Annotated in this window: 62 protein-coding genes, 37 pseudogenes and 1 riboswitch (1 of these 100 running past the window's edge); of the genes and pseudogenes, 10 read left to right on the top strand and 89 right to left on the bottom strand. The window is 33.4% G+C overall.

Features of this window, described 5'->3' with window-relative positions:
• Nucleotides 1-199: 199 nt before the first annotated feature.
• The 5 genes and pseudogenes from ABLV95_RS04395 to hflX form a co-directional block, all read right to left on the bottom strand.
• A complete protein-coding gene (locus ABLV95_RS04395) occupies nt 200-397 on the bottom strand; it encodes a hypothetical protein (protein ID WP_069815928.1) in 198 nt (65 codons plus the stop codon).
• A 703-nt stretch (nt 398-1,100) separates the two neighbouring features.
• Nucleotides 1,101-2,442: pseudogene (gene glnA, locus ABLV95_RS04390) on the bottom strand (type I glutamate--ammonia ligase).
• Nucleotides 2,443-2,463: 21 nt separating this feature from the next.
• On the bottom strand, nt 2,464-2,832 hold the full coding sequence (locus ABLV95_RS04385) for a MerR family transcriptional regulator (RefSeq protein ID WP_002507792.1): 369 nt from the start codon (nt 2,830-2,832) through the stop codon (nt 2,464-2,466).
• A 265-nt stretch (nt 2,833-3,097) separates the two neighbouring features.
• A pseudogene (locus tag ABLV95_RS04380) lies at nt 3,098-4,337 on the bottom strand (aminotransferase class I/II-fold pyridoxal phosphate-dependent enzyme).
• A gap of 16 nt (nt 4,338-4,353) precedes the next feature.
• Nucleotides 4,354-5,589: a GTPase HflX gene (gene hflX, locus ABLV95_RS04375; protein WP_427704681.1), complete on the bottom strand. Its 1,236-nt coding sequence runs from the start codon at nt 5,587-5,589 to the stop codon at nt 4,354-4,356.
• A gap of 95 nt (nt 5,590-5,684) precedes the next feature.
• Between hflX and ABLV95_RS04370 the strand changes: the two genes are divergently transcribed.
• On the top strand, nt 5,685-6,158 hold the full coding sequence (locus ABLV95_RS04370; RefSeq protein ID WP_065337888.1) for a glutathione peroxidase: 474 nt from the start codon (nt 5,685-5,687) through the stop codon (nt 6,156-6,158).
• Between the two features lie 132 nt (nt 6,159-6,290).
• Here the strand turns inward: ABLV95_RS04370 and hfq are convergent, their stop codons facing one another.
• The 3 genes and pseudogenes from hfq to ABLV95_RS04355 form a co-directional block, all read right to left on the bottom strand.
• Nucleotides 6,291-6,509 carry an RNA chaperone Hfq gene (hfq, locus tag ABLV95_RS04365; RefSeq protein ID WP_285323125.1) on the bottom strand — a complete coding sequence of 73 codons (219 nt, stop codon included), beginning with the start codon at nt 6,507-6,509 and terminating at the stop codon, nt 6,291-6,293.
• Nucleotides 6,481-7,460 (bottom strand): annotated as a pseudogene (gene miaA / locus ABLV95_RS04360) (tRNA (adenosine(37)-N6)-dimethylallyltransferase MiaA). The gene hfq and the pseudogene miaA overlap by 29 nt, the downstream one beginning before the upstream one ends.
• A 21-nt stretch (nt 7,461-7,481) precedes the next feature.
• Nucleotides 7,482-8,421 (bottom strand): annotated as a pseudogene (locus ABLV95_RS04355) (lysophospholipase).
• A gap of 311 nt (nt 8,422-8,732) precedes the next feature.
• Between ABLV95_RS04355 and ABLV95_RS04350 the strand changes: the two are divergent.
• Nucleotides 8,733-9,479, top strand: a complete 747-nt coding sequence (locus tag ABLV95_RS04350) for a sulfite exporter TauE/SafE family protein (RefSeq protein ID WP_427704687.1) — start codon at nt 8,733-8,735, stop codon at nt 9,477-9,479.
• A 67-nt stretch (nt 9,480-9,546) separates the two neighbouring features.
• Nucleotides 9,547-10,050: a MepB family protein gene (locus ABLV95_RS04345; RefSeq protein WP_069832840.1), complete on the top strand. Its 504-nt coding sequence runs from the start codon at nt 9,547-9,549 to the stop codon at nt 10,048-10,050.
• A gap of 90 nt (nt 10,051-10,140) precedes the next feature.
• Here ABLV95_RS04345 and ABLV95_RS04340 read toward each other — a convergent pair whose 3' ends face one another.
• The 17 genes and pseudogenes from ABLV95_RS04340 to ABLV95_RS04260 all read right to left on the bottom strand — a co-directional run bounded on the left by ABLV95_RS04340 (nt 10,141) and on the right by ABLV95_RS04260 (nt 30,374).
• The gene (locus ABLV95_RS04340; protein ID WP_460876484.1) at nt 10,141-11,808 is read right to left on the bottom strand and encodes a glycerol-3-phosphate dehydrogenase/oxidase; all 1,668 of its coding nucleotides are present in this window, start codon (nt 11,806-11,808) and stop codon (nt 10,141-10,143) included.
• A 146-nt stretch (nt 11,809-11,954) separates the two neighbouring features.
• Nucleotides 11,955-13,458: pseudogene (gene glpK, locus ABLV95_RS04335) on the bottom strand (glycerol kinase GlpK).
• A 183-nt stretch (nt 13,459-13,641) separates the two neighbouring features.
• A pseudogene (locus tag ABLV95_RS04330) lies at nt 13,642-14,461 on the bottom strand (MIP/aquaporin family protein).
• 171 nt (nt 14,462-14,632) lie between these two features.
• Complete coding sequence (locus ABLV95_RS04325) at nt 14,633-15,667, bottom strand: S66 family peptidase (RefSeq protein ID WP_427704692.1); 1,035 nt, start codon at nt 15,665-15,667, stop codon at nt 14,633-14,635.
• Between the two features lie 225 nt (nt 15,668-15,892).
• Nucleotides 15,893-16,426 carry a glycerol-3-phosphate responsive antiterminator gene (locus ABLV95_RS04320; RefSeq protein WP_069815953.1) on the bottom strand — a complete coding sequence of 178 codons (534 nt, stop codon included), beginning with the start codon at nt 16,424-16,426 and terminating at the stop codon, nt 15,893-15,895.
• 11 nt (nt 16,427-16,437) lie between these two features.
• Nucleotides 16,438-18,389, bottom strand: a pseudogene (gene mutL / locus ABLV95_RS04315) (DNA mismatch repair endonuclease MutL).
• 12 nt (nt 18,390-18,401) lie between these two features.
• Nucleotides 18,402-21,029 (bottom strand): DNA mismatch repair protein MutS, encoded by a 2,628-nt coding sequence (gene mutS, locus ABLV95_RS04310; RefSeq protein ID WP_460876734.1) that lies wholly within the window; start codon nt 21,027-21,029, stop codon nt 18,402-18,404.
• 467 nt (nt 21,030-21,496) lie between these two features.
• Nucleotides 21,497-21,996 (bottom strand): annotated as a pseudogene (gene thiW / locus ABLV95_RS04305) (energy coupling factor transporter S component ThiW).
• A gap of 34 nt (nt 21,997-22,030) precedes the next feature.
• The gene (locus ABLV95_RS04300) at nt 22,031-22,390 is read right to left on the bottom strand and encodes a YlbF/YmcA family competence regulator (RefSeq protein ID WP_427704700.1); all 360 of its coding nucleotides are present in this window, start codon (nt 22,388-22,390) and stop codon (nt 22,031-22,033) included.
• Nucleotides 22,390-23,931, bottom strand: a complete 1,542-nt coding sequence (gene miaB, locus ABLV95_RS04295) for a tRNA (N6-isopentenyl adenosine(37)-C2)-methylthiotransferase MiaB (protein WP_069815963.1) — start codon at nt 23,929-23,931, stop codon at nt 22,390-22,392. Before miaB ends, ABLV95_RS04300 begins: the two co-directional genes overlap by 1 nt.
• Nucleotides 23,932-24,153: 222 nt before the next feature.
• Nucleotides 24,154-24,450 carry a thiamine-binding protein gene (locus tag ABLV95_RS04290; protein WP_069815965.1) on the bottom strand — a complete coding sequence of 99 codons (297 nt, stop codon included), beginning with the start codon at nt 24,448-24,450 and terminating at the stop codon, nt 24,154-24,156.
• Nucleotides 24,451-24,608: 158 nt separating this feature from the next.
• Nucleotides 24,609-25,376, bottom strand: coding sequence for an NAD(P)/FAD-dependent oxidoreductase (locus ABLV95_RS04285; RefSeq protein WP_460876481.1), 768 nt, complete (start codon nt 25,374-25,376; stop codon nt 24,609-24,611).
• A gap of 159 nt (nt 25,377-25,535) precedes the next feature.
• The gene (locus tag ABLV95_RS04280; RefSeq protein ID WP_460876479.1) at nt 25,536-25,904 is read right to left on the bottom strand and encodes an RrF2 family transcriptional regulator; all 369 of its coding nucleotides are present in this window, start codon (nt 25,902-25,904) and stop codon (nt 25,536-25,538) included.
• Nucleotides 25,905-26,125: 221 nt separating this feature from the next.
• Nucleotides 26,126-26,647: a poly-gamma-glutamate hydrolase family protein gene (locus ABLV95_RS04275; RefSeq protein WP_460876477.1), complete on the bottom strand. Its 522-nt coding sequence runs from the start codon at nt 26,645-26,647 to the stop codon at nt 26,126-26,128.
• Between the two features lie 195 nt (nt 26,648-26,842).
• Nucleotides 26,843-27,709 (bottom strand): 2-oxoacid:ferredoxin oxidoreductase subunit beta, encoded by an 867-nt coding sequence (locus ABLV95_RS04270; RefSeq protein WP_069815973.1) that lies wholly within the window; start codon nt 27,707-27,709, stop codon nt 26,843-26,845.
• Nucleotides 27,710-29,472 (bottom strand): annotated as a pseudogene (locus ABLV95_RS04265) (2-oxoacid:acceptor oxidoreductase subunit alpha). It abuts the gene before it with no gap.
• Nucleotides 29,473-29,585: 113 nt separating this feature from the next.
• Nucleotides 29,586-30,374 (bottom strand): TIGR00282 family metallophosphoesterase, encoded by a 789-nt coding sequence (locus ABLV95_RS04260; protein WP_002507824.1) that lies wholly within the window; start codon nt 30,372-30,374, stop codon nt 29,586-29,588.
• Between the two features lie 164 nt (nt 30,375-30,538).
• Here ABLV95_RS04260 and ABLV95_RS04255 point away from each other — a divergent pair, with 164 nt between their 5' ends.
• Nucleotides 30,539-30,754, top strand: coding sequence for a hypothetical protein (locus tag ABLV95_RS04255; RefSeq protein ID WP_069815977.1), 216 nt, complete (start codon nt 30,539-30,541; stop codon nt 30,752-30,754).
• Between the two features lie 398 nt (nt 30,755-31,152).
• Here ABLV95_RS04255 and rny read toward each other — a convergent pair whose 3' ends face one another.
• From rny to rbfA, 18 genes and pseudogenes are all read right to left on the bottom strand, one after another.
• Nucleotides 31,153-32,712, bottom strand: coding sequence for a ribonuclease Y (rny, locus tag ABLV95_RS04250; protein ID WP_460876474.1), 1,560 nt, complete (start codon nt 32,710-32,712; stop codon nt 31,153-31,155).
• 325 nt (nt 32,713-33,037) lie between these two features.
• The gene (recA, locus tag ABLV95_RS04245; RefSeq protein ID WP_069832855.1) at nt 33,038-34,084 is read right to left on the bottom strand and encodes a recombinase RecA; all 1,047 of its coding nucleotides are present in this window, start codon (nt 34,082-34,084) and stop codon (nt 33,038-33,040) included.
• A gap of 174 nt (nt 34,085-34,258) precedes the next feature.
• Nucleotides 34,259-35,401 carry a CinA family nicotinamide mononucleotide deamidase-related protein gene (locus ABLV95_RS04240; protein ID WP_460876472.1) on the bottom strand — a complete coding sequence of 381 codons (1,143 nt, stop codon included), beginning with the start codon at nt 35,399-35,401 and terminating at the stop codon, nt 34,259-34,261.
• Nucleotides 35,402-35,695: 294 nt separating this feature from the next.
• Nucleotides 35,696-36,275, bottom strand: a pseudogene (gene pgsA / locus ABLV95_RS04235) (CDP-diacylglycerol--glycerol-3-phosphate 3-phosphatidyltransferase).
• Nucleotides 36,276-36,328: 53 nt separating this feature from the next.
• Nucleotides 36,329-36,721 carry a helix-turn-helix domain-containing protein gene (locus tag ABLV95_RS04230; RefSeq protein WP_427704716.1) on the bottom strand — a complete coding sequence of 131 codons (393 nt, stop codon included), beginning with the start codon at nt 36,719-36,721 and terminating at the stop codon, nt 36,329-36,331.
• Between the two features lie 33 nt (nt 36,722-36,754).
• The gene (locus ABLV95_RS04225) at nt 36,755-37,585 is read right to left on the bottom strand and encodes a YmfK family protein (RefSeq protein WP_460876471.1); all 831 of its coding nucleotides are present in this window, start codon (nt 37,583-37,585) and stop codon (nt 36,755-36,757) included.
• Nucleotides 37,586-37,748: 163 nt separating this feature from the next.
• Complete coding sequence (gene ymfI / locus ABLV95_RS04220) at nt 37,749-38,453, bottom strand: elongation factor P 5-aminopentanone reductase (RefSeq protein WP_427704718.1); 705 nt, start codon at nt 38,451-38,453, stop codon at nt 37,749-37,751.
• Between the two features lies 1 nt (nt 38,454).
• Nucleotides 38,455-39,741 (bottom strand): EF-P 5-aminopentanol modification-associated protein YfmH, encoded by a 1,287-nt coding sequence (gene yfmH, locus ABLV95_RS04215; RefSeq protein WP_427704721.1) that lies wholly within the window; start codon nt 39,739-39,741, stop codon nt 38,455-38,457.
• Nucleotides 39,741-41,032, bottom strand: a pseudogene (gene yfmF / locus ABLV95_RS04210) (EF-P 5-aminopentanol modification-associated protein YfmF). The gene yfmH and the pseudogene yfmF overlap by 1 nt, the downstream one beginning before the upstream one ends.
• Before the next feature lie 10 nt (nt 41,033-41,042).
• The gene (locus ABLV95_RS04205) at nt 41,043-41,756 is read right to left on the bottom strand and encodes a GntR family transcriptional regulator (protein ID WP_069832860.1); all 714 of its coding nucleotides are present in this window, start codon (nt 41,754-41,756) and stop codon (nt 41,043-41,045) included.
• 2 nt (nt 41,757-41,758) lie between these two features.
• Nucleotides 41,759-43,225, bottom strand: a pseudogene (locus ABLV95_RS04200) (DNA translocase FtsK); the annotation flags it as partial.
• Nucleotides 43,226-43,383: 158 nt separating this feature from the next.
• A pseudogene (locus ABLV95_RS04195) lies at nt 43,384-44,209 on the bottom strand (cell division protein FtsK); the annotation flags it as partial.
• 307 nt (nt 44,210-44,516) lie between these two features.
• Nucleotides 44,517-46,162: pseudogene (gene rnjB, locus ABLV95_RS04190) on the bottom strand (ribonuclease J2).
• A gap of 442 nt (nt 46,163-46,604) precedes the next feature.
• Nucleotides 46,605-48,705: pseudogene (gene pnp, locus ABLV95_RS04185) on the bottom strand (polyribonucleotide nucleotidyltransferase).
• 154 nt (nt 48,706-48,859) lie between these two features.
• On the bottom strand, nt 48,860-49,129 hold the full coding sequence (rpsO, locus tag ABLV95_RS04180; RefSeq protein WP_427704728.1) for a 30S ribosomal protein S15: 270 nt from the start codon (nt 49,127-49,129) through the stop codon (nt 48,860-48,862).
• A 104-nt stretch (nt 49,130-49,233) separates the two neighbouring features.
• Entirely contained in the window at nt 49,234-50,205 is a 972-nt protein-coding gene (ribF, locus tag ABLV95_RS04175; protein ID WP_427704731.1) for a riboflavin biosynthesis protein RibF, read from the bottom strand.
• A 13-nt stretch (nt 50,206-50,218) separates the two neighbouring features.
• Nucleotides 50,219-51,136 (bottom strand): tRNA pseudouridine(55) synthase TruB, encoded by a 918-nt coding sequence (gene truB / locus ABLV95_RS04170; RefSeq protein ID WP_460876468.1) that lies wholly within the window; start codon nt 51,134-51,136, stop codon nt 50,219-50,221.
• Nucleotides 51,137-51,263: 127 nt separating this feature from the next.
• A complete protein-coding gene (gene rbfA / locus ABLV95_RS04165; protein ID WP_031265894.1) occupies nt 51,264-51,611 on the bottom strand; it encodes a 30S ribosome-binding factor RbfA in 348 nt (115 codons plus the stop codon).
• A 435-nt stretch (nt 51,612-52,046) separates the two neighbouring features.
• On the opposite strand from rbfA, the gene ABLV95_RS04160 reads away from it, so the two are divergent.
• Nucleotides 52,047-52,919 (top strand): hypothetical protein, encoded by an 873-nt coding sequence (locus ABLV95_RS04160; RefSeq protein ID WP_460876466.1) that lies wholly within the window; start codon nt 52,047-52,049, stop codon nt 52,917-52,919.
• A 63-nt stretch (nt 52,920-52,982) separates the two neighbouring features.
• Here ABLV95_RS04160 and ABLV95_RS04155 read toward each other — a convergent pair whose 3' ends face one another.
• The 27 genes and pseudogenes from ABLV95_RS04155 to ylqF all read right to left on the bottom strand — a co-directional run bounded on the left by ABLV95_RS04155 (nt 52,983) and on the right by ylqF (nt 85,383).
• Nucleotides 52,983-53,978 (bottom strand): hypothetical protein, encoded by a 996-nt coding sequence (locus ABLV95_RS04155; protein WP_427704738.1) that lies wholly within the window; start codon nt 53,976-53,978, stop codon nt 52,983-52,985.
• Nucleotides 53,979-54,680: 702 nt separating this feature from the next.
• A pseudogene (gene infB / locus ABLV95_RS04150) lies at nt 54,681-56,804 on the bottom strand (translation initiation factor IF-2).
• A 4-nt stretch (nt 56,805-56,808) separates the two neighbouring features.
• Nucleotides 56,809-57,126 (bottom strand): L7Ae/L30e/S12e/Gadd45 family ribosomal protein, encoded by a 318-nt coding sequence (locus tag ABLV95_RS04145; RefSeq protein WP_002507846.1) that lies wholly within the window; start codon nt 57,124-57,126, stop codon nt 56,809-56,811.
• Nucleotides 57,123-57,407 carry an RNase P modulator RnpM gene (gene rnpM, locus ABLV95_RS04140; protein WP_069816016.1) on the bottom strand — a complete coding sequence of 95 codons (285 nt, stop codon included), beginning with the start codon at nt 57,405-57,407 and terminating at the stop codon, nt 57,123-57,125. The genes ABLV95_RS04145 and rnpM overlap by 4 nt, the downstream gene beginning before the upstream one ends.
• Before the next feature lie 17 nt (nt 57,408-57,424).
• Nucleotides 57,425-58,600 (bottom strand): transcription termination factor NusA, encoded by a 1,176-nt coding sequence (gene nusA / locus ABLV95_RS04135; protein ID WP_069816018.1) that lies wholly within the window; start codon nt 58,598-58,600, stop codon nt 57,425-57,427.
• Nucleotides 58,601-58,623: 23 nt separating this feature from the next.
• Nucleotides 58,624-59,092, bottom strand: a pseudogene (gene rimP / locus ABLV95_RS04130) (ribosome maturation factor RimP).
• A gap of 187 nt (nt 59,093-59,279) precedes the next feature.
• On the bottom strand, nt 59,280-63,596 hold the full coding sequence (locus tag ABLV95_RS04125; protein WP_460876464.1) for a PolC-type DNA polymerase III: 4,317 nt from the start codon (nt 63,594-63,596) through the stop codon (nt 59,280-59,282).
• A gap of 363 nt (nt 63,597-63,959) precedes the next feature.
• Nucleotides 63,960-65,661, bottom strand: a pseudogene (locus ABLV95_RS04120) (proline--tRNA ligase).
• Nucleotides 65,662-65,680: 19 nt separating this feature from the next.
• The gene (rseP, locus tag ABLV95_RS04115) at nt 65,681-66,967 is read right to left on the bottom strand and encodes an RIP metalloprotease RseP (protein ID WP_460876462.1); all 1,287 of its coding nucleotides are present in this window, start codon (nt 66,965-66,967) and stop codon (nt 65,681-65,683) included.
• Between the two features lie 325 nt (nt 66,968-67,292).
• Nucleotides 67,293-68,075, bottom strand: a complete 783-nt coding sequence (locus ABLV95_RS04110) for a phosphatidate cytidylyltransferase (RefSeq protein ID WP_069816029.1) — start codon at nt 68,073-68,075, stop codon at nt 67,293-67,295.
• Between the two features lie 17 nt (nt 68,076-68,092).
• Nucleotides 68,093-68,857 carry an isoprenyl transferase gene (locus ABLV95_RS04105; RefSeq protein WP_460876460.1) on the bottom strand — a complete coding sequence of 255 codons (765 nt, stop codon included), beginning with the start codon at nt 68,855-68,857 and terminating at the stop codon, nt 68,093-68,095.
• A 233-nt stretch (nt 68,858-69,090) separates the two neighbouring features.
• The gene (gene frr / locus ABLV95_RS04100) at nt 69,091-69,645 is read right to left on the bottom strand and encodes a ribosome recycling factor (protein WP_069816033.1); all 555 of its coding nucleotides are present in this window, start codon (nt 69,643-69,645) and stop codon (nt 69,091-69,093) included.
• A 16-nt stretch (nt 69,646-69,661) separates the two neighbouring features.
• Nucleotides 69,662-70,385 (bottom strand): annotated as a pseudogene (pyrH, locus tag ABLV95_RS04095) (UMP kinase).
• 132 nt (nt 70,386-70,517) lie between these two features.
• Nucleotides 70,518-71,397: pseudogene (tsf, locus tag ABLV95_RS04090) on the bottom strand (translation elongation factor Ts).
• 94 nt (nt 71,398-71,491) lie between these two features.
• Nucleotides 71,492-72,281, bottom strand: a pseudogene (gene rpsB / locus ABLV95_RS04085) (30S ribosomal protein S2).
• A 251-nt stretch (nt 72,282-72,532) separates the two neighbouring features.
• Nucleotides 72,533-73,306 (bottom strand): GTP-sensing pleiotropic transcriptional regulator CodY, encoded by a 774-nt coding sequence (gene codY / locus ABLV95_RS04080; RefSeq protein ID WP_460876458.1) that lies wholly within the window; start codon nt 73,304-73,306, stop codon nt 72,533-72,535.
• 23 nt (nt 73,307-73,329) lie between these two features.
• Nucleotides 73,330-74,747: pseudogene (gene hslU / locus ABLV95_RS04075) on the bottom strand (ATP-dependent protease ATPase subunit HslU).
• A 133-nt stretch (nt 74,748-74,880) separates the two neighbouring features.
• Nucleotides 74,881-75,424 (bottom strand): annotated as a pseudogene (gene hslV / locus ABLV95_RS04070) (ATP-dependent protease subunit HslV).
• A gap of 3 nt (nt 75,425-75,427) precedes the next feature.
• Nucleotides 75,428-76,318, bottom strand: a complete 891-nt coding sequence (xerC, locus tag ABLV95_RS04065) for a tyrosine recombinase XerC (RefSeq protein WP_460876456.1) — start codon at nt 76,316-76,318, stop codon at nt 75,428-75,430.
• Between the two features lie 118 nt (nt 76,319-76,436).
• Nucleotides 76,437-77,746, bottom strand: a pseudogene (trmFO, locus tag ABLV95_RS04060) (FADH(2)-oxidizing methylenetetrahydrofolate--tRNA-(uracil(54)-C(5))-methyltransferase TrmFO).
• Nucleotides 77,747-77,911: 165 nt separating this feature from the next.
• A pseudogene (topA, locus tag ABLV95_RS04055) lies at nt 77,912-79,983 on the bottom strand (type I DNA topoisomerase).
• 209 nt (nt 79,984-80,192) lie between these two features.
• On the bottom strand, nt 80,193-81,062 hold the full coding sequence (gene dprA, locus ABLV95_RS04050; RefSeq protein WP_427704757.1) for a DNA-processing protein DprA: 870 nt from the start codon (nt 81,060-81,062) through the stop codon (nt 80,193-80,195).
• Nucleotides 81,063-81,542: 480 nt separating this feature from the next.
• On the bottom strand, nt 81,543-82,451 hold the full coding sequence (gene sucD, locus ABLV95_RS04045; RefSeq protein ID WP_460872601.1) for a succinate--CoA ligase subunit alpha: 909 nt from the start codon (nt 82,449-82,451) through the stop codon (nt 81,543-81,545).
• 20 nt (nt 82,452-82,471) lie between these two features.
• Nucleotides 82,472-82,849 (bottom strand): hypothetical protein, encoded by a 378-nt coding sequence (locus ABLV95_RS04040; RefSeq protein WP_460876454.1) that lies wholly within the window; start codon nt 82,847-82,849, stop codon nt 82,472-82,474.
• Nucleotides 82,809-83,594 (bottom strand): annotated as a pseudogene (locus ABLV95_RS04035) (succinate--CoA ligase subunit beta). Before ABLV95_RS04035 ends, ABLV95_RS04040 begins: the two are co-directional and overlap by 41 nt.
• 149 nt (nt 83,595-83,743) lie before the next feature.
• Nucleotides 83,744-84,513: pseudogene (locus tag ABLV95_RS04030) on the bottom strand (ribonuclease HII).
• Between the two features lie 9 nt (nt 84,514-84,522).
• On the bottom strand, nt 84,523-85,383 hold the full coding sequence (gene ylqF / locus ABLV95_RS04025; RefSeq protein ID WP_002507869.1) for a ribosome biogenesis GTPase YlqF: 861 nt from the start codon (nt 85,381-85,383) through the stop codon (nt 84,523-84,525).
• Nucleotides 85,384-85,765: 382 nt separating this feature from the next.
• Between ylqF and ABLV95_RS04020 the strand changes: the two are divergent.
• Both ABLV95_RS04020 and ABLV95_RS04015 read left to right on the top strand, forming a co-directional pair.
• Nucleotides 85,766-88,364, top strand: a pseudogene (locus ABLV95_RS04020) (YfhO family protein).
• A gap of 36 nt (nt 88,365-88,400) precedes the next feature.
• Nucleotides 88,401-91,017, top strand: a pseudogene (locus ABLV95_RS04015) (YfhO family protein).
• Nucleotides 91,018-91,392: 375 nt separating this feature from the next.
• Here the strand turns inward: ABLV95_RS04015 and rplS are convergent.
• The 4 genes from rplS to rpsP form a co-directional block, all read right to left on the bottom strand.
• On the bottom strand, nt 91,393-91,743 hold the full coding sequence (gene rplS / locus ABLV95_RS04010; RefSeq protein ID WP_002507872.1) for a 50S ribosomal protein L19: 351 nt from the start codon (nt 91,741-91,743) through the stop codon (nt 91,393-91,395).
• A 101-nt stretch (nt 91,744-91,844) separates the two neighbouring features.
• Complete coding sequence (gene trmD, locus ABLV95_RS04005; RefSeq protein WP_460876452.1) at nt 91,845-92,582, bottom strand: tRNA (guanosine(37)-N1)-methyltransferase TrmD; 738 nt, start codon at nt 92,580-92,582, stop codon at nt 91,845-91,847.
• A complete protein-coding gene (gene rimM / locus ABLV95_RS04000; RefSeq protein ID WP_427704766.1) occupies nt 92,582-93,085 on the bottom strand; it encodes a ribosome maturation factor RimM in 504 nt (167 codons plus the stop codon). The genes trmD and rimM overlap by 1 nt, the downstream gene beginning before the upstream one ends.
• 221 nt (nt 93,086-93,306) lie before the next feature.
• On the bottom strand, nt 93,307-93,573 hold the full coding sequence (rpsP, locus tag ABLV95_RS03995; protein WP_069816061.1) for a 30S ribosomal protein S16: 267 nt from the start codon (nt 93,571-93,573) through the stop codon (nt 93,307-93,309).
• A gap of 259 nt (nt 93,574-93,832) precedes the next feature.
• Nucleotides 93,833-93,931: riboswitch (TPP riboswitch) on the top strand.
• A 131-nt stretch (nt 93,932-94,062) separates the two neighbouring features.
• Here rpsP and ABLV95_RS03990 point away from each other — a divergent pair.
• Together ABLV95_RS03990 and ABLV95_RS03985 are read left to right on the top strand one after the other, a co-directional pair.
• A complete protein-coding gene (locus ABLV95_RS03990) occupies nt 94,063-94,815 on the top strand; it encodes a 3-oxoacyl-ACP reductase (protein ID WP_460872598.1) in 753 nt (250 codons plus the stop codon).
• 26 nt (nt 94,816-94,841) lie between these two features.
• Nucleotides 94,842-96,156: pseudogene (locus tag ABLV95_RS03985) on the top strand (LLM class flavin-dependent oxidoreductase).
• Between the two features lie 101 nt (nt 96,157-96,257).
• Here the strand turns inward: ABLV95_RS03985 and ffh are convergent.
• From ffh to fapR, 10 genes and pseudogenes are all read right to left on the bottom strand, one after another.
• A pseudogene (gene ffh / locus ABLV95_RS03980) lies at nt 96,258-97,627 on the bottom strand (signal recognition particle protein).
• A 25-nt stretch (nt 97,628-97,652) separates the two neighbouring features.
• Nucleotides 97,653-97,985 (bottom strand): putative DNA-binding protein, encoded by a 333-nt coding sequence (locus tag ABLV95_RS03975; protein WP_285323055.1) that lies wholly within the window; start codon nt 97,983-97,985, stop codon nt 97,653-97,655.
• Nucleotides 97,972-99,204 (bottom strand): signal recognition particle-docking protein FtsY, encoded by a 1,233-nt coding sequence (gene ftsY / locus ABLV95_RS03970; RefSeq protein WP_460876449.1) that lies wholly within the window; start codon nt 99,202-99,204, stop codon nt 97,972-97,974. The genes ABLV95_RS03975 and ftsY overlap by 14 nt, the downstream gene beginning before the upstream one ends.
• Nucleotides 99,201-102,772 (bottom strand): annotated as a pseudogene (gene smc / locus ABLV95_RS03965) (chromosome segregation protein SMC). Before smc ends, ftsY begins: the two are co-directional and overlap by 4 nt.
• Before the next feature lie 155 nt (nt 102,773-102,927).
• Nucleotides 102,928-103,638 carry a ribonuclease III gene (gene rnc / locus ABLV95_RS03960; RefSeq protein ID WP_370736906.1) on the bottom strand — a complete coding sequence of 237 codons (711 nt, stop codon included), beginning with the start codon at nt 103,636-103,638 and terminating at the stop codon, nt 102,928-102,930.
• A 235-nt stretch (nt 103,639-103,873) separates the two neighbouring features.
• A complete protein-coding gene (locus ABLV95_RS03955) occupies nt 103,874-104,107 on the bottom strand; it encodes an acyl carrier protein (RefSeq protein ID WP_002507883.1) in 234 nt (77 codons plus the stop codon).
• Between the two features lie 248 nt (nt 104,108-104,355).
• Nucleotides 104,356-105,090: a 3-oxoacyl-[acyl-carrier-protein] reductase gene (gene fabG, locus ABLV95_RS03950; protein WP_460876447.1), complete on the bottom strand. Its 735-nt coding sequence runs from the start codon at nt 105,088-105,090 to the stop codon at nt 104,356-104,358.
• A pseudogene (gene fabD, locus ABLV95_RS03945) lies at nt 105,083-106,010 on the bottom strand (ACP S-malonyltransferase). Before fabD ends, fabG begins: the two are co-directional and overlap by 8 nt.
• Nucleotides 106,003-106,990 (bottom strand): annotated as a pseudogene (plsX, locus tag ABLV95_RS03940) (phosphate acyltransferase PlsX). The pseudogenes fabD and plsX overlap by 8 nt, the downstream one beginning before the upstream one ends.
• Complete coding sequence (gene fapR / locus ABLV95_RS03935; protein ID WP_069832882.1) at nt 106,983-107,552, bottom strand: transcription factor FapR; 570 nt, start codon at nt 107,550-107,552, stop codon at nt 106,983-106,985. The pseudogene plsX and the gene fapR overlap by 8 nt, the downstream one beginning before the upstream one ends.
• A gap of 340 nt (nt 107,553-107,892) precedes the next feature.
• On the opposite strand from fapR, the pseudogene ABLV95_RS03930 reads away from it, so the two are divergent.
• A pseudogene (locus tag ABLV95_RS03930) lies at nt 107,893-109,453 on the top strand (M4 family metallopeptidase).
• Between the two features lie 79 nt (nt 109,454-109,532).
• On the opposite strand, the gene recG reads toward ABLV95_RS03930, so the two are convergent.
• The 5 genes and pseudogenes from recG to ABLV95_RS03905 form a co-directional block, all read right to left on the bottom strand.
• A complete protein-coding gene (recG, locus tag ABLV95_RS03925; RefSeq protein ID WP_460872595.1) occupies nt 109,533-111,578 on the bottom strand; it encodes an ATP-dependent DNA helicase RecG in 2,046 nt (681 codons plus the stop codon).
• A gap of 2 nt (nt 111,579-111,580) precedes the next feature.
• Nucleotides 111,581-112,453: pseudogene (sdaAA, locus tag ABLV95_RS03920) on the bottom strand (L-serine ammonia-lyase, iron-sulfur-dependent, subunit alpha).
• A gap of 13 nt (nt 112,454-112,466) precedes the next feature.
• Nucleotides 112,467-113,132: an L-serine ammonia-lyase, iron-sulfur-dependent subunit beta gene (gene sdaAB / locus ABLV95_RS03915; RefSeq protein WP_069816087.1), complete on the bottom strand. Its 666-nt coding sequence runs from the start codon at nt 113,130-113,132 to the stop codon at nt 112,467-112,469.
• Between the two features lie 502 nt (nt 113,133-113,634).
• A pseudogene (gene fakA, locus ABLV95_RS03910) lies at nt 113,635-115,288 on the bottom strand (fatty acid kinase catalytic subunit FakA).
• Between the two features lie 14 nt (nt 115,289-115,302).
• Nucleotides 115,303-115,343: the final stretch of an Asp23/Gls24 family envelope stress response protein gene (locus tag ABLV95_RS03905; RefSeq protein WP_069816091.1), read on the bottom strand. Its footprint extends 331 nt past the window's final position; 41 of the gene's 372 nt are visible here — the last part of the coding sequence; its start codon lies off the right edge, out of view — the gene reads right to left on this strand; it ends in the stop codon at nt 115,303-115,305.

Here is a 115,343-nt window from a genome sequence, read left to right as displayed (position 1 = left end):
CGGGCAGTTTTTTTATGTATCATTTTAATACGTATTAGCAATAGAACGATAAGAAATAAAATTTTTCACTTTAGTTTACATAACTATATTATAGTAGTTTTAACATCTTTCTTAAATTATCGTCGTTACTTTATAGATCCTTTTCACAAAATAAAAAAGTCGAGTAAAAAGTTAAAACTTCATACTCGACTTTTTTATTTTAAGTATTTTTTATGAATGTCAGTATAGCATTAAACTCTTCTTCATTCGATGAGTATGTGCGTTCCTCAACTTCTCGTACTGTAGCATTTAGTAACTGATAACCCGCCACTTCATCATCTTCTAAAAATGCATTAATACTACTCTCTAATTCTTTTAATGATGCCGCTCTCAATGTACTTAGTTTAATCTTGTTCATCTACCCATCCCCTTATCAAGATAAATAATATTTATTAGTTACATATTACTACTTATACATCATACATACAATTAATAATACAATAGCTTCAAATATTAATGTGCATTATAATGCTCTTTGTTGACTCTTATAATCCTTTTATCTTAAAATTAAGTTTCAGTTTATAATGATTGAGGTGATTATTTTCTTCAAATCAAAAGAAGCGCGTGCATTTATTATATACTTTGGAATATGTCTTACTTTATTTACATTATATTTATTACCTTTCGTGCACGCGATATTCGGTTAATATAGGTGTATCACTACAATTATATTATCTCAACAAACAGCCCCAAATAACTCAAATCGAGTTATTTGGGGCTGTTCTTTATTAATAATGTTTTAACGTAAGATGTTATTAAAATAGCTAAGATTTGCATGAGTAATATAATTAATATGTGTCGCTTCTTTAGACAACATATCCTGTGATTTAATTAATTTTTGTATTTGCAAATCATTTTTATGCTTGTTTTTCATCTGACTTTTAGTAATAAAGTGGGCTAAAAATGGTATAACTATAAAAGTGATTATCCAGTTTGGAATTTAAAACCCGCACCAAAAACACTTCCTAACATTAAATCGGTGCAAAAAAACAACCCGAGATCATTCATTCAGAATGACCCGAGTTGTTGATATTACTGATATTATCCCTCTTGTTTAGCACCTAGTATTCTTTAAGGTATTGTTCTCTTTCCCATTCAGAAACTTGTGTTCTATAATAATCCCACTCAATTGATTTAGAGTTAATAAATTGATTATAAATATGATTGCCTAAAGCTTCTTTAATTGGTGCGTTATTTTTCATTGCTTTAACAGCAGTGTATAAAGTTGAAGGTAAATCTTCTATACCAACAGCTTCACGTTCTTCGCGATTCATTTCATAAATGTTTTGGTTAACTGGTTCTGGAACTTCTAGTTTATTTTTAATACCATCTAAACCTGCTTCTAAAAGTGCTTGCTAATGCTAAATATGGATTGGCAGCTGGATCTACTGAACGTACTTCAACACGTGTAGATAATCCACGAGAAGTTGGTACACGGATTAATGGTGAACGGTTTTTACCACTCCAAGCGATATAACATGGTGCTTCGTAACCTGGAACTAAACGTTTGTATGAGTTTACTAAAGGATTACATACAGCTGTGAAACCACGTGCGTTTTTCAAAGTACCTGCTATGAAATGATAAGCATCTTTCGTCATTTGCATATCGCCATCTGGATCATAGAATGCGTTCTCTTTGCCCTTGAATAATGACATGTTAAAGTGCATCCCACTACCATTAACACCGAATAAAGGTTTCGGCATGAATGTCGCATGTAGATTATGTTGACGTGCAATTGTTTTTACAACAAGTTTAAATGTTTGAATGTTATCACAAGCTGTAATTGCATCTGCATATTTAAAGTCTATTTCATGTTGACCTGGTGCGACTTCATGGTGACTCGCTTCAATATCAAAGCCCATGTCTTCAAGTTCTAATACAATATCACGACGACAATTTTCACCTAAATCTGTTGGTGCAAGGTCAAAGTATCCACCATTATCATTTAATTCTAATGTTGGTTCGCCTTTTTCATCTAATTTAAATAAGAAGAATTCTGGCTCAGGCCCCAAATTCAAATCTGAGAATCCTAATTCTCTCATATTTTCTAAGACACGTTTTAAGTTTGAACGTGGATCACCTTCAAATGGTGTATGATCTGTTTTATAAACATCACAGATAAGTCGAGCAACTTTTCCTTGTCCTGCTGTCCATGGGAAGATAACCCATGTATCTAAATCTGGGTATAAATACATATCTGACTCTTCAATTCGAACGAAACCTTCAATTGAAGAACCATCAAACATCATTTCATTATCTAATACTTTTTCTAGTTGGCTAACCGGTACTTCTACGTTTTTAATTACGCCTAGAATATCAGTGAATTGTAAGCGTAAATATCTTACGTTTTCTTCTTTAGCAAACTTATGAATGTCTTCTTTAGTAAATGTACGTTTTGGCATTGTAAATGTCCCCCGTTAATATTATTTGATAAAACGTGATAAGTCACCACGATTTATCGGTATTGCTTCTCGTTGTGGTTTCTGGGTAGCTTCAACTATCATTTGTTTTCTTGTTTCTTGTTCATCATCAGAAAGATGACTTTGCTCTTCATTAAGAATTTGCTTAATACCCTTGATATTAAATCCTTTTTCAATCAGTTTTTTAATTTCTAAAAGTCGTTCCAAATCATTTAATGAAAAGAGCCTCTTATTGCCTTCTGAACGTTGTGGTTTAATCAGTTCATGTGTTTCATAGTAGCGAATTTGCCTTGCGGTTAATTCACTCAATTTAGTTACAACACTGATAGAGAATACAGGCATATTGCGTCTTAATGTATCGTTTGACTTCAATTCCCTCACCTCTATTTTTGAACTTGTTCTAAATTTAGCACAATTTTTCAATAATTTCAAAAATATGTAAGGTTTCCTCACATATCCTTTGAACCCTTGGTATCACTAACGTGCGTCTTATCAACATTTATAAATCATATTAATTTTTAGAAAATTCCTTTAATTTGTTCAAAAAAATCCATATATTTTATCTAAATTCACATCATTAGCAAGTATATTACTTCAAAATGTGTGTTTGATAGAATACATGGATTTTAGCTTCCTTTTATATCAGTTGCTGTGATTTAAGATTTGCTCGCAGCTCTTGTTACTGCCAATTTCACATGCTCGTAAGTTAAGCCACCTTGTACATAGGCTTCATATGGTGGTCGAATTGGACCATCAGCTGATAATTCAATAGACGAACCTTGGATAAACGTACCGACAGCCATAATAACATCGTCTTCATAGCCTGGCATAGAAGCAGGTTCTGGCTTAAAGTGCGCGTTAATCGGTGAAGCTTGTTGAATACTTTGGCAAAATTGAATCATTTGCTCTTTCGTATCAAATTCAACTGTTTGTATAAGATCCGTTCTCGGAACATCATATCTTGGTTTTGTATGCATGTTCATTTTTTCTAATAGTAGACTCGTAAACAATGCGCCTTTTAAACTTTGGCTAACAACATGAGGTGCTAAGAAAAAGCCTTGGTACATTTCTTGTAATGAGTTAAGAGAGGCACCCGCTTCTTTACCTATACCAGGTGCAGTTAAACGGTATCCACATCTAGCAACCAAGGATTCTTTGCCGGCAATATAACCACCAATTTTAGCTAAGCCACCACCTGGATTTTTAATTAATGATCCGGCAATTAAATCTGCACCACATTCTATCGGTTCACGCGTTTCAACGAATTCACCATAACAATTATCTACAAAAATAATCACGTCCGGATACTGTGATTTTATTGTTTGAATTGCGCGCTCAATCACTTCTAAATTAAGAGAAGGTCGTTGATCATATCCTTTAGAACGTTGAATTGCAATAACTTTGGTTTGTGGTTTGATTTGATTCATTACTTCTTCTATATCTATATCATCATCTTTTAAATCAACTTTATTATAACTCACGCCGTATTCTTTCAAACTTTCAATACCATTTCCATTTATGCCAATAACCTCTAATAAAGTATCATAAGGATTTCCTGTTATATATAACAGCTCATCACCATATTTTAATGTGCTTTGTAAAGCAATCGTTATCGCATGGGTACCTGAAATAATTTGCGGTCTGACAATAGCATCTTCTGCTTTAAAAACATGAGCATAAATTTCTTCTAAATGGTCTCTACCAAAATCATCATAGCCATAACCAGTAGTGCCTTGCAAGTCATTTTCAGTTGCTCTAACCGCATGAAATGCATCTAATACTTTTTCCTGATTAACATATGCTGTTGCCTCAATGTTTCTGAAATATGGTGCTAACGTTTCTTCTGTATTAGCAATCAGCTGTTTCATATCTTCCATTAATCATTACTTCCTTCTATTCTTTTTTATATCCTTTAATTTCATATGTCGCATCATCTTCATTAAATATTAATTCTGAGACAAGTGTATGCTGTTTGAGAAAATATAATCTATCCGCATTCGCACTTGGTATGGTTTCTTCATAATATGTGAGTGTTTTTTGCACTTGATCAAATAGCAATTGTTTTACTTTGTCTATATCTGCTTCATCTCGACTAGAAACAAATACCGATGGCTTATTCGTTGTCGGCGTCGCACCTTCATGTAAATCTTTTTTATTAAATATAATCGCTTGCGGAATTTGTGCCATATCTAAATCTGCAATAATTCCATTCACAGTATCATATTGCGCTCTATACTCAGGATGACTACTATCAACGACATGTAATAATAGATCCGCATTTTTTGCTTCTTCAAGCGTTGATTTAAAAGCTGCAATTAATGTCGTTGGCAGCTTTTGAATAAATCCAACTGTATCTGAAATAATTAAGTTAAACCCATCATTTATCTGGATTTGTCGTGTTTTAGGGTCAAGTGTTGCGAATAATAAATTCTTTTCATATGTTGTTTCATTGGCAAGCATGTTAAACCAAGACGATTTACCTGCGTTCGTATAACCTATGAGTGCAACTTGGAAAACATGGTTCTGTTCACGTTTATTACGATAACGTTCACGATGTTCAACCACTGTTTCTAATTGGTGTTTAATTTCATTCATTCTCGTTCTAATATGACGACGGTCCATTTCTAGCTTCGTTTCACCAGGGCCTCTTGTCCCAATACCGCCACCTAAACGTGACAAACTACGTCCATGCCCTTGCAATCTTGGCATTAAATAATCAAGTTGCGCTAATTCAACTTGTAATTTACCATCTTTACTGCTTGCTCTTAATGCAAAAATTTCTAATATTAATTGCGTTCTGTCGATAATTTTCACATTTAAATTTCCATTTAGCGCTTTTGATTGTGCTGTTGTTAATTCATCATTAGCAACAACGACATCGATATCATGATATTCAATATACGCTCGAATATCTTCTAATTTCCCTTTACCAACATAATATTTTCTATCAAAATGCGTTCTGTTTTGAGTAAACTGTTCTTGAACGTTTAGTTGACACGTTTCTGACAATGATGCTAATTCTTCCATTGTCGACTCAAAATCAAATTCATCATCATTTTGAGCATGTACTCCAACTAAAATAGCTGTTTCTAATTCTTTTTTTGTATTATAAGTTTGTTGTTGGGTCATAACATGCACCTCTTTTCTTAGCTATTCTATCATAGTGTATATATAAAGACTACAGCGCCAATTTATGTTAGATTATTTATAAGAGGTGAATTAAAATGACTATATATGACATAGAAGTTCAGAAACCAAATGGAGAATCGTACAAATTAGATACGTACCAAGGACAACCCATGTTAATTGTTAACACGGCTAGTGAATGTGGTTTTACACCACAGTTCGAAGGACTTCAAAGTTTATATGATAAATATAAAGATCAAGATTTTATAGTATTAGGTTTCCCTTGTAATCAATTTGGAGGTCAAGAGCCTGGCACTGGTGAAGAAGCTACACAAAACTGTAAAATTAACTATGGCGTTACTTTCCCAATGCATGAAAAAGTTGATGTCAAAGGTGAAAATCAACACCCACTATTTGAATTTTTAACTAAAGAACAAAATGGTGTCTTCAATGAAAAAATCAAATGGAACTTCACTAAATTCCTAGTAGATAAAGATGGTAAAGTTGTAAAACGCTTTTCTCCACAGAAAAAACCTAATCAAATCGAATCAGAAATTGAAGCATTATTATAATTTGAAGATTTTATGATTTTCTGAAACAATATTAATCATTACAATATCTATAAATAAATATAAGCTACACTAGATGTCAATTAATCTAGTGTAGCTTTTTTAGTTTTTAATTTTTAATTATATATTTTCTGATTATGATGTTTGAGGTACATCATCAATTGTAAAAGTACTGATAGCATGTTTATAAATAAAATGCTGTTTACCTTGAGATAATAAGCATACTACATACTTATCATAATCCTCAATAACACCTTTCATTTGAAAACCATTCATTAAAAACACAATCACTTTTGTTTGATCAGTCTTAAATTGTCCTAGGAATTTATCTTGGATGTTTTCTGTTGTCTTCATGTTCTATACTCCTTTTCTTTATTTGGACTGAAACTTCATCTAACATCGATGAAAGTGACATTTTCTCTTTATCTAACCATACTACGTCTAGCTTATTTTTGAACCAAGTCATCTGTCGCTTTGCATAGTTTCGAGAATGTTGCTTTAATTTATCTATTGCGTCATTTTTATTTGTACCGCACTTCACTACAGGCAACATTTCTTTATAGCCTATAGCTTGCATACTTTGACATGATTCATATCCCGCATCTACGAGTTGTTTCACTTCATCAAGTAAACCACGTTCCAACATTATATCTACGCGTTTATTTATTCTTTGATATAATATGTCACGCGACATTTCTATCCCTAATAATAATGTATCATAATTTTCTGTATATTGTTGAACTTTCTTTCGAGAACTTAAAAGTTTTTTTGTTTTTAAATAATATTGTATTGCCCTGCGCACTCTTTTTCTATTATTAGGATGAATATCTTCTGCTGACTCACTATCAAATGATGATAAATACTGATGTAACGCTTCATTTGATAGCTGATCTAATTCTGCTAATTTTTTATCTACTAATTCACTTTCTTCTTCTGTGATTGTTTCATCTTCAAACGCATAATCGTGAATCAGAGACTGGATATATAAGCCCGTGCCTCCGAGCAATTATAGGCACACATCCTCTATCAGTAATCTCAGTTATTAATTGTCTGGGCTCTATTTTTAAAATCAAATGCAGAAAATGTTTCATCTGGTTCTAATATATCTATCATATGATGTGGCACGCCTGACATTTCATCTGGTGTAATCTTTGCTGTACCTATATCCATATGCTTGTATACTTGCATTGAATCGCCACTGATAATTTCACCATTAAATTTTTTCGCTAATTCAATGCTAAATTCTGTCTTTCCAACAGCAGTCGGTCCTACAAGTACGATTAAAAAAGGTTTATCGTTATGCACGTGTATATCAACTCTCTTTAGTTATTTACTATTATTATTTATCTTTTTTAAAATTTGCTTTTCAATCCATTCATACATGTTATTCCATGTAATATCAGAATCCGTATCGAATAAAACTTCATGGCGTTTATTTTTGTATAAATGGACGGTTACATGTTTCACACCACAGCGTTTATATAATTTCCCTAGTTTTCTAATACCTTTACCTTTGCCACCTAACGGATCGTCTTTACCCGATATGAGTAGTACAGGAAGTTCTGTATTCATTTTTTCAATATTTTTTACACGACTTGTGGCTAATGCGTGTTTTATTATTTGGTATATAAGTTGATTGGAAACTAAAAAACCAGTATTCGGATCTTTTATAAATTTAGCCACTTCTCGAGCATCGCTAGATAACCAATCGCTTGAAGTTTTTTGATTTTTGATATCTTTATTGAATGATTTATACATTAATCGGTTAATCCACTTCAATCGACGTCGTTTCCCTAATATTAAAGTAATGATTTTCATTAATGCGAGCAATGGGTAGACCTAAATACTTTGGATATTGTGCTGTGCCACTAAGAATTAAACCTTGCGTCGCATCAGGATATTTTTGAGCAAATACACGCGCTATAATAGAACCCATAGAATGACCAATCATAATGTATGGGATGTTTGTATAGTGTGTACACATTGTTTGAGCAATTTCATATGTATCATCCGCTACTTGTGATATATCATCTATATGTCCGCGTTCTTTTTCATTTATTTCTTTACCATGACCTCTATGGTTATGGCGTAATACATCATATCCTTGTTGATTAAACGATTCAACAAGTTCATCATATCTTCCCATATGTTCTGCCATACCATGAAGCAAATGTACAACACCAATTGTTTCATGTTTGGCTTTATCTAATTTCACTTCTAACATTGTGCCATCTTCAACAGTAATCTTAAATTCCTTTTGACTCATGTGATAGCCCCCAAATCATGCATCATTTCAATCTTCTTATACTATACAATATACCCTCAAAATTCAATGTTATCAAATAGAATGCAAAACGTTAACCACTAGACAACGATATATTAAAAAACATTGATTTTATAAATACTTAAGAAAATATTCTCACCAATAAAAATGCAATAATCCTTCGAAACCCTAATATGATTCTATATTAAAAATGTTATACTCAATATCAAGTATTGAATCAATAATAGGTATTGAGTTAATCATGCTCATCATAAAATGTAAAACAAACAACAATTCGTCGAGGAGGACATCTAATGGATATAACGATTTTTATTTTTATTTTATTAGCTATATTCTTAGGTGCTTTAGTCCGAACATACTTTGGCTTTGGAGAAGCTTTAATCAGCATGCCTTTATTAGCTTTAATCGGTTTAGATATAAAAACAGCTATATCTTTAGTGGGTATCGCCGGTCTAACTGTGGCTTTATTCAATATTTTTTCTGAAATGAAGCATATTAAATATAAGACTTTGGCAGTCATGATGTCCGGTAGTTTAATCGGCATACCTATAGGCATATGGATACTCCATCATTTTGATACTGAAAAAATACAATTACTGTTAGCTATTTTTCTAATCTTTTATGGTATTTATGCATTTATCAAGACCGTTTTTCTTACCCATCACGCTAAAATTAAACTTAAATCTTCTCTATGGGAAGGTTTGGCAGGACTTGTTTCCGGCATGCTAGGCAGTATTTATAACTCTCATGGTGTACCAATCGTTATTTTCGGAACGCTAAGTCAATGGCATATTAAAGACTTTAAAAGTACAATTCAGGCTCATTTTCTATTAACAGCTATCTTTGTTGTCATAGGTCAATTGTTGGGTGGTATATGGACGAGTCAAACTATTCAATTATTCTTAGCTACTTTACCTGTATTGATTGTTGCAGTTTTATTAGGTAAGTATTTATCGAAAAAGACACACCATAATCATTTTGAAAAATGGATTTATATTTTTATAGTTATCTTAGGTATATTAATGCTTTCAACACAGTAATTAGATTTTATATTACTTGCTTCAGAAAACAAAGACTTAAATATAATTTAGCAAAGGTTGGTTTATTATGTTTGAAAATTATGCTTCTAAAAAGTTAATAAATAAAATGCACGAAATGGTAAATGACTTTTCTCCAATTAATTTTGAAGTTGAAAAATGGAATCATGAATATGAGGCTTTTAATTTTAACTTAGCCCATCATACTTTTAAAAGTCGGTTAGCTAAGAAGACACCTAAAAAAACTGGTTATTTTGTTGCAATGTGGCATAAAAATGAAATAGCTCAAAATACTCCTTTTAATTGCGAGGGTTCTAAAGATTACTTGGTTATTAATATTATTGATGGTGATCGTAAAGGACAATTTATTTTTCCGAAAGATATTTTGTTAGCAAATGGCGTCTTAACTTCAACCCAATACAAAGGCAAAATGGCAATGCGTGTTTATCCCAATTGGGAATCAAATTTAAACAAGACTGCATTAAAAACACAAAAGTGGCAAAGCCCTTACTTTTTAGATTTATCTGTCCCCTTCAACGAAAAAGATATCTATACATATTATGATATAAAGTAACACAAAGATATATTGAGGTAGACAAACAAAAACTGGCGACAAAGTCCTAAGACCTTGTCGCCAGTTTTACTATTTATACATATTTATTCTTTAACTGTCTGGTTGGTTATTACCTGTTTGTGCTTCTTTAATCGCAGTTTCTAATTCTTTTGTATATAATTCTTTTTGAATATTTGTATAGCCTAATAATTCAGCCATTACATCAATTACTTGTTCTTTATAATTTAATACATCATCAATCTTGAAATATAATTTACCTGTACGACGGATAAAGAAATCTGTTGGACGGTGAACCATTTCATTTTGAATTGAATAAATTAATTCTGTGTAGATATCTAACGGTAAACCAGTTTCTTGATATTGCGCAGTTTGTGCAATTTTGAATAACTCTTCAGCGTTTGAACCATATTTAGATACAAAGTGACGTGCAGTCGCTTCGTCTATTTGATAAGCTTTTGCATCTTCAACTTTTTGTTCAATATATTTATCAAAGTTTTTACTGCCGCCTACATCGCCACCAGAGATTGGTAAGTGTTTTGTTGCCGCTTTAGCGAAAGTAAGTTTATATTCTGATTTTAAGCGTTTTGCTAATAAATCAACAATTTCTACTGCCATATGACGGTAACCAGTTAATTTACCACCTGCAATTGTTAATAAACCAGATTTACCTTCCCAAACTTCGTCTTTACGAGAAATTTCTGAAGGATCTTTACCTTCTTCTAAAATAAGTGGTCTCACACCAGCCCATGATGATTCAATATCTTCATCAGATACGTTAACATCAGGGAACATATAGTTAATTGCTTCAATTAAATAATCTCTATCTTCTTGGTTAACTAATGGTGATGTCTTAACATTGTCATAAAAAGTATCTGTAGTACCAACATATGCTTTGCCTTCACGTGGAATAGCAAAAATCATACGGCCATCGTTTTCTGTATCAAAGTATACAGCTTGACCTAGTGGGAATTTAGATTGATCAATTACAACATGAACACCTTTTGTTAAACGTAATTCTTTATTGTTACGTGCATAATCGCCACTACGTACTTCATCTACCCATGGACCACTTGCATTGATAACTTTTTTAGCTTTAATTGGGTAAGTTTCATTGCTAATTTGGTCTTCTACTTGAATACCATTAACTGTTTCATTTGAATCATATGTGAAATGAACAGATTTTGTATGGTTAATGATAGTAGCGCCTTTTTCTTCAGCACGTTTCATTACTTCAATAGTTAATCGTGCGTCATCTGTACGGTATTCAACATAAGAGCCACCGACTTTAAGACCAGCTTTTTTAACAAGTGGTTCTTTTGCAAGTGTTTCTTTTGCATTTAACATTGTTTTACGTTCAGCTTTTTTAACACCTGCTAATCTATCATAAACGCCTAAACCAATCGATGTAGTGAATTTACCCATAGATCCGCCTTTATGCAATGGTAATAACATGCGTTCTGGTGTTGTTACATGTGGACCATTTTCATAAACAATCGCACGTTCGCGACCAGTTTCTGCTACAACGCCTACTTGTAATTGTTTTAAATAACGTAATCCACCATGTACTAATTTAGTAGAACGTGAACTTGTACCTTGTGCAAAGTCTTGCATTTCTACTAAAGCGACTTTCATACCTCTATTACTAGCATCTAAAGCAATCCCAGCTCCGGTAATTCCGCCACCAATAATCACAACGTCATAAGCGTCATTTTTCAATTCTTTCTTAATCTGTTCTCTTTTTAAAGTTGATAAACTCATAAAATCCAGCGCCTCCTAAAGTATTAAAAAAAGAGAGACCCATCCCATACATATATAATTGTACGAATTGAATCTCTCATTTCTCATCTCGATATTATTAACTTACCCGTATTGTAGCACAGATAACACTTTTAAGTCTAATTTTTTTACTCATCATCTAATTTAAAGACTTGAGTAGCTTCTACAGCTTTCTTCCAGCCTTTATAATATTTTTCTCTTTCTTTTTCTACCATGTCTGGATTGAATTGTTTTTCTAATTTCCAACGATTAGCAATTTCATCTTTACTATCCCAGAATCCAACTGCAAGTCCAGCTAAGTATGCTTGCACCTAATGCTGTTGTTTCACTAATTTCTGGACGTTCAACACCAACGTTTAAGATGTCGGATTGGAATTGCATAATGAAATTATTCTTAACTGCGCCGCCATCGACACGTAAATTATTTACTTTAATACCAGAATCTTTTTCCATCGCTTCTAATACGTCACGTGTTTGGTAACATAATGATTCTAAAGTAGCACGAATGAAATGTTCTTTTTCAGTACCACGCGTAAGTCCGAAAATAGCACCACGCGCTTCTGCATCCCAGTATGGTGTGCCAAGACCAACAAATGCTGGTACAACGTATACACCTTCAGTTGATTCGACACGTTCTGCATAATTTTCTGATTGCGGCGCTGAATTAATCATTCTGAGTCCATCTCTTAGCCATTGAATTGCAGAACCTGAAACGAAGATAGAACCTTCAAGTGCATAATTGACTTTACCATCAATACCATACGCGATTGTTGTTAACAAACCACTCTTAGAAGTTACAGCTTCTTCTCCTGTATTCATTAACATGAATCCACCAGTACCATAAGTGTTTTTCGCATCACCACGGTTGAAACATGCTTGGCCGAATAGTGCAGCTTGTTGGTCACCGGCGATACCAGAAATCGGCACTTCTTTACCAAAGAAATGGTAATCAACTGTGTTAGCATAAACTTCACTAGAAGATTTTACTTCAGGAAGCATTGAATTCGGAATTTCTAAAATGTCTAATAATTCTTGATCCCATTCTAGGTCATGAATGTTATAGATTAATGTACGACTTGCGTTTGTATAATCTGTGATATGTGCTTGTCCACCTGATAGTTTCCATACTAGCCATGAATCAATTGTTCCGAATAGTAAGTCACCATTGTCAGCTTTTTCTCTTGTACCTTCAACATTATCAAGTATCCATTTTACTTTTGTACCTGCAAAGTAAGGATCTAATAAAAGGCCTGTTTTTTCACGGAATTTGCTTTCTAAACCTTGGTCTTTTAAGTCTTGACAAATACTTTGTGTTTGACGCGATTGCCATACAATTGCGTGATACACTGGACGTGACGTATGTTTATCCCAAACTACTGCTGTTTCACGTTGATTTGTAATACCGATACTCGCGATTTGATCTGCGCCAACATTTTCTTCATTAAGCACTTCAGCAATAACTGCCAATACAGACGTCCAAATTTCGTTTGCGTCATGTTCTACCCAACCAGATTTAGGAAAATATTGTTTAAATTCACGTTGTGCTACGCCTTGGATTTTCCCATCTTGGTCAAAAAGAATCGCTCTTGAACTTGTTGTACCTTGGTCAATTGACAAAATATATTTTTTCATATTGATAATCTCCCTTTTATTATATTTGTTGAATAAATAATGTATGTGAAATGTATGTTTCCCAACAATCTACCTGTATACATTTCTTTTTAATAATTCAACAAACATATTCATATTATTTATTTTTTTATAATATAAGACCTGTTTATATTTTAACGTATAAACAGGACAGTTAAAACTTATTTAATAAATTGTTTCGATACCTTTTGCACTTTTTGCTTTGTTTAAAGCGATTCCAAGCGCAATTGTTACAATTAATAACACGATTGATACAACAGACATCATATCAAACGCACCTTTATAGAACAATCTATAAATGACCGCACCCATCATACCACCTGTAATAGGTCCTAAAACCGGAACAATTGCATAACTCCAATTTGATTTGCCTTTACCAGCTATTGGTAAAATGGCATGTGCGATACGAGGTCCTAAATCACGAGCAGGATTAATGGCATAACCAGTTGGACCACCTAAACTTAAACCAATCGCAACAATTAAACTACCAACAATTAATGGATTTAAGCCGTCAGCTATTTTATTCATTCCAATGAATAATAAACCCATTGTTAAAGCGACAGTACCAATAATTTCACTTAAAAAGTTGGCAAAGTAATTTTTTATTGCTCGGTGCTGTAGAAAACACAGCTAATTTTGTATCTTTATCTTCAGTTGCTTTCCATTGTGCTAAATACATTAACCAAACTAAAATACCACCGATGATACCACCAAGTATTTGACAAATGATGTATCCAGGAACCATACCCCAGCTTAATGCACCGTCCATTGCGAACGCTAAAGTAACAGCCGGATTTAAATGCGCACCAGATATTTCACCAGTAGCGTAAACGCCCATAGTTACGGCAAGCCCCCAACCTGTAGCAATTACAATCCAATCAGCACCGTTACCATTGCTTCGTTTTAAATTAACGTTGGCAACAACGCCACCCCCAAATAATACTAATATTGCTGTTCCCAATAATTCAGCAAAATATACACTCATAGAGACTCCTCCTAAAAAAGACAAAGAGACTCCTACAATTATGTCCAGTGTTAATCCACTGGTTTAATGACTGTAGAAATCTCCCATCTCTGTTCTAATTATTAACTTGTGTTTATCTTACACCTCTATTGAAAGCGTTGTCAATCTTTTTTGTAAAAAAATTGCCACAATTTAAAAATCAATAACAGCGCTTTCTTTAATTTCGAATTGCTGAGTATGACAATTAATTTTTGCTGATAAGCCATAAGGCATGCTGTGCTTGGGTTCATTGTGTCCAAATGACAAATTATATAAAATTGGAATGCTTGGTTTATTACTTCTTTTAATAATTTTTAATATTTCATTTTTATACGCTTCATAATATATTTGATTAAATGGTTTACCAAAAACAATGCCTTCTACTTTATCTAACACCCCTATTTGTAATAATTGATTAAACATTTTCGAAAATTCTAAAGGAGATGGTGTATCTTCTGAAGTTTCTAAAAAAAGTATCGCATGATTGAAATGCTCTAATTCCGGAAATATGGGAGTATCTATCAAACTCACAAATGTTTCTAAATTACCTCCAATTAAATGGCCACTCACAATACCTGCCCCATTTATAACTTCATAACTTTGGTTGTCTCTTTTAGTCCTAGCAATATTTTTATTTTCTACTTTCCATTCTAATCCTGTTGGTCTTGTATAAGGCGTAGGCAATCGTTCGCCAATTGCTGAACTATTGAACCAACATTTTTCAATATCTTTAATTGTATAGCTATCCATTTCTATATTCTCCGCAAAATCTGTCAATAAGGCTTGTCCATAAAAACTAACGATACCCATTTTATAAAACATCATGTGCACAGTCGTTGAATCGGAATAACCCGAAAAAATCTTGGGGTTATCATAAATTGCTTGAAAATCTACATAGGGTAATATGCTAATGGCATCTTCACCACCAATACAACTTATAATCGCTTTTACATCACTATCTTTTAATGCTTCATTCAAATCTGAAGCACGCAGTTCAGGGTGTTCACGGACATATTTTATACCTTTGAGTGCATTGGGCATAATTTTTACATGCAAACCAAATACGGATTCCAGTCGTTCGATTCCTTGTTTTGTTCGCCATAAAATCGAATCTTCTCCGGCTAAACCAGAAGATAAAGATACAATTGCAACAGTGTCACCTCTTAATAATTTCCTCGGTTTTATCATTAAATGTTCCCCCTAGGTTTTTAATTTACATAAATTGATACTTAATCATTAAAAAATGGTATAAAAAAGAATTAGCTATAAGCTTTAGAAATGATTATACATTAATAAAATGATTTAATCTGTTTCTAAAATAGCTAATTCTATTAAGACAATTACATTATGATCAACATCATTCAATCTTTATGCTTTAATAGAACGATTGTTAATTTAACTGCTTTAGCTTTATTACCATAAATCCCGATCACTTGTAGTGATATATTTCGCACCATTTTTTACCGCAACATCAACTTCCTCAACGTCATTAATCAACCCACCAGCAATCACAGACGTATTCGTCTCTTCATTAATGATTTTTATGGCCTTTGTTGCTATACCTGGCAACACTTCAACAAAGTCAGGCTCAACACGTTTTATAAGCTCAATACTTCTAGTTAGTGCATGACTATCTAGAATAAATACACGGAAAACCGTAGTCGTATTCAACGCTTTGGCTTTGTTTATAACTTTCGTTTTTGTCGATACGATGCCTTTGGGATGATAGTTTTGAATGATAAATTCACAAGCAAATTCATCGTGACTCATACCTCTAATTAAATCAATATGCATATACACTTCTATATTATTCTTCTTCATCAATTCCATAATACTTTTAATATGACCTATATGCGTATCTAATAACACACATTCTTTATAATCTGTCTGTATCAGTTTTTCTAAATCTTTCATTGAGCGAATAGCCGGTAAAATATATGGCTTCATCCACTAACCTCCTATATAATACGCTTAAATAAGCGTTCTAATTCATAATTTGAAAAATTAATGATTATCGGTCTGCCATGTGGACATGTAAATGGATCTTCTGTTTCTCTCAATTGATTCACTAAATCTGCCATTTCATTATTCTTTAAATAGTGATTTGCTTTAATTGATTTCTTACAACTCATCATAATAGCAGCTTCTTCACGTATTTTTTTAACATTCACTTTTTTATGTTCTAAGACATACTCAATCATATCTTTAATAATTTCTTCCGCTTCAGCAGACAGGAAACCACACTGGATAACTATCAACAATATAATCATTACCACCAAACGGTTCTAAATGCACGCCCACTTTATCTAATTCTTCAACGTGTTGATTGATAATCATCAACTCGTCTTTAGAGAAGTGAAAAGTTAAAGGAATTAATAAATTTTGTATTTCATTAGATACATCACCTATTTTTTCTCTAAAATATTCGTATTTAATCCGTTCTTGCGCGAGCATGTTGATCAATCATAAACATACCGTTCTCATTTTGCGCAATAATATATGTGCCATGTACTTGACCTACGACTTCCATATAAGGTATACGCTGTGAAGGATTGCTACTGATACTCCCTTTAATGTCTGGTACTTCAGCTACATCTTCAGAAGGTGCTAATGTATTAGTAATATCTTGTTCTTCCATATCTGTCAAGACATCTCTTTGCGTCTTAGCATAATCATAAGTCGATTCTTGCACTGAATAGGAATCCTCTGAGGAGGTATTCGGACTTGAGAGTGTATGATCTAAGGCTTGATTAGATTGATTTGTTTCATTGGGCTGTTTATCCTCAAGGTCAAAATTCAAATTCGTTGAATGTGTAGCATCTCTTTGCTGTTTACGTTTCTCAAAATCAATTTTCTGTTGTTCAAATTTATCCAGCACTTTATTTTTCTGCGTCAATTTATTCATATCATTTTGTGGTATTAAAATACGATCTTTAAAAGCTTCTCGTATTTTTTCTACAATCAATTCAAACAACTGATCTTCTTTAGATAAACGTACCTCTAATTTAGTTGGGTGCACATTGACATCGACCAGTATCGGATCCATTTCAATATTAATATAACAAATCGGGAATCTGCCAATCATTAGCAGTGTATGATAACCTTCTAAAATTGCTTTGTTTATCAAAAAGTTTTTGATATATCTACCATTAATAAAAATAGATATATAATGTTTATTACTTCGGGAATGTTCTGGTTTAGCAACATATCCCTCTAAGCGATAGTCGCTCGTTTCACCAGAGATATGTACTAAATCTTTAGCCACTTTCATCCCATATATTTCTGCCATTACTTCATTTGTACGTCCTGAACCATTTGTTTTTAAAATCGTTCTGCCATCTGAAATAAGTGAAATACGAATGCCTGGATGACTCATTGCCATTCGATTTACGATATCAGTAATTTTACCTAATTCAGTATATAAACTTTTAATATATTTTAAGCGCGCTGGTGTATTATAAAATAATGATTCAACTAATATATCAGTACCTTGTTTCGCTTTTGCAGGTTTTTGATTAAGAATTTCACCATTTTCCACATAAATCTCTTGGCCTTCTTCATTATCTGTACATGTTTTCAGTGTCACTTTGGAAACAGAAGAGATACTCGCTAATGCTTCTCCACGGAATCCAAGTGTGCGAATATGAAACAAGTCATCATCTGCATCTAATTTACTAGTTGCATGACGATGAAAGACGAGGCCTAAATCTTCTATATGAATACCCGTACCATTGTCAACCACACGAATGGATGCTACGCCAGATTGTTCAACTTCGATATTGATTTCAGTCGCTTGGGCGTCAATGGCATTTTCTAATAACTCTTTGACTACTGAGCCTGGACGTTCAACAACTTCCCCAGCGACAATCTTATTCGCTAATGATGTTTGCAACTCTTTAATTTTACCCATTTGACTTCACCTCTATTTCAATTGTTTTTGTAATTCACTTAATTTAATTAATGCTTCTATCGGCGTCATGTTAGATAAATTCAACGTCTTAATTTCATTTTCTATTTCAGATTGCTCGACCGGCGCATCAAATAGTTCAAATGCTGTTTGTTCAAATTGATTTCTATTATCATCCTGTTTTGCATATTCAGATTGCTCAGGATATGTTGCAGCTGCTTCTTCTACATTTGAGTATTGCGCTTCTTGAATACTTGAGTCTACTTCAAGTTTGTTAACTACGACTTGGTTTTCTTGTTTGTCAGTCTGTTCAAACGCATCTAATATGACTTGCGCCCGTGAAATTACTTCATCAGGTAAATGTGCTAATTTAGCTACTTGAATACCATAACTATCATCTACTGCGCCATCTTTAACCTTATGCAAGAAGATAAGTTCACCTTTATATTCGTTTGCTGCTACATGCACATTTTTCAAACAAGATAAAGATTGATCTAAAGTTGTTAACTCGTGATAATGCGTAGAAAATAGTGTTTTAGCATGAGACGTATTCGCAACGTATTCTATCATCGATTGTGCAAGTGCTAATCCATCATACGTCGATGTACCTCTTCCAATTTCATCAAAAATAATCAAACTATTTTCTGTCGCATGTGCGAGTGCTTTCTGCGCTTCTAACATTTCAACCATAAATGTACTCTTACCTGATACAAGATCATCTGCGGCGCCTATTCTTGTAAATATCTGGTCAAAGACTGGGAGTGTTGCAGATTCACAAGGGACGTATGCTCCCATTTGGGCCATAATACTAATTATGGCTACTTGACGCATATAAGTGGATTTACCCGACATATTAGGTCCAGTTATTAAATAGACAAATGTATCTTGATCTAATTCACAATCATTTGGCACATAATCATTATGGTCCATCACGCGTTCGACAACCGGATGACGCGAATTTGTTAATTGTAGTGTTTTATCTTCACTAAAATTGGGACGTGCATAGTTATATTTTTGCGCAATTTCTGCAAAACTTTGTAAACAATCAAGTTCTGATATAACTTTAGCTTGTTTTTGTAAACGTTCTGTATAGGTTTTAATTTTTTCTCTTAGCTGAACAAACAATTGATATTCTAATTCGATTGCTTTATCTTCAGCGCCAAGAATGATGTCTTCTTTTTCTTTCAATTCATCTGTGATAAAACGTTCTGCGTTAGATAATGTTTGCTTGCGATGATAACCAAATGCTGTGGGATCCAAGTCTTGTAAGTTCGCTCTAGTAATTTCAATAAAGTAACCAAACACTTTATTAAAACTAATCTTTAATGATTTAATGCCAGTACGTTGGCGTTCTTTAGCCTGTAATTCAGCTAGCCATGACTTCCCATTTTTAGATGCCTCTAAATACTCGTCTAACTCACTATTAAAACCAGTTTTAAAAAGGCCACCCTCTTTTACAGAAATTGGTGGTTCTTCTTTTAAACTTTCTTCTAGTAAGCCAAGTAATTCATCTAAGGGCTCTAGCGCTTTAAATTGTGCAGTCATCTGTTCATCAAAATCATTAAGTAGATTTTTAATATTTGGGATTTCTGAAATAGAATGTTTCAACTGAATTAAATCGCGTGCATTGACGTTGCCATAACTTACACGGCCTACTAAGCGTTCAATATCATAAACTTGATTCAAATGATTTCTTAATGTATCTCTTTCGATAAAATGATTAATAAACTGTTCTACTGTATCTAAGCGAGATTCTATATGTGCTTTATGGATAAGTGGTCTATCAATCCACTGTTTTAATCGTCTGGCACCCATTGGTGTCTTAGTCTCATCCATTAACCAGAGCAATGTTCCTTTTTTAGTTTTTAAACGAATACTTTCTGTTAATTCTAAATTTCGTTTAGCGTAAAAATCCATTTTCATAAAGTCTACCGCTTCATATTTAACAACTGCTTCAATATGGGATAAATCTCTTTTTTGTGTGTGATATATATAATCTAACAACAATTGTGTCGCATTAAACAAGTTGTCTTCCGTCATAGTATTCACACTATACTGTGCATCTGAAATTTCCGATAATACCGTTATTGTTTCAGTTGTTAAACTGATTTGTCGTTTTAAATCATCATCAATATTCTCGTTTACGACGATTTCATTAGGATTAATAGTTGTAATTTCATTCATTAGTGTCGCTTCATCTTCGAAATGTGTAACTTTCAATTCTCCAGTTGAAACATCACAATAACTTAATGCGTAAGCGACATTATCTTTCACAAAACTTAATATATAGTTGTTTTGTTTTTCATCAACGCCACCTTTATCCATTACCGTTCCAGGTGTAACGATTCTAACAACTTCACGACGAACCATACCTTTAGTCTGTCTTGGATCTTCCATTTGCTCACATATAGCTACTTTATAACCATTGCTAATCAATGTTTCAATGTAGCCATCTGTCGCATGATAAGGTACACCACACATCGGTATTGGGTTCGTTTTTTTGGCATCCCTTTTCGTCAAAGTGATTTCTAATACTCTTGACGCCTCTTTCGCATCATCGAAAAACATTTCATAAAAATCGCCCAATCTAAAAAATAATAGACAATCTTGATATTGTGATTTTATTTTTAAATACTGTTGCATCATAGGAGTTTGGTTAGTCATTTTGATATTTCACAATCCTTCTATTAGTTTCTTACTTTTCAAAAATTAAATTCAATTATTATTGTATCTTTGAATATGTATGTGTAGTCATGTAGCACACATTTCAAATATGCACTGAGCGTGTTTTCATATTCATTTTTGTACCGAAAGCCTCTTTAATACTATCCATTTTCGTTTAATTTTCTTTAACTTTATTAGTTAATTTAACTCTTAAATTTTAACATAACTTTAGATATTACGCCTATTTATTCAATCGTAGCGTTAAAGCTTAATTATTATCAAAATATTTATCAATAAAGTAACCGTAGATTTAAATTCAAAAAAACGAGACCAAGTCTCTATAAGTAATCAAGAATAATAGCACGACATAACTTGTTTCGTTATCCATCTAAAACTTCCTGATTAGTTATTTGAGTCTTAATCTCGTATCGTAAATCTGACATAGCTTATAAGAAGCGTTTTAATATGCCTTTTCTTTTCAATATCATTAATAATATATAACTGATGATAGCACCAATAATACTAGAAACGATAAATGCTAACATTAATGGTTTAATAGCAAAATCTGAAAAGCCAAGTATCCAAGCTAATGGAATACAAATTATACTACCAATAATACCTGTTCCTATCACTTCACCTACCACTGACCATGAAGATATGCTTACGGTAATGATAAAAACCACTTGCGAGTAGTACACCTACCATACTTCCAGGAAAGGCGAAGAAGCTACCAGTACCAAAAATCATGCGTAATACAGAAGAAATAAATGCTTGAGCTAGTCCAAACCACGGACCAACAAACACAGCACATAGTACATTAATCAAATGTTGAATAGGTGCTTGCTTTAATAGGGCCTAACGGAATGACAATGATACTACTCAACACTACATTAATAGCGATGAATATTGCGGTTAAAGTTAACCTTTTCGTCTTAATTGTCTTCATTCGGTTCATTCCTTTCCTGAAAGTACATTACACGCTAGTCATCATTTTGTTCATGTTGATTTAAACGATTAGACATTGTACTTATCATCATTTGTAATAAATCGTTGGCTTCAGTTTGTGATTCTCTGAACTCTTCCACTATAGGTAATACATTAATATCTTGCTCAATACCTTGTATTTTACCTTCAGATTGTTTTAGCGCTTCTGTTTTACCGTAATTTTGTAAGTTTACGGATTGCTTTTGTGTTTTCTTTAAATCTTTCATGCGTTGTTCAATATTTTTATTGTAATGAATTTGTTGTTCTACAGTGTGATAATCTTTAACTGTATCCAATGATTTGATTCGTTCACTAATGCGATTTGCTTCAGCTAATATGTCATCTTTTTCATACATTATTGAGTCACCACTGCTTTTTCACTCATGCGTAAGAATGTACCATTTAATGAAAATTGTTTCGCTTCATCAACTTGTACATCTACAATTCTACCTATCATTTCTTTAGGTGCTTTGAAGTTAACGAGTTTATTTTTTGAAGTATAGCCTGCTAACACAGTATTATCCTTCTTACTGGCACCTTCACACAATACTTGGATGACTTCGCCTTCATATTGTTTCATAGCTCGTTCTGAATAATAAGCCACTTTTTTATTTAATTGTTGTAATCTATCTTTCTTCACGTCTAAAGGCACATTATCTTTCATCTTCGCTGCTGGTGTACCATCTCTTTGTGAATAAATATAAGTATATGCATGTTCAAATTCAACTTCGTCATACAATGTTAAAGTTTCTTCAAATTGTGCTTCAGTTTCATTTGGATAACCTACGATAATATCCGTAGTCAGTGCAACGTTAGGTATCTTCGTTTTAATTCTATCTACTAAATCTAAATAGCTTTCACGTGTATATTTACGTCCCATAATTTTTAATACTGCGTTGTTACCTGATTGAACTGGTAAATGTACGTGAGGTACAATATTGCCCCCGTTTGCAATAACTTCAATCATACGATCCGTAAAGTCCCAAGGATGGCTTGTAGTAAATCTCACTCTTGGTATATCAATTTGTGTAATATCTTCTAATAAATCACCCAAACCATATTCTAAGCCCTCTATATCTTTACCATAAGCGTTTACGTTTTGACCTAGCAACGTAATTTCTTGATAACCTTGACGCGCTAAATCTCTTACTTCAGCAATGATATCATCTGGACGTCTACTACGTTCTTTACCTCTTGTAAAAGGCACAATGCAATATGTACAGAATTTGTCACAGCCATACATAATATTTACCCAAGCTTTAATATTACCTTTTCTCACTTTAGGAAGGTTTTCAATAACGTCTCCTTCTTTTGACCATACTTCTACGACCATCGCTTTTGATAAATAAGCTTCTTCTAAAATTTCTGGTAAACGATGAATATTATGCGTTCCGAAAATCATATCAACGTTCTGGTACGATTTGAGAATTTTGTTAACAACTGATTCTTCTTGTGACATACAGCCACATACGCCGATAACTGTTTCTGGTTTTTCTCGTTTTAAGTGTTTTAAATTACCAATCTCACTAAACACTTTACTCTCCGCATTTTCACGTATTGCACATGTGTTAATTAAAATCACATCAGCTTGATTGATATCTTCTGTTGCTGAATAACCTAAAGCGCCTAAAATACCAGCCATGACCTCTGTATCATGCGCGTTCATTTGGCAACCATATGTTTTAATTAAAAAGGTCTTCCCTTGACCCATATTACGATATTTTTCATCTATGTGAAAATCACGGTTATAGTTTACTTCTTCTTTACCGCGTTTACGTGCTTCTTTTAAACTTGGTGGTTGATAGACATGCTCAAAATACTTGCTATAATCTTTAGTCTTCTTATCTCGTTCAGCTAAAATATCTATAGAAGTACTTTTTCTTTGCTCTTCATTCACTCTACAAAATCCTTTCTATATCATATAAACTAAGAACAAGTGTTTTTAAATATGTTTTATACTTTGGTATTTCAACCTAGGTGTTCAAAGTTCTATAACTTTATCCATAATCATTACTTCATTATATTAAATTTAGCCCCAAAGTGCAAAAGGTCTTTCCCAATAAACAAAAACGATTCAACATCTTGATATGTTAAATCGTTTTTGTTTATTATCTATTTTTTAAATTTCATCATATTTTCCAGTAAGTGTCTCGATTGTAATACCTTCAGGGACATGATAAAACTTAACCTGACTAATCGTACTCGGTATTTCTAATTCAACCATACGCTCATTTAACTTTTGAATCAAGATCAAACATTCATTCATCTCACCTTGTACTGTTGTTTCTAGTGGTCCAACTCTATAAGTCAAACCAGAATCATCAATTATCTTTATTGCTTCATCAACATAAGGTATAACATCTTCACCATTAGCAGTTTTCGGAATAATTTGGACACTCATTAACGTATCATGCATATTTCTTCAGCCCCTTATATGTTTTACTTATCTTTTAGTTTATCAAATAAGATGTTCAAGGCATAGATATAAAACGTTAATCATTTATATCATAAGATTTATTTTAAAAATCTTCACTAATTTGTGTCATCATTACCATTTTAGCAACCATGCCACCATTAGTCTGCTGCATCTATGATTTGACCCGCGAAATTATCTTTTGTTTCACCTGCAATATAAAAATGCTTAATCGAAGTTTCACCAAAAGCATTGACTTCAAATTTTTCATTTTCATCACGCTCTAAACTCAAATTTTCCAAAAAATCAAAATGAGTATCCCATTGCATTTGGCTAAATGCACCTTCAACTTCAACTTTATCGCCGTTTGCCAATTTAATATGAGTCAATTGATCCTTTTCCCCACTTAAATCAGCAATGGGTTCAGTATATATATCAATATTTTTAGCTTTAAGCCAAGCTTTGTCTTCGGCTGTAACACTTTCCCCATTTGTAAAAACGATAAGTTCTTTTGAAAAGTTGCTTAATAATTTAACCATATGTGTTATCATCTCAACTGAATATATGACAGCCAACCTACGATGACGCATTTCATAGCCATCACACCACGGACAATAAAATATAGATTGTCCATAAAAATCATTGAAACCAGGTATGTCTGGTCCTTGTTCATTTAATCCTGTTGCGAGTAACACTTGTCTGGCTGTAAATGATTGTCCTTGGGTAAAAACTTCAAATCCTTCATCATTTTCTTTAATATCTATAACACGTTCTGCTAAAAATGATACATCTTTGTATTTAGCAATATCTTGTTTTGCTTTTTGTTTGAATTCAGTTGGTGAAATACCATCTTGTGTTAAATAACCATGTGATTCTGATGTCACTCGATTTCGTGGTTTATCCTCATCGATAACTAATGTATGCATCATACCTCTTCCAAAATTCAATGTCTGCGCTTAAACCAGCAGGACCGCCACCAATAACTATGATTTCATAATCCATTTATTCCACTCCTTTACACCTTTTAAAGACTCTTAATATCTATAATTAATTGAAAAATTAAAGAACTTAGCGTTAAGCCAAGTCCTTTAATTTTTTTGTTCTAAATTATTTATTAAACTACGTTCCGCTTCATCCATAATTTGTTTAATAGAACAACCTTCACCATGACTAAAACTATCCTCTAGTAAGCTTTGTTTGCCATCTATAGTTACGATAATTTCATAAATTGAAATATCTTGCCATCCATTTTTTAATTGATAGCCGCCTTTTGCACCACTATTTGCTGAAATTATCCCAGCTTTTACAAGTCGTGTTAAAATTTTAGATAAATAAGTCGTAGAAACTTTCAATACGGCTGCTAAGTCTTGTACTGGTATTCTTTTTGAATCGCCGTCACTTTTTATCATAAATAATAAAGCGTGTAATGCATAATCTGTTGCCTTAGAACATTTCATCTGTTTATCAACTTCCTATTATAGATATAATATATCTATAATATCTTATTATGTTTTGTTTTGCAAATATTATTTCTAATGTTAGTTAAAATGACATCATAAATGGTTAATTGCGCTCTTTTTGATAATGGCTTACAGCATCAATGATTGCTTGCGTAAAATCAGCCATTAATGAAGACCAATTATCTCGATTTTCCCTATCATAAAGATTATATTTTTTGTTAATAAAGAAATTTTTTCTTAGACACGCAGTTAATTCTAGCTGAACGCCTGACTTTGTGTTGGCAACAATTAACAAAATTATCATCGTGAAGTCCAGAAATATGGGATGGTGCATCTTTAACAATGATATTAATTTCAGATAAATAGTGTTTAATATATTTTCTTAGTGCTTGATCTTTTCCTCCAATATACACTTCTGGTTTATCACCCATGCAACCATGAACAGAAATCGCATGCCGATTATCATCGATCATTTGTAACAGTTTTGGCTCATCAAAATGTCTTGATGTCACATGTAGTTCGTGATTTTTATTATGACGTACACCTTTAAAAGTATAAAAATCATAGTTACCACGCTCACTTATCGATTGAGCAAGTTCAGTTGTGCCACGTTCAATCGCCCCACCATGGACTGCCGTAATAATCATTGGCTGACTTGCTCGCCGCGTATGAATTTCCCAATCTTTACCTTCACTTGTCTGTAACAAAAGTTCAGTCATTGAATTAAATTGGTCTACCATCGTATTCCCTCCAAAGTATAAAGCACTGTTTAGCTTCTATAATACTATAAACCAGAGTAAAATATTCCTACATTTACTAAAAAAAGCTGATACTATACGATATTGAATTTGTCTTAATTCAAGCCCCGTATGTAATCAGCTTATATGCTATCATTTAATTATTTTTACTATATAAATATTATCTATACTTCGAATTTAAACAAATTGCTTTGTTAATTCATTGAACTGCGTTTCATCAATATGGATATCTCTTTTAGCTAATGGCGTATCTTCCATCTCTTCAATTTGAGATTCATATGAAGGTGTTTCCGTATCTTGATAAACAATTCCTTTAATTAGAGAATCATACTCTAACACTTTTTGTGTTGCATTACTTTTATCTGTAACATCAAAACCTTCTATATCATCAATACTTGTAAGGTTTTCTTTAAACCAATCATAAGTATTCACTTTATTATATGTTACACATGGTGAAAAGACGTTCACAAATGAAAAACCGTCATGGTTAATAGCATCTTCAAGCATTTTTGTAAGTCCTTTTATATCACTTGAGAAGCCTTGTGCTACAAATGTTGCTCCAGAAGATAATGCGAGCTCTAATGGTTTAACATTTTGCTCGATATTTCCTTTTGGTGTTGATTTTGTAACAAAACCTGGCGCTGATGAAGGTGATGTTTGACCTTTAGTCAGTCCATAAATTTGGTTATCCATTACAATATATGTCATGTTCATATTTCTACGCAATGCATGAACAGTATGGCCCATACCTATTGCATAACCGTCACCGTCTCCTCCGGAAGCAATAACAGTCAAGTCTTTGTTCGCCATTTTCACGCCTTGTGCTAATGGTAATGAACGACCATGTATACCATGTACACCATAAGAATTTACATATCCAGATAAACGACCAGAACAGCCGATACCAGTAATGATTGCTACTTCCTCAGGTTCTAAGCCAATATTGGCTGCTGCTTTTTGAATCGCTGCTTGGACTGAAAAATCTCCACAGCCCGGGCACCAATTGGGCTTAACATTATTTCTAAAATCTTTAAACGTTGCCATTTATACCAGCTCCTTTAAATCTTTGGCAATCTCAAGTCCTTTTGTTTCAATTTCATGTGGCAAGAATGGCGTCCCATCGTATTTTGTTTGGTTCACTAATTTATCACTCAATGTAACATTCATCTTCAAGATACTTGCAAGTTGTCCTTGATAATTGTGTTCTACTACGACAACTTTCGATGCTTTATCAATAGATTTTTGAAGTGTTTCTTTAGGGAAAGGATGCAATTGTCTAATTTGTATATGATTTACTTTTAAGCCTTGTGCTTCTAATCTATCTTTACCTTCTTGAATTGCGCCTTTAGTCGAAATGAAACCTAAATATAAAATATCTGCTTCATCATGTTGTTCATCTGCTTCTACTGGCTCATTAATTAGTAAATGCTCAGTTTTACGCATACGTTTATCCATTTGTTGTTGTCTGTTATCAGCTGCTTCACTCGTCTTACCTTCTTCGTTATGCTCGACACCTGTTACATGGTGTATACCACCTTTAACACCTGGAATAGGTCTAGGTGATACGCCACTCTCAGTCAATGCATAACGTTTGAAATAAGCTTTGTCGTCTTCTTCTCGCTCTATGTCAGATTGAATTGTTTCGCCACGGTTAATTTCGATTTTGTTATAATCTAATTTTTCTACAGTTTGTTTGCCTAATGACAATTGTAAATCACTTAAAATAATCACTGGACATTGATACATTTCTGCTAAATTAAATGCTTCAATCGTAAGATAAAATGCATCTGTTGCATCAGTAGGTGCAACTACGATTTTAGGGATATCTCCATGTGTACCGTATATCATCTGCATTAAATCAGATTGTTCTTGTTTAGTAGGCAATCCTGTAGAAGGCCCACCACGTTGGGTATTAATCACTACAAATGGTGTTTCTGTCATACCAGATAAACCAATCGCTTCCATCATTAATGAAAGTCCAGGTCCAGCACTGGCAGTAAAAGCACGTACACCAGCATAGTTTGATCCAATAGCCATGTTTGCAGCAGCAATTTCATCTTCAGTTTGTACAACTGTGCCGCCTACTTTTGGTAGATTATCAATCATGTACTCCATAATTTCTGAAGCGAGGCGTAATAGGATATGCCGCCATAAATCTTGATCCAGCTGATAAAGCACCTAAACCAATTGCATCATTACCAATCATATATAGATGTGGTGTTCCATTTGTTTCTTCTAAAACAAAGTCACCTTCAACAGTATTAAGTTGCTCCATCATTAAACGATAACCTTCATTTAATGCTTCTATATTCATTTCGACAACTTTTGCGCCTTTTCTAGTAAACATATTAGTAATAAGCGTTTCAAAAGCTGAAATATCTAATTTCATCACTGCACATGTCGCACCAATAGCAACCATGTTTTTCATTAAGGCAGTGCCTAATTCTTTAGCTGTTGCCGTAAACGGTAAATCTATGAGTTGCGCACGACAGCCTTCAGGTTTTTCTGGTTTTGCCTTGCTGTCTGCAATGATAATACTGTCTGTTCTCATTTCATGATGGTTAACTTCTATTGTTTCTTGATCAAAAGCGATTAATATATCTAAATCATCACTTATCGCGTGTACAGGTGATGTTGATACTCTTATTTTATTATTCGTATGTCCGCCCATTATTCTACTTGAAAAATGACGATATCCATATAAATAGTATCCTTTACGGTTCATCGCAGTAGCAAAGATTTCCCCCGTTGATTCAATACCTTCTCCTTGCTTGGCCGCCAACTTTCCATGATACTTGTGATTTCATACCATCTTGCCTCCTAATGGTTATAATAATTCATAATCAATCATATCAAAATAAACCACCCTATTACTATGTAAAGAGTGGTTTATTTTAAAATTCATACTAACGGACGATAATTAAAATGGATGATCATCGTTAATGAGCACGCGTTCAATATGCGTTGCTTTACCATCTTTATTAATATCTATAATAACACCAGATAAGACACTACGTCCTTCATCTGGCACTACATGTCTTTGTGGTAGGCTAGTAATAAAGCGTGTGATAACTTCTCCTCTATTGATTCCAAGTATACCATCATAAAATCCTGTCATACCTACATCTGTAATATAGCCTGTACCACCTGGCAATATTCTTTCATCAGAAGTTTGAATATGCGTATGTGTACCTACAACAGCACTCACTCTATTATCTAAATACCAACCCATTGCATTTTTTTCAGAAGTTGTTTCCGCATGAAAATCTACAAATATATAATCTGTCTCTTTTTGTGCTTCAGCAATTAATTCATCTGCTTTTTTGAATGGATCATCTATATCTTGCATAAATGCACGACCTTGTAAGTTAATAATCGCCAATTTCAAGTCATTGATTTGAATAATGCGCATACCTACACCTGGTGCTTCATCTGGAAAATTTGCTGGTCGAACCATGCGCTTAGCACTTTCTATAAAATCATAAATTTGACGTTGTCCGTAAGTATGGTTCCCCATAGTCATGAAATCTACGCCTTCTCTTAATAATTCTTTATATATCTTTTCAGTTAATCCTTTACCATGTGCGGCATTTTCCGCATTTACAATTGTAACTGTAGGACGATGCGTTTGTTTAAGCTTAGGCAAGTACGTGTTAATTGCTTCTCTACCTACTTTACCTACGATATCTCCAATAAATAATATTCTCATTTACTTGTTCATCCTCTCTTAATGTTAGTTTAATGTAAATAATTTAAGTTGAAAAGGTTCTTTAGTAAATATTTCTTTAATTTTTAAGTTTTATATTTTGTAATGGGGGTATAATTCATTATAGTAATTATTTTAATCCACAATATAGGAGTTGGAAGTAATACATGTCAATTAATATCGATCCACAACATTTTGCTGATCTAGTTGTTACAGCAAATCCATCAAAAAGTGAAGACGCAGAAGATATAGCAAAAGATAGTCTAGAGCTATATATCAATGCTTATCGTTTAGCAGAAAGATATGCAAATATCGCTACAAACTGCTATGACACAGCTGAAATTATCAAAGAAGTTAAAGTTGCAGATTTAGAATTAAACTAATTAATAAAAATATAAATTGCTTAGTATAGTGAGGTTTTACTTCAGTATACTAGTAAGTTGAGGCTGGGACATAAATACATGTCTCAGCCTCAACTATTATTTGGACAATGGCTGATTGAAATAAAAGTGCACTTACACCAATCTCTTGTATTCCATTTTGTCAGCTGTGCCGGGTCGGGCTCATACGATGAAATCTTATTAGAAAAATTAGATTTCGTCATCCCACTCTTTTTTTGTTGTTTGAGACTTCAAATATCTTTTACTATTTAAAAGCCGTATAATATCACTTTGTTCGAGAAATGTCATAAACACAATTAATGATACGAATCATCAAAAAACTGCCAACAAGTCTTATGACTTTGTTGGCAGTCTGTCGTTAGTCATTGAATGGCTAACATTTATTTTGCGTATTCAATTGCTCTAGTCTCACGAACAACTGTCACTTTTATATGACCAGGATATTGAAGTTCGTCTTCAATTTGGCTTTTTATATCTCTTGCTAAGCGATGTGATTTTAAGTCGTCGATAGTATCTGGTGATACAATAACTCGAATTTCTCTACCTGCTTGAATTGCAAACGCTTTTTCGACACCATCATAATTTTCAGAAAGTGTTTCTAATCTTTCCAATCTTCTAATATAATTTTCTAATGTCTCTTTACGAGCACCTGGTCTCATGACTGATAATGCATCTGCTGCTGCTACCAATATAGAAATAATAGAAGTTGGTTCAACGTCACCATGGTGGGAATGAATTGCATTAATAACTGTTTCATTTTCAGCATATTTTTTCGCTAATTCTACACCTATTTCAACATGGCTACCTTCAACTTCATGATCGATTGCTTTACCAACATCATGAAGTAGACCAACACGTTTAGCTAATGTAACATCTTCACCTAATTCAGCTGCTAACATACCACTTAAGTGTGCAACTTCGATAGAATGTTTCAATACATTTTGTCCATAGCTTGTACGATATTGTAAACGACCTAAGATTTTAACTAAATCTGGATGCATATTATGCACATTTATTTCAAATGTAGCTTGTTCCCCTGCATCTCGAATAATATCGTCTACTTCTTTACGAGCTTTGTCTACCATATCTTCTATTCGTCCAGGATGGATACGTCCATCCGAAACAAGATTTACTAATGCAGTTCTTGCAATTTCACGTCTAATTGGGTCAAAACCAGAGAGGATAACCGCTTCTGGCGTATCATCTATAATTAAATCAATACCCGTTAATGTTTCTAACGTACGGATATTTCTTCCTTCTCTACCAATGATTCGACCTTTCATTTCGTCGTTTGGTAAATTAACAACTGATACTGTAGATTCAGAAGTATGTTCTGTTGCTAATCTTTGAACAGTAGTTGCTAACAATTCTTTTGCATTTTTATCGACTGCTTCTTTTGCTTCTTTCTCTTTTTCCTTAACAAGTATTGCAATATCTTGTGACAATTCATCTTCAACTCTTTGAAGTTGCTCTTGTGCGGCTTCTTCTTGAGAGAGACCAGAGATGCGTTCTAATTCTTGTTCATGCTTATTTATTAATGTTTGAACACTACTCTCTTTTGCATCTACTTGTTGTTGTCGTTCTTCAAGTTTAGACTCTTTTTGCTCTAAAATCTCATCTTTTTTATCTAATAGATCAGATTTTCGCTCTAAGTTTTCTTCTTTTTGAAGAAGTCGAGCTTCTTGCTTTTGAAGATCACCGCGTCTTTCACGAAGTTCGTTTTCACTTTGTTCTTTTAAGATTTGATTTTCTTCTTTAGCTTCTAGGAGCTTTTCCTTCTTAGTATTCTCTGCTTCCTTATTACCTTGTTCAATAATATCTTCTGCAGTTTGTCTTGCTTGTAATTGCTTTTGATGCAATAGATTACGGGCTACAATGTACCCTACAACAACTCCGAGAATAATACCTAGCAAAATGAGTAGGAGGCCTAATAAACTCACACAAACACCCCCTTTTTATCTAGGATTTTGCTCTGTATATCAATTTCAATATGATTATATGAAGTTATATAAGAATCATACAATGTAATTGTACGGTTTTAAACTAAGAAGTGTCAAGGTTTCCTACACATTAATTCAATATTTGAGACCCCTCTTTTACACTATTTCTCCTATAACTATTGTTGTCACTTATGTTATTAAGCTTATATAGCAAAATATTTGTCATATTATATTTTAAAATTCTTATATTTATATAAAAAAATAAGCGCATATTTTTATATATACACTTATTTTATAGTAAATCTTTAAATTGTTTTAGATAACACTATTCGTCTTCAAGAAGCGTAGTTTGTTTTTCATCTTCGTCTTCTTTAACATCACCATCAACAATGCCTAGTGCTTCACGCAATCTACGATTAATATCTTCTTTAATTTCAGGGTTTTCTTTTAGATATAATTTAACATTTTCTTTACCTTGTCCCATACGATCACCATTGTATGAATACCAAGCACCTGATTTATCTACAATTTCATTTTCAACACCTAAGTCAATAAGTTCTCCTTCTTTAGAGATACCTTTACCATACATCATATCCACTTCTGCAACTCTGAATGGTGGTGCTACTTTATTTTTAACAACTTTAATTTTCGTTCTATTACCAACAATATCTTGGCCTTGTTTTAATTGTTCAGCACGACGTACTTCTAAACGTACAGAACTATAGAATTTTAACGCACGTCCACCTGGTGTTACTTCAGGGTTACCGAACATCACGCCTACTTTTTCGCGAATTTGGTTAATAAATACTGCTGTTGTTTTTGATTTGGAAATAGCGGCTGAAAGTTTACGCAATGCTTGTGACATTAAACGTGCTTGTAAACCAACATGTGTATCACCCATTTCACCTTCAATTTCAGCTTTTGGAGTTAATGCGGCAACGGAGTCAATAACTACGATGTCAACAGCACCACTTCTTACGAATGCTTCAGTAATTTCCAGTCCTTGTTCCCCATGGTCAGGTTGAGATAAATATAGATTTTGAATATCTACACCTAAAGCTTCTGCATAGACAGGATCTAACGCATGTTCAGCATCAATAAACGCCGCAACGCCACCATTTTTTTGTACTTCTGCAATAGCATGCAATGCTACTGTAGTCTTACCAGAACTTTCTGGCCCATATATTTCTATAATTCTTCCTTTAGGGTAGCCACCTACACCTAACGCATTATCCAAAGTAACTGAACCACTTGAAACGCTAGAAACTCTTTGGGCTTTATTGTCACCTAATTTCATAACTGCGCCTTTACCAAATGATTTTTCCATATTTTTAATTACTGTATCTAAAGCTTTTTGACGATCGTTATCCAATGTCTGGACCTCCTAATTGAGATTAATCTCTGTAAAATATCTTAACTCTACTATACCTTGATTTAAATAATTCCGCAAGCTTTTTGCGAATATTTGTTCGCTTATACAGACAAAACTTACACCTAAAACAGAACACACGTGCTATATTTTTAAGTTTTTGCAGTCTTCAAATGCTTATTTAAACCAATTTAGTAATCGTATTAGTACATAATTTTGAGTTCTGCTTTTTATTAAATTTCTTCTTTGCGTCATTTTAAAGGACTGAATTTCAAGTCGTTCATTTTCTAAAATGCCTAAATAAATTGCATCCTTATAATACATTATTGAAATACCTACTTCTGTTTGATACAAATCTTTAACGATATTGGCAGAGACAGAAAGTTGAGTTTCAATTGTATCATGTTCATCTATAAATTGCGTATGATGTGGTAACATCCCTTGAAGTAATTGTGAAGTATTAAAATTCTTCAGTCTAGAATATAATTCTCCATCTGTAACAGCATCATATAGAGCAAATGATTGATGAATTTTATCCATCAGAGATTGTTCCAGTAGTATATCATCAGAACCATAATAATATTCACCAATGCGTGATAAAATTTCTGATTTAATAGGAGCGATAAGTTGCTCGCATTCACGTTGCGTATCTCCATTTGCCGTTAATCTAATATTAACTTCATGCGTTCCGACCAATGGCGCAATCGTAGGATTTGTCTGTCCATCTATTAAATCCATTAATACTGTTTCTACTTTAGATTCGCCGATGCCTGCAAAACGCAATAATTCTGAGAATATAGTGCTTTCACCATTGAAAAAGAATGGCAAAAGTTCGTTTTTAGCCATAGGTTGCATTTCTCTTGGTGGTCCTGGTAACAATACAATACGTCGTTCATCTTGATCTACTACCATACCAGGCGCCATGCCGACTTTATTTTCTAATATATGTGAACCTTCTATAACTAACGCTTGTTGACGATTATTTGGAGTCATTTCAATATTCTGCTCTTCGAAGAATTGTTCAATGTAATTCAGAGCATGTTTATCAATAACTAATTCTCGTCCTAATACCTTAGCAACAGTATGTTTCGTTAAGTCATCTTTAGTTGGGCCTAAGCCACCAGTTAGTATAACAGTATCATAATGATTAAATGATGCTTTTATCACTCTTTCTAAGCGTTCTGGATTATCACCGATTACTGTATGTTCTACCACACTGTGACCTACACCATTCAGCAATTTCGATAAATATTGTCCATTGGTATTAGCTATTTGTCCTAATAATAATTCTGAGCCTACTGCAATGATAGATATCTTCACAACTTCTCCTCCTCAACACCAAGTTACATGATTTACTTTAGTTTATATTTTTTATGCACTAAAAAGCGAGTGCAAAATTATTCGATAAACTTAATTATAAATCTTAATTCCTCAAAAAACTAAAGATTAGATTTTTATATATTTTAAAAAGCTTAGTAAATCAATTATTATACTATTTTATCAAATAAAATAAAAACAGCCCAAATTTTATCACTTTGGACTGTTTTGCTATATTAAAGTACTTAATTTTATTGGTAAGTGTGGGTGTGGCACATGTATTGGAACTGCCCCCCATTATTTCGCTTTAAATACATCTCTACCTTTATAGAAGTATTCAATTCCAGATAATATTGTGAAGAATACACCGATGTATAACAGAACTTGTCCTAATTCAAAACCAATCCAAGTTGCTAAAGGATCACCTAGGAGAATCCAAACAATTGCGACCATCGTAACAGCAGTTTTAATCTTACCTAATTGCCCTGCGAGCACTTACAAAACCTTGCTCAATTTGTAATAGACGTAATCCTGTTACAGCGAACTCACGTGCAATGATAATAATCGCAACGATTGAATTTGTTAAATCAATTTGTACAAGCGCGATTAAAGCGCTTGAAACGAGTAATTTGTCAGCTAATGGGTCTAAGAATTTCCCCATATTAGTTACAAGTTCCCATTTTCTTGCTAAATAGCCATCAACAAAATCACTTAACGACGCGATAATAAAAATAATACCACTAATTAATAATTCAATTCTAATTTCATTACCACCGATAAATGAAATATTACCAAATCCAAAATCTATCAGTGCAAATAGAAGAAATATTGGAATTAGTATAACTCTAAAAACAGTTATCCAATTCGGTATATTCATAAGAAGTCCTCTTTTCTTTTTATAACTTAATCGTTTCTTTATACTTTAACAGATTATAATACTAAAACAGCTAAAATCCATAATAGTGCTGAGATGATAACAACAACACTAACTATAACAGCTACTTGCAACGGTTCTTTATTCTTACTGCGATATGTAGGCTTACTTTCTTTAGAAAAAGCTTCAATCGTCTCTTGCATGCTTTCATCATTATTTGGGATTTCGTCTCTATGTGCTTTGATTAACTGTGCAGAATCAATATTAACGGCTTTTGCATATTTTTTAATAAAACCTTCTGCATAATCAACTTTATTCAAAGATTCAAAATCGTTATTTTCTATCAAAGTCAAAGTTTGACGTTTTATCTGTGTGCGTGTTTCTAATTCATTTAAAGTCATACCTAAGCGTTCTCGGCGTCCCTTTAAAGTTTGACCAACTGTGTTCACGATGTCAGTCCTCCTTGATAACTATTCATTTTTTTATTCAAAGAAACCAAATCCGCCACCAAATTCATCGTTACCAAAGTCTAAGTTGTTTTTACTTTTAACAGTTTGTTTCTTCATTTCTTCATAATGAATTTCTTGATTTTTATTTTCTCTTAATTCAATAATATAATCGAAATCGCTCATCTCATAATCACTTGTTTCAACAAACAAGTCAGGATGCTCTACCACCTTGATTGAAGGCAAACTCATCACTTCTTTTACTAATTCTTGGTGTTTTACATTAGATTCTCTAGCTGTTACAGCACCATCAATAATATAAACATGATTAGGATCGTACTCGCCTTTAATTAATGAGCTACGCACAGTTTGTTTGATTAATGTAGAACTGATGAACAACCAACGTTTATGCGCACAGACACTGCCGACAACAATAGATTCTGTCTTTCCAACTCTAGGCATACCTCTAATGCCTATTAATTTATGACCTTCTTCTTTAAATAATTCTGCCATAAAATCAACGAGCAAACCTAAGTCTTCTCTTTCAAAACGAAATGTCTTTTTATCGTCAGCATCTTGCTCTATGTACCTGCCATGTCTTACTGCCAATCGATCACGAAGTTCAGGTTTGCGTAATTTAGTAATAGAAATATCGTCAATTTCAGTAACAATATTTTCAAATCTACTCACTTTTTCTAAGTTATCAGATTTAATGAGTAAACCTCTTCGACCTTCATCAACGCCATTAATCGTTACAATATTGATACCCATCATACCTAACAAACTAGATACATCGCCTAATAAACCTGATCTATTCAACGTTATCTCATATTCTAAATACCATTCTTTTTTAGTAGCTACTGTCATGAAATAAACACCCCTTAGTTTAAAAACAACGGTTATTTTATAATAGACTGGTGCTGAAGAAACATCTATTAATATCACTTTTTTAAATCATGTGATTTATTGTACTGTTATTATATCATTGAATGTTTCATAGTTGGCTTATTTTTTTACACAATATTAAAATTTATAAATACCATGCGCCATTCACTTTTTGTACTGTCCCCGTGATACTCTTTGCTAATGGATGGCATAAATAACTACACGTATGTGCAACTTCTTCAGGTGCAATCAATCTTTGTTGTGGTAAATCGCTTGTTATGTCACTAAGTTCGTCTGCCGTCCAGACTTGAGTCATGTTGCCACTTACCAAACCAGGTGCAATAGCATTAACCGTAACATTTGTCATAGCTAACTCTTGGCTAAGCGCTTTAACAAAACTAATTTGTGCACCTTTCATAGCTGAATAAACAGTTTCCATACTTGCGCCAGTTTCGCCCCAAATAGATGAGATAACGATGATTCTACCATTTTTACTTTGTCTTAATTGATCTGTAAAATATCGACTTGTTCTTATAAATTGACGCACATGTATTTGATAACTCGAATCGATCATTTCGTCTGTCATATCCTGTAATTGCCCATATAAAGCTGAACCACTACTATAAATTAAACAATCTAAATTCTTTATAAAGCCAAAAGCTTTGTCCAATTCATTACACTGAGTTAAATCACATTTTACAAATTGTACTGACTTTTGTTCATAGCGCTTAGTTAGAGTTTCTATGTTTGATTTATTATAGTGTACGATGACTTCATACCCATCCGTTAATAAACGATCGACAATTGCAGAACCTATTGTACCAGATCCTCCCATGACCAAAGCTTTCATTTTATTTCATCTCCAAACGACTATCTACAACTTGTGTTAGATTTAAACATGTATTTGCTGTTTCGTTCACGCTATCTAAAGTGATACTCTCAACAATGTCTAATAAGTCGAATAAGCTTACGCCTTCAAAATAAAGTTTTGTGTATTGATTAGCAATATACTCTGGTGAGTTTAAACCTGAGATAAATTCTCCGATAAATTGTTTTTTCAATAAATTAAAGGCCTCTGCATCACTTAGTTTACCTTGTGTGTTTTCTAATTCCTCTAATAATAGTGCTTTCAATTTATCAGGATATTGCGTTGCACTCGTGATAACTGAAAAGCTATAAGTTGGTTCTAAAACAAATTGATAACCAAATGTTTCATCTATTAAATCTTGATTAAGCAACGTTTGATAAAAATCTGTCTCTTCACCAAACACCATTTCATAAAATAGTGTCATTTCTAAATCACGTTTAACATAAGCTTCGTTAGGTTCATTTTTTAAAGTTTCATTTTTAAAACCAAGCATTAATCTTGGTGATTGAAGTTTCATGGATTCTGATACGTTTACCTCATTAACTTCGCTTTTTTCAGCTAAAGCATCTCTGACAATTTGTGGTTGATTCACTTTGTCTCTTTTATTTTCGTGCTCAGCAATGACTTCATAAATGTGCTCTGCATCTACATCACCTACAACAAATAACACCATGTTCGATGGATGATAGAATGTTTCATAGCATAGATATAAATCATCTTTAGTTATTTCATAAATGCTTTCAACACTACCTGCAATATCTACACGAATCGGATGTGTTTCATACATAGCCTTTAGCGTATTGAACATTAATTTATAGCCTGGTTGTTCTTGATACATTTTAATTTCTTCTTCAATGATTCCTTTTTCTTTATCAACTGTCTCTTTAGTAAAATAAGGCGTTTCTACCATCGTTAATAAACGTTTGATATTGCGGTCTACATTATCAGTAGCACTGAATAGATAGCTTGTTCGATCAAAGCTCGTAAAGGCGTTAACTTGAGCGTTGTCTTCCGCAAAAGCAGTAAATAAGTCTTCTTCTTCATTTTCAAATAATTTATGTTCTAAAAAGTGTGCTACGCCATCAGGTACTGTGACATATGTATCGCTACCATGTGGTTTAAATTTATTATCTAATGAACCAAATTGTGTTGTGTATGTGACGAAGGTTTTTTGAAATCCTTTTTTCGGAATAACAAATAATTTGAGTCCATTATTTAACTCAGCTTCATAAACTTTTTCGTCTATTTGTTTATAATATTTTTCATTCATCAGTCATTACCTCCTTTCGTCAAAATGTAAATCGTATCTAATATTGTTTCTTGTGCTAATTGCTGAATCTCTGCTCTAGATACATTTTGTATACCTTCAATAAAACTTGTTTCTGACATATCTTCATCAAGTAAAATATTGTTATTTAATATTTCAATAATACTTTTTGGTCTATCATGAGATTCTTGACGTTGTGAAATAATTACTTTTTTAGCTAGCTCTAATTTATCGTCATCAAACTCACCTTGTTGGAATTTTTCAAATTCAGCTATTATTGTATCTTTAGCTATTTCATATTTGTCAGCTGAAACACCACTAAGTACAAACATAAAACCATTTTTAGCATCCATTTGAGAGTGTATTGAATACGCTAAGCTCTGTTTCTCACGTACTTCATTAAATAATACGGACGATGGATCACCGCCAAACATGACATTTAACACGACCATAGCAAAGTATTGTGGATCGCCATATTGTGCTTGGGAATTTATATCCCATATTTAATTTAGCTTGATCCACTACATCTGTTTCAATAATTTCTTGTGGTAAAGTATGTGATGTCGGTGTTGGTACTGCATGTGATAATTCAAATTGAAAAGGTTTAAGATCAAAATATGATTGAATTTGTGATTTCACTGCTTGCTCATCTACGTTGCCTACTACATAAACCGCGCAGTAGTCATCTTTTAGCATAGATTGATATGTATGATATAAATTTTTTGGTGTTATGCCTGATATGTATTCTACTTGCCCTGACGCTATATGGCGATAAGGTTGGTCTCCAAACATATTTTTCAGTAAGTTTAAAAATGCAATTTGTGATTTATTATCAACTATAGCATCTAATTTTTTTGTTAATAACGATTTTTCTTGTGCAACAAAAGTTTCATCAAATTCACCATCTGTAATTAACGGGTTCCAAATCATTTCTTTTAACAGATTCAAACCTTTTTCAAATAAGGGTGTCTGGTCTTTTAAATAACGTTCGTTTACGATTTCTAAAGATATTGTAATTACATGCTTGTCTTTGAATTTTGAAATAAAACTATTGACATATGCACCATATAATTGTGATAAGTGTTGGTTAAATGCTTTATCCGTCGGCCATTGTTTTGTCGCACGAACGAGTACTTTGCTCAATAGTGAACGTGCTTGTCATTGTTTCGCTATCTAATGGCGCCATAAATTTCAATGTGATTGTGGTTGTTTTAAATTTTGTTGTTGGCATTACTTTTATATGCAAGTCATTTTGCTGTTTATCTATCTTCAAATTGTCATGCCCCGCTTTCATAATTTTGTTTTTATATTCTATTTCTAACCGTTTTAAATTTTACTAAACTACTTTTGAAATAATTAAAAGAATAAAGTATTGGATTATCTTCATTATCGTAATGTATTAATTTCAAAAGCATGAGCCCTTCATGCGGTGATGCGTCTAGCACGTCCGAGATATGAGGTTCGTAACTAATTGCCTCAATTTCTGTATTCGCATAGGCAACTTTTTTATTAGCATAAGCTTCAATCGCGTTTAATAAAGATTCATCGCTATTTTGATACTGTGCACACGTTAAATCATCAGCGGGCACTTTATCTAAGCAATATACTACTGGTTGTCGATCTGCCAGTCTGACACGCTCTATAATGGTCACAGAAGCTTTATCAGGAATGTTTAATCTTAATGCATCCAATGAAGTAGCTGGTTTTTCATCTAAGCTTATAAATTCTGTTCTAGCATTAAAGCCTTGTTGTTCTATCATTTGACTAATACTTACAAGTTCACCTAAAGGATAGAAGAACGGGTGCAGTGATTTAACACTCGCACCTTCCCCTAAGTTATTAGATAATACTTGTTCTGTAATCAATTCATCTACGGCATCATAAACGTCATCTGTTTTAACGTTTAGTGTTCTAGCCACTGCTAAATTACTTGGCAATGGCTCTCCAGGACTCAATTTACCTTCTTTAATTTGTTGAATCATCCACTCTTTAACTTTATACACAGAAGTAAGTTCCATATTTACACCTCATCACTATCTAAATCCACAAGTATCTGTCTAGGTTTGCTACCTTTTTGTGGTCCAATAACTTGATTCCGTTCTAAATCATCCATCAGTCTTGAAGCTCGATTATAACCAATTCTAAACTGTCTTTGTAGCAAGGATGTACTTGCTTTTTGTTGTTCAATTATAAATATATATGCTTCATCATAAAGTGAATCTTCACTTTTCATTTCTGATTTTTCAACTGGTGCATCTGGTTCCATTTCTTTAACATAGTTCGCTTTTTGTTGTTCAACAACATAATTAACAATATCTTGTACCTCTTGATCGCTTAAAAATGCACCTTGCACGCGTGTTCTCGTAGAGCCACCATTTGCAACGTATAACATATCACCTTTACCTAGTAACTTGTCTGCGCCGCCACTATCTATGATCGTTCTAGAGTCAATTTGAGAACTCACAGCGAAAGCGATTCTTGATGGAATGTTATTTTTGATTATACCAGTTATAACATCTACAGAGGGACGTTGTGTTGCAATAATTAAATGAATACCTGCTGCACGTGCCATTTGAGTAATTCGTTGAATTGCATTTTCCACATCTTTACCTGCAACCATCATTAAATCTGCTAATTCATCAACTATCACCACAATATATGGTAACTCAGATTTCTTCTCTTCTAGTTCCTTATTTTGTCGTCTAATTGCTTCGTTATAGCCTTCAATATTTCTAGTTGAAGAATGTTGGAATAGATCGTAACGTCTTTCCATTTCAGCAACTACTTTTTCTAGTGCTTGTGATGCTTTATGTGGATTTGTCACAACGGGTATAAGCAAATGCGGTATACCGTTATATATATTCAACTCTACCATTTTTGGATCAATTAACATAAGTTTTACTTCATGTGGCTTAGCATTAAGTAAAATACTTGTAATAATGCCATTAATACAAACTGACTTACCACTACCAGTTGAACCTGCTACTAGTAAGTGAGGCATTTTATTTAATTCAACTGTAATTGGATCACCTGAAATGTCTCTACCTAATCCAACTTCTAATTTGTTTTTGGCAGGAAACTTCTCATCTAATACTTCTTTTAATGAAACGAGTGATACTTTGTCATTAGGCACTTCTATACCGACAGCTGAACGACCAGGTATTGGTGCTTCTATACGAATATCTTTCGCGGCAAGTGCTAAAGCAATATCATTATGTAAATTAACAATTTTACTTACTTTCACACCTTGCGCAGGTTGTATTTCATATTGTGTCACCGCTGGACCAATTTTTATTTGAGTCACTCTAGCATTAACACCAAAGTTTTTGAGCGTGGTTTCTAGTAACTGACCTTTTTTTTGTACTTCTGCCTTAGATGTAGCTTTTTGCTTAGCAGGTTGATTGAGTAAGGAAAGCGGTGGTATTGTATATGCTTCGTTTTCAACCTCACCTGCTTCAGATATTGAATTTGCGCCTTCTTCATCTGAGGCTTGTTCAGATTCATCTATCAACTGATCTAATGAAGCTTGTTCCTCTTTAGAACTTTGTTGTGATGGTATTGGCTCATTGGCATCTTCTTGATCGCGCGTGCGTTGACTACGTTTGTATTTTTTATTTTCCGTAGGTTGAGCACTATCATCATCGTTATCACCATGTCCATATATAGGTATGGATTGTTGCTGTTCTGCAGTTAAATTTGAAACTTCAGGTAAATCACTTACATCTTTAACTTCATTATTAGCTTCATCCTGAGTAGCGACTTGTTGTGCTTGCAATTCAGCTTTTTTCTCTGCTTTTACACGCATTTTAGCATCTTTTTTAATTTTATTTTGTTTTCTTTTTTCTTTTAAGTTTACAGAAGCATCTTGACTTTTAATTTTCACCTTTTCAAATACGATTTTCGATACATCACGATGACTTTGCTTTAAAAGTAAAATTGCACTTGAAGCAATCAATAAAATTGTCACAATAATAATACCAACAATAGAAATTAAAGGCGTGAATAAAGTTAATAAGTAATATCCTATTAACCCTCCACCAAAATTAGGGAAGTTAGTCTGTTCATAAGCCTTATAGACAAATGACAATACTGGTTCTCGTTCAGCTTGTGCATTATTAGTAAAGTAAAAGAAGATTTGTGTCACTAACAATAGTGCGAATTGTAATAGAAAAGCACCAACTGTACGTCTTGTCTTCGGTAAAGCTTTATAATAAGTGATAAATATTGTGCCTATAATTAGTAATATATATGTTATGAAACGGCTATTACCGAATAAATAGTTCAAGAAACTATCTATCATTGTTCCAATAATACCAAGTTGGAACGCGCCTAGTATAATTAATACAAAAGCGATAATAGCAAAAACATATCTAATAGGACTGTCGCTTTGTTTTTTCTTTTTATTTGTTGTTTTCTTTCTTGTATTTGTTGGTTTTCTCTTAGTTGTAGTTCTCTTTTTTGTTTGTGCCACGTTCCACACCTACTTTTCTAACTCTGATTTCAATTTTATTTTAATCCTATACCCATTGATTGTTATGTGAATCACTTTTATTCATCGTAAATAATATGTATTTAGATTTTATTATATAAGTATGTTTGTATAATAAAAGTTTATTTGTATTCTATAATAACATAAAAGAGGTAAGACAATGTTCGCTTTGAGTGGATTTAAAGGTTGCTTGCATGTCATATTTAAGATATAACAATCAACTGCAATCTACTTTTAAATATGTTTACCTAAGCGTTTGTCTTAACCTCTTTGTTTAGTATGGAAACTATTAAATTTCAGAAATAACTGGAATAATCATCGGACGACGTTTCGTGTTTTCAAATAATAACTTGCTAATTTGATCACGCATACTTTGTTTGATTTCAGACCATTCAATGCGTTTTTCTTGTAGTCCTAGTTCAACGATTTCACGCACTTTTTCTTCAGCTTCATTTAATAAAGCTTCACTTTCTCTAACATAAACGAAACCTCTAGATTGAATTTCTGGTCCAGTCTGCAATTCGTCTGTTTTTCGGATCAAGTGTTACGACCGCAATAAAGATACCATCTTCTGCTAATAAATGACGATCTCTCAGAACGATATTTCCTACGTCTCCAACACCAATACCATCGATAAGCACGTTACCAAAATTCACTTTTTCATTTAAAATCATTTCGTCACCATCATAGTTAACGACATCACCTTTTTCCACAAGGAAGATTTTCTCAGGTTTTACGCCTGATTCATTCGCTAATTTTGCATGAGCAATTTGCATTTTAAACTCACCATTTACTGGTATAAAGTATTCTGGTTTCATAATATTAATCATCATCTTCAATTCTTCCATGCAACCATGACTTGAAGTGTGTATTTTTTTACTACTAGGTAAGATTTCTGCACCAACACGCGCTAATTCATTTAGCGTGTTACCAACGATGACTTCCATACTTGCAGAAGCAGTAATTGCTAGGAATACAGAATCCCCTTGTTCAATATTCATTATTTTATGTTTCTTTTGAGCCATTTGACTTAATGCTTCTACTGGTTCACCTTGCATACCAGTTGCAATAATAATAACTTCATTTTTAGGATAATTTTCAACTTCATTAATTGGAATTAATAAGTCCTTAGAAATATCAAAATAGCCCATCTTTCTAGCGATATTAAATGAACTTTCTAATGAACGGCCTAAGAAAGAAACTTTTCTATTCAATCTCTGAGCCAAATTCAATACTTGCTGAATGCGGATAAAGTTCGATGCGTAACATGAAACAATTAGTCTGCCTTTTACTTTAGTAAACGCATCATACATATGTGATTCAATGACATTTTCTGGTGTATTATAACCTGGTTTTTCTGCCTCAGTGGAATCACTGATGAGCGCAAACACGCCTGCTTCGCCTATTTCAGTCATTTTTTTCAAGTCTGGTGCATAATGACCTTGTAGACTTTGATCAAATTTAAATTCGCCAGTATAAACAATCGCACCATATGATGTATGAATACATACGCCTAAACTGTCTGGAATACTATGCGTTGTATTGAAAAATGTAATGTTTACCCCTTTAAAACGCATAACTGATTCATTATTCACTGTATAATATCTTACTTTTTTATTAATATTACGTGCTTTCATATTTTCTTTAATTAACGCGATTGTCAATTTAGAACCGTACACAGGTGCATCTACTTGTTCTAATACATATGTGACAGCCCCGATAGCGTGTTCATGGCCATGCGTTAAAAATATACCTTTTAATTTATCTTTATTATCAATGACATATTGAATGTCAGGAATTACAATGTCCACACCTAGCATTTCATCTTCTGGGAACATCAGCCCTAGCATCTAACATGAACATTTCATCGTCTACTTCAACGACATACATATTTTTCGCAATTTCTCCAACTCCGCCAAGTGGAATTATACGAATATTTTTATTTTTTTCTTAATTAAACTCAAAATGTTACCTCCTATTTAAATTCCCGTCCATATATAAACTCATAGTATATTATAAGTTAAAATAGGCTTTATGTACACTATTAAAGTAATTACTATAAATAGTTCGGGATTGATATCAATAAATAAACAATTACTTATAAATCTTCAATATTTTCTATGTTTTGTTTTATATTTTCATATTCACGTTTTTACTACAATAGAAACTATGAATTTCCTGAAAATTAAACTTTAGTCTTATACACTTATGTATTTAATTACTTACGCAATAATTCTGCTAATATTTGCATTAAATAAAAAAGAAACCAGTATACTTTGATATGAAAACCGTTTAAGAATAGAACAGGAAACATTCTATCGTAACGCGATTCATATCATTTACTAGTTTCTAATAAAATTCGATTTTTTATTTTATATTAATTTGATAAAAGCACTTTATGAGACGCATTCACGCGACCTTGTTTATCAATTTCTGTTACTTTTATTTTAAATGTATCTCCAATTTTCAATACATCTTCTACTTTATCAATACGTTCATTTGCAATTTGTGAAATATGAACTAAAGCATCTTTACCAGGGAATAATTCAACAAATGCACCGTATTTTTCAATACGTTTTACTTTGCCTTCATATACTTGGCCAACTTCAGCTTCACGCGTAATATCTTCTATGATACTACGTGCTTCGGCGATTGCATCTTTATCAACAGCACCTATAAAGATTGTACCATCTTGTTCAATATCAAGTTTCACACCTGTTTGATCAATGATTTCATTAATTTTCTTACCGCCAGGTCCAATAACATCTCTGATTTTTTCAGGTTTGATTGTCATCGTAACGACTTTAGGTGCAAACGCACTTAACTCACCGCGTGTTGTATCAATTGTTTGTAGCATATGTTCTAAAATAGCTAAACGACCTTCACGTGCTTGGTCTAAAGCTTCTCTAATAATCTCTTTTGTTAGACCATCAATTTTAATATCCATTTGTATTGCAGTAATGCCTTCAGACGTGCCGGCTACTTTAAAGTCCATGTCACCTAAAGCATCTTCCATACCTTGAATATCCGTTAAAATAGTGTAACTATCATCACGTGTTACTAATCCCATAGCAATACCGGCTACTGGTGCTTTAATAGGAACACCTGCATCCATTAAGGCTAACGTAGAACCACAAATTGACGCTTGTGAAGATGAACCATTTGATTCTAATACTTCACTCACAATTCTTACAGTATAAGGGAAGTCTTTAGTATCTGGAATAACATGACTCAATGCACGCTCACCTAAAGCACCGTGACCAATTTCACGACGTCCTGGAGAACGAACTGGACCTGTTTCACCAACTGAATAGTTAGGGAAGTTGTAATGGTGCATGAAACGTTTTTGTTGTTCCTCACCAAGGCCATCAAGAATTTGATATTCGCTCATTGAACCTAATGTTAACACAGATAGTGCTTGTGTTTGACCTCGTGTAAATAAGCCAGAGCCGTGTACGCGTGGTAACACACCAACTTCTGATTCTAGTGGACGAATTTCATCTGATTTACGGCCATCAGGTCTGATTTTTTCTTCAGCGATTAATCTTCTTACTTCTTCTTTTACTAAACTATTTAAAATGCCATGCACATCTTTAATTAGTGCGGCATTATTAGCATCTTCTTCATCAATAAATTCTGAAACAACTTTTTCTTTTAATGTGTCAAGATTGATATCACGTTGCTGTTTATCAAACGTTAATACAGCTTCTTTCAAACCATTGGCTTCAGTAAGCTGTTTCACTTTTTCTGCAAGCGTTTCGTCTTGTTCAACAGGTGTGAATGGTGTTTTCACTGGTTGGATGTGATCCACGATTTCTTGTTGGAAATTAACTAAACGTTGTATTTCATTATGACCAAAGAAGATTCCCTCAAGCATTTCACTTTCAGTAATTTCACTTGCGCCTGCCTCAACCATATTTACAGCATCTTTGTGACCAACAACTTCTAAATCAAGACGCGACACTTCTTTCTGTGCAACAGTTGGGTTAATTACGTATTCACCATCAACATAGCCTACGTTGACACCGAGCAATAGGTCCTTGGAATGGAATGTCTGAAACACTAAGTGCCATAGATGAACCTATCATCGCCGCCATTTCTGGAGAACAATCAGGATCAGCACTTAATACGGTATTCATGATTTGTACATCATGTTTATATCCTTTAGGGAAAAGCGGACGAATTGGTCTGTCAATTAAGCGCGCAGTTAATGTTGCTTCGTCGCTTGGACGTCCCTCACGTTTTTTAAATCCACCAGGAATTTTACCTGCTGCATACATTTTTTCTTCATAATTTACCATTAATGGGAAAAAGTCAACATCGCGTGGTTCTTTTGAAGCTACTGCAGTAGATAATACTACTGTATCACCATAACGAACTAGCACGGCACCATTAGCTTGTTTAGCAAGTTGCCCTATTTCAATCGTTAATGATCTATTTGCCCATTCAGTTTTAAAAACTTTTTTCTCTTGAGACATTACGAATCTCCTCTCATATATCTATTAGTTACATCATATCATTTCTTAGAAAAATTTTATATTAGTATATTACTTTTTAAATAATATGCTTTCTAGATTATAAAAAAGGGAAAGGACCCTGAAGGTTCTTTCCCTTTCAATATCCATCTTAAAATTAACGACGGATACCTAATGATTTAATTAATTCACGGTAACGTTGTACATCTTTGCCACGTAAATAGTTAAGTAAATGTCTACGACGACCTACCATTTTTAATAGTCCACGACGTGAATGGTGGTCTTTCGTGTGTTGACGTAAATGTTCGTTTAATGTAGTGATTTCTTCAGTTAACACAGCGATTTGTACTTCTGGAGATCCAGTATCCGCTTCGTGTGTACGATATTCTTTAATTAGTTCATTTTTACGTTCTTGTGAAATTGCCATAGTCAATTTCCTCCTTTAATTTTTATGCGCCTTTAACCGAGCGAACCGTTGGAGACTCGGACTGCCAAGATAAAGGTGCCTTAAATGTGTAAAACACATTCGACTTAAATATTATATGATATTTCGTCTCCAAAATCAACTGATAATAAGTATTTCGCTTTTTCTTTATCTTTATTCATTTGTTCTACTAAAGGATCTATCCCATCAAATTTAATTTCTGGTCTTAAATAATGATGCCAAAATACAGTGACACGCTCGCCATAAATATTTTCATTAAAATCAAATAAATTCACTTCTATGACTACTTGAGCTTTAGAAGGGTCATGAAATGTTGGTTTCACACCAACATTAGCCACACCTCGATAGACCTTTTTATTCGCCCCAATTTCCATACTTACCGCGTAAACACCATTTTTAGGCAAAACATAATCACCGCTAGGTTGAACATTTGCTGTTGGAAATCCAATGGTTCTTCCACGTTTTTCACCTTGCACAACTGTCCCTTTAATACGATAGAGATAATCTAATTCTTCATTAGCCTTTTGCAAGTCACCTGTTTTAAGCGATTTTCTAATTTCAGTAGTTGAAATTTTTTCAGATTCTATTTCTTGTTTACTTACCACTGTCGTATTAAATTCAGTCATTTCATTTAATATCATCATATTACCTTTACCAAATTTACCAAATGTAAAATCAAAACCGGCTACTACTTCTTTAACATTATTTTTTATAATATACTCTTCTATGAAAGTTTCAGCGGGTACATTAGCAAATTTTGAAGAAAAGTTAATAACAATACAATAATCTATGCCATAGGACTCTAATATTTCAACTTTATCTTGTATTGGTGTTAAATAATCGGTACGTTTACGTTCAGGATTTAGAACTACCGAAGGATGAGGATCAAACGTCATCACAGCTTTTTTTAAATTGGATGCTTTTGCTTTTTGCTCTAAAATATCAAATACTTTCGCGTGCCCCTTATGCATGCCATCAAAAAAACCAAAAGCCATGGCAACGTCTTCTGTTATATATTGATCTTCTTGAATTGGATGAGCTACTTCTATCACTTTCATGCGTATTTCTCCTTTAGTTAAATACCTTCTTAGGCTTAATTTCGTCAATTTTTTCAGGATGTGGCGCATAAATTGCTAAGACTTTATTGTCTGTAACATCTACCAATGCCACTATCGTATCTATTGTTTCTGTGAATTCATTTTTATAGAATTTTTGGCCATTTAAAATTTTGCTTTTTACTACTGCATCTGAAATCAAAATTTGTTTTAAACCTTTTAATCCATATTCTATAGGAAATAGCTTTTCTTGTAACGCGTCATGCTCATGTAATTCTGCAACGTCATTTAGTGTAAGACTTTCATCTACATCAAATCCACCACTTTGAATTCTAGTTAATTTTGACATATGGGTTGGAAGTCCTAAGGCTTTTCCAATATCTGTCGCTAATGTTCTGATATATGTTCCTTTGCCACATTCCACTAAAATTTCGAAATGACAACTGTTATCTTCAAAGCGTAGTTCAGATGTACGGTTAATATGCATAATATTAACTTGTCGTTCTGGTCTTTCTACTACTTCGTTATTCCTCGCATATTCATATAGTTTTTTTCCATTCACTTTTACTGATGAGTACATCGGTGGTATTTGAGTAATCGTTCCTTCAAATTGATTCAATATTTGGTCAATGTCTTGAACTGTAATTTCATCTTGCGCAATAGTTGTTCGCTCAAGAATTTCACCGGTTTGATCCTCAGTAGTTGTACTACTTCCAAGTGTAACAGTCGCTTTATAAGATTTTCCCATATCCATAATGTAATCACTGACTTTAGTTGCACCACCAATACATATAGGTAAAACGCCTGATACTTCTGGGTCTAAAGTGCCAGTATGTCCAACTTTTTTTGTTTTTAAAATTTTCCTCAATTTAAATACTACATCGTGGCTTGTTAAACCACGTTCTTTATACACAGGCAAAATACCGTTATACATCTTTACGCCACCTTTAATGCTCTTTTTTTCATTACTCTCATATTAACATGACTTAGCTTGCTTTGTGTTATGTAAAAAAGCTGAAACATAAAATCTAAAGAGATTTTGTTCCGACTTGGTATAATAATTAATCTTTTTTGTGCAAATCTTGAATCATTCTTTCAATTTTATTTCCGTAATCAATTGATTCATCATATTCAAAATTCAATTCAGGAATAATTCGTAATCTCATTCTTGAACCTAGTTCAGATTTAATAAAACCTTTTGCCTTTTCTAACCCTTTAAAAGTATCTTCTTTTTGTTTTTCATTACCTAATACTGTTAAATAGATTGTTGCAATTGATAAATCATTTGTTAATTGCACATCTGTAATCGTTAAAAATCCGATTCTTGGGTCTTTGACTTTGTTATTAGCGATATCCATAATTTCTTGCTTCATCTGTTCGCCAACACGTTCGGCTCTCATATTCATTATATTCACCTCACACGATTTATTTGTCCGGGAAATGTTTCCTTACTTAAAGATTATATGACAGTTCATTTCATAACGTCAAACAAATTTATTATTTCAGTTGGTTATATTTTTAAAAGTTTCGTTCGAGTCCTGTACACTTTATATTGTACATTATTAACAAAAAATAAACATTTTATGACAGTTAGGCATTATTTTAATTCCTAACTGTTAACTTATGAAACATTTTTTCATTAATAGTCAATAAAATCTATTTTAAATTGCTCAAGTGTTTAATATTATGCCTAACTGTTATTTTAAGAAGATTTTTTGACATAGAAACACCTAACCTACGCTTATAAATGTTTTTTATAAAGTTTTACACATTATATAAATTGTAATGTTATACTGTAAGCCAACTTAATAATTAAGTTTATTTATTTTAGGAGTTGTGAATGATTGGAAAAACCAGAAAGACTTTTATATATTTATACCCGCTTTTTAAACGGAAAGAAACTCAATAAAGAAGAACTCGCACAGCGACTTAACGTCAATGTTCGTTCAATTCAGCGAGATTTTAGTGATATTAACAGTTTTTTATATGAAGATAACGAATGGCATGGTATTGATGGAGAAATAATATACGATAATAACTTTGAAAAACATTGTTTAAGAATCAACAAATATAAATTTAAAAATAATAGATTACTTAACTTGTTATTTAGATTGAAAAATTTTACACCGATAATACATGAAGACACTTATAATCTTATTAGAGGGCTTAATGCAAACTCTAATTTTGCTGAAAAAATCCTGTCTAACAAGCTCTTAAGCCAGTTCAAAGTGACGTGTGAGATGAGCAAAACCACGTTAATTTTCAGACTCCAAATGGCCATTGAAAATAATAATTTTGTTGCAATACATATAAGTAATAATTTGACTATAAAAGTAATTCCAATATATACTAGATATTTTTCTAACAAATACTGGTTTACTTATTTGTATCAAGGAAAGATACACATATTAAATTTGTCTTCAATTATAAATATCGATCAACTTAATGAAGTGTTTGATAAAACTATTTTTTCAGATATTCAGTCTGTAAAGTTACTCATTAAAGATCCTCTGTGGTCAGAAATACAAAGACAGTTCATTATTATAGACAGAACTGAAAGTGATCATGGGACTATCGCACATATTATTATTTCAAAAAAAGAAAGCATACAAATTGCATATGACTATCCACAATATATTACAATTATAGAACCTCAACATTATGTAGATGAATTCAAAGCACATATCCAGACTTTGTTTAAAAACTATTACATTTAAAATTAGCCTATACTCACCTTAGATATCTTCTATGCTGAATATAGGCTTTTTATAATTAATATTTCAGTGTTGATGCTCTACATTTTTTTGCATCGCGCTAATTTTTCTATAAAAATCTGAATTACCTTTTTCTCGCTTTTCTTTTTGTTCTTTATTCCAGTTGTAATATTCTATTTTACTCAATTCTTGTTTTTTTCTTAAACGTATTTTGTGTTCTTGGTAACTTAACACATTGCATAAAGTAACATGGCGGTTTTGTTTTGAAGCAAGTACGAATAAATGATCTATTAGGTAGTCACATATTGAACTATGAGCAAAGTTCTTCAAAATCGAAATATATAATTCTTCCTCACTAACAAGATAAATGCGATGCTTATCATCGTTTAAAAGTTTCAACAACAAATTAAAACTCATTCTCTGAGAAGGTAATCCATGTTTAAATGTTAAAAAATCTTTTGGTATTCCCGCAGTATGCCCCGATTGATAAGGAAAAAAATTAAGTACCATAACTCTGTTTGGGTCAATATTAAAACGTTTTAGAGTCGAAGAAGCGTTATATAAATATTTCATAAACCATCTATGTTTATCTATATAGGGTAAAAACAGTTTCTCACCATTAAATGTTAATCTACCTTGTATATCCAATAATATTCTTTGCCGATAATCTATCACTACAGATTCTGGTATATCAGGTTCGTACATTTTAAAATCGTTTTCTGGCTGCTTTTTTAATATAACAATATCAGCTAAATCAGGGTTCCCAAAATATGGTCTAGCTATAGCAGGATTTATTTCTGCATTTTCAAATAAAATTCTTTGTCTATTTTTATCAATAATTACTTTTCCGTTTGCAAAATCTATCATTTTTTTAAATCTAGGTATTTCAGCAAAGTTATTCCCAAAATGCTCTTTAAAATATGCTAAATCCTGTGGATGTAAGAACGCTGTCGTATCATCATTTTTTATAATTTGTTCTAAAGTATTTTGATCATAAATAGAGTTATATTGCTTCAAATATTCTTGCCAAAATTCATTGATCTCCCTTAAATATTCACTCATCATTTATAACCTCCTATTTCATTTAATTGTAATTAAGTACATAGACAGCTAGTGTGAGTAAAATAGTTATCCCAAAATTTCACTATAATATTTTGACTTATTCGCAACCAAATAAATACATATGATTTACAAAACATATGCTACCCTTTTTTAATATTTAATTATTGTGAAAACTGTTTGGTTAAAGCGTTTTTATAATTTGATTTTTAAAGTAAGCTACATCATTACGAGGGGTTAAAATTTTTTGTTTCTAATTGAAGTTGTAATATTAAGTCATGTTATATTTTAATCCATAAACTAAATCGCTAGTTTTTATGTAATAATATCATTATACTTATATATTTCACTTTTGGACAGCACTTTAATATTAAAAATACAGCCATAGCATCTTTTCCAGATAAAAAGCCTCCAATAATTTGTATGCTTAAGAACGACTACATACTAATTACTATAAAGGCATTTGATTTATTTTTATATAGAAAATCATTGTTCAAATTCAGTTATATATTTTCACTACAAATATGACAATACTTTGAGCCAACTCCTGCGGCAAAGCACTAGCCAAAAACTACAGGTTGAAGCTGTGCCTGCTGAAATCGTGCATAAAAAAATGCCAACAAAGTCAGAGACTTTGTTGACACTCTGAAAGCCTCTAAATTATTGGAGGTTTTCTATCATTAAATTGGATTCATCTCCAATTATTTATCTTTTTATTTCGACCATTTCGAAAGCTTCAATAATGTCGCCTTCTTTTAAGTCATTGTATTTCTCAACTGTGATACCACATTCGTAGCCTTTAGCAACTTCTTTAGCATCATCTTTAAAACGTTTTAGAGTGTCTAATTCGCCCTCAAATTGTACAATATTATCTCTGATGACACGAACGCCTGACGTTACGCGTGATTTTACCATCTATAACATAACTACCTGCGATTGTACCAACTTTAGAAACTTTGAATGTTTGACGAACTTCTGCTTGTCCAATTATTTGTTCTTCGAATTCTGGATCTAGCATACCTTTCATCGCGAATTCAATTTCTTCTATAACACTATAAATAACACGGTGTAGACGCATATCAACGCCTTCAGTCTCAGCGACACGTTTCGCGCCTGTATCAGGACGCACGTTAAAGCCAATAATAATACCATTTGAAGCGTTAGCTAATGTAACGTCAGATTCGTTAATTGCACCCACAGCAGTGTGAATGATACGTACATTGACGCCTTCAACGTCTATCTTCATTAGAGATGCGGCAAGTGCTTCTACTGAACCTTGCACGTCACCTTTAATAATAACATTTAAGTCTTTCATTTCACCTTGTTTCATTTGTTCAAACAAGTTATCTAATGAAACACTCTTACTTTCATGACGTTGTTGAATTACGTTCGCTTCATGACGAGATTCACCAATACGTCTTGCTTGTTTTTCATCTTTGAAAACCACAAATCGATCGCCTGCTTTTGGCACATCATGAATACCAGTAATTTCAACTGGTGTAGATGGTCCTGCAGTTTTAATACGTTGGCCTAGGTCATTGACCATAGCACGAATTCTACCATACGTATTTCCAACTACTAAAGAGTCACCAACGTTAAGTGTACCATTTTGTACTAATAATGAGGCTGATGGACCACGTGATTTATCTAATTCGGCTTCAATTACTGTACCGACAGCTTTTTTACTTGGGTTAGCTTTTAATTCTTGTACTTCAGAAGTAAGTACAATCATTTCTATTAAATCATCAATGCCATCTCCGCTTAATGCTGAGAGTGGAACAAAGATTGTATCGCCGCCCCAATCCTCAGGTACTAAACCATATTCAGTTAGTTCTTGCATTACACGATCTGGATTTGATGTTGGTTTATCAATTTTGTTAACAGCAACAATTGTAGGGACATTTGCTTCTTTAGCATGATTGATTGCTTCAATTGTTTGAGGCATAACACCATCATCTGCTTGCTACAACTAAAACAGTTATATCCGTCACTTGTGCACCACGCGCACGCATTGTTGTAAACGTCTGCGTGACCTGGAGTATCTAGGAACGTAATTTTTTTACCATCATTTTCAATTTGGTAAGCACCAATATGTTGTGTAATACCACCAGCTTCTGCAGCTGTTACTTTTGTATGACGAATAGAATCTAGTAACGTTGTTTTACCATGGTCAACGTGCCCCATGATTGTAACAACCGTTGGACGTTCAACAGCATCTTCATCTTCAGTTTCATCATCGAAGTAAATTGATAAATCTTCTTCATCAATAACAATTTCTTTTTCAGCTTCAACACCGTAATCATCAACGATTAACTCAAGTGTTTCTTCATCTAATGATTGATTAATATTAGCCATAATACCAAGTAAGAATAACTTTTTAACAATACCTGAAGACTCTACGTTTAATTTCTCAGCAAGTTCACCTACTGTAATACCTTCTTGATAAGTGATTTTTTCTGGAATTTCTTTAGGTTCTTCTTGTTTTATTTGTTTTGATTTTTTATTATTCTTTTTGTTGTTTTTGTTATTCGGTTTATTATTGTTTGATTTATTATTTTGGTTACCTTTGTTATTTTGATTATTCTTGTTGTTTTGGTTACCTTTATTATTTGATGATTGTTGCTTGTTTTGAGCAGTTTTTTGTTGTTTTTTCTCTGCTTCTTTTGCTTTTTCAGGTTTGTAAATTTTATCTAATGCGTGGATTTGATTATCTTCTAACGTTTGCATATGACTTGTTACCTCAACGTCCATCTTTTGCAATTCGTCGATAATATCTCTACTCTTTAATTTTAAATCTTTAGCGTATTCGTAAATTCTTTGTTTACTCATATAGTCACTCCTTACGATATTCATCAATCATTGACAATAACTTTTTAGCAAAGCCTTGATCAGTGATTCCAATGTTTACACGTTCTGCTTTACCCAAAGCCTGTCCTAATTCAGCTCTCGTTCCAAATATGCGTAATGATATATGGTAACTTTCACATTTGTTCTGCATCACTTTCATTGTGTTGTCAGAAGCATCTGTTGCAATGATTACGAGCTTTAATTTATTGTTCTTCAAATCATTTATAATGACTGATTCGCCTGTTTTCACTTTTCCTGCACGCATTGCTAATCCTAAAAAATTCACAATTTTTTCTTTTGTCATTTAGGTATCTCTTCACGATAGATAAGACGTATAATCTCTTTATAAACAGGCTCTAACGTTTCAGCATTAGATTTGAAATATCTTTCTAATGTTTCCTTTTGTTGTGCTTCTTCTACTAATTTAACATTTTTAGATACATAAGCGCCACGGCCTTGTTGTTTGCCAGTTGCATCAGCAAAAATTTGTCCGTCTTTATTAATTACAACTCTAATCATGTCATTCTTAGGGTACATTTCATTTGAAAGTATACATTTACGCATTGGAATTTTTTTCTTTTTCATAAAGTTATCACTCCAAGTTATTTTTCAGCGTCTTCTTCTTCAGTTACTGTTTCAGAAACTTCATTGACTGTTTCTTCCAAATCAACATTTTCTTCGTCAACAACATCATTAAGTTGATCTTCTGTATCTTCAACATCTACCGGATAGACACCTGCTTCTCTAGCATCTGTTTCTGATTTAATATCAATTTTCCAACCAGTTAATTTAGCAGCTAAACGGGCATTTTGTCCACGTTTACCTATAGCTAATGATAATTGATAATCTGGCACTACAACTACGGTTGATTGGTTTTCTTCATCAACAATAACTTGTAATACTTGTGATGGGCTTAAAGCATTTTTTACAAACACTTTAGGATCTTCATCCCATTGCACAATATCAATTTTCTCTCCGCCAAGTTCTTCAACAACAGCTTCAACACGACTACCTTTAGAACCTACACAAGCACCTACTGCATCGATGTCATGGTTGTCTGAGTGTACACTGATTTTTGAGCGATCGCCAGCTTCGCGAGCTACAGATTTTACTACAACTGTACCGTCAAAGATTTCTGGCACTTCTTGTTCAAATAAACGTTTTAATAAACCTGGATGGCTTCTTGAAACGTATATTTGTGGTCCTTTTGTAGTTTGTTCAACTTTGTTCACATACACTCTTATTCTTTCGTTAGGAATGTAGCTTTCATTTGGACTTCTTTCTGCTTCAGACAATACAGCTTCAGTACGCCCTAAGTTTACATATACATAACGATGATCTACTCTGTCAATAAGACCAGTCACAATATCATCTTCTTTGTCGATGAATTCATCATAAAGTATTTCACGTTCAGCATCACGTAAACGTTGCATAACAGCTTGCTTAGCTGCTTGCGCACCTACACGTCCAAAATCACTTGGTGTTACGTCTTCTTCGTAAATATCACCAATTTCATATGCTGGGTTTTTTACTAGTGCCGTACTTAAATCGATTTCTTCTCTGTTATCAAATGATTCTTCAACCACTTCTTTACGTGCGATAACATTGAATGTACCTTCATCCATATTTAATTCAACACGAACGTTTCTTGCACTTTCATAATTCTTTTTATAAGCGGTAATTAATGCCGCTTCTATAGCATCAATTAATACTTCTCTAGGAATTTTCTTTTCTTTTTCTAAGTACTCAGTAGCTAATAATAATTCATTACTTGACACGATTTATCATCCTCCTCGTCACGTTATATAATTACTGCATGACGTGCTTTAGCGATTTTACTTCTTGGTATTTCAACTTGTTTTGTTCTTGACTTATCTTTGACTTCCATAACTATTGTTTCATCATCAACTGATTGCAATATACCTAACCATTCTTTTGCGCCTTCGATTGGAGCATATAAAGAAACAAATACGGGTTTAGTCACAGCGTTGTGATAATCTTTTTCTTTTTTAATTGGTCTTTCAGACACCAGGTGAGGCAACATCTAAATAATACATCTGTTCGATAGGATCTTCTGAGTCCATTACTTCACTGATTTTTTCAGAAGCAAGCGCACAATCATTTAAATCTACGCCACCTTCTTTATCGATAGATACTCTTAAAAAATGATCGTTTCCTTCTTTTGTAAACTCAACTTCTACTAATTCAAAATTTAAGTCGTCAAGGACAGGTTGAATTATTGCTTCAACTTGCTCAGTTATTTTACTCATGCTGACCTCCTGTTTTGGCAAATAGAAAAGAGCGGGTATTATGCCCACTCTTTCTGCCTGAGTCTAATTTTTTAAGCACTGTTATTATATCATATGTTTATTTGGTAGACAAATAACTATATTTGTAAAAAGCCTATAATGACAAGTTAATTCATGCTTTTTGTTTTTTATTAAGTCTTTTCGTTCATTACATATCGAATATTGATAATTGCGCTTTATCAGGCAAATTAGGTAAAGAGCCTAATTCATCTAAGTATTCTATTACTTTTTGTGATAAACCAGCCTTTTTATTTAAATCTTCTTTAGATAAAAATGGACCTTCTTCTCGAGCTTCTACAATTCTTTGCGCAACATTTTCACCTAAACCTGGAACAGATATAAATGGTGGAATCAATGTATCGCCTTCAATAATAAACTCAAATGATTTACTTTTTTCTAAACTAATTGGTCGCATACGAAAACCACGCTGTGCCATTTCATTCATTATTTCAAGCACTGTTAAAGTATCTTTTTCTTTTTTAGCTAAATCCATATAACGTGAATACATATCATTAACAGTATTGCGAATACTTTCTTTATCTTTAATCATTGTAATTAAATCAAAGTCAGATGCACGTACCGTGAAATAACTTGCATAATAATAAAGTGGATAATGTACTTTAAAGTAAGCAATTCTTACCGCCATTAACACATAAGCTGCGGCATGGGCTTTAGGGAACATGTATTTTATTTTTCTACATGAATCTAAATACCAATCAGGTACTTCATTGTCTACCATTGCTTCAACCATATCGTCAGTCAATCCTTTACCTTTACGCACAAATTCCATTGTCTTAAAGGCAAGTGACGGCTCTAAACCGTTATACATTAAATAAACCATAATATCATCACGACAACAGATTACACTCGCTAAATCACATTTACCTGAACGTATTAAATCTTGAGCATTCCCTAACCATACATCTGTACCATGTGATAATCCTGATATTCTAACAAGCTCTGAAAATGTTGTTGGTTTCGTATCTTCTAACATTTGTCTAACAAAGCCAGTACCAAATTCTGGTACACCAAACGTGCCAGTTTTACATAAAATTTCCTCTTGTGTGACACCTAAAGGTTCAGGTGAACTAAAGATGCCCATCGTTTCTTTATCATCCACTGGAATTGTTTTAGGATCTATTCCTGATAAGTCTTGTAACATACGAATCATTGTTGGGTCATCGTGTCCAAGTATATCTAACTTCAGTACGTTATCATGAATGGAGTGGAAATCAAAATGCGTTGTCATCCAAGATGAAGACTGATCATCCGCTGGGAACTGTACAGGTGTAAAATCATATATATCCATATAATCAGGTACAACTATAATCCCACCTGGATGTTGTCCAGATGTACGTTTAACGCCTGTACAACCTTTAACAAGCCTGTCTACTTCTGCGCCACGTTTATGGATACCTTGGTCATTTAAATAACCTTTCACATAACCAAAAGCTGTTTTCTCTGCGACTGTACCAATTGTTCCGGCACGGAATACTTTATCATCACCAAATAATTCTTTTGTATAATTATGTGCATTCGGTTGATATTCTCCACTAAAGTTCAAGTCAATATCTGGTACTTTATCGCCTTTAAAGCCTAAGAATGTTTCGAAAGGAATATCTTGACCTTCTTTAATAAGGACGCTACCACAAGTTTCACATTTTTTATCTGGTAAATCAAAACCAGAGCCAACAGAGCCATCATCAAAGAATTCACTCGTTTTACATTTTGGACAAATGTAATGTGGTGGTAATGGATTAACTTCTGTGATTTCTGTCATGGTTGCTACAAAACTTGAACCTACAGAACCACGTGAACCAACGAGATACCCATCATTTAAAGACTTTTTAACAAGTCGTTGTGAAATAAGGTATATAACAGAGAAACCATTACCTATAATACTTTCTAATTCTTTTTCAAGACGATCAATTACAATTTGTGGTAAATCTTCACCATAGAGGTCTTTCGCATTAGAATAGCTCATTTCTCGAATTTCTTCATTTGCGCCTTCCATTCTCGGTGTATATAGCTCATCTTTGATTGGAACAACGCGCTCTATACGATCTGCTAGCTCATTTGTATTCTTAATGACAAGTTCATAGGCTTTTTCTTCACCCAAGAAGTGCAATTCATCTAACATTTCGTCTGTAGTTCTAAAATGCGCCTTTGGCAATGTAGAACGGTTTAATGGATTACCAGGTTGTGCGGCAATCAATATTTTACGCGCAATTGAATCATGTTCATTTAAATAGTGTGCATTGCCTGTAGCTATGACTGGAATATCGTTAACTTCACCCGCACGGATTAAACGATTATATATTTCATGTAATGTTTCATTATCACGTATCAGTTCTCTATCAATTAGGCCTTGATATAAAGCAGGTGGTTGAATTTCAATGAAATCATAGTATTGAGCTATACGTTCAACTTGAGACTGGTCTTTTTGCATTACAGCAGTAAATACTTCTCCTTCGTCACATGCAGAACCAACGAGAATACCTTCACGATATTCATCTAATAGTGAACGTGGAATTCTAGGTGTTCGATAATAATATTGAACTAAGGACGCACTTACAATCTTGAACAAGTTTTTAAGACCCTGTTGATTTTGAACAATAAGCGTGACATGGTTCGGACGTGCACGTTTGTAAGCATCTTCGTTTGATAACGATGTATTAATATCTTGGTGATTATGAACACCCAGTTCTTCTAATTGTTTAAGCATTTTAATAAACATATAAGCCGTTGCTTCCGTATCGTAAATCGCTCTATGGTGTTGAGTTAACTCTACGCCGTACTTTTTGGCTAAGAAATTCAATCCATGTTTACCGTATTCAGTATTGATTGTTCTTGATAATTCAAGTGTATCTATTACAGCGTTTGTAGACGCGCCAATACCAACATGTTCATATCCGGTATCAATAAAGCCCATATCAAAGGATGCGTTATGTGCCACGAAAATAGCGTCCCCTACCCATGCTTTAAACTCAGTAAGGACTTCTTCAATTTCTGGTGCATCAACTAACATATCATCCGTGATATGTGTCAAATTAATAATAACGTCGGATAAACGTTCATGTGGGTTACTAAAACGTTCAAACTTATCAATGATTTCTCCGTCTTTAACTTTGACTGCGGCAAGCTCGATAATTTTATCATATTGATTAGATAAACCAGTCGTCTCAACGTCAAATACAACGTATGTTGCTGTTTTCAAATCACGATCCAAAGGTTTGTATGCAATAGGAACACCATCGTCAACTAACATACCTTCCATTCCGTAAATCATTTTAATACCATTTTTTTCAGCTGCCGCATGGGCGTCTGGAAAGGCTTGAACACCATTATGGTCAGTCACTGCAATGGCTTTATGACCCCACTTTGTTGCTTGATCTACGTACGATGAAATATTTGGTATGCCATCCATTTGACTCATTGCCGTATGCAAATGGAATTCTACTCGTTTTTCTTCAGATTTATCTTGCTTCGTAGCTTTTTTAATTTCTTCAATATCTGACATCATCATCACTAAATCACGAACAAATGAATCTTCTTCTATGCGTCCTTGTGCGCGAACCCATTTACCGACGCTTAATGCCTTAAAGTTATCTAAATCATCTTTATTTTTACGAGTGAACATTTTTAATACGAGCGAATCTGTATAGTCAGTTACCTTCAACTCTACAATGTGTCGCCCACTCTTCAACTCTTTTAAGTTAATATCAAAAATAACGCCTTCAACTGCTACTTTGAATTCTTCTTCAATAATTGAATCTATCGGTTTAATATTATCAATTTGGATTGGTTTACCTATTTGACACTTAGTTACCGAACTTTCATTATTATCTTGTTGTTTTGCCTTCTCGGCTTTCATTTTTTCTAATTTTTCAGTAGCTTCACGTGCACTTTTTTCATCTTCTTCTTGAATATGTGCTTCTAATGATGCTAAGTCATCTTCGTTGCCCACACTATCCGTTTCAAAAACTATCTTACTAATATCGAATCCACACTGTTGAAAAGCTTTAACTAAACTACCATTACAGGCTTTATCAAAATGGTCTCTCTCGATATCATTTTGACAAGTTACTTTCAGTACATCCCCCGACATAATTAAGCGTTTTTGCTTTAATTGTCCTTTTACTTTAGGTGAAAGTTTTGTTTGGTCGATACAATGATTAAAATACTTTATCGCATATTCATCTTGGTTTGATTTATTATTTATCGTAATATTACATTCTACATTTGCAATTGATTTAAACTCTTCTGTAATTGCACCTGTAAAAAGCAAATAATCTTCTATTGATAGAAAGTGTGGTAATGTGATTTGAAACACCCATGTACGATCTGTTGTCTTAACATCCACACGCGTTAGTTCACTTTGCTCCAAAATTTCTGGTTCCAAATGGTTTGTTATTTTAATTTGGTCAGCTAGGATTTTAAATTTTTCCTGATTTGTCATTGCCATGACGATAACCACCTTACTATTAATTACACTGCTTTACTTGTATATGCTTACTTACATTAAATGACGGTGTATGTATTATTATTCCATTCTCTATATTATAACGGATATGTGTGAAATTCTAATAGTTAAACTTAATAACTTAAATTCATATTTTTGTGAATAACAAATGGGAGCGGAACAGAAATCAAACTTTAAAATTTGATTTCGTATTCCCGCCCCCTCTTTAAAAGTTTGAAACAAACACATTTAGAAATCAGACAACTATTGTGCGTTCTCTAATTTACACTCACTAATATAGTATGCCATATTTATGTGCCGACCTCATGATTTTATATAAGTAACATCTACCATTTCACTTTTTAATTATATATTTGTATATAATTCATTTACATAATTAATTAAATTATCAATATGCACATCTTCACTGTCACCAGTATCGCGGCGTTTAACTTCTACAATACCTTCTGCGAGCATTTTTGCCTACGACGATACGTATTGGTAGACCGATTAAATCAGCATCATTAAATTTCACACCAAGCACGTTCTTTACGGTCATCATAAAGCACATCATAATTTTCTTTTAATTGCGTATATAATTGATCCGCTAATTCACGTTGATCATCTTTTTTAGGATTGATTGTGATTAAATGTAATTCAAATGGTGTGACTGATTTTGGCCAAATAATACCATTTTCGTCGTTATTCTGTTCAACGATTGCACTTAATGTTCTTGAAATACCAATGCCATAACATCCCATTAATAATGGTTGCGCTCTACCTTGGTCATTTAAGAACGTGGCGTTCATTGATTCAGAATATTTTGTTCCAAGTTTAAAGACTTGGCCTACTTCAATACCTTCTGCAAAGTGCGCTTTGTCTGAGCTATCTGCTAATAATTCACCTTCTAAAATAAATCTAAAATCTCCATAGGCTTCTACTTCAAAGTCACGACCTACATTTGCGTTTAACAAGTGATACCCATCTTCATTCGCACCAACGACAATATTATTCAAATCTTGAATGAAATTATCTGCATAAATTTTAATGTCTTTATCAAAAACTGGACCCAGTGAACCCGGTTTTGCACCTAAAATATTAATAATTTCATCTTCGGTTGCTAACTCTACATTGTCGGTACCAAAATAAGCTTTTAATTTAATATCGTTAATTTCATGGTGACCACGAATTAATACTAATATAAATTCACCATCGACATTAAATATCATAGATTTAGTAATTTCGTCTAATGGTTTATTTAAAAATGTCGCAAGCTCTTGTGCTGTATGCACATTTGGTGTTTCAATTTTTGTTAACGGTTGTGCATCTTCATGTTTTTTATTAGGATGGTAAACCACTTCAGCTTTTTCAATATTTGCAGCGTAATCACTTTGCTCACTGTACACAATCGTGTCTTCACCGATTTCGCTTAACGCCATAAACTCATGTGTATGACTACCACCAATTGCACCTGAATCAGCAACAACAGGTCTCGCGTTAATGCCTACACGATTAAAGATGCGACCATATGCATGGTACATATCTTCATACGCTTCATCTAGTGATGCTTCATCAGCATGAAAAGAATAAGCATCTTTCATTATAAATTCTCTACCACGTAATAGACCAAAACGTGGACGCTTTTCATCTCTAAATTTAGATTGTATTTGGAAAAGTGTCATTGGCAGTTGTTTATATGATTTCAATTCATCACGGACAATCGAAGTCACAACCTCTTCATGTGTTGGACCAAGCGCAAATTGACGGCCATTACGGTCTTGCAAACGCATAAGTTCTGGACCATATGCACTCCAACGTCCTGATTCTTCCCATAATTCTGATGGTTGTAATGCTGGCATTAATATTTCAACGGCATCAATACGCTCCATCTCTTCACGTACGATGGCTTCAATATTATTTAATACTCTCATGACAATTGGTAAGTAACTATAAATCCCACTTGTGCTTTGTTTGATTAAACCTGCTTTTAATAATAGTCGATGGCTTAATGCCTCAGCACCAGTGGCACTTCTTTCATAGTTGGTATAAATACTTTTGATTGTTTCATTTAAATGCTTCTCTCCCTCTTATAAGAAATAACGCTGAATATCGTTCCAAGTCACTAATACCATAACGATTAATACAAATACGGCACCAATGGCGATAATTGTAGTTTCTGCTTTTTTATTTACTGGTTTTCTAAAGATTGCTTCATATATTACAAATAAAATTCGTCCACCATCTAATGCTGGTACTGGTAGTAAATTCATTAATCCTAAGTTAACACTTAGCAAAGCAGTCCATGAAATCAAGTTAATTATACCAGTTTTAACGACAGAGTCGACAGTATGATATATACCTACTGGACCATTTAACATATCAAATGAGAATTCTCCAGTGAAAATACTAGCGATCATACTTACAATTGCAGTGAAAATAATTTTACCTGCACTAAGTGTTTGTTCCACACCCGCTGCAATTGGTTTGAAAATAGTGTGTTCAGTCGTTGCACTATAACCTAATAAATATTTTGTTTCTGAGTGTGTTTTCGTTACTTTCTGTTCAATTTTTTCAGGCTTAATATCAAATGTTTGTTTGTTGCCATCACGTTCGACGACTAATTTTGTCTTATTATCTTTAATGTCTTTTACCGCTTTATCGATATCATCTTTACCATCAATATTATGGTTTCCTACTTTAACAATTGTATCTCCAGATTTAAGCCCTGCTTGTTCAGCAGGTGAATCTTTAACAACTTCATCAACTGAATTTGTTGCTGTACCTTGATAATATGCTAGACCAATAAATAATACTAATGTAAGTAAGAAATTAAACAGTGGTCCTGCGAATAAAGTTAAGAATTTTTGATAAGGTTTTTTATACGTGAATTGACGATCTCTAGGTGCAATTTGAATTAAACTACCATTCTCTACAAAGTATGATTTCTTAGCTATTGCATAGCGTTGTCTTTCTTGATCATATGATGTTACACCTTCAATGAATAAGCCATCTTTAAAATCACATTGTTTTACTTCTATTGCTTCAATTTGTTGAAATTTGTGTTGATCATCTAAAATGATGTGCGTAATTTCATCTTTGTCATTTAATTTTATTTTTACATGCATACCTGGTTGAACTGGTGGTTCTTCTAAACCATCACCGACCATGCGTACATAACCTCCGACAGGTAATAATCTAATCGTATATAATGTTTCATTTTTTCTGAAACTAAATATTTTAGGTCCCATACCAATTGCAAATTCCGGACACATAATGCACGCGCGTTTTGCAAAAAACATATGTCCGTACTCATGAACTGTGACAAGGACACCAAAAACGATTATAAATGAAATAATTGTTACTAGAAAACTCACTTTGCTACACCTCATATTTTCGAAATAAATTGTTTGATCATACTATATATTAATTCATACAATACACTTTCTTATGACTACTTGCTTACTTTAGATTATAAAAGTATAACACAACAATGCTGAGTGACACACGTAACTTTAATATGTCTTCAAGTCATTCACTTACATTATACTTATCATTTTGCAGTCGTAATTACACAAAGTATTTTTGCTTGTGAAAAGGAGTTAAGAAATAAAATAACTGTATTGAAGCACTCAGTTATTTTATTTCATTAACTCCTTATTTTTGTTTATATAATTGTATAGTATCACTTTGAATCGATAGTTAAGCTTGTATTAACAAGATGTTTAATAGTGGCAATACAAACATAAAACTGTCAAAGCGATCTAAAATACCACCATGGCCAGGCAAAATACGACCAGAGTCTTTCACACCAAAATGACGTTTGAAACCTGACTCAACAAGGTCACCAAGTTGTCCAAACATACTTAAAACAATCGTAACAATTAATAGTATCCACGTTGCAATATTAAAGTCTACAAACATAATCATAACAAGTGGAATAATTAAACTACAAATCAATCCGCCAACAAAACCTTCTATTGTTTTATTAGGACTAATCACAGGCCATAATTTATGTTTGCCCATTAAGCGACCAAAAATATATGCCCCTGTATCTGTTGACCATACGATTAGAAATGCAAATAGTATGTAGTGTAAGCCTTCAGACCTTGTTTCATAAAGATACATAAACCCAATACCAACATACGCAATCGTCATTAAACAAAATGCGGCGTCCATAAAACTAAATCTATTTTTAGAAAGCACTGTATAACTTAATAAAATAAAACTCATTGCTATTAATGACTTTAATTGTAAATCATTAACCCAGTTACCGGCACCTTGAGGTAACATAATAATTAAAATTCCTAGCGCACTTATGATACCTGGCACCGATAAAAACTTAATCATATTCATATTAAGCAATTCTTTTAATGCTATGAACGCTAACAAATACGAAAACAGCATTAATATAACTCCGCCCTTCAGTAAGACCGGGAGGAAAATGATAAGCGCTATGATTGCCGTCAAAGTTCTAACTTTCATACTATTCTCCTAACTACTTATAATCCCCCAAAACGCCTTTGACGAGATTGATAAATTTTAATACAGTTTATTAATTCTTCTTTATCAAAATCTGGCCATAATTTTTCATTGAATAAAAATTCACTGTAAGATACTTGCCAGATTAGGAAATTACTAATACGTTGCTCTCCTGATGTTCTAATCAAAAGATCCGGGTCAGGGTAGCAATGAGTCATTAAATGATCATTAATCATTTCTTCAGTGATTGCTTCGCTTGTTAAACCTTCAGCGGTCAATTTGTCGTAAATTGATTTCACACTGTGAACAATTTCGGCTCGTCCGCCATAATTTATAGCAAAGACCAATTTTAAGCCCGTATTATGCTTTGTTTCTTCTTTTGCTTTATCTATCGCTTTAAGTGTAGATGTTGGTAAATGCTCAATAAAACCAATCGTCTCTACTTTAACATTATTTTCTATCAACTCTGGTAGAAATGTTCTTAAAAAGTTAACTGGCAAGTTCATAATGTAATTCACTTCATTTTTAGGTCTTGTCCAATTTTCTGTAGAGAAAGTATACAATGTTAAATATTTAATTCCTAAATCACTAGTTGCTTTAGTGATTTTTTTAACAGTTTGCATACCTTGGTAGTGGCCTTTTATTCTAGGCAATTTTCTTTGTTTAGCCCAACGACCATTACCATCCATAATTATAGCAACATGTTCGGGTATATTATGTACTTCCAAATCTATATCGGATTGCTTATACTGATTTTCTTTCTTCTTTTTTAACTTTTTAAACATGGTATTTCCTCCGAGCTTGATCATCTCTGTTTATTATAATTAGATTCTAGATGCAATTAACTACCATTTTATCATAATAGATAGGTGCATTGAATAAACAAATAAAAAAACTGTACCAAAGTCTGATTTGATACAGTTCAGATAAATATATGATATACCTCTGCTTCAAGCTCTAACTATAAGTAATTATATACCTTAATGAGTGAATAGAAGTATAATCATCATTACCATGTTTATACTGACATTATATCTTTTTCTTTTTCTTCTAATAATTTATCAATTTCTTTAATTGAGTTGTCAGTTAATTTTTGTACATCATCTGTTTGTGATCTTAAATCATCTTCAGTGATATCGCCATTTTTCTCTTGTTTTTTAAGTACATCATTTGAATCACGACGAACATTTCTAACTGCTACTTTCGCATCTTCGCCAATTTTCTTAACATCTTTTACAAGCTCTTTACGGCGTTCTTCAGTTAATGCCGGAATAACAATACGTATAACTTCTCCATCACTTGAAGGATTCACACCTAAGTTAGCGGCATTGATTGCTTTTTCAATATTACCAACAGATGATTTATCATATGGTGCAATTACTAATAAACGTGCTTCTGGCACATTGATACTAGCAAGTTGTTGAACTGGTGTTGGAGCACCGTAGTAATCAACATTTACGCCATTTAATAAATTGGAATTGGCTCTTCCGGCACTAATATTAGCTAATTCTCTTGAAAGATTATCAACAGATTTTTGCATTTTTGATTTCGTATCATTAATAATGTCGCTCATTGTCATACACCTCTAATTATTTTGTTATTATTGTTCCTATTTTTTCACCCATTACTGCACGTTTAATATTACCTTCTTCAGTAATTGAGAACACATTCAACGGAATGTTGTTATCCATACAGAATGAAGATGCTGTTGAATCCATTACTTGTAAACCATCTTGTAACATTTGAATATGAGTAAGATGTTCATACTTAATAGCATTAGGGTCTACTTTTGGATCAGCAGAGTAAACGCCATCAACATTATTTTTACCCATTAAGATAACATCGGCTTCGACTTCAGCCGCACGTAAAGTCTGCTGTAGTATCAGTTGAGAAGTATGGATTACCAATTCCCGCTGCAAAAATAACTACACGTTTTTTCTCTAAGTGTCTAATTGCACGACGACGAATGTATGGTTCTGCAACTTGTTTCATTTCAATTGAAGTTAAAACGCGTGTATCGCATTCTAATTGTTCAAGGCTATCTTGTAACGCTAAAGCATTCATTACCGTAGCTAACATACCCATGTAATCAGCAGTACCACGATCCATGCCTAAGTCACTACCCGTTTTACCTCTCCAAATATTGCCTCCGCCAACGATAACTGCAATTTCGCAGTCCATCTTTGCAACTTCGGCAACTTGTTCAGCCACACTTTTAATCGTAATTGGATTAATTCCAAATCCATCGTTACCTGCTAGTGCTTCGCCACTTAATTTTAAAACAACACGATCGTATTTAGAAGTTTGAGCCATTGTCTTATCCTCTCTATTGTAAAAATATGTAATTGATACAAGTAAAGAAGACACAATAGGTCTTCCAATACAAAAGTAAATCTTTCATACGGAGCACAAAGGTGTCTTCTTTCTTGTTTTAACTATGAAAAATTATTTCATTTGTCCTTTTACTTCGTCAGCAAAGTTTTCTTCACGTTTTTCCATGCCTTCGCCTACTTCATAACGTATGAAGTCAACAAGTTTTCCACCTTTTGATTTCAAGAAAGCTTCAACTGTTTGATCAGGATCTTTTACAAAGTTTTGGTCAACTGCACAAATTTCTTGTAAATATTTACGTAAACGACCTTCAACCATTTTTTCTACAATTTTCTCTGGTTTGCCTTCGTTTAGTGCTTGTTGTTTTAAAACTTCTCTTTCGTGATTAATTTCATCTTCGCTTACTTGTTCAGATGAAACATATTTAGGGTTGATTGCGGCAATGTGCATAGCTACGTCTTTAGCGAGCTTGGCCATCAGTTGAACCTTCAACTACAGTTAACACACCGATACGTCCGCCCATGTGTAAATAAGAACCAAAAGCATCGTTATCTGATTTTGTTCTAATAGCAAAACGACGGATACTTAATTTTTCTCCGATAGTTGAGATAGATTCTTTAACACGTTGGTCTACTGATTTACCATCAGCTAATGTAGTTTCTAATAATGCTTCTACTGTTTCAACTTTTGTTTCTAATACTTGGTTAGCAATTTCTTTCACTAATTCTTGGAAACCTTCGTTACGAGCTACGAAGTCAGTTTCTGCATTAATTTCTACAATTGTTGCTTCATTGCCTTTTTCTTCAACATGAACTAGACCTTCTGCCGCAATACGGTCAGATTTTTTAGCAGCTTTTGCGATACCTTTTTCACGTAAGTAATCAACAGCTTTGTCGATGTCACCATCAGTTTCTGTTAACGCTTTTTTACAGTCCATCATACCTGCACCAGTTTTTTCACGTAATTCTTTTACAAGTTTAGCTGAAATTGCCATTTCATATTCCTCCATTATTTAATGAATTTTAATATATTTGTTTTTAAAAAAGGGTGATAAGCTTGAATATCTTATCACCCATTTTACATTATTCTTAGTTTGATTCAACAGAAGTGTTTTCTTCAGTTGTTCCTGCTTCAGTAGCTTCTTTTGATTCATTTAAATCAATATTTTGTTCTGCTTGCTACTTCTTCATTAGATACACCTTGTTGACCTTCTAAGATCGCATCTGCCATTTTACCAGTTAATAATTTAACGGCACGAATAGCATCGTCGTTTGTTGGGATAACGTAATCAATTTCATCTGGATCACAGTTAGTATCCACAATACCAACGATAGGGATGTGTAATTTGCGTGCTTCAGCAATTGCGTTGCGCTCTTTACGAGGATCAACTACAAATAATGCTTGAGGCATTGATTTCATATCACGAATTCCGCCTAAGAATTTGATTAAACGGTCGTATTCTTTTTTAAGTTCTACAACTTCTTTTTTAGGTAATACTTCGAATAAGCCATCTTCTTCCATTTTTTCAATTTCAGAGATGCGTTTGATACGTTTAGAAATTGTTTTATAGTTAGTTAAGATTCCACCTAACCATCTTTGGTTTACATAGAATTGACCAGCACGTTCTGCTTCAGCTTTCACTGAGTCTTGTGCTTGTTTTTTCGTACCAACGAATAAAACTTTTCCGCCATCTTCTGATACTTGTTTAATGAAGTTATAAGCTTCTTCTACTTTTTTCACTGTTTTTTGTAAATCGATAATGTAAATACCGTTTCTTTCAGTGAAAATGTATCTTTTCATTTTTGGGTTCCAACGACGTGTTTGGTGACCAAAGTGAACGCCTGCTTCTAGTAATTGTTTCATTGAAATTACTGCCATAATTAAAATCCTCCTATTGGTTTATTACCTCCACAAAAAGCTCATATAAACACGATAACTAAATATCGCACCCTTTATACTTATACTTTTTATGTGCGTATTGGCTTCATAGCCGTGAATAAATATATCATATTTGTATTTATAAAGCAATACTTTCACATTACTATTTCACACATTAAAAGAACATCTAAAAGTCTTATGATTTAGACGCTCTTTTTGATGATATATTTTTAAATTCATTTACGTATTTATTATTTAATTCTTTCTAGCTCATCTAAGAATTTTTCTTTTTTCACTTTAATAAATGTACCTTTCATTCCTAAAGAACGCGATTCAATAACACCAGCACTTTCAAGTTTACGCAAAGCATTAACAATAACTGAACGTGTAATACCTACTCTATCAGCAACTTTTGATGCAATAAGTAATCCTTCTTTACCACCTAATTCTTCAAAGATATGCTCGATTGCTTCACTTTCAGAATATGATAAAGAATTAATTGCCATGCTAATAGAAGCTTTGTCTCTTGCTTCTTGTTCAACTTCACTATGTTTTTCACGTAAGATTTCCATGCCGATAACTGTAGCGACATATTCGCCAAGAACTAAATCATTCTCAGAGAAATCTTCTTGAACACGTCCAAGGACTAAAGTACCTAATCTTTCACCGCCACCTAAAATCGGGAAAATTGTAGTTCTGCTGATTTTGAATAAATCTTTGTTTTCTGGTGGGAACACTGATAATACGTTTTCAATATCAATGTTAGATTGTGTCTCTCTAACATCCATTAGTTTATCCGTATATTCTTTAGGTATGTGTCTATTTTCAAGCATTTGTATAATACGATCATTTTTCAATAATTCATTTAAACTTGATCCTAAAATCTTTCCTTTTCTAGAAACAATAAATACATTTGTTACTGTTACACTACTTATTGTTTGTGCTACATCCTTAAAATCAACGGCAATACCTTTGTGCTTTTGCAAAAGTGTATTTAATTCTCTAGTTTTCGATAATAAGCTCATATTCCTTCTCCTTTTTATTTATATTATAAAATAAATGCACTTAAATCTTTGTTTGTTGAAATTGATTTCAACTTATCATCAACATATTGTGGTGTAATGTCTACAACCGCATTGGGCATACTTGGTGCTTCAAATGATAAATCTTCTAGCATCTTTTCAAGTATAGTATGCAAACGACGTGCGCCAATGTTATCAGTATCTTGGTTTACACTGGAAGGCAATTTCTGCCAGACGTTTAATCGCGTCATCGGTAAAGTTGACTGTCACTTCTTCTGTTTGAAGTAGCGCTTCATATTGTTTGATAAGTGATAATTTCGGTTCAGTCAAGATTCGTACAAAATCTTCTACTGAAAGACTTTCTAATTCAACACGAATTGGGAAACGACCTTGCAACTCAGGAATTAAATCACTTGGTTTAGCCACGTGGAATGCTCCGAGCACCAATAAATAGCATATGTTCAGTGTTAACAGTACCATATTTCGTTTGTACCATGCTACCTTCAAGTATTGGTAAAATATCTCTCTGAACGCCTTGTCGAGACACATCTTGACCTGAATTTTGATTGTTAGTTGCAACTTTATCGATTTCATCAATAAATATAATGCCCATTTGCTCGGCAAGTTCGATTGCTTGTTGATTTGCTGATTCTTGGTCAATCAGTTCATCGGCAAATTGATCCGTTAATATTTTACGTGCTGTTTGTACAGGGACTTCTCTTTCAACTTTTTTCTTAGGCATGAGTTGTTTCATCATATCTTGCATTTGTTCATTTTGATTTGTGCCTAACATCCCCATAGCGCCTGGGTCTTGCTCTACTTTTAATCTTACTTTTTCTTCTTCCAATTCACCATTCAATAATTGTTGTTTAATTTCAGAACGCTTTGTCTTGATTTCATCTGTAGGCGTATCCTCTTCTTCTTCATTGTTTTGACCAAAGTTTGGCATCGAACCACCAAATAATGATTCTAAAGGATTATTCCCACTGTTATTCGCATTATTCGCTTTTTGCTTCATACTAGGCACTAAAAGTTTTACTAATTTTTCATTTGCTTTTTGCTTCGCTTCTTCTTCGACTAAAGCTTTCTTTTGTTCTTTAACTAGTCTAATAGCTACGTCAACTAAATCTCTTACCATGCTCTCAACATCTCGACCGACATAGCCTACTTCTGTAAATTTAGTTGCTTCTACCTTTATAAAAGGTGCACCTACAACTTTAGCCATTCTTCTTGCTATTTCCGTCTTACCTACACCTGTTGGTCCAATCATCAAAATATTTTTGGGTGCAATCTCTTGTTTAGCTTCATCAGCTAAAAGACTTCGTCTATATCTATTTCTTAATGCAATTGCTACTTTGCGTTTTGCATCATCTTGCCCAACAATGTATTCATTCAATTTTGAAACGATATCTTTTGGTGTTAATTTAATGCCAGTCGTTTCCATAAGATAAATTACCTCCGTAATTTTGATTTCAATTATTCTAAAAATTATTTTTAAATTTATTTATTATTACTATATCCTAAATTTTTACAATTATACATTTTTATTTTTCATTGCGCTTTTTTAGTTTTAACTTTTATAATTTTTCAACTACGATTTGATCATTTGTAAACACACAAATATCAGATGCAACTTTTAAACTTTCATAAGCCATTTCTTCTGCAGTTAAGTTTGTGGCATGACGTTTCAAGGCTCTTCCGAGCACTCAAAGCATAATTACCACCTGAACCAATTGCTATTAAAGCATCATCTGGTGCAATCACTTCTCCTGTACCACTTACAACAAGGATTGAATCCTCATCCATAACGATTAACATTGCTTCTAGTTGACGCAGTTGTTTGTCACCTCTCCATTCCTGAGCTAATTCAACTGCGGCTCTTTCTAAATTACCACCAAATTGTTGTAGTTTAGTCTCGAACTTTTCGAATAACGTAAATGCATCTGCAACGCTTCCTGCAAATCCTGCTAAAACTTTATCGTTGTATAAGCGTCTAACCTTGCGTGCTGTTTGTTTCATAATAACTTGTTCACCAAGTGTTACTTGGCCATCACCTGCCATTGCTGAATGGCCGTTATGTTGCACTGCAAAAATCGTTGTCGCGTGAATAGATGTACTCATAATCTAATTCTCCTTTTTTGCACGAGGATGTGCGTTTAAATATACTTTTCTTAATTGTTCATTTGTAACATGTGTGTAGCGACCTGTAGTTGATAAATTCACATGCCCTAGCAATGATTGAACGGTACGTAAATCAGCGCCCTGATTAAGCATGTGTGTTGCAAATGTATGTCTTAATTTATGTGGGTGAATATCCGTGACGCCGACTGTACGTTTTACAACATCGTTTAACACATAACGAACGCCGCGCTCTGTGATAGGCGCACCGTTCATATTTACTAATAAATAATTATGATCACTTTTGCTTTTAGGTTTAAATAATTCTAAATATCGTTCTATACTTTGTTTACAAAATTCCCCAAATGGAATAAAACGTTCTTTACCGCCTTTACCTAACACTTTTACACCAGGTGAATTCATATCTAAATCATGCTCTTTTATATGGACTAACTCCGAAACCCTTATCCCTGTTGCATAAAGGAGTTCCAAAATCACTCTATCTCTCAAACCTTTTTTCGGGTCTTTTTCAACAGTATCAAATAAAGCTTCCATTTCTTCTTCATAAAAAAAGTGTGGTAAGTATTGTTCTTTCTTGGGATGCACTAATTGAACAAATGGATTTATAACTTTTTCATCTTGCGTCATCCAATATTCATAAAAACTTCTCAGCGTAGAAATTTTACGAGAAACTGAGGTTCTTTTCAAGTTTTTCGAATATAAATAACTTAGATAGTTTCTTGCATCTTTATATTCGAATGCAGATAACTCTAAATATTCTTGACTTAAAAATACATTAAACTGTTCTAAATCATCGTGGTATGACTTTAAAGTATGCTCTGAAAACTGTCGTTCAACTTTTAGCATAAATAAATATGCCTGCTGGATTTCTTCCAATAAAAACCCCTCCATCAATATGAATTGTAGCATATTGATGAAGGGGACTGCGAAAAATAACTATTAAATTGAGTCAAACTTACAAAATTTTTAGAAAATGGTTATATCAACGAATATTTTATAAAGTTTGCTTATAATTATCTAGATATGATAACGCGCGATCTGCAAGTTTTTCATAACGTAATTTTTTATCTTTAACACGATTTTCTAAAGTTGGCAGTAAACCAAAATTCGCATTCATTGGTTGGAAATTTTTCTCGTTTTTAGCATGAGAAATATAATATGCCATACTTCCAATCATTGTTTCTCTTGGAAATACTACGCCGCCTTTACCTTTAATTTTATGCGCTACGTTGATGCCTGCTACTAAACCACTTGCTGCACTTTCAACATAACCTTCAACGCCAGTCATTTGGCCAGCAAAATGAACTTCTTCTCTACCTATCAACTCATACTTTTCCGTCAATACGTCTGGCGAGTTAATAAATGTATTTCGATGCATCACACCATATCTTACGATTTCTACATTTTCTAAACCAGGAATTAAACGTATAACGTCTTTTTGTGCTCCCCATTTTAAATGTGTTTGAAAACCTACAAGATTATATAATGTACCAGCCGCATCATCTTGTCTCAATTGTACGACTGCATATGGACGTTCGCCTGTCTTAGGATCTTCTAGACCAACTGGTTTCATAGGTCCAAACAATAAAGTTTTACGCCCACGTTCCGCCATAACTTCAAAGGGCATGCATCCTTCAAAATATTTTTCTTTCTCGAATTCATTTACTGGTGCAACTTCTGCTTCCATCAATGCATCATAAAATGTATTGAATTCTTCTTCAGTCATTGGACAGTTCAGATATGCTTGCTTCACCTTTATCATAACGAGATTTCAAATATACTTTATTCATATCTATACTTTCTTTTTCAATTATTGGAGCTGCGGCATCATAAAAATACAATTGATCTTCACCAGTAGCTTCAACAATTTCAGCAGCCAATTTTTCTGTTGTTAATGGACCAGTAGCAATGATTGTATAACCTTCAGGTATGCTATTAATCTCTTCATTTAACACTGTAACATTGGGATGATTTTTTAAAGTTTCTGTAACGTAACCAGCAAAATCATGTCGATCTACTGCTAACGCACCACCAACAGGTACTCTTGCTTTGTCTGCTGCATTAATAATAAGTGAATCAAGACGTCTCATCTCTTCCTTGAGTACACCAACTGCATTCGTTAACGCATTGCCACGTAATGAGTTTGAACAAACTAATTCAGCAAATTGATCAGTGTGATGTGCTTGGTGTTTGCTTCACTGGCCTCATCTCTATTAAATTAACTTTAATCCCTCTTTGAGCTAATTGATATGCTGCTTCTGAGCCAGCTAGACCAGCCCCGATAACATTGACAGTTTGAGTCATTTAATTTCCTCCGATACATTAAAAATAGCAACTACGACATCATATCATAATTATAAATATATGCGTCTACATTATAAATATGTGTCGTTAGTTGCTTATAGAATTATTAACAATATTCGTAATGTAAGTTTGTATTACGCAATAATTAATAAATGATATGTTTGTTTATTTTTGCAGTTCTTCTTTATAATCACAGTTTGAACAAATAACCTGACTTTTACGTCCTTGTTTTTTCTCAACAAGATATTGTTCACATTTAGGACAATCACGACCTACAGGTTTATCCCATGTAACGAAGTCACACTCAGGATATTTTGAACAACCGAAGAAAATACGGTTCTTTTTAGATTTGCGTTCAACGACATCGCCCTCTTTACATTTAGGGCAAGTCACGCCAATCGTTTTGATAATGGCTTTCGTGTTACGACAGTCTGGGAAGTTAGAACATGCCATGAATTTACCATAGCGTCCCATTTTAATTACCATCGGAGATCCGCATAGTTCGCAATCTTCTCCAGTTGGTTCATCTTTAATTTCAATTTTTTCCATTTCTTCTTCTGCACGTTCAACATCTTGACTAAAGCTACTGTAAAAATCACGAATTACTTTTTTCCAAGGAATTTCGCCATCAGCTACTTTATCCAATAATGTTTCCATGTTTACAGTAAAGTCGACATCAATGATTTCAGGGAAATAATCCTTCACTTGTTCATGAACGATTTCACCTAGTTCAGTTGGAACAAATCGCTTACTTTCATTTTTTACATAATTTCTTTTTTGTATCGTATCTATTGTCGGTGCATACGTAGATGGTCGACCAATTTTCAATTCTTCCATTGTTTTTACTAAACGCGCTTCAGTATAACGCGGCGGTGGTTGTGTGTAATGTTGAGAAGGTTCGATATTAGTTGCTGTAACCATTTCGCCTTCTTCAATATTAGGTAATTTATTTTCTTTACCGCCTTCATCGTCGTCTGTAGTTTCAATGTATAGTGTCATGAAACCTTTAAACTTAATTGTTTGTCCATTCGCACGGAATTTTAAATCATTTTGTGTTAAATCCATAGCAACAGTATCAAGAATCGCAGGTGCCATTTGACTTGCGACAAAACGTTCCCAGATTAATTTATATAATCTGTGTTGATCACGCGTTAAATAATTTTTCATTTCATTTGGTGTACGCAATGTTCCAGATGGTCTGATTGCTTCATGGGCATCTTGATCGCCTTGTTGGCCTTTAGCTTTACGATTTGACGTATAGTTATTACCATACGTTTCTTCAATATAACTTTTCGCTTCAGCTTTAGCTTGATCAGATACTCTTGTTGAATCTGTACGCATATATGTGATTAAACCGACTGTACCTTGTCGTTTCAAATCAATACCTTCGTACAATTGCTTGCGCAAGCATCATTGTTTTTCGTGCTTTGAAGTTCAATTTGCGCGCAGCTTCTTGTTGTAATGTTGATGTTGTAAATGGATTAGATGGATAACGTGTTTTTTCTTTTTTAGTTACTTTCGTTACCTCAAACTGGTCTCCATCTAATTGTGTTGTAATTTTTTCTACATCATCTTTATTCGTTAACTTAAATGGTTTATTTTTTAAATGAAGGAATTTGGCATTGAATTTGGATTTCTTATATCTAAATTCGCCTTCAATTTTCCAATATTCTTCTGGTTTAAAGTTTCTGATTTCATTTTCGCGATCAATAACTAATCTAAGTGCAACAGATTGGACACGTCCAGCTGATAAACCTTTTTTAACTTTTTTCCACAATACCGGCGATATATTATAACCAACTAAACGGTCTAATATACGTCTCGCTTGCTGAGCGTCAACAAGATTCATCTCTATGCCTCTAGGATGTTTAAAGCTATCTTTCACAGCATCTTTTGTTATTTCATTAAATACTACTCTATTTTCTACTGATTCTTCTAAATTTAATATGTTCGCCAAATGCCAAGCAATTGCCTCACCTTCACGGTCAGGGTCACTCGCTAAGAATATTTTTTTTGCTTTCTTAGCATGTTTTTTAAGTTCTTTAACAACTGGACCTTTGCCGCGTATCGTAATATATTTTGGCTCAAAATCATTTTCATCATCTACGCCCATTTGGCTACGTGGCAAGTCTCTAACATGCCCCATAGATGCGATAACTTTATATTTTTTACCTAAATATTTTTCAATGGTTTTAGCTTTTGCGAGGCGATTCAACTATGACTAAATTTTCTGTCAAAGTAGTTACCCCCTTGCATTTCTAATTACAAAGATAAATGATAAACGGTCTATTTTGTTTTTGTCAATGTTTTTAATTTTAAGTTACCTGGATTTCTAAGAATATTGACTAAAAAAACAAAATAAATGTCATCGTAATTTCATAATTATAAAATGCCTTTTCTTTCATTAATAAACTTCCATTTAATGTCCATTAGATTCAATTAAATTTCAATTATAATCTATTAATATATCACTTGCTTTTAAAACAATTTTTGCTCCTTCTTGAGCACTTAATAAATTTCCTTCAGTCATCGGATTAAAGATAGAACCTGGTAGTATGTATACTTCTCTATTTTGTTCTAAGGCAAAATTCGTTGTAATACATGTGCCACTATTTGCTTTAGATTCTGTAATCAATACACCTTTTGACAGTCCACTTATTATTCTATTACGCTCAGGAAAATGATGCTTTTGCGGTCTTTGAAAAGGAAGGTATTCACTTACTACAAGTCCTTCGATTTCTATTCGTTTTCTAATTTCAAACGTTTCTTTTGGATAATGTTGTAAATGACCAAAACCTAGTACTGCAATTGCAGACATATTCATCGATAAAGCATGTTCGTGTGCCATTTTATCTGCGCCTTTAGCTAAGCCAGAGATTATGGTTAAGTTTTCTTTTTTAAATGAGGGAAAAAGAAAGTTCAATGCTTTTTGACTATATTCTGTCGCATGCCTTGACCCTATAATAGCAAGAGTTTGAGGAGATTGCATTAAAGATAGCTTTCCTTTATAGAAAAGAATGAGTGGCGGTTCATAGATTTCACGAAGTAATATGGGATATGTAGACTGTTCTATTGAAATGTACTTTAAATTCCATTGTTCTAACATTGTTATTATGTTTTTAACTTCTATATTTAGATATTGCTTATAAATTTCTGCTTTTCGCTTTGTTTTTAATGTACTTAAAAATTGTTTGAGTTCATGCTTTTGTTCCACTTGATCATAGTCTAAAAAACTAGGATTAGACCTTAACAGTTGATGTATTTGGTGTGTCGTTAAACCTGAAAAACGTAGTTTTAAATATTCGTGTTCTCTCATTATAATTCTCCTTTTCATCTCAATTATAATGGAAAACAGCAGTAGTTTAGATTACAAAACTACATCATTTTCTAGTGAAAAGTAACAAGATTTTAAGGAGTAATTCTCTATTTTAAATTCATTTCAAACTAGAATTTCATTATATTGTAAAGACTAAAATAAAGTTTATGTACGTATTACTTCTAACTAAGATTAGCCAAGTGCTAAAAATTTCCAATCGTTTTTCTTCTATTATAAAAGTAACTACAACAAGTGACATAAAACGATGGTTATACAACTTAAAACTTCTCTTCTGTAAATTGATTCCTTCAAATTTATAAAACTTATAAAGAAATTTTCACAACAAAAAAACGGTTGATAAGAAAAGAATATCCATGCCTATCAACCGCGAGTATTATATTACCTAAAATGTTTGAATACGTAAAATAGCACAAACTCCGACATATTTTCGGAATTTGTGCTTGGGTTTGTACAATACAATTATTGTTTTACAGTTAATAATTGTTCATAGATGCCTGCTTCTTTAGTCGCATCAATTAATGTTGTACCAATTTCTGATGGTGTATCTGCAGTTTTAACACCACAATTGTTAAGTGTTTTAACTTTTTCTTCAGCAGTACCTTTACCGCCTGAAATAATCGCACCGGCATGGCCCATACGTTTACCTGGAGGGGCTGTTTGTCCTCCGACAAAGCCTACTACAGGTTTAGTCATGTTAGCTTTAATCCATTCAGCAGCTTCTTCTTCTGCTGTTCCACCGATTTCACCAATCATAACGACTGCTTTTGTTTCATCGTCTTCATTAAATGCTTTTAGCACATCAATAAAGTTTGTACCATTGACTGGATCGCCACCGATACCTACAGCTGTTGTTTGACCAATACCTTCTTCAGTTAATTGGTGTACCGCTTCATAAGTTAAAGTACCTGAACGAGATACTACGCCTACGTGACCTTTTTTATGAATGTAGCCTGGCATGATACCAATTTTAGATTCATCAGCAGTAATAACACCCGGACAGTTAGGTCCAATAACACGTGTTTCTTTACCTTCTGAGTAACGTTTAACTTTAACCATATCAATTACTGGAATATGTTCTGTAATACAGATAGCTAAATCTAATTCTGCATCTATACATTCTAAAATTGCATCTGCTGCGAATGGCGCAGGTACATAGATAACAGATACTGTAGCACCTGTTTCTTTTTGTGCTTCTTCAACTGTATTGAATACTGGTACACCTTCTACTACTTGTCCGCCTTTACCTGGTGTTACCCCAGCAACAATTTGTGTACCATATTCAAGCATCTGTTTTGTATGGAAAAGGGCAGTTGACCCTGTGATACCTTGTACAATTACTTTTGTATTTTTATCAATAAATACGCTCATGTTAGTGCTCCCATCCTTTCCTACGCTTCTTTAACAAGTTTTACGATTTTTTGTGCGCCTTCTGCCATAGTTGCAGCTGATTCAATTGCTAAGCCAGAATCTTTAAGAATTTCTTTACCTTTTTCAACATTTGTACCTTCTAAACGTACAACAAGCGGTAAAGTAAGCTCTACTTCTTTAACTGCGGCAACGATACCTTCAGCAATAATGTCACATTTCATGATTCCACCAAAGATATTAACAAAAATACCTTTTACGTTGTCATCACCTAAAATGATTTTAAATGCTTCAGTAACTTTTTCTTTAGTTGCACCGCCCCCTACATCTAGGAAGTTCGCCGGATTGCCACCAAAGTGGTTAATTGTATCCATAGTTGCCATAGCTAAACCAAGCACCATTTACCATACAACCGATGTCTCCATCTAATGCAATATATGATAAATCGTACTTAGAAGCTTCGATTTCTTTTGGATCTTCTTCTTCTAAATCGCGTAATTCTAGGATATCTTTATGTTTAAATAATGCATTATCATCAAAGTTAACTTTTGCATCTAATGCCAAAACATTACCATCATTAGTTGTTACTAATGGGTTTATTTCTACAATAGAACAGTCTTTTTCGATGAAAACATTATAAAGTGAAACTAAAAATTTAGCTGCTTTATTAATTGATTCTTTTGGAATATTAATATTAAAAGCGATTCTTCTAGCTTGATATGGTGCTAAACCAACAATAGGATCAATAGTTTCTTTGAATATTTTTTCAGGTGATTCAGCGACAACTTCTTCAATTTCAGTTCCGCCTTCTTCTGATGCCATCAAAGTAACACTGTCAGTAGCACGATCAATTACAAATCCAACATAATATTCTTTTTGAATATCGCAGCCCTCTTCTATGTAAAGGCGCTTAATTTCTTTACCTTCAGGACCAGTTTGATGTGTTACAAGCGTCTTACCTAATAATTCTTTAGCGTAAGTTTCAACTTCAGATAGTGATTTAGCGATTTTAACTCCACCGCTTTACCTCTACCCCACGTGAATCTGTGCTTTTACCACATATACTTTTGAATTTAATTCTTTTGCTTTTTCTACCGCTTCGTCAGCAGTAAACGCTACGCGTCCTTCTGGGACAGCAACGCCCATAGTACGAAATAATGCTTTACCTTGATACTCGTGGATATTCATTCTCCATCCTCCTGTTTCTTAGGTTAAGTTCATAACTAATTATATGAAATGTAAGCGCTGTTGTAAACTCATTTAGCCCAGTTATTTAAATCTTTTGTTTTTTACCATTAATTTGAAAGTGATTTAATTGGTTCAAAAGTTTTTCTGTGTTCATTTATAATGCCGTGCTGACTTATACCATTTAAATGTTGTTGAGTGCCATACCCAACATTTTTTTCGAAGCCGTAACCTGGGTGTTTAACTGCAAGTTCGCGCATATATCTATCTCTATGTTCTTTGGCTAACACACTTGCTGCTGCTATAGATACACTTTTGGCATCTCCTTTAACTAATGATGTTTGAGGAATATCTACATCTAGTGTCATCGCATCTATCAGTAAATGTGTAGGCTTAACAGATAAAGCCTCAACTGCTCTTTTCATTGCCAATTTAGTTGCTTCATAGATATTAATTTGATCAATTTCTTCAACTGTCGCCACACCATACGCGTATGCGTATACTTCTGATAATAATTGCGTTTCTAAAAATTTCTTTTCTTTGCAGAGAGTTGTTTTGAGTCATTTAAGCCTGTGAAATGGTGATCCTTATTTAAAATGACTGCACAAGTAACAACAGGACCAGCTAACGGTCCTCTCCCCACCTCATCTATGCCACAAATTAACGCTTTGTCATCATCAGCTAGTATTTCATTTTCATAATGAGACATCACTTTATAATTTTCTAGTAATGTTTGAACTTTTTCCAATTGTTTTCTTCTAGAAACAATCGCATTTTGTACACCCTTACGATCATCGTCGTTAACAGAATGATTTTTTAAAGTTTCTAACGAGTGAATATCTTGCAACAATAATTTAATTTTTTGAATAGTTTGTTTCATAAATATTATTTACACGTCCATTTCACTAGCGATATCAAAAGTGTACGTACCGATTCTGGCATTTCTCACTTCATGTATAACTAAATCAATAACCGCTTCATAATCGACTTCATTACCACGTCTTAATAATCCACGACGACGCCCTATCGCATCAAACCACTCTAAGTTTTCTGCGTCGATTGGCACATCAACTTTGTAATGTTCTTTTAACCCTTCATAGTCATGTGCTTTCATAAATTCTAAGCCATAAATTGCTACTTCATCTAAATGCACAATACTATCTTTGATAGCTCCAGTGATACTTAATTTCTTACCAACTAATTGGTCTTCAAATTTAGGCCATAAGATACCTGGTGTATCTAACAATTGTAATGATTTCCCAACTTTAATCCATTGTTGTTGTTTCGTTACACCTGGTGTATTACCCGTTTTAGTAACAGATTTATTTGCTAATTTATTAATTAATGTTGATTTTCCAACGTTAGGGATGCCAACGATCATTGCTCTAATCGCACGTGGTTTTAATCCTTTTTGCTTTTCTTTCTCGAATTTCTCTGTTGTTGCTTTTATTGCTGCTTGCTCTACGAGTTTTAAACCCTTGCCGTGTTTTGCATCAATTGCAACAGGATAAAAGCCTTTGCCTTTAAAATAATTTTCCCATTTTACTAGCTCTTTTAAATTTGCCATATCTTTTTTATTTAAAATGACCACACGTGGTTTTTGTTGTATTACTTCATCAATCATTGGATTTCTTGAACTATACGGGATACGTGCATCTACAAGTTCAAACACTACATCTACTTTCTTTAACTCCTCGGATACTTCTCTTTTTGCTTTAGCCATATGGCCTGGATACCATTGAATTACCATATACATCACCTTTCTCTATTTACGCTCTATTTAATTAAAAGTTTTAATTATATACTTATGCTTTAATTTCGTTTTCTATTCTTTGACTTTAAAATCATAACACGTCACGTATAACGATATAAATAAAATAATGTCATTATTATCTCATTAACTTTAATTTTACAACATTATTTAGTAATATACTTCAAATTATTTTAGACACCACGTTTAAATCTCTAAAAACGATTAAAATTCGACTGTTTTTTATTTAACCTGTTTAACTTTTAAAACGCTTAAGACTTAATGAATTATATTTTTCTAAATAAATAATAGTTATTTTTATCTAAATTCATAAAATATCGTTACAATGGAATTATATTTATTACATATACAGGAGTCGTTTATGAAGCGTAAATTTTTGTACACATGTTTATTCTTATTACTGGCTGTTATTGGACACAGTTATGTTATTTATAGATTTATCCATGATGGCGTTTTATTTACAGGGCCTAATGATGGTATGGAACAAATGGTGCCAATTCAAATGTATTTATTTGATAATTGGAGTCATGGCAATTGGTTTTATGCTTCTGACTTTGGTCTGGGCGGAGACTTTTTCACTGACTTAAGTTATTACTTTTCAACAAATATTATATTTATTTTGAACGTCATTATTATTGTCTTACTTAAAATAGTCATCCCAATGGATACCTCTGATGTGATGTTTTGGATGACAAATGCCTTAGTCGTTTCTATAATTAAATCTGCTATAGCAATGATAGCAACATTTATCTATGTTCACTATATTTCACACAATCGCAAAGTGGCTGTATTAGCATCATTTATTTTTGTAATGTCACCACTTTATTTTAGATTCACTGTTTATTGGCCATTTTTTAGTGATGTTTTTATTTGGTTACCATTATTACTATGGTCAATCGAACGCTTCTTAAAAAGTGGTAAACCAGGTTTCTTTATTATTATCGTAACTATTTCTTTAATTAATAATTTTTATTTTGCCTATTATCAATTATTAACAGGACTTTTATATTTCCTAGCTCGAATGATTTTTAAACATAAAAATGATCTCGTAACTAGATTCAATGCATTTATGACATTATGTATTTCAGCATTAATTGCATTAGGTTGTAGTTTGTTTTTCTTTTTCCCGAGCAATACAAAGTTACTTTAATAATAGACGCATCCCTTTTGATGGAGATGTAGACTTATTTGAACCTTTTAACCAAAACACAAATATATTTTATGACAATTATTTAATCGTCATACTTTTCTTAACACTACAAGCATTGCTATCATTCAAGTTATATAAGCATTTTTATTTCAAATTATTTTCGATTTTTACGCTGGTTTCAATTTGTGCTAGTTTTTTACCATTTGTGGATCAAGTATTTAATGGCTTTTCAGCACCACAAAAACGTTGGCACTACCTCATCGCTTTTAATTCGGCTATTTTAATAGGACTTTATGTAAAATATTTTAGAACCTTATCTTTAAAAACGTACATATTATCCTCTTTAGTCTCTTTATGTTTTGTCTTTGGAAGTGCTTGGCAATATGACAAGTTTGTTTCGTGGCTATGGTATATGCCTATAGTCAGCATGATTGGTTTACTCATACTTTTCGTTAAAGAACCTAAAATAAGAACCAAATTAACGCATTTCTTTATATTGTCTATTATGATACTTTCTGTTTTAGTGTCTGTCGTATTTATACGCAACCAAATTTATTTTGATGATCATGTTCAACGCGCAAATAGCTATTATGTAAATGCAAGTCTCTTTGACACGCCACTTCAGCAACAGTTAGTTTCTGATATAAAAAAAGGAAAATCTGAAGATGAGCGAATTGATTGGCGCGTTAATGAGCAAGATAATACACCGATGTATCAACATTTTAAAGGAATGAGTCTTTATTCAAGTATTTTTGACCACAATATACTTGATTTTTATTACGATGATTTGAAAATCAACATGAAAGAAGAATCTGTAAGTAGATACCAATCAACGAATAGCAGACAAAACATTAATAGTTTATTATCTGTTCGTTATTTAATGTTAAAAGATTACCAAAATAACGTGCCCGCACATTTCAAAAAAATTAAAAAAGATGGACAATACCAAATCTATGAAAACACTTTAAACTTGCCTTCAGTGCGTGTTTCAGATCAAGTCTTTGATGCACAAAAGCTTAAAGATCCTATAGATAGGGAACATGCAATGATTGATGGAATAATTTTAAATAATGAGGGTAAAACATACACAGATAAAGCTAAAAACTTATTAAATCAAACCGAAATCACCTATCAAAACATGAATCGTAAAACAGACAAAAAAATATATATTCCTAACAATAATAAACAGGGTCAAGTACAAATCCATGTTCCAGAAAACATTAGATCACAATATAAAGATTTTTACGTGACGCTAAAAGTTAAACGAGGCAAACCTGACAGCAATTTTTCTGTAAATATAAACGGTTATTCGAACAATCGGTTATTCAACAATTCTACTTATCGTACTGGGGTTGACACACAACTTTATAGAACACAACCAGATGAAAATGGTAATATAAACATTGCACTTAGCCCTAGTGGTAATTATGAATTTGAATTACAAAGTTTACATGGAGAAAATTATAAAAAGCTTGAAACCGCACATAGCAAACAGAACAATGTGGGTCATTATCAAGATATTAAAAATGGCATTAAAGTAACATTAGATCGCCATAAGAAAGGCATTGCTTCTATTAATATTCCTTATAGAAAAGGTATGCCCGCATACGTGGATGGTAAAAAAGTAAAACCTTTAAAAGTAAATTATATGATGACAGGTGTGCCTGTAAATAAGGATAGCAGTGAAATTACAATTAAATATAGACCACCATACTGGTATACTATGATCGCAGTTTCAGTCATAAGTTTCATCTTGAGTGTGATTTGGTGCATTCACAAAAATAAAAAACCACAGCGCAATTCAAATTAATATTTAAAAGGAGTTTGTCAGAGATGAGGTATGACTATGTTTCGTAATCTTTGGGCCCACAAAGTTACAAGATTTATTTGTATCGTTGCGCTAGGTATAGGCGTTGCTTTACTAACATTCACACCATATATCTTTCGTTATTTAACTGAAGGTATCGTATTTAGTGGGAGTGGTGATGGCTATAGGCAAATGATGCCATTTCAAATGTATTTGTATGAACATTTTAGCCAATTCAAAAGTTTTTATGATCATTCATTTGGATTAGGTGGCGATTATGTAAAAGATTTAGCTTATTATTATGCTACTTCTCCATTTACTTTGGTTAATTTTATTTTTGTTTGGCTATCAGAAGTGTTATTTAATAGTAATCCAAGTAACATAACATATTGGGCAAGTAACCAACTGATTGTTGCTTTTGTTAAAGGTGTAGTAACGTTCGTACTAGCCTTTTACTATTTTAGATATATAAAATTTAAAAACCATGCTGTTTTTCTGGCTTCTATGTTATATGGTGCCTCAACAGTAGTAATTTATTTTAATTTTACCTGGTCATATTATGGAGATTTGCTTATTTTTCTTCCACTCTCCTTATTGGCTATTGAACGATTTTATAGAGAAAAGAAAATAGGTCTATTTATTTTTGCTGTAGCTCTAACTTTATTTTCAAATTTCTATTTTAGTTATTATGAATCTCTTGTACTCTTTGCATATTACTTTTATAGATTAGTGTTCCCCCACCCGAGTGATATCGTAACTCGCAAGCAAAAATTATGGATTATTCCTGTAGCAATAGTATTAAGTACACTAGTTAGTATATGGGGATTCTATACTGGGGTTACTTCGTTTTTCAACAACGATCGAGTAAGTAATCCACATTTTAAAATAGATATGTTTACAGATTTCGCACGACAAAAGCACTTTTTTAGCAACGGCTTTTATATCACTGTTTCAATTATCGCTATGGTAGCATTGCTATCATTTAAGTTATATAGACATTATTATTATAGGTTTTTTGCAATTATGACTTGGATTATGTTAGTTGGTTCATTGACACCCTATTTTGATAGTATGTTTAATGGTTTTTCGACACCCGAACGCAGATGGGTTTACATATTTGCTTTCGCCACTGCGAGCATTAATCGCGTTATTTATTCAACACATTTCAGAATTAAAACTCAAGTCTTATATCTTAGCATGTGTACCCGCCTTGCTGATTATGTCAATCATGACAATTATAGTTGAGAAAGAAAAAATGACTTGGATGCTCGCTTGTCTCATTATTATGATCTTTATTGGAATACTTTTATTTAAAAGGTCACTACTGAAAAAACGTTGGCCATTAGCCGTATTATTAGTATTATTTATCGTTCAACAAAGTATGATTCTTTCTAATCATCACTTTAATAATGTGAGGAACTATGAATCCACAAAATCAGCTATGCATGCTTCAAAATACAAAAGTCCTGCTTTATCCAAGAAAATATCTGAAATCAATCAACAGCATAATGACGATCCACTGAGTAGAATTGATTATATGTCGCAATATGGTCTTAATTCACCAATGATCTATCATTTTAATGGTATTGCTTTATATTCAAGTATTTTTGATGGTGACATATTAAAATATTATGATCAGACATTACAAATTAATATGCATACTGATAAAAATAGTACTTATCGATTATTATCAAACAGAGCGAATTTAATGGCATTATGGAACGTTAATGATCGTATACGTCGACCAGATGATTCGAATATATCTTTCGGTTTTGAACCTAAAGATACGATTCATCATTCAAAAAAAGAATCATTTATTCATTCAACAAACGAAATTAAATATCCAAGTGCTCATATAACCAACAAGGTGTATGATCCAAAAGATCTTAAATCACCGCTTGATAAAGAACAAGCAATGTTGCAAGGTGTCGTGCTCAAAGATAAAGACGCTAAACCCAACAGCCAATTTAAGGCTAATGAGAATTTATTGGGCAAAACCTCTACCTCATTAAATAATGCACATAGGGATAAAGACGGAAAGCTTATAGTGACAAAAGACAAAGGTGGCATAACTTACACCCTGCCATCCTCCATTGCAAATAAATACAAAGATATGTATATAGAAATGGATGTTGAACTATTAAGCCCTGACAAGCAACATGACGTCGGTGTGAACGAATACAATCAAGGTCGTAATGAATTGACTTATAAATATCGCCGGTTTGTCACGCCTGTTACAATGCGTGTAAAAGCAGATGAAAAACTACGAGTTAAATTGTCACAGGGTAAATATCGTTTTAATATTAAAGGCATTTACGGTGAAAACTATGAAACTTTAAATAAAGCATCTAAACAGTTAGATAATGTACAAGTGTCTGAACAACGTTCTGGTTATACAATTAAAAAAGATAAAAATGACGAAGGCTATCTTGTCTTACCGATGGCATATCGTGATGGTATGAAGGCGTATGCCAATGATAAAACACTCCCTGTAAAACAAGGCAATGGCATTATGACCGTAATTCCAGTTGAAAAAGGACAAGAAAAAATCGAACTCAAGTATACGCCACCACATACAACTATCTTGGTCGTTTTAAGTATTCTAGGTATTATATTGAGTATTGGATTCACGAAATGGATTAAACCAAAGAATTAAGCACGATAAAGGGAATGAAACAGAAATCTAATTTTTCTAACAAGATTTCGTCGTCTCACCCCGGCAAAGCTGACTGTAAAGTTGAATACAAGGGCTGAAGCACTTGCATAAGAACTACTTGTCTTCATAAATGAAGTAGTAGTTCTTTAAAAGCTTGATATAAACGCATTTTCAGTTCAGTCAGCCACTGCCAATATAATAATTGAGGCTGAGACATGTATTTTGTCTCAACCTCTTTAATGAGTCGCTTAGGTTTGCTAGAAATGTCGACTAAAATTGTATTTCTAGCAAGACAACCTAATGCGACTTATATTATATATGTATCAAAAAAAGCGACTCCCATTGGGAATCGCTTTTTTATGTCTAATTTGCTGATTAACGAATTTCTTTAATTCTAGCAGCTTTACCACGTAATTCACGTAGGTAGTATAATTTAGCACGACGTACTTTACCACGGCGTTTAACTTCAATTTTTTCGATTTTTGGAGTGTGTAATGGGAATGTACGTTCCACACCAACACCTGAAGATATTTTACGTACAGTGAAAGATTCTGAAACTCCTCCACCACGGCGTTTAATAACTACACCTTCGAATAATTGGATACGTTCGCGAGTACCTTCAACAATACGTACGTGAACTTTTAAAGTGTCACCTGGACGGAATGAAGGTATATCTGTGCGTAATTGCGATTGAGTTACTGCTTCGATTAATTTGTGATTACTCATTATTTTTCTCTCCTTCAACCTATGTTCTTGCCTAGACAAAATATAGCAGCGGACCATAGTGATTTTCGTGTGTCGCACACTTAAAATATATTAGCATATTACTAATCTTTTTTCAATTGCTTTTTATATCTTTCTATAATTTCTTGGTCTTTTTTAGTCAGCGGATACTGTTCTAATAAATCCGGTCGTTTTTCCCATGTTCTTAAAATTTTCTGTTCATGACGCCAATGATCAATGTGGGCATGGTTGCCTGATAATAAAACGTCTGGTACATTCAAATCCTTATATATACGTGGTCGTGTATATTGTGGAAACTCTAGTAAACCATCTTGAAAGGAATCATCCATGTGAGATTGTTGATTACCTAAAACACCAGGTAAAAGTCTAACTACCGCATCTGTCATTACCATCGTCGGCAGCTCGCCACCAGTCAATACATAGTCCCCCATTGAAATTTCGTCAGTGACTAAATGTTCACGGATTCTTTCATCATAGCCTTCATAATGCCCGCAAATAAATACTAAGTGCTCTGCCTGACTGAGTTCATTAGCAATAGCTTGAGTAAATGGGCGACCTTGAGGACACATTAAAATGACCCTTGTGTCTTCTGTTCGCTCAATACTATCCATTGCATTGAATATTGGTTCCGGCTTTAACACCATCCCCTGACCGCCTCCAAATGGGTAGTCATCCACTTGATTATGCTTGTTTTCAGCAAAATGTCTAAAATCCACTGTATTTACTTGTAACAAATCCTTTTCTTGAGCGCGTTTTAAAATAGATTGATTTAAAACACCTTCAAACATACCAGGAAATAATGTTAAATAGTCGATTCTCATTAATCTAATAATCCTTCCATAGGCGTGATTTGTATACGTCTACCTTCTACATCAATTTCTTTAACCACGTCCGCGATATAAGGAATGAGGTATTCTTTGTCGCCTTTGACTACCCACACATCGTTTGCACCTGTTTCAAATATCTCAATCACACGACCAATTGGAGTATCTTCATTAAAAACGGTACAGCCAATGATATCTGAATAATAAAATTCATGTTCTCCAAGCTCTATTTCTTCATGATCACGTTCTTGTAAAAGTGTTTCACCTTTTAAGTGCTCGATATCATTAATGTTATTGATACCTTCAAACGTAAGCATATGCAGTCCTTTATGCATACGATATGAAGCAATTTTAAATTTAAGTGGTGCTTTATCTTTACGTGCTATTTCAACAATTTCCCCAGGTTGAAAACGTTTATCTGTAAAATCAGAATTAGATTTTATTTTTACTTCGCCTTTAATACCATGTGTATTAACAATTTTTCCAACTTCAACTTTCATATATGTGCCTCCGATAAATGTATCTTATAAGTGTTGTGTAATTTTTATGTATTATTTAATTATTATAACATGTATAAATCTAACATAGTAATACATTCCTCACTAGAAAATTTTCTTATTCTCAACTATTTTAAAGCACTGATTATAATATTTCTCATTAAAAAAAGAGCACCTAAAACGGTACTCTTACAAATACTATATTTGTTTAATAAGTTTAAAACTTATTTTTGGTCGTCGAATTTTTTCAAAATACCTTCTCTTGATAAGATATTGTGAACTGTATCAGTCGGTTTAGCACCGTCTTTTAACCATTTAAGTGCTAATTCTTCGTCGATTTTAACTTCTGGTGCTTTCACATTAGATGGGTTGTAAGTACCGATTTGTTCGATATTACGACCATCACGTGGTGCACGAGCATCTGCAACTACGATACGATAGAATGGATTTCTTTTTGAGCCTAAACGTGTTAAACGAATTTTAACTGCCATTTATATTCTCTCCTTTTAATTTCATAAGTATTTATTTTCTACAAGAAATAATGATACCAGTTCTTCTGATATTTGTAAAGAGGTTATCCTTTACCAATTTTAAAAAAACATTTTTTTCTCATCAATCGCCTTGTAAACTACGCGCTTTTGTCAATTTCCTCTTTTCATGCACTTTATACATCTATGATATACCTTATGTTATTTTAAGTCTCTTGACATCTATATTTAAAAACTATACATTGAGACTAAATTAAATAAACGCATGCACTAGGGGTGTTTTTAACTGAGATGAGTACAACTCAAACCCTTTGAACCTGATCTAGCTGAAACTAGCGGAGGAAAGTGTGAAAGATTTTATATCATATATTCAAGGGGCAATCTTGCCTTTTTACAATATCACTATTTTATCATTTCTAATACACAACTTTCTATAGTGAGGGTTGTGTATTTTTTTAATTTGAATTTTTTAAAATTTTAGGAGTGAAAGTTATGAATAAAACTGTTTTAGTAACAGGTAGTAGTAGAGGTTTAGGTGCAACGATTGCAAAAACATTATCGCAACAAGGGTATAATATTATAATCAATTATTACAAAAATAAATCGTTAGCAGAAGATCTTGTTTCTGATATCGGATCAGATTGTGCAATTGCTATTCAAGCTGATATCACAAATAGAGATAATATTGATCACTTAATTGAACAGGCCACTCAATATTTCGGAAAAATTGATGTCGTAATTAACAATGCACTCGTAGGTTTTAAATTTGATCCTACACAGCAAAAATCATTTAAAGATTTAACATGGGTTGATTACCAACAACAAATAGATGGTACTTTAAAAGCTGCCTTCAATGTAACACAAAGTGTCATGCCTCAATTTTTAGAAAGACAGCAAGGTACTATTATTTCTATCGGTACAAATTTATATCAAAATCCTGTTGTACCTTATCATGAATATACAACTGCAAAAGCTGGATTAATTGGTTTTACTCGTAATATTGTTGCTGAACTTGGTCAATTTGGTATTAGAGCCAACGTGGTGTCAGGAGGCCTCTTAAAAACAACTGACGCAAGTGCTACAACGACGCCTGAAGTATTTGACATGATCGCACAAACAACACCGCTTAAGCGTGTGACTTCACCACAAGACATTGCAAACATGGTTGCATACTTAGCTTCTGAACAAGCAAACGGTATAACTGGACAAAATTTCACTGTAGATGGTGGCTTAACGATGAATTAAAAAATTATAATTAGGAGGTGCTTTCTATGTCTGATAAAAATCAAAAACAACTTAATATTGGCGTTTTATTATATGCTTGTGGTCATCACCAAGTCGCGTGGCTAATGCCGAATTCTAGTGTGAATCGTATTGGTGAAATTACTTATTATCAGGAATTAGCTCAACTTGCTGAAAAAGGACTATTCGACGCAGTATTTTTCGCTGATAATCAATCTTTTCCTGCAAAATCTTCTACTGATATGCCAGCATTTTGGTTCGATCCTATCGTCAGTTTATCTGCTATTGCTCATGTGACAACGCACATTGGACTGGTCGCAACAATTTCAAGTACGTTCTCAAACCCTTTTACTGCATCTAGACAATTGCTCAGTCTAGATCATGTATCACATGGACGTATAGGTTGGAATCTTGTCACCTCTATGACAGATTTAGAAGCCTTAAATCACAGTATGGAATTGCTCCCTGATCATAATGAACGCTATGAAATTGCTGCTGAATTTGCAAAAGTGATGAATCAGTTATTCACATCTTGGGATAACGAACATTTTCTACATGATCGAAAAAACAAAAAAATTATTAATGATGATTACATTAATGCTATTAATCATCATGGTAAACATTTCAAAGTTAAAGGACCATCAACAACACCAAGCAGTCCACAAGGTCGTCCAGTAGCTATGCAAGTCGGCGCATCTTCACAAGGTATTGCCTTGGCAACTCAATATGCAGATGCAGTGTATTCAGTATCCTGGAACTTTAAACAAGCACAAGCTTTTCGAGAAAAGCTTGATCAACAATTACAATTATCACAAAACAGTAATAGATATATCAAAATTTTTCCCGGTCTAGTTACATATGTCGCTGAAACTTACGAAAAAGCCTATGCTAAGAAAGAAAAATTAGACAAAGCCTTACCTGTGGAAACTGCATTAAAACAATTAAGTTTCTTTATTCAACAAGATTGTCAAAACTGGGAGTTAGATGAATCCGTGCCTCCCCTACCTCCTGTTGAAGATTTTACAGGACCAGTTGGACGTTACGAAACAATATTGGAAATCATTCGTGATACTCATCCAACTGTACGAGAACTACTTGGTTACTTAAATGCTTGGTGGTGGGCATTTCACATTGATTGGCACTCCTGAAGCTATCGTAGATCAAATGGAGTACTGGTTACTAAGTGGTGTAGCCGATGGTTTTAATTTGATGCCGCCTGTCTTTCCAGATAGTTTAGAGGATTTCGTAACATTGATTGTGCCAGAATTACAAAAAAGAAATTTATTCAGAACAACTTATAATGGTCATACTTTCCGTGATCATTTGGGGTTAGAAAAATTTTAATCATTCTACAAATAATATAGTTGACGAAAAAACCAGAACAACGATTTGGTTACAAGTCGTTGTTCTGGTTTTTTATTTATAGTTATACAAAATTTATGATTTTAGAATGGTAAATTCATACCGTTCATCATGTTTTCCATTTGTTTGCGTTTGCCTTTTTTGCCTTTGCCGCCACCGGAAAATTGTTTCATCATTTTTTTCATATCAGTGAATTGTTTCATTAATCTATTGATTTCTTGCACTGAACGTCCTGAACCTTTAGCAATACGTTTTTTACGAGAAACATTTAAAGTCTCAGGTTTGTTACGCTCATTAGGTGTCATTGATTGAATAATTGCTTTAATATGATCAATTTGTTTATCATCCATATTCATATTTTCAATGCCTTTCATTTTGTTCATGCCAGGAATCATTTTCATAATGTCATCAAGAGGCCCTAGACTTTTAACTTGATCTAATTGTTCTAGGAAATCTTCCAATGTAAACGAAGATGTACGCATTTTCTTTTCTAAGTCTTTTGCTTTATCTTCATCCACATCTGTTTGTGCTTTTTCAATTAAACTCAATACATCTCCCATACCTAATATACGAGATGCCATACGTTCAGGATGGAATGCTTCTAACCCATCTAGTTTCTCACTCATACCTACAAATTTAATCGGTTTTTGAGTAACTGATCTGATTGAAAGTGCGAGCACCACCACGTGTATCACCGTCTAATTTTGTTAATGTTACGCCAGATACTTCTAATTGAGAATCAAAAGATTCTGCAACATTCACAGCATCTTGACCAGTCATTGCATCGACAACTAACATAATTTCATCTGGTTTCGTAATTTCTTTTACATCGCTTAATTCTTGCATTAACGCTTCATCAACGTGTAAACGACCAGCAGTATCAATAATAACAAAATCTAAATGCGCTTCTTTTGCATGTGCGATTGCATTTTCAACGATTTGTTGTGGCTTAACTTGATCGCCTTCACTATAAACTGGAATGTCGATTTGTTTACCTACTGTTTGCAATTGATCAATTGCCGCAGGACGATAAATATCTGCTGCTACTAATAATGGTTTTTTATTATATTGTTTACGCATTAATAATGCTAATTTACCAGCAGTGGTAGTCTTACCAAGCACCTTGTAAACCAACCATCATCACTACAGTTGGCGGCTTGTTAGCCATTTTAATCGTAGCATTTTCCCCTCCCATAAGTTGGGTAAGTTCTTCTTGTACAATTTTGATGACTTGTTGCCCAGGTGTTAATGATTTCATAACATCTGAACCTAAAGCTCTATCTGATACAGTTTTGACAAATTCCTTTACCACTTTAAAGTTAACATCGGCTTCTAATAATGCTAATCTTACTTCACGCATCATCAATTTAATATCTGCTTCAGTAACTTTACCTTTGCCACGGATTTTTTGCATCGTTCCTTGCAGACGATCGGATAATCCTTCAAATGCCATATCAAATACCCTCCTTTATATACTTTTATTCTAAATCTTCAAGTGCTTGAATGTATTGTTTTATTTTTTCTGGATCATTTATGTGCTGTTTCATATGTTCATATGTTTTTTGTCTTTGTTCAAAATTTCGGTATAGCCCTAATTTTTCTTCATAATCTTCTACTAAATCGCCAGTTCTTCTTATATTATCATACACTGCTTGGCGACTCACATCAAATGTATCAGCAATCTCACTTAAAGAATAATCTTGTAAATAAAATAATTCTAAATAGTTTCTTTGTTTATTTGTTAATAATGATTGGTAAAAGTCAAACAGATAATTCATACGTATCGTTTTAATTAAATCATTTTGACTCATCTGAATTACCTTCAATTTCTACTTCATTCTGATTTGACTCAGGTGCTTCTTCGACATTTTGCTCAATCATATCAGCGAATAACCCATACACATAGCTTTCAGGATTGAATGGTTGGAGATCATCTAATTTTTCACCTAAACCTACGTATTTAACTGGAATATGAAGTTCATTACGAATTGCTAATACGATACCACCTTTAGCAGTACCATCTAATTTTGTTAATACAATACCTGTAACGTTTGTAACCTCTTTAAATGATTTTGCTTGTGACAATGCATTTTGACCTGTCGTTGCATCAAGACAAAGTAAAACTTCATGAGGTGCCTCTGGTACAGCACGTCCAATAACTCGTTTAACTTTCTCTAATTCATTCATTAAATTGGATTTATTTTGTAAACGGCCTGCAGTATCACATATTAAAATATCTACGTTTTTACTTTTAGTCGCGTTAATTGCATCATACATTACTGCGGCTGGGTCTGAACCTTCTCTTTGGCTCAACACTTCAACACCGACGCGTTCGCCCCATACTTTAAGTTGTTCAATTGCACCGGCTCTGAATGTATCTCCAGCGACAAGCATTACTTTTTTGCCTTCAGCTTGGTAACGATGCGCTAATTTACCAATTGTTGTTGTCTTACCAACACCATTCACTCCGACCATAAGGATTACATTTAATCCTTCATTTTCTATATTCATCACTTCTGAGTTATCATCATCTTGGTGATAGATTTCAACAATTTTTTCAACAATAACTTCACGTAAATCCTCTGTTTCAGTAATATTGCGACGTTGTGCTTCTTCACGTAATTCTTCTACAAGTTGCATCACAGTATTAAATCCAACATCTGCAGTAATTAACATTTCTTCTAGTGCTTCGAAGAACTCTTCATCTACCTTACGATAACGTGCAAGTAAATTATTAAGTTGCGCTTGGAAATTCTCACGCGATTTTTCTAAACCGGCTCTAAATTTGGCACCGAGCTGTTGTGCTTCAATTTCTTCAAAATCTTCAATAGAGATTAAACCATCATCATCAAAGTCAGCTTCTTTTAATTTTTTAACTTTTTTCGCTGGTTTATCTTGAGTTTCGTCCTCTCTATCTTGTGATGCTTCACCTTGTTGTTCTGCGTCTTGTTGTTCTAATTCTTCAAGTTGTTGCTTTTGTTCTTCTGAAGGTGCTGAAAATTTATCTTTTAATCGTTTGAAAAAGCTCATGTTTGTTCCTCCTTAATCACTTCATCAATCGTATTTAAATTAACACTTACTAGTTTGGAAACTCCAGATTCTTGCATTGTTACACCATATAAGCGATCTGAGAATTCCATTGTACCTTTACGGTGTGTAATCACAATAAATTGAGTTTGGTCTGATAGATTTTTTAAATATTGTGCATAGCGTATCACATTTGCTTCATCAAGTGCCGCTTCAACCTCATCTAAGATAACAAATGGCGCCGAGCGAACTTTTAAAATCGCAAATAATAATGCAATGGCACTCAAGGCACGTTCTCCACCACTAAGTAGTGACAAATGTTGTAACTTCTTACCAGGTGGTTGCACAATGATATCTACTCCTGCAGTTAGATAGTCATCATCTGTTAAGCGGAGTTCTGCTTGGCCTCCGCCAAACAATGATTTAAATACATCTGAAAAATATCCTTGAACGGCATGAAATGTTTCTTTAAAACGATCTTTCACTTCTTGATCCATTTCTTCAATAAGTTGTTCTAAAGTTGTTTTCAGTCGCTCTTAAGTCAGCACGTTGTTCATCTAAAAATGTAAAACGCGTATTAATTTCTTCAAATTGTTCAATCGCATTTAAATTAACTGGTCCTAGCTCTTCAATAGACATTTTAGTTAATTTTACTTTTTTGCGTAAAACGTCTATATCTTCATCTAAATCATATAATTCACTCGCACGCTCATATGTTAAGTGATAATCTTCGCTCAAATGATCAATCGCATAATTAATTAATACATCTAAACGGGACTGCTCTGATTTAATATCCTGATAGCGATTTTCTATAGAAAGAATATCTTGATTGGCTTCTTGAAGTTTTTGATCTGTCACTTCAATTGTATCATTCAATTCGAGTCTACGCGATTTAACGTCTTCTATGTTTTGAGATAGTTTTACTTTTTCGTCTTTACTTTGTTCCATATTATATTGAATCGTTTCAAATGCTTTTTCGCCGGTCATTTCATCTGAATTAAAGAGTTTAATTTGCTCTTCTAATTTTTGATGTTGCACAATAACATCATTGAGTTGTTTGGCAATTTTTGACTCAGTTTGTTTCTGAGTATTTAAACGTTCTTTTACAACTGCCAAATCGGATTGCTTTTGATGTAATTGTTGCTTGGATTTGCGTTGTGCTTTCTTTACCTTCTTTAGAAAGTTTTGTATAAAGATTGATATCATCTTCTAATTTTTGTAGTTGTGTTTTGATTTTAGATAATCTTTGTTTTTTATCATCAAGTGTTTGCTTACTTGTTTCGCTTTGGTAACCATCATTTTTTTCAAATTCAAATTCTTCATGCTCATCTTTTAAATGCGCTTCACTTTTACGTAATCTGTCTAGTTCTAATTCATAATTATGAGCATTTTTTTTAATAGCATTATAATGTTGACTTGTATCAAAATATTTTTCGCTCAGTTGATCTGACTCATTTTTAATTTTTTGAAATTGCTTTTCAAATGCTACTGTTTGCTGTTGATAATCTTCGAGTTGAGCACGCATCGTTGATAGTTCATCTTTTTGAGCTAAAATACTTTTAGATTTACGATCTCCACCACCCGTCATGGAGCCACCAGGGTTCACGATATCCCCTTCTAAAGTCACAATACGTGTACGATAACGAATTTTACGTGCTAACTCGTTGGCGTTTTTCAATTCATCTACAATTATTGTATTACCAAGTAAATTTTGAACTACATTTTGATAATCTGATTCTACTTCAATTGCTTGTGCGGCAATATTAATAAAACCCTCACTATTTTGTGCAGTTTTCATAATTTCATTACCAATTTGGCGAGGTTGAATCACATTGAGTGGTAAAAATGTCGCTCTACCCAAACCATTTTGTTTTAGATATTGAATTGCCTGTCTACCATCTTTTTCCGAATCTACAATCACATGTTGTAGTGATGCACCAAGTGCAGTTTCGATTGCTTTAGTTAAATCGGATGGCACTTGAATTACTTCAGCAACCGCTCCACGTATCCCTGAAAGTTTATTACTTTTAGCCTTAAGTATATGTTTTACACCATTAAAGAAATAGCTATATTCTTCCTGTTGCGTGGCCAAACTATCAATACGAGATTTTAATTTATCGTTAAATCGATACGCTTGGTGCAATTTTTCTTCGTACTCAGACTGTTGCTGTTTAAGTTGTGTTAATTTTTTTTCATAATTATTGAGCTGTTGCTCAGCATTTTTCAATTCTTTTTGAGTCGTCGCGGTTTGCTTTTCAGCTTCATTAATGTCGCTTTGAATTTTCTTCAGTTGTTCAAAGGCTTCAAGTAACCTACTATCTAAACGGGATTGCTTCGTTTCATTTTCTTGAATGGTATGTTCTAAAAAGCGAATGTCATTATTTACATCGGATTGTTCAGACATAAGTTGATAATATTCATCTTTAATTGTCTCTAATTTTTCGTCATGCTGTTCATCACTGACATAGAGTTGTGATTCAAAGTATTGAATTTTTTCATTTAACTCTTTTTGTTGTTTTTTTAATTTATCTATTTGATTTTGTGCATCTATCTTTTCTTTTTTTAAGGTTTCTGTTTGTATTTTAAGACTTTCTTGTTCTTCTTCAAAACGTGCGTTCGTTTGTGATTGATTTTTCTTACGTTCTTCTAACACGTTAAGTTGTCCCGCATACTTTTCAACTTCTTCTGTCGCTTTAACAAGTTGAAAATTTAATGATTCAATATGTTCATCGAGTTGTTGTCTTTCAGATTTATATTTATTTAATGCTTGTGTATATTGTACTTTCTCTGCATCTTTTGTAGCTTGATGACTCTTTAAATTATTTAAATTATCATCAAGTTCATGAATATTTTTACTATATTGTTCAATATCATAGACCGTTACAAGTACATCACTTCTTTCCATTTCTTTGGAAAGATGTTTATATTCTTTAGCAATAGTCGCTTCTTCTCTTAATGGTTCAACTCGCCCCTCTAAATCATATAGAATATCTTGTATTCTTGAAAGATTGTCTTCTGTTTGGTCGAGCTTTTGTACGGAGGCAGCTTTGCGTTTTTTATATTTTAAAACTCCTGCAGATTCTTCTAATATTTGTCTTCTATTCACTGGTTTTGCATTTAGTATTTCATCTACACGTCCCTGCGAAATAATACTAAACGCTTCTTTTCCTAAACCTGAGTCTAGAAACAAATCAATAATATCTTTTAATCTTGCACGGTCATTATTAAGATAATACTCACTTTCACCACTTCTGTATAATCGACGTGTTACAACGATTTCTGTCGCGTCTAGTTGTAACTTGCCGGAGCTATTATCTAATTTCAATTTAACTTCTGCATAATTTTGAGCTTTTCGATGTTCTGCGCCTGAAAAAATAATATCTTCCATTTTAGCACCACGCAGTGATTTAGCTGATTGTTCACCTAGCACCCATTTTATTGCATCTGTTATGTTACTTTTCCCACTACCATTAGGTCCTACAATTGCTGTTACACCTTCATCAAATTGTACATTTGTGTGCTCCGCAAACGATTTAAACCCAAAGGCATCTATAGATTTCAAATATACCATGCTATTCTCCTTTAAAGTGTTCCTTGCTGTTTCACAGTTTAGAAATACCCATGTATTAACCTGAAGGCTAATATATTTCTTAATTAACTACATTGCTATTGCGAAGGTTTTAACAATATATGATTCACTTCTTATCATATTGTTTTATAACAAAGTTATTTAGCTTTGTTTTTCATTGATTTATATGCGCTTTCTGCTGCTTTTTGTTCGGATTCTTTTTTAGTCTTCCCTTTACCTTCCGCTACTGCGGCATTTTCTAAAATCACTTCAGAAGTAAATAAACGATGATGCGCTGGTCCTTCTTCATTAATTAAACGATAAGTGACATCACCTTTATTTTGTCTATGGACAAATTCTTGAAATTGGGTTTTAAAGTCAACAACGCCATCAAGTTCTTCATCTTCGACATACGGAAAAATAATTTGTTCTGCAAACTTCCACACAGATTCTAAACCTTGGTCTAAATATAATGCACCTACAAATGCTTCAAATGCATCTGATACGAGTGAGGGACGGGTTCTGCCACCTGTTTTCTCTTCACCTTTACCTAACAAGATAAGTTCATTGATTTGAATTTTTTTCGCAAATATTACAAGTGAAGGCTCACAAACAATTGTTGCACGCATTTTTGTTAAATTACCCTCTGGCAATTCTGGATATTTATCAAATAAATAACGTGAAACCGTCAATTCTAATACCGCATCTCCTAAAAATTCTAATCGTTCATTATGCTCTAAACGATTCATATTAAAATCATTTATAAAACTCGAATGCGAAAATGCTTGCTGATATAATTCTATTTGTTTAAAATTCAAGTCTAATTCTTGCATCTTCTGCGCAAATTTTTTTTCAAATGCTTTAACCATTTCTATTTTTTTATAATTGGTCAATCTATTTCCTCCTCAGATTTAATGCTAAAGTACTAATACCTTTATATTTTACGTGAAAATACAATAAAACTAAAGAAAAAACTGTCTACTGTATTTACCATCTATATATCTAGTAAAAATCGCTATAGCAGTATTATCTTACAATATAAATTCTGTTTAAAATCAATAAAAAATCTGAGCCGTCATCTCAACGACTCAGATATTTTTTTTATTATTTTTCGATACTATTAATAAAGTTTACTGCGTCACCAACAGTGTTGATTTTTTCAGCTTCTTCATCAGGAATTTCAGTACCAAATTCGTCTTCTAATTCCATAACTAATTCAGCAATATCAAGTGAGTCAGCGCCTAAATCATCTTTGAAAGATGCCTCTTTAGTTACTTTTTCAGCGTCAACACCTAAACGGTCAACGATGATATCTTTTACTTTGTCGAAGTTTTCCACGTCGATTCACCTCCTTTAAAAAATCTAATTATAGACTTATATATTTTCCCACTTTATCAATTGAAATACAAGTAGTATTTCGAATGATTGTACTGTATAACATTATATTAATGGATCTTATACAATCAAGTGTAGTAATGAAGTTGTGACACAATCATTTTAAATCTATACTTTATACCTTATCATAATCTCCTATGTGAGATCAGAAGTTTTATAAAACAAAATTTGTCATGCTGTGTAGCACTTACTTACATGTACATACCACCATTGACATGTATTGTTTGACCCGTAATATACTTCGCTTTGTCTGAAGCTAAAAATGCTACAGTGTGAGAAATGTCTTGATCTTTCCCAAATTTTGCTAATGGGATTTGTTCTAACATTTTTGCTTTAAGCTCATCACTTAAAGCATCCGTCATATCAGAAACAATAAAACCTGGTGCAACAGCATTTACTGTGATGTTTCTTGAAGCCAGTTCACGTGTTGCTGATTTCGTTAAACCAATTACGCCAGCTTTAGTCGCAACATAGTTTGCTTGGCCTGGATTACCCATGGCTCCAACAACACTTGATAAATTAATAATTGCACCACTCTTTTGTCTTAGCATTTGTGGTGTCACTTTTTGAATACAGTTGAAAACACCTTTTAAGTTTGTATCAATTACGTCATCCCATTCTTGCTCTTTCATACGCATAAGCAAATTATCACGGGTAATACCTGCGTTATTAACAAGGACATCAACTGAACCAAATTCGCCAACAACCGCTTTAATCATTGCTTTTACTTCATCACCATTTGCAACATTTGCTTGAATAGCAAAACTTTCAACGCCTATCGCTTTAATTTCTTCTACGACAGCATCCGCTTTTTCTTTGTTTCCCGAAAAATTCACAGCAACATTGTATCCTTCTTCTGCCAATTGAATCGCTATACTACGTCCTATACCTCTTGAAGCACCAGTTACTAATGCACTTTTAGTCATTTTCATTCCACGCTTTCATATCTTCTAATGTTTGAATTGAAGTTATTTTCACATCTCTATTTATCTTTTTAATTAAACCTGAAAGTACTTTACCAGGACCAATTTCAATAAAGTGATCTACACCTTGATCAATTAACCATTGTGTTGAATCAATGAATTGTACTGGTGAATATAATTGTTTAATCATATTATCCTTAATTACATTTGCATCTGTTTCACCTTTTGCGTGCACATTTTGAACTACAGGGAATTGCGCATCATTCCAATCAAATTGTTCAATATACTCAGCAAAATCGTCTTTGATCACTTGCATCATAGATGAATGAAATGGGCCAGACACAGCAAGTGGTAGGACGCGTTTCGCACCTAATGCTTTACCTTCTGCCACTAATTTATCTATTAATGTTTTATGTCCAGAGACAACGATTTGTCCAGGTGAATTAATATTTGCTGGTTCAATAATTTCTTCATCTGTTGAAAGTTTTTGACATATTGCATTAACATCATCAAAATCCAAACCTAATACTGCAGCCATACTTCCAACACCATCAGTAAAAGCGACGGCCATCAGTTGTCCACGCTTACGAACAATTTGAACTGCATCGTCAAATTTCAATACACCACTCGCTACTAGACTCACATATTCACCTAAACTATGACCCATTGTATAATCAGCATTTAGATTATTAAGTGCTTGTAATAAAGCTGAGCTATGTGTTAGCAACGCAGGTTGTGTATTTTCTGTTTGACCTAATTTGTTTTCTTCATCTGAAAACATTGTTTCTAAAATATCAAAATCCATTTTTGCTTGTGCTTGATTAAGAATCTTTGTTGCGAGCATCATTTTGATTAAATAAATCATTTGCCATCCCGACTTTTTGTGATCCTTGGCCTGGGAAGATAATCGCAGTTTTACTCATTTACTTTACCCACCGTTTCTCTCATAGTTTCTACAATATTTTGTTCTCCAGCTATTTTAGCTTGACGGATTGCTGAATAAAAAGCTTTCGCACTAGAACTACCATGTGCTTTTACTACAATGCCATTCAATCCTAATAATACCGAACCACCATATTCTGCATAATCCATTTTTGACATCAAACCATTTAAGTCTTTACGTAATACAAGTGCGGCAATTTTATTCTTGAAACTACTTAGAAGCGTTGTTTTAAGCATTTTACCCATCGCTTTTGCAACACCTTCTAAATTTTTAAGAATCATATTACCAGTATATCCGTCTGTAACTACAACATCAGCTGCGTCATCCATTAAACCTTTTGCTTCTACGTTTCCTGTGAAATTGAAGACATTTTGTTCGTCCATCAAACTAAATGCTTTTTTAGTTAATGTGTTACCTTTAGCTGCCTCTGTACCAATATTCAACAAACCTACTGAAGGCTGTTCAACGCCCCTGATTTTTTGGGCATAAATATTGCCTAATTGGGCATATTGTAATAAGTGTTCCGGCTTGGCATCTGCATTAGCACCTACATCCATAAACACAAATCCTTTTCCAGAAATTGTTGGCAAAGTGAGGACTAATGCTCGGGCGTTCAACACCCTTAATACGTCCTACTATAAATAAACCAGCAGACATCAATGCACCTGTATTTCCTGCAGATACACAACCATCTGCTTCACCAGCTTTAACCGCTTCAGCCATACGAGCCATTGAGCTATCTTTTTTACGTTTAATCGCTCTAACTGGTTCATCGTCCATCGTAATTTCTTCTGTACAATGACGTACTTCTACACGACCATGTTTGAGTGTGCATTTAGTTTGATCACCAAATAAAATTATTTCTAAATCTTTAAAATCATTCACAGCTTTTTCAACAGCTTCTAAAACGATTTCAGGTGCATCGTCTCCACCCATCATATCAATCGCTATTTTAACCATCTTGTTCATCCTCACTTGTATAATACATTTTGAATGTACCTCTAAATACCAAAGTATCTTTGACATACGAATTTACTTTTATCATATAATATTTACTTGTAATTTCAATCGCTTGTGCATCAGCACGTACTGTATCATTTAATTTCACTGTTTTTAAAAATGCTACATTACTTTCCTGAGTTAACACAACAGGTTTATGTATCAGTGCTACACACAGGGAATTCGCTTGTGCAAAAAGTACATGTCCTCTGGCAATTTTATTTCTAGTAAATACAGAATCTTCATCAATATCTATAATTGAAGTTGCGAGTTGATCAGGCTGAACATTTATTACATCGCCTATGATTTCACTACCATCAATGGATCGAATACTTTCATAATTTTTTCTTGCTACGGATTTAATTCGTTTTCTTAGTTCTGGAATATCTAAGTATGTACGATCTAACCTAATAGTTTGAATACTCACTGAAAAAAGTGTACTCAAATCTAAATCTGTAATAAAGGGGTTTTTTTCAATTTCTTTTTTAATTGCTTCGCGTCGTTCTTGTTTTTTTAACTTCATTTTATTCTAACCACCTAAATTACCTAATTTTTAGTACCAAGTCTTAAACATTCCTAACATATCATAACACTTTCTATTTCATTAGCTCAACAAAAAACATACTTCCTTAGATGTTTTTCACGTCAGATATCCAATATAAAAAATATTATAACGTTTAAAACGTTTTCCAGTCGGTTTAATTATCAAAATAAATACAAATACTAATCATTCTATATAAATATTTATTAAGATATTGAATTAAATAAAATTGAAATGTATAATTTGAATTGTTTTAAAGATGTATTATATTTATTTTTCAAAAATCATTCCATTAATTGGATACTTTATTTAGGAGGATCTAATGAAAAAAATATTATCAACTACATTACTGTCATGTTCATTATTAGCCTTCACTACAAGCTATGCTGATGCACAAGAAAGTAATAGTATTAAGCCTGAAAGTCTAGAGTCATCAAATACCCCTGCGATTAATAATGATGCAGATGTAGAACAATTTTTACAAAATAATGCACAATCTCTTGTTAATCAATCATCCAAGACTAAGCAAGAAACTATCAATAAAGAAGCTTTCAAACAATATAACGTGATAGATAAACAACAAGATAAAACTGGCGTCACACATTACGCATTGAAGCCTAAAGTAAACGACATTACATCAGACGGCACAACAATCAAAGTACATGTCAATAAAAATGGTAAAGTAACATTGATAAATGGTAATGTAGATAAACCATACATAAAAGTAGAAAATGAAGCTAAATTATCTTCTGCTAACGCTGAAAATAAAGCTTTTGAAGCAATAGGCAAAGCAAAGTCTGATGTAAAAAACATAAAAAGCTATCCTGTTGTCAGTAAAAACAATATTGATATAAATAGTGATAAGCAAAGACTTGTTTATGATATTGAACTTAATTATATTTCTCCTAAAGCAAGCACATTGGAAAATCCAAATTGATGCTACTACCGGTGAAGTATTAAAAAAACAAAACGTTATTAAAAATGCAACAACTGAAGGTAAAGGGACAGGCGTTAATGGAGATGAAAAACAACCTTTAAGCGTTACAAAAGCAAATGATTCATATTCATTACTCGATACTTCTCAAGATGCAGTCATAGAAACTAAAACTGCAAATGAAACGACAAATGCCTATTCACCTATTACAAATGACAGCAATCATTTCAATAAAGAAGAACAACGCGCCGGCGTAGATGCCCATTATTATGCCAAAGAAGTCTATGACTATTTCCTCAATAAACATGATAGAAACAGTTATGATAATAACGGCGGTGACATTGATTCGGTCGTTCATTATGACAAAAACTTTAATAACGCCGCCTGGACGGGTCAATATATGATTTATGGTGACGGGGACGGCCAGACGTTTAAGGCATTGTCAGGTGCGAATGATATCGTTGCCCATGAGCTCACACATGCAGTAACAGAACGCACTGCAGGTTTAGAGTATAGTCATCAATCGGGTGCATTAAACGAATCTTTCTCTGACGTTTTTGGTTATTTTGTTGATTCAGACGATTGGTTACTCGGCGAGGATGTATATACACCGAATAAAGATGGTGATGCATTAAGAAGTTTAAAAAATCCAGAACAGTATAACCAACCTGCGCATATGGATCAATATTTACAAGGCAGCCAAGATAGCGGTGGTGTTCATACCAATAGTGGCATTCCTAACAAAGCCGCATACCTAACAATTAATGCGATTGGCAAAGAAAAAGCTGAACAAATTTATTATTTAGCACTCACACAATATTTAACGCCTAACGCTCAATTTTCTGATGCAAAGGCATCATTAAAAGAAGCTTCGAACCACCTTTATGGTACGAATAGCGAAACATCTAAAGCAATTGAAAAGGCTTGGTCTGACGTAGGCGTTAATTAACAAACATTATACATTCAATTTAAAAATGGGACCGAGACATAAATATATGTCTCAGCCCCGTTTTTTTATACTTTCTTTATTAATCAAAACTCATATATAATAAGTTTTCTTCAACAAATGTTCTCAACATTTGATATTGAGCTTCGAAAAAGACACCAGATTGAATCAATTCAGTTGCTTCATCTCTTGCTACTTCTAACATTTTATAATCTTCAACAACATTTGCGACTAAGAAGTCAGGCAAACCACTTTGTTTCACACCAAAGAAATCGCCAGGTCCTCTCATCTCTAAATCACGTTCACTTAATTCAAAACCATCTGTCGTTTGTGTCATAATATTCATGCGCTCTATACCTGTTTCTGTTTTCGGTGAAGCAATGAGTACACAATAACTTTGTTGTTCACTTCTACCTACACGCCCTCTTAACTGATGTAAAGTAGATAAACCGAAACGATCAGCATCATAAATCATCATGAACGTTGCATTAGGTACGTTCACTCCTACTTCTACAACGGTTGTAGATACTAAAACGTCTATTTCATGATTACTAAATTGCTGCATTACTCTATCTTTTTCTTCTGAATGCAACTTACCATGTAGCAATCCTACTTTTTCAGTACCATAATATATCTGTAGCGATTCATACAACTCAACAACGTTCTGCACATCTTCTAAATGCTCAGAACTTTCAATTAGAGGACAAATTACATATGCCTGCCTACCTTTTTTTAATTCCGAAGTCATTTGATTGAGTACACTTTCATAAGCTTCATGTTTGGACCATGAAGTAATAATCGGCTTTCTGCCTTTTGGTAATTGTTTAATGGATGAGACATCCATTTCACCAAAAACGGATATAGCTAATGTTCGTGGTATAGGTGTAGCTGTCATGAAAAGGACGTTAGTCATCGCACCTTTTTCTCTCAACAATTGACGTTGATTCACACCAAAACGATGTTGTTCATCTGTTATTACTAGACCTACATTATTAAATACTACATCATCTTGTATTAAGGCGTGTGTGCCGATAATACAATCAATTTCATTATTTTGTAGTTGCTCTAGTAACAACTTTCGTTTTTTACCTTTTACTGAACCTGTAAGTAAGGCCACATTCATCCTGTCGCCGAAAATTTCAACTAAACTTTCTGCATGCTGTTCTGCTAATATTTCAGTAGGCACCATCAATGCTGATTGAAATCCCGCAGTTTTCAGTGCGTACATACAGATTGTCGCTACGACAGTTTTACCTGAACCCACGTCACCTTGCAAGAGACGATGCATTCTTATTGGTGCTTTTAAGTCTCTGAATATTTCATTAACACTATGCTTTTGCGCGTCAGTGAGTTCAAAAGGAAGGCAGTCTATAAAATGTTTCACTAAATTAATATCATAATCTACTTCAATCGCTTCATCCGATGTTTTCTCTAATCGGTTTAACCATTGCATTCGTAACTCAAACATAAATAATTCTGTAAAAGCATATGTTCTACGTGCTTTAAGCAAAGATGCCTTGTCTGTGGCAAAATGCAACGCTTTAATCGTATCCTCTAATGATTCTAATTTATATTTTTGTCTCAATTCATCAGAGAGCCATTCATGTATAGTGACTTCTCCCAACGATTGTCGAATCATATCCCTCAATGGTTTTTGTTTAATGCCTTCTTTAACACGATAAACAGGTTCAAATTGTGATTTTTGAGTCTCTTGTTGATTGAAAAACATTCTACTGCCATTTATCTCTTGTTTACTTCTATTCCATTTACCTTTTACCGTAACTGTACCATGCAATTCAATTTTCTTTTTTAAATATGGTTGGTTGAAAAAAGTACATTTTACAGCAATATTATTGACCATGATATGTACGGTTAACTTAGATTTATTACGACCAAAAAAAGCGACAGTAGGCGTCGAATATACTTCTCCTACCACTGTCACTGTCGCTTGATCTTCGGCCGTATTCAAGTCAATTACTGTATTATCTTCGTAACGGGTTGGTAAATATAAAATTAAATCCTCTACAGTATGGATATTTAATTCATTTAATACGGACAACCTTTTCGGGCCCAGTCCTTTTATCTGTGATAAAGGAAAGGGACTATCTATTAAATTGACTTTTGACATTTTTAATCACCAAATATTTCTTGTTTTAGACGCTGACCTGTTGGTGTACCGACTAAACCTCCACGACCAGTTTCACGCAATGCTGATGGCATCGTTTGGCCAATCTTGTACATTGCTTCAATCACTTCATCTGTGGGAATTCTTGAAGTTACACCTGCTAAAGCCATATCAGCAGAGACAATTGCGTTTGATGCACCTGCAGCATTTCTCTTCACACAAGGCACTTCAACTAAGCCGGCTACTGGGTCACATACTAAACCTAGCATATTCTTCAAACAAATTGCAAAAGCTTCAGCCGATTGTTGTGGCGTTCCGCCGACAAGTTCTACGGTTGCACCTGCTCGCCATCGGCTGCAGCAGAACCTACTTCTGCCTGACAACCGCCTGCTGCACCTGAAATTGATGCATTGTTTGCCACTACAAAACCAAACGCACCAGAGGTAAGTAAGAAGTTCAACATATCTTTTCTTGTAGGTTCAAGGCGTGGTTTGAGTCCAAATAATACGCCTGGTACTACACCTGCAGAGCCGGCAGTAGGTGTTGCACAAATTTTACCCATTGCTTGCGTTGACTTCATTTGTTGCAACTGCTTTACTCACTGCATCCAATAAAGTTGGTCCAGCTAATGATTTACCTGTCTTCAAATAATTTTTGATTAACACAGCATCTCCACCAGTTAATCCAGTAGTTGAAGTTACGCCTTCTAACCCTTCATCAAGTGCATTTTCCATCGTTTGTAAGTTTTTATCCATGCCGGCATAAATATCAGCTTCGGATAAGCCAGTTACTTCCATTTCTTGCTCTAGCATGATTTCATGAATTTTTTTATTTTCTGTTTCACATTTTTCTACTAGTTCTTTCACACTTTTAAACATGCGTTACCCTCCATTAGGCGTCGCCCATGAGTGAAACTGTCACTACACCTTCGACGTTTTTAATTTTATCTATAATTTCATCTGTCACAGATTCATCTAATTCACAAGTCATTAACGCTTGGTCGCCCTTTTCTTTTCTAGAAACTTGCATACTCCCCACATTGATACTAGAATCACCTAAAATATTTGCTACACGACCAATCGTGCCAAAAGTATCTTTGTGAAACACAAGCAGAGCTGGATAATTACCGCTTATCGCAATATTAAATCCATTAATAGCAACTACCTCAATTTTACCGCCACCTATAGAAACACCTTCAACAGAAATTTCTTTATCAGCATCTCTCATATTGATAATAGCAGTGTTAGGATGTGATCTTTCTTCAGCCATTTCTATAAAATTCACTTTCATTCCCATTTGCTCAGCTGTTTCTAAACTTGTTTGTATGCGGTCATCATCTGTATCATAACCTAGCAAACCACCAACAAGTGCTACATCTGTACCATGTCCTTTGTACGTTTCCATAAATGAACCATAAAGATAGATATCAACTTGTTTTGGCAATTGATTAAATAAATCTTTTGCTACTAATCCAATTCTTACTGCACCAGCAGTATGAGATGAAGACGGCCCCACCATTGTAGGTCCTATAATATCGAAAACTGTTTTATATTTCATAATTATACCCCACTCTTATTTTTAATGTTTCTAATGTAATGCGCTTACATTTATATGCATGCAACTCATTATAACAATTAAGCAAGACATTATAAACCAATACTGGTTGCATTATTCTCATTTAAAAGAAGAATATTGTTGTATAAGGTTTAATTAAATAAAAATGTTTACTTTCAATTTAATTATACAAATCTTTACATACAATAAAATAATTACTGTCACAAAATTTATCCTTAGTAGACTAACTCTATATTTTTTAGTTTATGAACTTTTTTCATCTAAGACGCCCGCCATGATACGAATAATCCAAAACAAATCGCAGCCTATAGGTTGAGGTCATGTCCTAGTGAAGCAAGTATGTAATATATAGTGAAGCTATAGTTCTACTCACAGAAAACGTGCACAAAAAAATTGTCAACAAAGCTTTTAGACCTTGTCGACAATTTAAAATAGCTTCCTAAAGTGGAAGCTATTCATATATACAAGTGTTCAATAAATATATTTATTCTACAGAGAATAGATATTGATATACAGGTTGTTGGCCCTCATGTTGATCTAATTCTACTTCTGGATAAGATGCTTCAAGCCAAGTTTCAATATCTGAAGTCAATGATGCATTTGCATCTTCGCCGATAATCATCGTAATGATTTCACTATCATCTTGAATCATTTCAGACAATAAACCTTTAACAGTTTCAAATTCATTTTCGTTACTCGTAACGATTTTGTCTTCAACTAAGCCCATAAACGCATCTTTTTTAATTTCAACACCATCAATTTTTGTATCTCTTACAGCATATGTCACTGAACCTGATTTCACTGCTTCAAGTGATTCAACCATGCGTGTTTTGTTAGCTTCAAGCGCATCTGATTCATCATAATTAAAGAGTGTCGCAATGCCTTGTGGTATAGATTTAGTTGGGATAACGACAGCTTCAGCACCTACGATATTTGCAGCCTGTTCGCTCGCCATCATAATATTTTTATTATTAGGTAAAATAATTGCGCGTTTACATTGTGACTGTTCAATTACTTTAACGATATCTTCAGTTGATGGATTCATTGTTTGACCACCACTAATCATATGTGTTGCACCCATTGATTTGAACAATTCAGATATACCATCTCCCATTGAAATAGCAATAACTGCCGTTTCAACTGTTTCAGGTGTTTGAGTCTCTCTTTGACCTACTTGTTCTTTTTTTACAACTTCTCGGTGTTGTTCACGCATGTTTTCTACTTTTAATTTAATAAGTTCTCCATACTGTTGACCATAATTAAACACATCACCTGGTTTTTCACTATGTACATGTACTTTAACAATTTCGTCGTCGTTTATGACTAATAATGAGTCACCATATGTACTCATATCTTCTCTGAATGTTTGTTCATCAAATACCTTTTTATTTTTCCCGAAACGTACCATCATTTCTGTACAGTAACCATAAACGATATCTTCAGTATTAATTACACCATGAAAATCATGGGCTTCATTTACTAACGAATCTTTATCTAATTTAGCTGTTTCAGCACTTACCGTTTCACCTTTTAATGCTTTAAGGAAACCAACATAAACGACAACCAAACCTTTACCACCACTATCTACTACACCCACTTCTTTTAATACGGGTAATAAATTAGGCGTGTTTTCTAGTGAGATTTCTGCTTCTTCTAAAATATATGTCATCAATTCGATACAATCTTCAGTTTCTTCTACTTTGCGCATAGCGGCATCTGCAGCATCTCTAGCTACAGTTAATATCGTACCTTCTACAGGCTTCATAATTGCTTTATATGCAGTTTCTACACCGGCTTTGAAACTTTCTGCTAATTGCTGTGCATTAATCTCATCATACGCTTCTAAACTTTTACTAAAACCTCTAAATAGTTGCGATAAGATGACCCCAGAGTTCCCTCTAGCGCCCATTAACAAACCTTTTGAATAGGTTTTCCCTAGTTCACCGATATGCTTGCGACAAGTTTTCTTCCACTGCTTCTCTTCCAGATGTCATCGTTAAATTCATATTTGTCCCTGTATCTCCATCTGGTACTGGATACACATTTAATGAATCAACCAAGTCTGCATGATTTGATAAATTTTGTGCCCCTTGTATAATCATTTCGGCAAATAATTTACCATTTATTTTGCTAACCATTCCGTATTGTCCTCCTAGTTCTTAGTGCCATTATTAACTCGAACACCTTGTACAA

The sequence above is a fragment of the Staphylococcus sp. Mo2-1 genome (genome assembly GCF_046721385.1).
GTDB lineage: Bacteria > Bacillota > Bacilli > Staphylococcales > Staphylococcaceae > Staphylococcus > Staphylococcus equorum_A.
Note: the sequence above shows the minus strand (reverse complement) of the source record. Positions and strands in the feature narration are given on the sequence as shown.

Coding starts and splice junctions, on each gene's coding strand:
- ABLV95_RS04370 (WP_065337888.1), top strand. CDS start 5,685: ATGACTATATATGACATAGAAGTTCAGAAACCAAATGGAGAATCGTAC.
- rnc (WP_370736906.1), bottom strand. CDS start 103,638: ATGGTTAAAGCATTTGAAAAAAAATTTGCGCAGAAGATGCAAGAATTA.
- ylqF (WP_002507869.1), bottom strand. CDS start 85,383: ATGGTAATTCAATGGTATCCAGGCCATATGGCTAAAGCAAAAAGAGAA.
- ABLV95_RS04260 (WP_002507824.1), bottom strand. CDS start 30,374: ATGAGAATATTATTTATTGGAGATATCGTAGGTAAAGTAGGTAGAGAA.
- ABLV95_RS04145 (WP_002507846.1), bottom strand. CDS start 57,126: ATGACAAAAGAAAAAATTGTGAATTTTTTAGGATTAGCAATGCGTGCA.
- ABLV95_RS04345 (WP_069832840.1), top strand. CDS start 9,547: ATGTTTGAAAATTATGCTTCTAAAAAGTTAATAAATAAAATGCACGAA.
- fabG (WP_460876447.1), bottom strand. CDS start 105,090: ATGACTAAAAGTGCATTAGTAACTGGTGCTTCAAGAGGTATAGGACGT.
- ABLV95_RS04225 (WP_460876471.1), bottom strand. CDS start 37,585: ATGACAGTAGCTACTAAAAAAGAATGGTATTTAGAATATGAGATAACG.
- ABLV95_RS04255 (WP_069815977.1), top strand. CDS start 30,539: ATGTCAATTAATATCGATCCACAACATTTTGCTGATCTAGTTGTTACA.
- dprA (WP_427704757.1), bottom strand. CDS start 81,062: ATGAGAGAACACGAATATTTAAAACTACGTTTTTCAGGTTTAACGACA.
- ABLV95_RS04395 (WP_069815928.1), bottom strand. CDS start 397: ATGAACAAGATTAAACTAAGTACATTGAGAGCGGCATCATTAAAAGAA.
- recG (WP_460872595.1), bottom strand. CDS start 111,578: ATGTCAAAAGTCAATTTAATAGATAGTCCCTTTCCTTTATCACAGATA.
- sdaAB (WP_069816087.1), bottom strand. CDS start 113,132: ATGAAATATAAAACAGTTTTCGATATTATAGGACCTACAATGGTGGGG.
- frr (WP_069816033.1), bottom strand. CDS start 69,645: ATGAGCGACATTATTAATGATACGAAATCAAAAATGCAAAAATCTGTT.
- rpsP (WP_069816061.1), bottom strand. CDS start 93,573: ATGGCAGTTAAAATTCGTTTAACACGTTTAGGCTCAAAAAGAAATCCA.
- ABLV95_RS04320 (WP_069815953.1), bottom strand. CDS start 16,426: ATGAAGCCATATATTTTACCGGCTATTCGCTCAATGAAAGATTTAGAA.
- ABLV95_RS04280 (WP_460876479.1), bottom strand. CDS start 25,904: ATGAAATGTTCTAAGGCAACAGATTATGCATTACACGCTTTATTATTT.
- ABLV95_RS04270 (WP_069815973.1), bottom strand. CDS start 27,709: ATGGCAACGTTTAAAGATTTTAGAAATAATGTTAAGCCCAATTGGTGC.
- rpsO (WP_427704728.1), bottom strand. CDS start 49,129: ATGGCAATTTCACAAGAACGTAAAAATGAACTAATTAAAGAATATCGT.
- ABLV95_RS04350 (WP_427704687.1), top strand. CDS start 8,733: ATGGATATAACGATTTTTATTTTTATTTTATTAGCTATATTCTTAGGT.
- fapR (WP_069832882.1), bottom strand. CDS start 107,552: ATGAAGTTAAAAAAACAAGAACGACGCGAAGCAATTAAAAAAGAAATT.
- ABLV95_RS04125 (WP_460876464.1), bottom strand. CDS start 63,596: ATGGCAATGACAAATCAGGAAAAATTTAAAATCCTAGCTGACCAAATT.
- sucD (WP_460872601.1), bottom strand. CDS start 82,451: ATGAGCGTATTTATTGATAAAAATACAAAAGTAATTGTACAAGGTATC.
- mutS (WP_460876734.1), bottom strand. CDS start 21,029: ATGCAACAGTATTTAAAAATAAAATCACAATATCAAGATTGTCTATTA.
- ABLV95_RS04155 (WP_427704738.1), bottom strand. CDS start 53,978: ATGAGTGAATATTTAAGGGAGATCAATGAATTTTGGCAAGAATATTTG.
- hflX (WP_427704681.1), bottom strand. CDS start 5,589: ATGACCCAACAACAAACTTATAATACAAAAAAAGAATTAGAAACAGCT.
- hfq (WP_285323125.1), bottom strand. CDS start 6,509: ATGAAGACAACAGAAAACATCCAAGATAAATTCCTAGGACAATTTAAG.
- rplS (WP_002507872.1), bottom strand. CDS start 91,743: ATGAGTAATCACAAATTAATCGAAGCAGTAACTCAATCGCAATTACGC.
- rnpM (WP_069816016.1), bottom strand. CDS start 57,407: ATGAAAAAGAAAAAAATTCCAATGCGTAAATGTATACTTTCAAATGAA.
- ABLV95_RS04040 (WP_460876454.1), bottom strand. CDS start 82,849: ATGGTGCTTGGTTTAGCTATGGCAACTATGGATACAATTAACCACTTT.
- ABLV95_RS03975 (WP_285323055.1), bottom strand. CDS start 97,985: ATGAGTCAAAATGATTTAATTAAAACGATACGTATGAATTATCTGTTT.
- ABLV95_RS04205 (WP_069832860.1), bottom strand. CDS start 41,756: ATGGAACTTACTTCTGTGTATAAAGTTAAAGAGTGGATGATTCAACAA.
- ftsY (WP_460876449.1), bottom strand. CDS start 99,204: ATGAGCTTTTTCAAACGATTAAAAGATAAATTTTCAGCACCTTCAGAA.
- ABLV95_RS04290 (WP_069815965.1), bottom strand. CDS start 24,450: ATGCATGATACGTTAATGAGTGTCCAAATTATTCCGAAAACTGCTAAT.
- ABLV95_RS04110 (WP_069816029.1), bottom strand. CDS start 68,075: ATGAAAGTTAGAACTTTGACGGCAATCATAGCGCTTATCATTTTCCTC.
- ABLV95_RS04340 (WP_460876484.1), bottom strand. CDS start 11,808: ATGAGTTTATCAACTTTAAAAAGAGAACAGATTAAGAAAGAATTGAAA.
- codY (WP_460876458.1), bottom strand. CDS start 73,306: ATGAGCTTATTATCGAAAACTAGAGAATTAAATACACTTTTGCAAAAG.
- ribF (WP_427704731.1), bottom strand. CDS start 50,205: ATGAAAGTGATAGAAGTAGCTCATCCAATTCAAGAAGATCAATATATA.
- yfmH (WP_427704721.1), bottom strand. CDS start 39,741: ATGAATGAAAAATATTATAAACAAATAGACGAAAAAGTTTATGAAGCT.
- ABLV95_RS04325 (WP_427704692.1), bottom strand. CDS start 15,667: ATGATAAAACCGAGGAAATTATTAAGAGGTGACACTGTTGCAATTGTA.
- rimM (WP_427704766.1), bottom strand. CDS start 93,085: ATGAAAGTTGAAGTTGGAAAAATTGTTAATACACATGGTATTAAAGGC.
- ABLV95_RS04275 (WP_460876477.1), bottom strand. CDS start 26,647: ATGGTAGACCAATTTAATTCAATGACTGAACTTTTGTTACAGACAAGT.
- ymfI (WP_427704718.1), bottom strand. CDS start 38,453: ATGAAAGCTTTGGTCATGGGAGGATCTGGTACAATAGGTTCTGCAATT.
- truB (WP_460876468.1), bottom strand. CDS start 51,136: ATGTATAACGGTATTTTGCCTGTGTATAAAGAACGTGGTTTAACAAGC.
- ABLV95_RS04285 (WP_460876481.1), bottom strand. CDS start 25,376: ATGATGCATACATTAGTTATCGATGAGGATAAACCACGAAATCGAGTG.
- trmD (WP_460876452.1), bottom strand. CDS start 92,582: ATGAGAATCGACTATTTAACATTATTTCCTGGTATGTTTGAAGGTGTT.
- ABLV95_RS04105 (WP_460876460.1), bottom strand. CDS start 68,857: ATGTTTAAAAAGTTAAAAAAGAAGAAAGAAAATCAGTATAAGCAATCC.
- ABLV95_RS04300 (WP_427704700.1), bottom strand. CDS start 22,390: ATGTATGAAAAAGATGACATATTAGCTGAAGCAAATCGCATTAGTGAA.
- ABLV95_RS03990 (WP_460872598.1), top strand. CDS start 94,063: ATGAATAAAACTGTTTTAGTAACAGGTAGTAGTAGAGGTTTAGGTGCA.